The 113534-nt window shown below is 73.2% G+C and carries 109 protein-coding genes and 2 pseudogenes (2 of these 111 cut by a window edge); 66 read left to right on the top strand and 45 right to left on the bottom strand.

Translation table 11 applies throughout. The features are described 5' to 3' along the window. A protein-coding gene (locus tag QE370_RS05475) for an ABC transporter substrate-binding protein (protein WP_309633702.1) crosses the window boundary here: on the bottom strand, positions 1-346 show its beginning. It extends 1238 nt beyond the left edge of the window; 346 of the gene's 1584 nt are visible here — the first part of the coding sequence; it begins with the start codon at positions 344-346; its stop codon lies off the left edge, out of view. 241 nt (positions 347-587) lie between these two features. Here QE370_RS05475 and QE370_RS05480 point away from each other — a divergent pair, with 241 nt between their 5' ends. The 5 genes and pseudogenes from QE370_RS05480 to QE370_RS05495 all read left to right on the top strand — a co-directional run bounded on the left by QE370_RS05480 (position 588) and on the right by QE370_RS05495 (position 5442). Next, positions 588-2210: a GAF domain-containing protein gene (locus tag QE370_RS05480; RefSeq protein WP_309633703.1), complete on the top strand. Its 1623-nt coding sequence runs from the start codon at positions 588-590 to the stop codon at positions 2208-2210. Between the two features lie 29 nt (positions 2211-2239). Next, entirely contained in the window at positions 2240-2890 is a 651-nt protein-coding gene (locus QE370_RS05485; RefSeq protein ID WP_309633704.1) for a response regulator transcription factor, read from the top strand. Between the two features lie 120 nt (positions 2891-3010). After that, positions 3011-4286 (top strand): annotated as a pseudogene (gene glyA, locus QE370_RS18160) (serine hydroxymethyltransferase). A 95-nt stretch (positions 4287-4381) separates the two neighbouring features. Next, positions 4382-5107 (top strand): SURF1 family protein, encoded by a 726-nt coding sequence (locus QE370_RS18165; protein ID WP_396127831.1) that lies wholly within the window; start codon positions 4382-4384, stop codon positions 5105-5107. Beyond that, a complete protein-coding gene (locus tag QE370_RS05495; RefSeq protein WP_309633706.1) occupies positions 5104-5442 on the top strand; it encodes a DUF3817 domain-containing protein in 339 nt (112 codons plus the stop codon). Before QE370_RS18165 ends, QE370_RS05495 begins: the two co-directional genes overlap by 4 nt. Positions 5443-5445: 3 nt before the next feature. On the opposite strand, the gene QE370_RS05500 is transcribed toward QE370_RS05495, so the two are convergent. After that, positions 5446-6228, bottom strand: coding sequence for an enoyl-CoA hydratase/isomerase family protein (locus QE370_RS05500; protein ID WP_309633707.1), 783 nt, complete (start codon positions 6226-6228; stop codon positions 5446-5448). Continuing rightward, a complete protein-coding gene (locus tag QE370_RS05505) occupies positions 6225-6347 on the bottom strand; it encodes a hypothetical protein (protein ID WP_256474899.1) in 123 nt (40 codons plus the stop codon). Before QE370_RS05505 ends, QE370_RS05500 begins: the two co-directional genes overlap by 4 nt. A 117-nt stretch (positions 6348-6464) precedes the next feature. On the opposite strand from QE370_RS05505, the gene QE370_RS05510 reads away from it, so the two are divergent. The 4 genes from QE370_RS05510 to QE370_RS05525 all read left to right on the top strand — a co-directional run bounded on the left by QE370_RS05510 (position 6465) and on the right by QE370_RS05525 (position 9618). Next, complete coding sequence (locus QE370_RS05510) at positions 6465-6989, top strand: peptidylprolyl isomerase (protein WP_067853058.1); 525 nt, start codon at positions 6465-6467, stop codon at positions 6987-6989. Position 6990: 1 nt separating this feature from the next. Next, a complete protein-coding gene (locus QE370_RS05515) occupies positions 6991-7839 on the top strand; it encodes a rhomboid family intramembrane serine protease (RefSeq protein WP_309633708.1) in 849 nt (282 codons plus the stop codon). 203 nt (positions 7840-8042) lie between these two features. Continuing rightward, positions 8043-8858 carry an SDR family oxidoreductase gene (locus QE370_RS05520; protein WP_309633709.1) on the top strand — a complete coding sequence of 272 codons (816 nt, stop codon included), beginning with the start codon at positions 8043-8045 and terminating at the stop codon, positions 8856-8858. 1 nt (position 8859) lies between these two features. Next, on the top strand, positions 8860-9618 hold the full coding sequence (locus QE370_RS05525) for an SDR family oxidoreductase (protein ID WP_309633710.1): 759 nt from the start codon (positions 8860-8862) through the stop codon (positions 9616-9618). Positions 9619-9654: 36 nt separating this feature from the next. On the opposite strand, the gene QE370_RS05530 is transcribed toward QE370_RS05525, so the two are convergent. Next, on the bottom strand, positions 9655-10569 hold the full coding sequence (locus tag QE370_RS05530) for an NAD-dependent epimerase/dehydratase family protein (protein ID WP_309633711.1): 915 nt from the start codon (positions 10567-10569) through the stop codon (positions 9655-9657). 130 nt (positions 10570-10699) lie between these two features. Here QE370_RS05530 and QE370_RS05535 point away from each other — a divergent pair, with 130 nt between their 5' ends. Then, positions 10700-11395 carry a TetR/AcrR family transcriptional regulator gene (locus QE370_RS05535; protein WP_309633712.1) on the top strand — a complete coding sequence of 232 codons (696 nt, stop codon included), beginning with the start codon at positions 10700-10702 and terminating at the stop codon, positions 11393-11395. An 86-nt stretch (positions 11396-11481) separates the two neighbouring features. On the opposite strand, the gene QE370_RS05540 is transcribed toward QE370_RS05535, so the two are convergent. After that, on the bottom strand, positions 11482-12597 hold the full coding sequence (locus QE370_RS05540) for a homoserine O-acetyltransferase (RefSeq protein WP_309633713.1): 1116 nt from the start codon (positions 12595-12597) through the stop codon (positions 11482-11484). Then, entirely contained in the window at positions 12594-13883 is a 1290-nt protein-coding gene (locus QE370_RS05545; RefSeq protein WP_309633714.1) for a bifunctional o-acetylhomoserine/o-acetylserine sulfhydrylase, read from the bottom strand. The genes QE370_RS05540 and QE370_RS05545 overlap by 4 nt, the downstream gene beginning before the upstream one ends. A 124-nt stretch (positions 13884-14007) precedes the next feature. On the opposite strand from QE370_RS05545, the gene QE370_RS05550 reads away from it, so the two are divergent. Next, a complete protein-coding gene (locus QE370_RS05550) occupies positions 14008-14460 on the top strand; it encodes a GNAT family N-acetyltransferase (RefSeq protein WP_309633715.1) in 453 nt (150 codons plus the stop codon). Between the two features lie 109 nt (positions 14461-14569). Here the strand turns inward: QE370_RS05550 and QE370_RS05555 are convergent, their stop codons facing one another. Continuing rightward, positions 14570-15889: an ATP-dependent 6-phosphofructokinase gene (locus QE370_RS05555; protein WP_067853081.1), complete on the bottom strand. Its 1320-nt coding sequence runs from the start codon at positions 15887-15889 to the stop codon at positions 14570-14572. 127 nt (positions 15890-16016) lie between these two features. On the opposite strand from QE370_RS05555, the gene QE370_RS05560 reads away from it, so the two are divergent. From QE370_RS05560 to QE370_RS05570, 3 genes are all read left to right on the top strand, one after another. Further along, entirely contained in the window at positions 16017-16670 is a 654-nt protein-coding gene (locus QE370_RS05560; protein WP_309633716.1) for an SIMPL domain-containing protein, read from the top strand. 48 nt (positions 16671-16718) lie between these two features. Next, positions 16719-18008, top strand: coding sequence for an alpha/beta hydrolase (locus QE370_RS05565; RefSeq protein ID WP_309633717.1), 1290 nt, complete (start codon positions 16719-16721; stop codon positions 18006-18008). 116 nt (positions 18009-18124) lie between these two features. Continuing rightward, positions 18125-18349, top strand: coding sequence for a hypothetical protein (locus tag QE370_RS05570; RefSeq protein WP_309633718.1), 225 nt, complete (start codon positions 18125-18127; stop codon positions 18347-18349). 27 nt (positions 18350-18376) lie between these two features. On the opposite strand, the gene QE370_RS05575 is transcribed toward QE370_RS05570, so the two are convergent. Further along, positions 18377-18994 carry a class F sortase gene (locus QE370_RS05575; RefSeq protein ID WP_309633719.1) on the bottom strand — a complete coding sequence of 206 codons (618 nt, stop codon included), beginning with the start codon at positions 18992-18994 and terminating at the stop codon, positions 18377-18379. After that, positions 18981-20009: a hypothetical protein gene (locus QE370_RS05580; protein WP_309633720.1), complete on the bottom strand. Its 1029-nt coding sequence runs from the start codon at positions 20007-20009 to the stop codon at positions 18981-18983. The genes QE370_RS05575 and QE370_RS05580 overlap by 14 nt, the downstream gene beginning before the upstream one ends. Positions 20010-20110: 101 nt before the next feature. Here QE370_RS05580 and QE370_RS05585 point away from each other — a divergent pair, with 101 nt between their 5' ends. Further along, entirely contained in the window at positions 20111-20476 is a 366-nt protein-coding gene (locus tag QE370_RS05585) for a hypothetical protein (RefSeq protein ID WP_309633721.1), read from the top strand. A 29-nt stretch (positions 20477-20505) separates the two neighbouring features. On the opposite strand, the gene QE370_RS05590 is transcribed toward QE370_RS05585, so the two are convergent. Then, positions 20506-20907 (bottom strand): VOC family protein, encoded by a 402-nt coding sequence (locus QE370_RS05590; protein WP_309633722.1) that lies wholly within the window; start codon positions 20905-20907, stop codon positions 20506-20508. Between the two features lie 39 nt (positions 20908-20946). After that, positions 20947-22722 (bottom strand): DUF3352 domain-containing protein, encoded by a 1776-nt coding sequence (locus QE370_RS05595; protein ID WP_309633723.1) that lies wholly within the window; start codon positions 22720-22722, stop codon positions 20947-20949. A 165-nt stretch (positions 22723-22887) separates the two neighbouring features. Here QE370_RS05595 and QE370_RS05600 point away from each other — a divergent pair, with 165 nt between their 5' ends. Beyond that, positions 22888-23484 (top strand): TetR/AcrR family transcriptional regulator, encoded by a 597-nt coding sequence (locus QE370_RS05600; RefSeq protein ID WP_309633724.1) that lies wholly within the window; start codon positions 22888-22890, stop codon positions 23482-23484. Between the two features lies 1 nt (position 23485). Next, positions 23486-24295: a TIGR03084 family metal-binding protein gene (locus QE370_RS05605; RefSeq protein WP_309633725.1), complete on the top strand. Its 810-nt coding sequence runs from the start codon at positions 23486-23488 to the stop codon at positions 24293-24295. Between the two features lie 21 nt (positions 24296-24316). Here QE370_RS05605 and QE370_RS05610 read toward each other — a convergent pair whose 3' ends face one another. The 3 genes from QE370_RS05610 to QE370_RS05620 all read right to left on the bottom strand — a co-directional run bounded on the left by QE370_RS05610 (position 24317) and on the right by QE370_RS05620 (position 26505). Next, complete coding sequence (locus QE370_RS05610) at positions 24317-24652, bottom strand: hypothetical protein (protein ID WP_309633726.1); 336 nt, start codon at positions 24650-24652, stop codon at positions 24317-24319. Positions 24653-24882: 230 nt separating this feature from the next. Continuing rightward, on the bottom strand, positions 24883-25413 hold the full coding sequence (locus tag QE370_RS05615) for a putative immunity protein (protein ID WP_309633727.1): 531 nt from the start codon (positions 25411-25413) through the stop codon (positions 24883-24885). Positions 25414-25653: 240 nt separating this feature from the next. Continuing rightward, positions 25654-26505 (bottom strand): hypothetical protein, encoded by an 852-nt coding sequence (locus QE370_RS05620; RefSeq protein ID WP_309633728.1) that lies wholly within the window; start codon positions 26503-26505, stop codon positions 25654-25656. A 927-nt stretch (positions 26506-27432) separates the two neighbouring features. Here QE370_RS05620 and QE370_RS05625 point away from each other — a divergent pair. The 6 genes from QE370_RS05625 (at position 27433) to QE370_RS05650 (ending at position 36014) form a co-directional block, all read left to right on the top strand. Next, positions 27433-29181, top strand: a complete 1749-nt coding sequence (locus tag QE370_RS05625; RefSeq protein ID WP_309633729.1) for an acyclic terpene utilization AtuA family protein — start codon at positions 27433-27435, stop codon at positions 29179-29181. After that, a complete protein-coding gene (locus tag QE370_RS05630) occupies positions 29178-30353 on the top strand; it encodes an acyl-CoA dehydrogenase family protein (protein ID WP_309633730.1) in 1176 nt (391 codons plus the stop codon). The genes QE370_RS05625 and QE370_RS05630 overlap by 4 nt, the downstream gene beginning before the upstream one ends. A gap of 10 nt (positions 30354-30363) precedes the next feature. After that, the gene (locus QE370_RS05635) at positions 30364-31968 is read left to right on the top strand and encodes an acyl-CoA carboxylase subunit beta (protein WP_396127805.1); all 1605 of its coding nucleotides are present in this window, start codon (positions 30364-30366) and stop codon (positions 31966-31968) included. Between the two features lie 64 nt (positions 31969-32032). After that, positions 32033-33967, top strand: a complete 1935-nt coding sequence (locus QE370_RS05640) for a biotin carboxylase N-terminal domain-containing protein (protein ID WP_309633731.1) — start codon at positions 32033-32035, stop codon at positions 33965-33967. Then, the gene (locus QE370_RS05645; protein ID WP_253025564.1) at positions 33964-35127 is read left to right on the top strand and encodes an acyl-CoA dehydrogenase family protein; all 1164 of its coding nucleotides are present in this window, start codon (positions 33964-33966) and stop codon (positions 35125-35127) included. Before QE370_RS05640 ends, QE370_RS05645 begins: the two co-directional genes overlap by 4 nt. Positions 35128-35267: 140 nt before the next feature. Beyond that, on the top strand, positions 35268-36014 hold the full coding sequence (locus QE370_RS05650; RefSeq protein WP_309633732.1) for an enoyl-CoA hydratase-related protein: 747 nt from the start codon (positions 35268-35270) through the stop codon (positions 36012-36014). Positions 36015-36027: 13 nt separating this feature from the next. On the opposite strand, the gene QE370_RS05655 is transcribed toward QE370_RS05650, so the two are convergent. Beyond that, positions 36028-36873, bottom strand: coding sequence for a hypothetical protein (locus QE370_RS05655; protein WP_309633733.1), 846 nt, complete (start codon positions 36871-36873; stop codon positions 36028-36030). A gap of 174 nt (positions 36874-37047) precedes the next feature. On the opposite strand from QE370_RS05655, the gene QE370_RS05660 reads away from it, so the two are divergent. Continuing rightward, the gene (locus QE370_RS05660; protein ID WP_309633734.1) at positions 37048-37665 is read left to right on the top strand and encodes a DUF4232 domain-containing protein; all 618 of its coding nucleotides are present in this window, start codon (positions 37048-37050) and stop codon (positions 37663-37665) included. Positions 37666-37671: 6 nt separating this feature from the next. Here the strand turns inward: QE370_RS05660 and QE370_RS05665 are convergent, their stop codons facing one another. Continuing rightward, on the bottom strand, positions 37672-38322 hold the full coding sequence (locus tag QE370_RS05665; protein WP_309633735.1) for a TetR/AcrR family transcriptional regulator: 651 nt from the start codon (positions 38320-38322) through the stop codon (positions 37672-37674). Next, positions 38319-39266, bottom strand: coding sequence for a fumarylacetoacetate hydrolase family protein (locus tag QE370_RS05670; RefSeq protein WP_309633736.1), 948 nt, complete (start codon positions 39264-39266; stop codon positions 38319-38321). The genes QE370_RS05665 and QE370_RS05670 overlap by 4 nt, the downstream gene beginning before the upstream one ends. Positions 39267-39325: 59 nt before the next feature. On the opposite strand from QE370_RS05670, the gene QE370_RS05675 reads away from it, so the two are divergent. Both QE370_RS05675 and QE370_RS05680 read left to right on the top strand, forming a co-directional pair. Next, complete coding sequence (locus tag QE370_RS05675) at positions 39326-40696, top strand: alpha/beta hydrolase (protein WP_309633737.1); 1371 nt, start codon at positions 39326-39328, stop codon at positions 40694-40696. A 102-nt stretch (positions 40697-40798) separates the two neighbouring features. Continuing rightward, a complete protein-coding gene (locus QE370_RS05680) occupies positions 40799-45151 on the top strand; it encodes a carboxypeptidase regulatory-like domain-containing protein (RefSeq protein ID WP_309633738.1) in 4353 nt (1450 codons plus the stop codon). Here QE370_RS05680 and QE370_RS05685 read toward each other — a convergent pair. Further along, a complete protein-coding gene (locus tag QE370_RS05685) occupies positions 45138-46766 on the bottom strand; it encodes a hypothetical protein (RefSeq protein WP_309633739.1) in 1629 nt (542 codons plus the stop codon). The two genes, QE370_RS05680 and QE370_RS05685, sit on opposite strands and share 14 nt — an antisense overlap. On the opposite strand from QE370_RS05685, the gene QE370_RS05690 reads away from it, so the two are divergent. The 3 genes from QE370_RS05690 to QE370_RS05700 all read left to right on the top strand — a co-directional run bounded on the left by QE370_RS05690 (position 46720) and on the right by QE370_RS05700 (position 50064). Further along, the gene (locus tag QE370_RS05690; RefSeq protein WP_309633740.1) at positions 46720-47364 is read left to right on the top strand and encodes an ATP-binding domain-containing protein; all 645 of its coding nucleotides are present in this window, start codon (positions 46720-46722) and stop codon (positions 47362-47364) included. The genes QE370_RS05685 and QE370_RS05690 overlap by 47 nt on opposite strands. 151 nt (positions 47365-47515) lie before the next feature. Further along, entirely contained in the window at positions 47516-49123 is a 1608-nt protein-coding gene (locus QE370_RS05695; protein WP_253027053.1) for a metallophosphoesterase, read from the top strand. Further along, entirely contained in the window at positions 49120-50064 is a 945-nt protein-coding gene (locus QE370_RS05700; protein ID WP_309633741.1) for an aminoglycoside phosphotransferase family protein, read from the top strand. Before QE370_RS05695 ends, QE370_RS05700 begins: the two co-directional genes overlap by 4 nt. A 93-nt stretch (positions 50065-50157) precedes the next feature. On the opposite strand, the gene QE370_RS05705 is transcribed toward QE370_RS05700, so the two are convergent. Genes QE370_RS05705 through QE370_RS05715 form a run of 3 tightly spaced genes read right to left on the bottom strand, consistent with a single transcriptional unit; the run spans position 50158 to position 52030 of the window. Continuing rightward, entirely contained in the window at positions 50158-51477 is a 1320-nt protein-coding gene (locus QE370_RS05705) for an ArgE/DapE family deacylase (protein ID WP_309633742.1), read from the bottom strand. Continuing rightward, a complete protein-coding gene (locus QE370_RS05710) occupies positions 51456-51830 on the bottom strand; it encodes a type II toxin-antitoxin system death-on-curing family toxin (RefSeq protein ID WP_253027179.1) in 375 nt (124 codons plus the stop codon). The genes QE370_RS05705 and QE370_RS05710 overlap by 22 nt, the downstream gene beginning before the upstream one ends. After that, positions 51827-52030: a CopG family transcriptional regulator gene (locus tag QE370_RS05715; RefSeq protein ID WP_253027178.1), complete on the bottom strand. Its 204-nt coding sequence runs from the start codon at positions 52028-52030 to the stop codon at positions 51827-51829. The genes QE370_RS05710 and QE370_RS05715 overlap by 4 nt, the downstream gene beginning before the upstream one ends. Positions 52031-52237: 207 nt before the next feature. Here QE370_RS05715 and QE370_RS05720 point away from each other — a divergent pair, with 207 nt between their 5' ends. Both QE370_RS05720 and QE370_RS05725 read left to right on the top strand, forming a co-directional pair. Then, positions 52238-54142, top strand: coding sequence for a chorismate-binding protein (locus QE370_RS05720; protein WP_309633743.1), 1905 nt, complete (start codon positions 52238-52240; stop codon positions 54140-54142). A gap of 5 nt (positions 54143-54147) precedes the next feature. After that, positions 54148-54354, top strand: a complete 207-nt coding sequence (locus QE370_RS05725) for a DNA polymerase beta superfamily protein (RefSeq protein WP_309633744.1) — start codon at positions 54148-54150, stop codon at positions 54352-54354. A gap of 116 nt (positions 54355-54470) precedes the next feature. Here the strand turns inward: QE370_RS05725 and QE370_RS05730 are convergent, their stop codons facing one another. The 9 genes from QE370_RS05730 to QE370_RS05770 form a co-directional block, all read right to left on the bottom strand. Next, a complete protein-coding gene (locus tag QE370_RS05730; protein ID WP_067853169.1) occupies positions 54471-54683 on the bottom strand; it encodes a DUF2945 domain-containing protein in 213 nt (70 codons plus the stop codon). A gap of 18 nt (positions 54684-54701) precedes the next feature. Continuing rightward, positions 54702-55631: a DMT family transporter gene (locus QE370_RS05735; protein WP_309633745.1), complete on the bottom strand. Its 930-nt coding sequence runs from the start codon at positions 55629-55631 to the stop codon at positions 54702-54704. Between the two features lie 180 nt (positions 55632-55811). Beyond that, complete coding sequence (locus tag QE370_RS05740) at positions 55812-57338, bottom strand: trypsin-like peptidase domain-containing protein (RefSeq protein WP_309633746.1); 1527 nt, start codon at positions 57336-57338, stop codon at positions 55812-55814. Between the two features lie 124 nt (positions 57339-57462). Continuing rightward, positions 57463-58902, bottom strand: a complete 1440-nt coding sequence (locus QE370_RS05745) for a cell wall metabolism sensor histidine kinase WalK (protein WP_253025942.1) — start codon at positions 58900-58902, stop codon at positions 57463-57465. Beyond that, a complete protein-coding gene (locus QE370_RS05750) occupies positions 58902-59594 on the bottom strand; it encodes a response regulator transcription factor (protein WP_253025940.1) in 693 nt (230 codons plus the stop codon). Before QE370_RS05750 ends, QE370_RS05745 begins: the two co-directional genes overlap by 1 nt. Positions 59595-59656: 62 nt before the next feature. Then, positions 59657-60535, bottom strand: a complete 879-nt coding sequence (locus QE370_RS05755) for a fructosamine kinase family protein (protein WP_253025938.1) — start codon at positions 60533-60535, stop codon at positions 59657-59659. Positions 60536-60545: 10 nt separating this feature from the next. Further along, complete coding sequence (locus QE370_RS05760; RefSeq protein WP_309633747.1) at positions 60546-61052, bottom strand: low molecular weight protein-tyrosine-phosphatase; 507 nt, start codon at positions 61050-61052, stop codon at positions 60546-60548. Between the two features lie 3 nt (positions 61053-61055). Next, positions 61056-61439 carry a phage holin family protein gene (locus tag QE370_RS05765; protein ID WP_253025934.1) on the bottom strand — a complete coding sequence of 128 codons (384 nt, stop codon included), beginning with the start codon at positions 61437-61439 and terminating at the stop codon, positions 61056-61058. A gap of 59 nt (positions 61440-61498) precedes the next feature. Next, positions 61499-62464: a DMT family transporter gene (locus tag QE370_RS05770; RefSeq protein ID WP_253025922.1), complete on the bottom strand. Its 966-nt coding sequence runs from the start codon at positions 62462-62464 to the stop codon at positions 61499-61501. 76 nt (positions 62465-62540) lie between these two features. On the opposite strand from QE370_RS05770, the gene QE370_RS05775 reads away from it, so the two are divergent. Further along, a complete protein-coding gene (locus QE370_RS05775; protein ID WP_309633748.1) occupies positions 62541-63611 on the top strand; it encodes a histidinol-phosphate transaminase in 1071 nt (356 codons plus the stop codon). 179 nt (positions 63612-63790) lie between these two features. Here QE370_RS05775 and QE370_RS05780 read toward each other — a convergent pair whose 3' ends face one another. Continuing rightward, complete coding sequence (locus QE370_RS05780; RefSeq protein ID WP_309633749.1) at positions 63791-65533, bottom strand: FAD-dependent oxidoreductase; 1743 nt, start codon at positions 65531-65533, stop codon at positions 63791-63793. A gap of 176 nt (positions 65534-65709) precedes the next feature. On the opposite strand from QE370_RS05780, the gene QE370_RS05785 reads away from it, so the two are divergent. From QE370_RS05785 to QE370_RS05805, 5 genes and pseudogenes are all read left to right on the top strand, one after another. Further along, positions 65710-66228, top strand: a complete 519-nt coding sequence (locus tag QE370_RS05785; RefSeq protein ID WP_309633750.1) for a thiamine pyrophosphate-dependent enzyme — start codon at positions 65710-65712, stop codon at positions 66226-66228. A gap of 61 nt (positions 66229-66289) precedes the next feature. Continuing rightward, positions 66290-66871, top strand: a complete 582-nt coding sequence (locus tag QE370_RS05790; protein ID WP_309633751.1) for a thiamine pyrophosphate-dependent enzyme — start codon at positions 66290-66292, stop codon at positions 66869-66871. Continuing rightward, positions 66868-67872, top strand: coding sequence for an alpha-ketoacid dehydrogenase subunit beta (locus tag QE370_RS05795; protein ID WP_309633752.1), 1005 nt, complete (start codon positions 66868-66870; stop codon positions 67870-67872). The genes QE370_RS05790 and QE370_RS05795 overlap by 4 nt, the downstream gene beginning before the upstream one ends. Before the next feature lie 17 nt (positions 67873-67889). Further along, positions 67890-68054: pseudogene (locus QE370_RS05800) on the top strand (biotin/lipoyl-containing protein); the annotation flags it as partial. A 115-nt stretch (positions 68055-68169) separates the two neighbouring features. Next, positions 68170-69267 (top strand): dihydrolipoamide acetyltransferase family protein, encoded by a 1098-nt coding sequence (locus QE370_RS05805; protein ID WP_309633753.1) that lies wholly within the window; start codon positions 68170-68172, stop codon positions 69265-69267. 98 nt (positions 69268-69365) lie between these two features. Here QE370_RS05805 and QE370_RS05810 read toward each other — a convergent pair whose 3' ends face one another. Both QE370_RS05810 and QE370_RS05815 read right to left on the bottom strand, forming a co-directional pair. Beyond that, positions 69366-70172, bottom strand: coding sequence for a DUF1684 domain-containing protein (locus QE370_RS05810; protein ID WP_309633754.1), 807 nt, complete (start codon positions 70170-70172; stop codon positions 69366-69368). A 10-nt stretch (positions 70173-70182) separates the two neighbouring features. Then, positions 70183-70875, bottom strand: coding sequence for a YoaK family protein (locus QE370_RS05815; protein WP_309633755.1), 693 nt, complete (start codon positions 70873-70875; stop codon positions 70183-70185). Positions 70876-70959: 84 nt separating this feature from the next. Between QE370_RS05815 and QE370_RS05820 the strand changes: the two genes are divergently transcribed. From QE370_RS05820 to QE370_RS05875, 12 genes are all read left to right on the top strand, one after another. After that, positions 70960-72054, top strand: coding sequence for an acetamidase/formamidase family protein (locus QE370_RS05820; RefSeq protein ID WP_309633756.1), 1095 nt, complete (start codon positions 70960-70962; stop codon positions 72052-72054). After that, a complete protein-coding gene (locus tag QE370_RS05825) occupies positions 72051-73574 on the top strand; it encodes an AtzH-like domain-containing protein (protein WP_309633757.1) in 1524 nt (507 codons plus the stop codon). The genes QE370_RS05820 and QE370_RS05825 overlap by 4 nt, the downstream gene beginning before the upstream one ends. 95 nt (positions 73575-73669) lie before the next feature. Then, entirely contained in the window at positions 73670-74161 is a 492-nt protein-coding gene (uraD, locus tag QE370_RS05830; protein ID WP_309633758.1) for a 2-oxo-4-hydroxy-4-carboxy-5-ureidoimidazoline decarboxylase, read from the top strand. Then, positions 74158-74463 carry a hydroxyisourate hydrolase gene (gene uraH, locus QE370_RS05835; RefSeq protein ID WP_253027018.1) on the top strand — a complete coding sequence of 102 codons (306 nt, stop codon included), beginning with the start codon at positions 74158-74160 and terminating at the stop codon, positions 74461-74463. Before uraD ends, uraH begins: the two co-directional genes overlap by 4 nt. 2 nt (positions 74464-74465) lie before the next feature. Next, complete coding sequence (pucL, locus tag QE370_RS05840; RefSeq protein ID WP_309633759.1) at positions 74466-75383, top strand: factor-independent urate hydroxylase; 918 nt, start codon at positions 74466-74468, stop codon at positions 75381-75383. Positions 75384-75415: 32 nt separating this feature from the next. Beyond that, entirely contained in the window at positions 75416-76819 is a 1404-nt protein-coding gene (locus QE370_RS05845; protein WP_309633760.1) for a nucleobase:cation symporter-2 family protein, read from the top strand. An 8-nt stretch (positions 76820-76827) separates the two neighbouring features. Beyond that, positions 76828-78165, top strand: a complete 1338-nt coding sequence (gene allB / locus QE370_RS05850) for an allantoinase AllB (protein ID WP_309633761.1) — start codon at positions 76828-76830, stop codon at positions 78163-78165. 35 nt (positions 78166-78200) lie between these two features. Next, positions 78201-79415, top strand: coding sequence for an alanine--glyoxylate aminotransferase family protein (locus QE370_RS05855; RefSeq protein WP_309633762.1), 1215 nt, complete (start codon positions 78201-78203; stop codon positions 79413-79415). Further along, positions 79412-80686: an allantoate amidohydrolase gene (locus QE370_RS05860; RefSeq protein ID WP_309633763.1), complete on the top strand. Its 1275-nt coding sequence runs from the start codon at positions 79412-79414 to the stop codon at positions 80684-80686. The genes QE370_RS05855 and QE370_RS05860 overlap by 4 nt, the downstream gene beginning before the upstream one ends. Beyond that, positions 80683-81546 (top strand): MurR/RpiR family transcriptional regulator, encoded by an 864-nt coding sequence (locus tag QE370_RS05865; RefSeq protein ID WP_309633764.1) that lies wholly within the window; start codon positions 80683-80685, stop codon positions 81544-81546. Before QE370_RS05860 ends, QE370_RS05865 begins: the two co-directional genes overlap by 4 nt. A gap of 4 nt (positions 81547-81550) precedes the next feature. Then, complete coding sequence (locus QE370_RS05870) at positions 81551-82369, top strand: FAD binding domain-containing protein (protein ID WP_309633765.1); 819 nt, start codon at positions 81551-81553, stop codon at positions 82367-82369. After that, positions 82366-85140 carry a molybdopterin cofactor-binding domain-containing protein gene (locus tag QE370_RS05875; RefSeq protein ID WP_309633766.1) on the top strand — a complete coding sequence of 925 codons (2775 nt, stop codon included), beginning with the start codon at positions 82366-82368 and terminating at the stop codon, positions 85138-85140. The genes QE370_RS05870 and QE370_RS05875 overlap by 4 nt, the downstream gene beginning before the upstream one ends. Before the next feature lie 12 nt (positions 85141-85152). On the opposite strand, the gene QE370_RS05880 is transcribed toward QE370_RS05875, so the two are convergent. Then, complete coding sequence (locus tag QE370_RS05880) at positions 85153-86064, bottom strand: XdhC family protein (RefSeq protein WP_309633767.1); 912 nt, start codon at positions 86062-86064, stop codon at positions 85153-85155. A 108-nt stretch (positions 86065-86172) separates the two neighbouring features. On the opposite strand from QE370_RS05880, the gene QE370_RS05885 reads away from it, so the two are divergent. From QE370_RS05885 to QE370_RS05910, 6 genes are all read left to right on the top strand, one after another. After that, positions 86173-86649 carry a nucleoside deaminase gene (locus QE370_RS05885; RefSeq protein ID WP_253026210.1) on the top strand — a complete coding sequence of 159 codons (477 nt, stop codon included), beginning with the start codon at positions 86173-86175 and terminating at the stop codon, positions 86647-86649. Positions 86650-86771: 122 nt separating this feature from the next. Next, positions 86772-87839: an ABC transporter substrate-binding protein gene (locus QE370_RS05890; protein WP_253026208.1), complete on the top strand. Its 1068-nt coding sequence runs from the start codon at positions 86772-86774 to the stop codon at positions 87837-87839. Positions 87840-87846: 7 nt separating this feature from the next. Beyond that, positions 87847-88674, top strand: a complete 828-nt coding sequence (locus tag QE370_RS05895) for an ABC transporter ATP-binding protein (RefSeq protein WP_253026206.1) — start codon at positions 87847-87849, stop codon at positions 88672-88674. Beyond that, positions 88674-89477, top strand: a complete 804-nt coding sequence (locus QE370_RS05900; protein WP_309633768.1) for an ABC transporter permease subunit — start codon at positions 88674-88676, stop codon at positions 89475-89477. Before QE370_RS05895 ends, QE370_RS05900 begins: the two co-directional genes overlap by 1 nt. Continuing rightward, a complete protein-coding gene (locus QE370_RS05905; RefSeq protein WP_309633769.1) occupies positions 89474-90265 on the top strand; it encodes an ABC transporter permease subunit in 792 nt (263 codons plus the stop codon). Before QE370_RS05900 ends, QE370_RS05905 begins: the two co-directional genes overlap by 4 nt. 243 nt (positions 90266-90508) lie before the next feature. Then, the gene (locus QE370_RS05910) at positions 90509-91804 is read left to right on the top strand and encodes a nitrate/nitrite transporter (RefSeq protein WP_253026200.1); all 1296 of its coding nucleotides are present in this window, start codon (positions 90509-90511) and stop codon (positions 91802-91804) included. A gap of 9 nt (positions 91805-91813) precedes the next feature. Here QE370_RS05910 and solA read toward each other — a convergent pair whose 3' ends face one another. The 3 genes from solA to QE370_RS05925 all read right to left on the bottom strand — a co-directional run bounded on the left by solA (position 91814) and on the right by QE370_RS05925 (position 96420). Next, positions 91814-92971 (bottom strand): N-methyl-L-tryptophan oxidase, encoded by a 1158-nt coding sequence (gene solA, locus QE370_RS05915; protein WP_309633770.1) that lies wholly within the window; start codon positions 92969-92971, stop codon positions 91814-91816. A 31-nt stretch (positions 92972-93002) separates the two neighbouring features. Then, positions 93003-95501 carry an FAD-dependent oxidoreductase gene (locus QE370_RS05920; RefSeq protein WP_309633771.1) on the bottom strand — a complete coding sequence of 833 codons (2499 nt, stop codon included), beginning with the start codon at positions 95499-95501 and terminating at the stop codon, positions 93003-93005. Positions 95502-95619: 118 nt separating this feature from the next. Further along, on the bottom strand, positions 95620-96420 hold the full coding sequence (locus tag QE370_RS05925) for an IclR family transcriptional regulator (protein ID WP_309633772.1): 801 nt from the start codon (positions 96418-96420) through the stop codon (positions 95620-95622). Positions 96421-96607: 187 nt separating this feature from the next. Between QE370_RS05925 and QE370_RS05930 the strand changes: the two genes are divergently transcribed. From QE370_RS05930 to QE370_RS05940, 3 genes are read left to right on the top strand one after another with little or no spacing between them, the layout of a single operon-like run. Beyond that, a complete protein-coding gene (locus QE370_RS05930; RefSeq protein WP_253026192.1) occupies positions 96608-96952 on the top strand; it encodes a bifunctional 3-phenylpropionate/cinnamic acid dioxygenase ferredoxin subunit in 345 nt (114 codons plus the stop codon). Further along, positions 96949-98208, top strand: coding sequence for an FAD-dependent oxidoreductase (locus QE370_RS05935; protein ID WP_309633773.1), 1260 nt, complete (start codon positions 96949-96951; stop codon positions 98206-98208). The genes QE370_RS05930 and QE370_RS05935 overlap by 4 nt, the downstream gene beginning before the upstream one ends. Then, a complete protein-coding gene (locus QE370_RS05940) occupies positions 98205-99341 on the top strand; it encodes an aromatic ring-hydroxylating dioxygenase subunit alpha (RefSeq protein ID WP_309633774.1) in 1137 nt (378 codons plus the stop codon). Before QE370_RS05935 ends, QE370_RS05940 begins: the two co-directional genes overlap by 4 nt. Before the next feature lie 15 nt (positions 99342-99356). On the opposite strand, the gene QE370_RS05945 is transcribed toward QE370_RS05940, so the two are convergent. From QE370_RS05945 to QE370_RS05955, 3 genes are all read right to left on the bottom strand, one after another. Continuing rightward, positions 99357-100283 (bottom strand): oxidoreductase, encoded by a 927-nt coding sequence (locus QE370_RS05945; RefSeq protein WP_309633775.1) that lies wholly within the window; start codon positions 100281-100283, stop codon positions 99357-99359. Between the two features lie 683 nt (positions 100284-100966). After that, positions 100967-101761: a maleylpyruvate isomerase family mycothiol-dependent enzyme gene (locus QE370_RS05950; protein WP_309633776.1), complete on the bottom strand. Its 795-nt coding sequence runs from the start codon at positions 101759-101761 to the stop codon at positions 100967-100969. After that, positions 101762-102277 (bottom strand): hypothetical protein, encoded by a 516-nt coding sequence (locus QE370_RS05955; protein ID WP_253027351.1) that lies wholly within the window; start codon positions 102275-102277, stop codon positions 101762-101764. 125 nt (positions 102278-102402) lie between these two features. Here QE370_RS05955 and QE370_RS05960 point away from each other — a divergent pair, with 125 nt between their 5' ends. Then, complete coding sequence (locus QE370_RS05960) at positions 102403-102813, top strand: DoxX family protein (protein WP_309633777.1); 411 nt, start codon at positions 102403-102405, stop codon at positions 102811-102813. Here the strand turns inward: QE370_RS05960 and QE370_RS05965 are convergent. After that, complete coding sequence (locus QE370_RS05965; RefSeq protein ID WP_309633778.1) at positions 102803-103720, bottom strand: LysR family transcriptional regulator; 918 nt, start codon at positions 103718-103720, stop codon at positions 102803-102805. The genes QE370_RS05960 and QE370_RS05965 overlap by 11 nt on opposite strands. An 83-nt stretch (positions 103721-103803) precedes the next feature. On the opposite strand from QE370_RS05965, the gene QE370_RS05970 reads away from it, so the two are divergent. Further along, positions 103804-104682 carry an EamA family transporter gene (locus QE370_RS05970; protein WP_309633779.1) on the top strand — a complete coding sequence of 293 codons (879 nt, stop codon included), beginning with the start codon at positions 103804-103806 and terminating at the stop codon, positions 104680-104682. Positions 104683-104751: 69 nt separating this feature from the next. Here QE370_RS05970 and QE370_RS05975 read toward each other — a convergent pair whose 3' ends face one another. Further along, the gene (locus QE370_RS05975) at positions 104752-106629 is read right to left on the bottom strand and encodes an acyl-CoA dehydrogenase (protein ID WP_253027086.1); all 1878 of its coding nucleotides are present in this window, start codon (positions 106627-106629) and stop codon (positions 104752-104754) included. Positions 106630-106789: 160 nt separating this feature from the next. Further along, the gene (locus tag QE370_RS05980; protein ID WP_253027087.1) at positions 106790-107395 is read right to left on the bottom strand and encodes an HAD family hydrolase; all 606 of its coding nucleotides are present in this window, start codon (positions 107393-107395) and stop codon (positions 106790-106792) included. 376 nt (positions 107396-107771) lie between these two features. On the opposite strand from QE370_RS05980, the gene QE370_RS05985 reads away from it, so the two are divergent. Further along, positions 107772-108686 (top strand): LysR family transcriptional regulator, encoded by a 915-nt coding sequence (locus QE370_RS05985; protein ID WP_309633780.1) that lies wholly within the window; start codon positions 107772-107774, stop codon positions 108684-108686. Between the two features lie 121 nt (positions 108687-108807). Here QE370_RS05985 and QE370_RS05990 read toward each other — a convergent pair whose 3' ends face one another. Beyond that, positions 108808-109560: an enoyl-CoA hydratase gene (locus QE370_RS05990; RefSeq protein WP_309633781.1), complete on the bottom strand. Its 753-nt coding sequence runs from the start codon at positions 109558-109560 to the stop codon at positions 108808-108810. A gap of 22 nt (positions 109561-109582) precedes the next feature. After that, on the bottom strand, positions 109583-110272 hold the full coding sequence (locus QE370_RS05995) for an SGNH/GDSL hydrolase family protein (RefSeq protein ID WP_309633782.1): 690 nt from the start codon (positions 110270-110272) through the stop codon (positions 109583-109585). A gap of 173 nt (positions 110273-110445) precedes the next feature. Between QE370_RS05995 and QE370_RS06000 the strand changes: the two genes are divergently transcribed. The 5 genes from QE370_RS06000 to QE370_RS06020 all read left to right on the top strand — a co-directional run. Then, entirely contained in the window at positions 110446-110829 is a 384-nt protein-coding gene (locus tag QE370_RS06000; RefSeq protein ID WP_253027090.1) for a hypothetical protein, read from the top strand. Next, a complete protein-coding gene (locus tag QE370_RS06005) occupies positions 110826-111380 on the top strand; it encodes a dimethylamine monooxygenase subunit DmmA family protein (protein ID WP_309633783.1) in 555 nt (184 codons plus the stop codon). The genes QE370_RS06000 and QE370_RS06005 overlap by 4 nt, the downstream gene beginning before the upstream one ends. Continuing rightward, positions 111377-112324 carry a PDR/VanB family oxidoreductase gene (locus QE370_RS06010; protein WP_309633784.1) on the top strand — a complete coding sequence of 316 codons (948 nt, stop codon included), beginning with the start codon at positions 111377-111379 and terminating at the stop codon, positions 112322-112324. The genes QE370_RS06005 and QE370_RS06010 overlap by 4 nt, the downstream gene beginning before the upstream one ends. A 14-nt stretch (positions 112325-112338) precedes the next feature. Next, positions 112339-113313, top strand: a complete 975-nt coding sequence (locus QE370_RS06015; RefSeq protein ID WP_309633785.1) for a DUF3445 domain-containing protein — start codon at positions 112339-112341, stop codon at positions 113311-113313. 88 nt (positions 113314-113401) lie between these two features. Then, a protein-coding gene (locus tag QE370_RS06020; RefSeq protein ID WP_309633786.1) for an ammonium transporter crosses the window boundary here: on the top strand, positions 113402-113534 show its 5' portion. It continues 1109 nt past the right edge of the window; the window shows 133 of its 1242 coding nt (coding positions 1-133); it begins with the start codon at positions 113402-113404; its stop codon lies beyond the right edge, outside the window.

Genomic DNA, 113534 nt, shown 5'->3' on the forward strand with positions numbered 1-113534 from the left:
AGGCGACGTCGGACGCGGTGAGCTCGTTGCCGTTCGCGAACGTCAGGCCGTCCTTCACGGTGCAGACGTACTCCGTGGGCTTCTCGAAGTCGCAGGACTCCGCGGCGTCGGGCGTCAGGTCCGTGCTTCCCGCGGGGAAGTTCATCAGGTACTGGTAGGCCTGCGTCTGGACCTGCGTGGAGCCGTTGTCGTACGAGCCGGCCGGGTCGATCGAGACGACCTTGTCGGTGGTGCCGACGAGGATGCCGGCGTCCGTGTCGCCGGTGTTCCCGGCGCCGCACGCCGCGAGCGCCAGGCCGGCGAGAGTCGTGGCAGCCACGGCGGCCGCCCCCCGATGGATGTGCATGCGCTGCCTTCCTGAGCAGGTGTGACCGGGCCGTCAAGGTCCCGGGCGTCGTGTGCTGGCACGCTAGTCGCGTCCGACGGTGACGAGAAGCCCTCCACAGGTTGCGTTTCGGTGACGACCGCGGCGTCCGGCGTCATGGTCGGCGTCGTCGTGACTCGTGTCTCTCGTGCCCATCCGGTTCTCGTCAACTCGCCCCACGAAGCCGGTCCCGCCCCTATCCTCGCTCCGGAGGGAGTCGTCCATGCGTGAGTCAGGAGTCGGGGCCGAGCGTCAGAGCCACCTGCTCGACGCGGTGGTCGGGCTGTCCCAGGACCTGTCCTTCGACAACGTGCTGCAGCGCATCGTCGACTCCGCGAGCGAGCTGGTCGGCGCCACCTACGGCTTCCTCGGCGTGCTCGACTCGCCGTCGTCGCACCGCATGGGCACCTTCGCCGTGCACGGCCTCGACCAGGAGCACCAGGACCTCATCGGCCGCCTGCCGGAGGGCAAGGGGCTGCTGGGCCTCGTGATCGACCACCCCGAGCCCCTGCGGCTCGAGCACCTCGGCGACCACCCCGAGAGCATCGGCTTCCCGCGCCTCCACCCGGCGATGACGTCGTTCCTCGGCGTGCCCATCCGGGTGCACGACACGGTCTTCGGCAACCTCTACCTCACCGACAAGATCGGCGGCGGCGGCTTCACCGCGGAGGACCAGGAGGTCGCGGTCACCATCGCGGCGGCCGCCGGCGTCGTCATCGAGAACGTGCGCCTCTACGAGGAGAGCGAGCGGCAGCGTCGCTGGCTGAGGGCCACCACGGAGGTGGCCAACGCGCTCCTGCGGCCCATCTCGCGCCAGGCGACCAGCCAGCTCATCGTCGACCGCATCTGCGAGGTGTCCGAGGCCGGCGCCGCCGCTCTCGTCGTGCCGAGCGAGGAGCACCTGTTCGTCGTGGCCGCCTCCACCGGCATCGAGCCCGACCCGAGCGGGCACCACGTCGACATCCCGTTCCTGCGCGAGGTCGTCCGAACGCACGCCCCGGTCGTGCTCGACGACGTCCTCGACGACACCCGCATCGACGACGAGACGCTGGCGGCGTTCCCGGGACTGCAGGCCGTTCAGGCGCACCCGCTGCACTTCGACGACGGCACCGCCGTGATCGTCATGGGCTGGTTCGCCGGGCAGCCGCCGTCGTCGTGGAGCCTGGACCCCGAGCTGCCGTACGGCTTCACCCAGCAGGCGGCGCTCGTCATGCAGGTCGTCCGGGCGCGCGAGTCGCAGGCGAAGCTCGCCATCCTCGAGGACCGCGAGCGGATCGGTCGCGACCTGCACGACCTCGTCATCCAGCGGCTGTTCGCGATCGGTCTGTCCCTCGACAGCATCTCCTCCTCGGTGACGCCGCAGGTCGGCGAGCGGCTGTCCGACGCCGTCGACGGTCTCGACCAGACCATCAAGGAGATCCGGCGCACGATCTTCGACCTCAGCTCGCCGTCCGTGCCCGCCAACCTGCGTCTCGAGATCGACGCGATCGTCGGCGAGGCGGAGCGGATGCTCGGCTACCGCCCGGTCGTCGACACGCACGGCCCCGTCGAGAGCGTCGTGCCCGACATCGTCGCCGAGCAGCTCACGGCCGTGCTGAAGGAGATGCTGTCGAACATCGTGCGGCACTCCCACGCCGGCGAGGTGACCATCGACCTCGACGTCACCGACGGCATCGTGCTCACCGTCACCGACGACGGGCTGGGCCTCGACCCCGAGCAGCCCTTCGGCAACGGCCTGCGCAACATGCGCCACCGGGCGCAGAACCTCGGAGGCACCTGCGAGTTCTCCGAGCCCTCGCACGGCGGCCTGCAGATACGCTGGAGCGTCCCCCAGGAGATGTCGTGACGTCCGCGACGGAAGGTAGTGAACCTGTCATGTCCGAGCCGATCCGGATCTTCCTGCTCGACGACCACGAGATCGTGCGCCGCGGCATCCGCGACCTCCTGGAGGCGCAGGAGGGCCTGGTGGTCGTGGGCGAGGCCGGCACGGCGGCCGACGCGCTCACGTCGATCCCCCGCCTGCTCCCCGACGTCGCCGTCCTCGACGCGCGCCTGCCCGACGGGTCGGGCATCGAGGTCTGCCGCGACGTGCGAGCCGCCCACCCCGAGGTCAACGTCATCATCCTGACCTCCTTCGACGACGACGAGGCCCTGTTCTCGGCGATCATGGCCGGTGCCGCCGGCTACGCGCTCAAGCAGATCCGCGGCAACGACCTCGTCCAGGCCGTGCGCCAGGTCGCGGCCGGCGGCTCGCTGCTCGACCCGGCGGTCACGGCGCAGGTGCTCGACCGCATCCGCAACGCGCCCGCGCCGAAGGACCCGCTCGCCGAGCTGACCCCGCAGGAGCGCAAGATCCTCTCGCTCATCGGCCAGGGCATGACCAACCGCCAGATCGCCGCCGAGATGTACCTCGCCGAGAAGACGGTCAAGAACTACGTCTCCCAGCTGCTCTCCAAGCTCGGCCTGCAGCGCCGTACGCAGGCCGCCGTGCTCGCCGAGAAGCACGGGCTCGCCGGCGACGCCTGACCCCCACCCCCGTCCCCGGGATCCGTCCCTCGTCGTGCGGGTCGACGACGGCCCGTCGCCCGGGAACCGGCGTCAACCCAACAGAACGCGGGGAGGGGACGGCCGACTACCCTGGTACCCATGGACCACAACCAGTCGCTCGCCTCGTTCGACCCCGACGTCGCGCGTCTCCTCGACGCCGAGCTCGCCCGGCAGCAGACGACGCTCGAGATGATCGCGTCGGAGAACTTCGCGCCGGTCGCCGCGCTCGAGGCGCAGGGCAGCGTCCTCACCAACAAGTACGCCGAGGGCTACCCGGGCAAGCGCTACTACGGCGGCTGCGAGGTCGTCGACGAGGTCGAGCAGATCGCGATCGACCGGTTGAAGCAGCTGTTCGACGCCGAGTACGCGAACGTCCAGCCGCACTCGGGCGCCAGCGCCAACGCCGCCGTCCTGCACGCGATCGCGCGCAAGGACGACACCATCATGGGTCTGGACCTCGCCAACGGCGGGCACCTGACGCACGGCATGAAGATCAACTTCTCCGGGCGCCTCTACAACGTGGTCCCCTACCACGTCGACGACTCCGGCCTGGTCGACATGGAGGAGGTGCGCACGCTCGCCCGTGAGCACAGCCCCAAGGTCATCATCGCCGGCTGGTCCGCCTACCCGCGCCAGCTCGACTTCGCCGCCTTCCGTGCGATCGCCGACGAGGTCGGCGCGTACCTGTGGGTCGACATGGCGCACTTCGCCGGTCTGGTGGCTGCCGGCCTGCACCCGTCGCCGCTGCCGCACGCGCACGTCGTGTCCAGCACCACGCACAAGACGCTCGGCGGTCCCCGCGGCGGCGTGATCCTGTCCAACGACCCCGAGATGGTCAAGAAGCTGCAGTCCGCGGTCTTCCCGGGCCAGCAGGGCGGTCCGCTCGAGCACGTCATCGCCGCCAAGGCCGTCGCGTTCAAGATGGCGCTCGAGCCGGAGTTCAAGGACCGTCAGCAGCGCACCATCGAGGGCGCGCAGATCCTCGCCGAGCGCCTGCTCGCCGACGACGCCCGCAAGGCCGGCATCCAGGTGCTGTCCGGCGGCACCGACGTGCACCTCGTCCTCGTCGACCTGCGCGACAGCGAGCTCGACGGCCAGCAGGCCGAGGACCGCCTCCACGAGGTCGGCATCACGGTCAACCGCAACGCGGTGCCGAACGACCCGCGTCCGCCGATGGTCACGTCGGGCCTGCGCATCGGCACGCCTGCGCTCGCCACCCGCGGCTTCGGCGCCGAGGAGTTCCGCGAGGTCGCCGACGTCATCGCCGAGGCGCTCACGCCCGGCGACCTCGACGTCGAGGGCCCTGCGCAAGCGCACCACCGCCCTCGCCGAGCGGTTCCCGCTGTACCCGCACCTCACGCCGTTCACCGCCTGACCGTGCCCGAGCCCGCTGCAGCCACCAGCCCGCCGTCGACGGCGCGGCTGTGGCTGCGGCTCACGCCGCTGCACCTGTTCGCGGTCGTCGCCGTCGTGCTGTGCGTGGCCGGCGGGTTCTGGCAGCTCGGCGCGTACGAGTCGCGCCAGGGCGACGCCGTGCGCGAGTCGGCGGCCGCCGCGCCGGCGCCGATCGAGCAGGTCTGGGGCCTCGGACGTCCGTTCGCGGCCGACCTGCAGGACCGGCGGGTCACGGTGCAGGGACGGTTCGCCCCCGCCGACCAGCAGGTGTGGGTCCGCGGCGAGATCAGCGGCGGACGCACCTGGCTCGTGGCGCCGTTCCTGGTCGACGGTTCCGACGGCGCGCTCCTCGTCGTGCGCGGCTCGAGCGACGCCCCCGGCGAGCTGCCGCCGGTGCCGCCCGGTGACGTGAGTCTCGGCGTGGTGCTGCAGCCGAGCCAGGGCGGCGGCCTGCCGCTCGACGCCGACCGCGTGACGACCTCGATCACGACGCCGTCGCTGGTCAACGAGCTGCCCTACCGGCTGTGGTCGGGCTACGGACTCGTGCAGGAATGGACCGCGTTCGCCGGATCGGGCGACCCGACGCCCGGCTTCGGCGCGCCCGTGGACCCGCCCGACCCCGACGTGTCGTGGACGGTCGGGCTCAAGAACCTCGCCTACGCGCTCCAGTGGTGGGTCTTCGCGGTGTTCGCCGTCGCACTGTGGTGGCGGATGTGTCGCGACCAGGTCGAGGAGGCACGGGAGCGACACACGACGGCGCGTCAGGCCGACGACCACCCCGTCGATAGCCTGACCCCGTGAGTCGCATCGCTGTCGCCTACCGGGTGCTCGCCTGGGTCGTGGGCGTGAACCTGCTCGTCGTGTTCGCCGGATTCTTCGGCAAGATCTTCACCGACGAGGGCTCCTGGTGGAACCGTCACCAGGACGTCTTCCTCGTCATCGACCAGGTGCACGGCTTCCTGTTCATGGCGCTGCTCGTGCTGATCGCGATCCTCGCCAGCCGGCACCGCTGGTCGCCGACGTTCACGATCACGACGATGCTGCTCGCCACGATCCCGTTCGTCAGCTTCTGGGCCGAGCGCCGCACCACGCGGGTGCTGCGCGCCGAGCACGACGGCCTCGGCGCGCCCCGCTGAACCTCAGCGGCCGGTGAAGCTGGCGCGGCCGGGGCCGTCCTGCAGGAACGACTCCATGCCGTGCTGCAGGTCGTCGGTCGCGAACAGCGCCGACGCGATCTGCGTCGTCACCTCGTTCGCGCCGGGCACGCCGCCGGTCTCGTAGGCGCGCAGGATCCGCTTGGCCGCGCCGAACGCCTGCGTCGGACCCACCGCGACCTGGCGCACGACGTCGAGCACCGCGTCGTCGAACCCGTCGACCGGGAGCACCCGGTTGACCACGTTCCAGCGCTCGAAGGTCGCGGCGTCGAACAGCTCACCCGTCAGCACGACCTCCTTGGCCCGACCGACGCCCGCGCGCTGCGCGAGTCGCTGCGTGCCGCCCATCGTCGGGGTCAGGCCGATGACCCGCTCCACCAGGCCGAACTTCGCCTTCTCGCTGGCGAGCACGACGTCGCAGGCGAGCGCGACCTCCAGCGCCCAGGTGAGCGTCAGCGCGTGGGCGGCGAAGAAGGTCGGGACGTCGAGCGCCGCGATGCGGTCGGGCAGCTCGATCATCCGGTCGTAGAGGTCCTTGGTGTCCTCCTGCGTCTTCCGGGCGTGGAACTGGGCGACGTCGACACCGCCGGAGACCAGCGTGCCCTCGGCGCGGACGAGGAGCGCTCGGGGCAGGTCGGCCTCGACCGCGTCGAGCGCGGTGTCGAACGCGTCGTGCAGCTCGAGGGAGTACAGGTTCACCGGGGGCGCGCTGAACGTCACGACGGCGACGTCGTCGACGCGCGTGACGTCGACGCGGGGCGCGCTCACCGGCCCGCCTCGGCCGGGTCGTAGACGCCACCGCGGTCGGCGGTGAGGTTCCGCGCGACGACGATGCCGACGACGACGGCGAGCAGGGCCAGGACCAGACGGACGGGGTGCTCTCGCATGGGCCCACGCTAGCGGGCGGCAGGCCGTCTCGCGTCGCGGTGCGTCGACCGGCCCCAGTTGTCGGGTCGTGGGAAGATGTCAAGGTCCCGTCCCGCACGATCCCCCGAAGGACTGACGTGTCTTCCCCGCTGAGCGCCACCCTGCACACCAACCACGGCGACGTCGTGGTGCGGCTCTTCCCCGACCACGCCCCCAAGACGGTCGAGAACTTCGTCGGCCTCGCCGAGGGCACGAAGGAGTGGCTCGACCCCGCCACCGGCCAGGTCGCCACCCGTCCGTTCTTCGACGGCATCACGTTCCACCGCATCATCAGCAACTTCATGATCCAGGGCGGCGACCCGCTCGGCACCGGCACCGGTGGCCCCGGCTACACCTTCGAGGACGAGTTCCACCCCGACCTGCGCTTCGACAAGCCCTACCTGCTGGCGATGGCCAACGCCGGGCCGGGCACGAACGGCTCGCAGTTCTTCATCACGGTCGTCCCCACGGACTGGCTGAACCGCAAGCACACCATCTTCGGCGAGGTCGCCGACGAGGCCGGCCAGAAGGTGATCGACGCGATCGCCGCGGTGCCGACGGACGGCTTCGACCGTCCCGTCGAGCCCGTGGTGATCGAGAAGGTCACCATCGACCGCGGCTGACATGACCGGAACGGCGCCGGGGTCGCGCCCCGACGGTGCGCCCCGGTGCTACCGCCACCCGGACCGCGAGGCGCTCATCACCTGCCAGCGGTGCGAGCGGCCCATCTGCACGCAGGACATGAACGACGCGTCCGTCGGCTTCCAGTGCCCGGAGTGCGTCCAGCGCGGTGCGAGGTCGGTGCGGCTGCCGCGCACGGTCGCCGGCGGCGCGCTGCAGACGCGTGAGGGCGCCGTCTCGCTGTTGATCATCGGGATCAACGTCGTCGTCTACGTCGTGCAGCTGCTCACCGGTGACCTGCGCAGCCCGCTGTACCAGCAGGGTGCGATGTACCCGGTCGGCGTGGCCGACGGGCAGTGGTGGAGGTTGCTGACGTCGGCGTTCCTGCACCTCGGGACTCTGCACATCCTCTTCAACATGTACGCGCTCTACCTGTTCGGCCCGCTCGTCGAGCGGAAGCTCGGCACGGTGCGCTTCATCGCGGCGTACGTGACCACCGCCGTCGTCTCCGGCGTCTTCGTGCTGTGGCTGTCGGCGCCGCTGAGCGGCACGGCGGGCGCGTCGGGCGCGGTGTTCGGCCTGTTCGGCATGGCGCTGCTGTTCATGCTCCGGGCGCGCGAGGACGTGCGTGGCCTGCTCGCACTGCTGGCCGTGAACGTGGCCATCGGCTTCCTCGGCCCGATCAGCTGGCAGGGCCACCTGGGCGGGTTCGTGGCCGGCGTGCTCCTCGGCGCGGTGTTCGCCTACGGTCCGCGGACCCGTCGCACGCTCGTGCAGGTGGCGGCCTTCGCCCTCCTGTGGGCGGTCGTGGTGCTCGCGGTCGTGGTGCGCTCCCAGCAGCTGCTGGGCTGAGTGCGCTGAATCACATCTCTGTCGTTCTCCCCAGCGTTGCCCACAGCTGTGAACAACACGCGTGTAACTCGCTCACAGGCATGTCCACACCTGTGAACAACACCGGTGTAACTCGTGCACAGCACCGTCCACACCTGTGCACACGCGTCGCGCGACGGGCCGCCTCGTGGACGACAGGTTTCGGATACCGTTAGTATCTGAGCATGTCGATCTTCGTCCCGGGCACGCGCGTGCTCGTCACCGGCGCGGCCTCCGGGCTGGGCCTCGCCCTCGTCACCCAGCTGGCCGAGCAGGGGTGCCGCGTGCTCGCCACCGACGTCCACGCCGAGGTCCCCGAGGTGCTGCAGGCGCTCTCGGCCGCCCACCCCGAGGTGTCCTACCGGACGCTCGACGTCACGTCTGACGTCGACTGGAGCACCGTGCGCGACCACGTCGTCGAGACGTGGGACGGGCTCGACGTGCTCTTCAACAACGCGGGCGTCGCGGCGGGTGGTCGGATCGAGCTGTCGGAGATGGACCAGTGGCAGTGGATCGTCGACATCAACCTGCTCGGCGTCGTGCGCGGCTGCCGGACCTTCGTCCCCCTCCTGAAGCAGCAGGGCGCTGGCACGATCGTGAACACCGCGTCGGCGGCCGGGCTGATCCACCCGCCGCGGATGAGCGAGTACAACTCGGTCAAGGCCGGCGTCGTGGCCCTCAGCGAGACCCTGTTCCACGAGCTCAAGCCCTCCGGCATCCAGGTCAGCGTCGTCTGCCCCACCTTCTTCAAGACCAACCTGACCGCCTCGCTGCGCGGCAAGGACGAGTCGGCGCAGAAGTCGGCGGCCAAGCTCATCGACGGCTCCAAGCGCACCGCGGCCGACATCGCCGCCATCGTCATCGCCGAGGTCGAGAAGGGCCGGCACATCGTCCTGACCGACCGCGAGGGCAAGCTGGCCTACGCCGCCAAGCGGTTCCTGCGGCCGCTGTACTACCGCGAGATGGCGAAGGCGGCCGTGCGCATGGGGCGGAGGGACTGACGTGCGCACGAACGTGCTCATCACCGGTGCCAGCTCGGGGCTCGGCGCCGAGATGGCCCGCCAGCTCGCGGCCCAGGGCCACTCCCTGGCGCTGACCGCACGACGCGTCGACCGGCTCGAGGCCCTGGCCGCGGAGATCACCGCGGCGCACCCCGACGTCCAGGTGGTCGTGCACGCGCTCGACGTGAACGACCACGACCAGGTCTTCGACGTCTTCGCCCGGGCCATCCAGGACCTCGGCGGGCTCGACCGCGTCATCGTCAACGCCGGGCTGGGCAAGGGCGGACGCATCGGCACCGGGAAGTTCGAGGCCAACAAGGAGACGGCCCAGACCAACTTCATCGCCGCGATGGCGCAGTGCGAGGCCGCCATGGCGCACTTCTACGAGCGCAAGGCCGGCCACCTCGTCGTCATCTCCTCGCTGTCGGCGATGCGCGGGATGCCCGGCTCGATGACGTCGTACGCCGCCACCAAGGCCGGCATCGCGCACCTGGCCGAGGGCATCCGGATGGACCTCGTCGGTCGCCGGGGCCTCGACATCGCGGTCACCACGCTCTTCCCCGGGTACATCGCCTCGGAGATGAACGAGCAGGTCGAGCAGGAGCAGCGACTCATGGTCGACACCGCCACCGGCGTCCGCTCGATGGTGAAGGCCATCCAGAAGGAGGTCGACACCGCGGCGACCCCGGCGTGGCCCTGGGTCCCGCTCGGGCAGGTCATGAAGTACGCGCCGCGCGGTGTCGTGCGCAAGCTGGTCTGACCGCCCGGTCGCGGGACGTCGTCGTCCACCCGGGTCTCAGCGACCGGCGACGACGTCCCGACGCGTCAGGTCGACGACCGCAGCCGCAGCGTCGACGAGGGGGGTGCCGGGCAGGATCGTCGCGCCCTCGTCGACGAGCAGCGGCTCGGTGAACAGGTAGGACATCTCGGCCAGCGCGCGGACGTCGGCGCTGACGACACCGACCGCCCGCAGCGCCCAGGCCGGCACGGCCCGCACCCGCACCTCGTCGCGCCCGGCCGCCCGGGCGTAGGCCAGCGCCAGCTCGCGCTGCGAGGCGTGCACCACCGGTGCGAGGACGACCTCGGGGCCGTCGGGCGCGTCGGCCGCCGCGACCATCGCCGCCGCGAGGTCGGGCAGGTAGGTCCAGGCGTGCGGCAGGTCGGTGCGACCGAGCGGGCGGACGGTCCGGCCCGACACGGCCGGCCCGACCATCCGGTCGCCGCCGTGGGCCAGGCTGGCGCCCGGGCCGTAGAAGTCGGACGCGACGACGCTCGTCGTGCGTGCCGACGACGCGGCGCGCCGCTCGAGCAGGCTGGCGCGGACCAGTCCCATTGCCGAGCGCGGTGCGATCCTCGGCGCCGCCCCGAGCACGCCGGAGGTGTCGAACGCGTACACGCTCTCGGGGAAGACCACGTGCACGCCGTGGCGCTCTGCGGCGCCCAGCACGGCCCGCTCCAGCGGGGGCAGCTCGCGCTCCCAGGCGTCGGGGCGGTAGGCCGACGCGTGCACGCAGAGGTGCACGACGTCGACGTCGGCGAAGGCTCGGTCGAGGGCGGAGGGGTCGGTGGCGTCGAGACGGGTGCGGGTGACGAGCGGGTGCTCGGGTCCCGACCCGGACCGGGTGGCGACGGTGACCTCCTCGCCGCGCTCGGCGAGGAGGGTGGCGACGTGCGGGCCGATCTGGCCGGCTCCGATGACCAAGGTGCTCACGGTGACTCCTGAGACAAGAGAGCACTGCTCTCTGTTGATGGTGCGTCCAGGGTGCGCTCGTGATCCTCAGATGTCAAGAGCAGTGTTCTCTGTGTCGACATGTCGATGTCAGCCACGATAAGGTGGCGCCGTGCCCACGCCCCGCCAGGTCGCCCGCGAGCAGACGCTGCGCGACATCGTCCGCATCGGCCGGGAGCAGCTTGCGACCACGACGCCGGCGGAGCTGTCGCTCAGGGCCGTCGCGCGTGAGCTCGGCCTGGTGTCGTCCGCCGTGTACCGGTACGTCAAGGATCGTGACGCGCTGCTGACCCTCCTCATCGTCGACGCCTACGACGAGCTCGGCGCCGAGGTCGAGAGGGCGGTGGCCGGGTCGTCCCGACGCACCCCCACCCGGCGCCTGCAGGCCGCGGCCCAGGCCATGCGGTCGTGGGCGCTGCGTGAGCCGTCGCGTTTCGCGCTGCTGCACGGCACGCCCGTGCCGGGCTACGCGGCACCCCCGGACGCGACCGTCGAGCCGGGCACCAGGGTCGTCGTCGCCCTGCTCGCGGTGCTGGAGGACGCCCACCGCCGGGGCGACCTCGTCGAGGTCGACGGGCCGCTCCCGCGCAGCCTGCGCACCGACCTCGAGCGGATCCGCGCCGAGTACGCGCTGGCGCTGCCGGTGACGAACCTCGCCCGCGCCCTCGGACTCTGGTCGGCCCTCGTCGGCGCCGTGGCCTTCGAGGTGTTCGGCCAGTACGGGCCCGACACGCTGCGCGACCCCGCCGCGTTCCTCGACGTCCACGTCGCGACCCTCGCCGCCACGGTCGGCCTCCCCACACCCTGATCACTCCCCACGATTCGGAACGTCATCGCCCATTCCGCGCCCCGAAAGGGGCGATGACGTTCCGAATCGTGGGGTAGGCGGGGTCGTCAGGGGGCGAGGAGGCGGCGGGCGAGGGCGCCGACCTGCTCCTGCTCGACGAGGAACCCGTCGTGGCCGTGCACCGAGTGCACGACGTCGAGCCCGTCGGCGCCCGGCAGCAGGTCGGCCAGCTCCTGCTGCTGGTGCAGCGGGTACAGGCGGTCGGAGTCGATCCCCGCGACGACCGTCCGTGCCGTCACGCGGCCGAGCGCCGCGGCGACCCCTCCGCGGTCGCGCCCGACGTCGTGGGAGTCCATCGCCCGCGTGAGGCTCAGGTAGGAGCCGGCGTCGAAGCGGCGCGTCAGCTTCGTGCCGTGGTGCTCCAGGTACGACGCGACGCTGAACCGCCCGTCGGGCTCGCGCTCGCGGCCGAAGCGCTGCTGCAGCTCGGCCTCGCTGCGGTAGGCCACGTGCGCCACCCGTCGCGCGAGGTCGAGCCCGGTGGTCGGGCCGCGACGCTCGGCGTAGTAGTCGCCGCCGTGGAAGTGCGGGTCGGTCGTGATCGCCGCCTGCTGCACCGACGACAGGGCGAGCTGCTCGGCCGACGCCTGCGCCGACGTCGCCAGCAGGAACAGCCGCTCCACCCGCGACGGGCGCCCGACCGCCCACTCCAGACCGCGCATGCCGCCGGCCGAGCCGCCCACGACGGCGTACCAGCGCTCGATGCCCAGGGCGTCGGCCAGCAGCGCCTCGGCGGCGACCTGGTCGCGGACCGTCAGGTCGGGGAAGCGGCTGCCCCACGGCCGACCGTCCGGGGCGAGGGAGGCGGGCCCCGTCGAGCCCTGGCACCCGCCCAGGATGTTGGCGCAGACGACGAGGAAGCGGTCGGTGTCGATCGGCAGGCCGGGCCCGACGAGCGTGTCCCACCAGCCCGGGCTGGCGTGCCCCGGTCCGGTCGGGCCGACCACGTGGCTGTCGCCGGTGAGCGCGTGCAGCACCAGCACGGCAGGAGCGCCCGGCGTCCCCCACGTCTCGTACGCCAGCCGGACGTCGGGCAGCACGGACCCGCTCTCGAGCGCGACGTCGCCGACGTCGGCGAAGCGTCGGGAACCGACAGGATCTCCCTCCCGCCACGCGCCGGTGACGGAAGGGAGATCCTGGCTGGTCAGGTGAGGTGAGGTCACTTGGCCGCGCGCAGTCCCGCCTCGAGGTCGGCGAGGATGTCGTCGATGCCCTCCAGGCCCACCGCGAGGCGTACGAGACCAGGGGTGACACCGGTGGCGGCGTGCTCCTCGGGCGTGCCCTGCGAGTGCGTCGTGCTGGCCGGGTGGATGGCCAGCGACCGCACGTCACCGATGTTCGCGACGTGGCTGAACAGCTCGAGCGCGTCGATGAACCGGCGGCCGGCGTCGATCCCACCGGGCAGCTCGAAGGTCAGGACGGCGCCGGCGCCCCGCGGGACGTACTTGTCGGCGAGCTCCTTGTAGCGGTTGCCCTCCAGCGACGCCCACGTCACCGACGCGACGTCGTCGCGGGCCGAGAGCCACTCCGCGACCTGGCGGGTGTTCTCGACGTGACGCTCCACGCGCAGGCTGAGCGTCTCCAGGCCCTGCGCGATGAGGAAGGCGTTGAACGGCGAGATCGCGGCGCCGACGTTGCGCAGGTACTGCACGCGCAGCTTCGCGATGAAGGCCGCCGGTCCGAGCGCCTCCGCGAACACGAGCCCGTGGTAGCTCGCGTCGGGCTGGGTGAAGCCGGGGTACTTGTCGCCGTGGGCGCCGTAGTCGAAGGTCCCGCCGTCGATGACGACGCCGGCGATGGCCGTGCCGTGCCCGCCGATGTACTTCGTGGCGGAGTGGATCACCGTGTCGACACCGTGCTTGAGCGGGTTGAGCAGGTAGGGGGTCGCGACGGTGTTGTCCACGAGGAACGGCACCCCCACCTCCTTCGCCACGGCCGAGATGGCCTCCAGGTCGAGCACGTCGCCCTTCGGGTTGCCGATGGTCTCGCCGAAGAACGCCTTGGTGTTCTCCTGCACCGCGGCGCGCCAGGCGTCGGGGTTGTTGTTGTCCTCGACGAACGTCACCTGGATGCCGAGCTTCGGGAACGTGTGGCGCAGCAGCGAGTCGGTGCCGCCGTAGAGGCTGGCCGACGCGACGATGTGGTCGCCGGCCTCGGCGACGTTGGTCAGCGCGCCGGTCGTGGCTGCCTGGCCCGACGCGAACAGCAGCGCGCCGACACCGCCCTCGAGCGCGGCGAGCCGCTGCTCCACCGTGTCCTGGGTCGGGTTGGTGATGCGCGTGTAGATGTTGCCCGGCTCGGCCAGGCTGAACAGGTCGGCGGCGTGCTGGGTGTCGCGGAACTGGTACGACGTCGTCTGGTAGATCGGCAGCGCGCGGGCACCGGTCGTCGGGTCGGGCGTCTGGCCGGCGTGGATCTGCTTGGTCTCGAACGACCACTGGTCACTCATGGTGTCTCCTCAGCTGTCGCGGCGGGTGTCGCGAGCGGGGTGTCGCGGGGTGGGTCTTCACCGTGGCACGCGGTCCGAGGACCGAGAAGACGTCTCAGGATCCGGGACATGCGAGGATCGACGGATGGACCTGCGACCGGCCGCCGAGGGTGACGAGGGCCTGCTGGCCTCCATCGAGCAGGCCGCGAACACCGACGCGCTCGCGCACGTGTTCGCCCCGCCGTACCCCTGGGCCGCCGTCCGCGACCGCTGGGCCGAGCGCGTCGCGGCGACCAGCGTCGCGGCCTTCGTCGTGGTGGTCGACGGGGTGGGAGTCGGGTACCTCGCCCACGACAGGACGACGCTCCTGCACCTCGGCGTCGTCGCCCGCCACCGCGGGACGGGACTCGCCGACGCCGTCCTCGCGCAGGTCCCCGCGCACGTCGACCGGCTCTGGGTGCTCGAGGAGAACGTCCGCGCCCGCCGGTTCTACGAGCGGCACGGCTGGCGCCCCGACGGTCGCACCGGCACCAGCGAGTACCCACCCCACCCCGTCGAGCTCGGCTACACCCGCCGCCCCCGCCCGCTGGTCGAGTAGTCGGGCCCGGCGAGGGACGAGCCTGGGCCCGACGTATCGAGACCACTCGGAGCAGTCGCTGGGAGCCGGCCCGCGCTGGGCCGTCGCCGGCTGGTCCCGCGGGGGTCGGTCAGCGCATGTCGAAGGGCTGGGCGGTCGACTCCAGCACGCTGAGCCAGAGGTCGCCGTCGGGGGAGACGTGGTGGGGGCGGTGGGTCACGTAGCTGATCGGCACGTGCACGAACCGGTGGCGACGGCGGCCGACGACCATGTCGGTGCGTCCGGCCATGGCCGCGTGCACGGCGGTCTGCGCGAGCCGCGAGCAGTACACCGAGTCCGACGGCTCCGCCGGCACCGAGCGGATGAAGTAGCCGGGGTCGAAGTAGCGGAACAGCACCTCCTCGCCACGCGACGTGAAGTCGTCGGTGATCCGCTCGCGCAGGAGACGACCGATGTCGGCCAGGCGGGCGTTGCCGGACGCGTCGGTGGCGCCGTCGTGCGGCAGGTGCTCCTGACCGGCGCCCTCGGCGACCACCAGCACGGCGTGACCCTGCGCGGCGACCTTGCGCCGGACGTGCTCGAGCAGGCCGTTGTCGCCGTCGAGCGCGAACGGCACCTCGGGGATGAGGACGAAGTCGGCGTCGTGGCCGGCGAGGGCGGAGTAGCAGGCGATGAAGCCGGCGTGGCGCCCCATGACCTTCACCAGCCCGACACCGTTCAGCGACGCCTCGGCCTCGATCTTGGCGGCCTTGATCGACTGCGCGGCCCGCGAGTAGGCGGTCTGGAAGCCGAAGCTCTGCCCGATGTGCGGGATGTCGTTGTCGATCGTCTTCGGCACCCCGACCACGGCGATGTCGGCACCCCGTGCGGTCGCCTCCTCGGCGATGCGGTGGGCGCCGCGCATCGACCCGTCGCCGCCGATGACGAAGAGGATGTCGATGCCGCGGGCCTGCAGGGTGTCGACGACGACGCCGACGTCCTGCGCGCCGCGCGACGACCCGAGCACGGTGCCGCCCCGCTCGTGGATGTTGGCGACGAAGTCGGGCGTCAGTGCGACCGGCTCGAGCCCGAGACCTGGCACCAGACCGGCGTACCCGTTGCGGAACCCGACGACGTCGCGCACGCCGTAGTGCTCGTGCAGCTCCATGACGATCGCGCGGATGACGTCGTTGAGGCCGGGGCAGAGGCCACCGCAGGTCACGACGCCGACGCGCACGGAGCCGGGGTCGAAGAAGAGCCGGGCGCGTGGACCGCCGGTCTCGAAGGTCGGCAGCTCCTCCAGCGGGAGGCCGCGACGCTGGATCAGCTCGACGGTGTCGTCGAAGAGCACGCGGTCGTCCTCGCCCACGTAGTACTCGTTGGTCGCGCGCCCGCCGACGTAGTGCGAGAGAGGTGAGGGCACCGTGCACGGACCGAGGGAGCGGACCTGGAGGTCGGCGAGCGTCACCATGGGCTCATCCTAGGGTGAGGGAACCCTCAGGTGCGGGGTCCTCGCCACGCCGTCCCGAGGGTCGGTCGACCGCATCCGGTTGGGGCGAAAGTCCACGCGTGTCGGTGTTCCTGGGGAGAATGTCCGGATGGGAGTGCAGATCACCGTGCGGGGCGTGGCCGAGGCGCGTCATCCGGCCGAGCGAGCCCTCGTGCGGCTCGAGGCCGTGGTCGAGGGGACCGACCGGGCCGACGTCCGCGACCGGGCGGCGGCCCTGCAGGAACCGCTCGCGGGACACCTGCGCGACCTCGCCGCACTGGGGGCCGTCGACACCTGGTCCAGCGACCAGGTGACGGTCCACGGCAGCCGTCCCTGGGTCGGCGACCGGCGTTCGGAGGAGGTCGTGCACACGGCCTCGGTGCAGCTGCGGGCGGAGTTCGTCGACTTCGAGCGCATGAACGGCTTCCTCGACCACTGGGCGGGCGTGGCCGGCGTGGAGGTGCTGCCGGTCGAGTGGGACCTCGGCGTCCGGAGCCGGCGGGTGCTGGAGGCGGAGGTCCGCAAGGCCGCCGTGGACGACGCGGTGACGAAGGCGCAGACGTACGCCGACGCCGTGCGCCGCGGTCGTGTCGTGGCGCTGCAGCTCGCCGACCCGGGGATGCTCGACGGTCGCGGCGACGCGGTGGTGGTCGGTGCGGTGGCGCGTGGGCTGGACGTCGGGGCCGACCGCTCGGGGATCGCGCTGGTGCCGGAGGACATCGTGGTCCGGGTCGAGGTCGACGCGCGGTTCCAGGCCGACTGACGTCCGCACGGCCGCCTGACCTGCGCATACCGGGAGTATGGTGGTGGTATGTCCGTGCGTTCCGTCCTGCGTCGTCTGAGGGCGCTGATCCCCGGTGTCGGCTCCGGGAGCGACGCCGGCACCACCGCCGCGACGCGTCCGCGACCCCGCGTCACCGTCGTGACGCAGCGGGCCCGCCAGGGCCTGCCGCTGCGGCACCGACCGATGCGTGTGGTCTACGACGAGGCCGTGGTGCACGAGGACGTCAGCCTCAAGAGCCGGGTCCTCGGGCGCACCACCCGTCTGGTCTTCAAGCCGCTGCTGCGCCTCGCGCCGCTCAACGACCGGACCCTCACGACGCTGCGCTCCCTCGACAAGCTCTCGGCCCGCGGACCGCGGTCGCGCTTCGTGGAGCCCGTCTCCTTCGAGCTCGGCGGCGTGCACGTGGAGTCGATGACGCACCGCTACGGCCCGACGAGCGAGATGACGCTGCTCTACCTGCACGGCGGCGGGTTCTTCTCCTGCGGCATCGAGACGCACCGGCGGATCTGCGAGCGGCTCGCCCTCTACACGGGTGCGACGGTGATCTCCGTCGAGTACGTGCAGCTGCCCGAGGGCTCCGTGGCCGACTCGGTCGACGACGCCATCCGCGCCTACGCGGCGCTGGTGGAGATGAGCGACCGGCCCGACAAGATCGTCGTGGCGGGCGACTCCGCCGGCGGCTACCTGACCATGAAGATCGCCGAGCTGGCCAACCGCCGGGGGCTGCCCGCCCCGGCCGCGCTGCTGACCTTCTCGCCGCTGCTGAGCCTCGACCCCGACCGCATCGACAAGGAGGGCGTCGCGCGCGTGGCCCGGGTGCGTGACGCCTACCTGCCCATCGGCCGCGTCGCGGTGATCCGGGAGCGCTGGCTGCCCGAGTGCTCGACCATCGAGGGCGAGGTCTCGCCCCTCGACGCGGCCGACCACGTCACGTCGCCGACGTTCTTCGTCGCGGTGGAGGACGAGATGCTGCGGCCCGAGGTGGAGGCGATGGCGCTGCTGCTGGCCGAGCGCGGCGTCACCGTCGAGACGCACCTGTGGCGCGGGCAGGTGCACGCCTTCCCGGTGCTCGCCGACACGCTGCCCGAGAGCCGGCAGGCGCTGCGGCTCGCCGCCGACTTCGCCCGCCGGGCGGTCGGCGAGGAGTCGGTGACCTCGACCGAGGCCGACCCGCGACGCCACGACGACCCGACGCACGAGGAGACCGTGATCGGCGAGGTCGTGCCCGAGGAGCCCGCGACGCACGCCGACGCCGCGGTGCTCGACGGCGAGCTGGTCGGCGAGGGCCGCCGTCGCTGGTCCTTCGGCGCGGGCTGAGCCCGGCTCAGCGGGGCGCCCGTCGCCCTCCCTCGTCGGCAGTGCGGCGATTCCTGGGACACGGGTCGTCAGGTGCGCTTGGCTGAGCGGGCGGACACCGACGAGAGGCACGAGACATGGTGAGCACCTCACTCGCCCGGCGCCACCCCGACAGCACATACGCTGCCGGGTTGGTGGTCTTCGCGCTGCTGTGGGTCAACCCGTTCATCAGCGCACTCGTGCTCGCGCTCACCCTGCTGGGCTTCCGCCGCGCACATCCCACCGTCCGGCTCGTCGCGACGCTCCTGCTCGTGGTGATGGTCGTGCAGGGGGTCGCCTTCCTCGTCGGCCGAGTCGGCTGACGGAGGACCAGGACGAGGTCGACGCTCTCAGGACCGGACGGGGGTCGCCACGACCACGACGGTGGAGCGGAAGTCGCTGCCGTCGTAGTCGCCGCAGGTCATGAGGACGAGGCTGGTCGGGCCCGACGTGCGGTACACGGCCTGCGCGATGCGGCGGAACTGCTCGACCGGCACGGTGCGCACCGCGCGGACGACGAACGCCGCGCGCTCGCCGTCGCGCCGGCCGTCGACGCTGACGCGATCGCCCGCGGCGAGCTCGCCGAGCCGGTCGAAGACGGCCGCGCCGCGTGAGGCGGTGTGCCCGACGATCGCGGCGCTGCCGGGGCCGTCGACCTGCGCTCCGTCGCGCCACCAGCCCGTGACGTCGAGCCGCTGGGGCACCTCCTGCGCGCCGTCGTCGCCGGTGCCGAGCCCGACCACCGGGGCGTCGACGTCGATGGACGGGATGAGCACCCGCGCCGGGGTGAAGCCGCTCGGCTCGTCCGACGGCGCGGAGGACGTGGACGCCGACGGCGCGGCCGACGTCGCGGTGGCCGCAGGACGGGGCGCGGCGTCCTCGCCGCGGGTCAGCAGGAACGCGACGACCGCCGCCACGCCCACGAGGAGCGCGGCGGCGACCAGGAGGCGTGGATCAGCGCGACGCACGGCCGCGGGCGGCTCCGGCGGCGACGCCGAGGACGACCAGGAGGCCGACCGGCAGCCAGGCCGGGGTGCCGTCGTGCTCGGCGACCGTCACGCCGGCGGCCGGGGCGTTGGTCGGGAACGGCCAGGCGCTGCCGCCCGCGCCCACGGCGCCGCCGTCGCAGCCCGTCTGCGGGACCCTGACGTCGAGGATCTGGAACTCCGGATCCTCCTCGGCGTCGCCGACGAGGCCGACCGCCAGCAGGGCGGCGCGCGGGGTCTTCACGGTGCGCTGCTGGCCGGGCGCCAGCGTGAACTGGCCGTCGGCACGCTCGGCGTCGGCGTCGCCGTAGAGGAACTCGATCGAGGTGCCGGTGATGTTGCGCACCGTGAAGCTGCACGGCGCGGTGCTCACCGTGAACAGCTCGCTCTGGCAGTCCTCGCCGCTCGGGACGTCCCACGTGGTGACGGCGCCGTCGGCGACGGTCACGTCGGCGCGCGGCTCGGCGACGATCGTGACGTCGATGTTGCCGCCGAAGGTGAGGGAGGAGGCCCGGTAGGTGCCGGCCTCGATCGGCTCGGTGTCCTCGGTGTCGCCGAAGTAGGCGAGCCCGTAGTCGAAGGAGTCCGAGCGCGGCACGACGACGGTGCAGCCCTGGACGACGACGGGCGGCGGCGTGACGCCGTCGGGCTCGTCCTGAGCGGTGACCGTGATCGTCGTGGCCGACGTGGTGCCGGTGGAGTCGGTGGTCTCCAGGCCGAACGTGAGCGACTCGCCGGCCGCCGGACCGGCGACCCGCTGGGTGCCGGAGGGGTCGAGCGTGCCCGACCAGCCGGTGCCCGTGGCGGTCACGGTGGGCGTCTCGGTGCTGGTGACGTCCCAGACGATGTCGAGCTCCTCGTCGGGCTGCAGCGTCAGGTCGGTCGAGGAGCCGTTGACGGTGAACTCCTGGATCACCGGCGCGGCGGCCGCCGGAGCGGCGAGACCGACGAGGCACAGCAGAGGTGCCAGGAGGAGGGACAGGACGAGTCGGCGCATGGGTCGGCTCACTTCGATCGGGGGACGGTGAGGACATCCGATCACATCCGCGCGATTCTTGGCCAATTCTTCAGAAAGATCCTGCTGACAGGATGACGTCCGTGCGCCCCCGACCGCTCCAGGCCGTCATCGTGCTGCTGCCCCTGGTGGCCCTCGCGCGCGGCATCGACCTGCTGAGCCTGGTGGTGCTGCTCGGGGTGGCGGCGTGGTTCGGCGTCCGTCGCGACGCGAGCTGGACCGACACCGTGGGCCGCGCGATCGACCTGTCGTTGGCCGGCCTCGTCGGCATCGCGTTGCTGCTCGGCACCGTCGCGCTCCTGCCCCGCGCGGTGCACGAGGGGCTCACGGTGACGTTGGTCGGTGCATGGGTCGTGGCCGTCGTGGTCACGGCCGGCCTGGCCCTCACGACCGCGGACCAACCACGGTGGCGTCCTCTGCTGCGCCGCGCGCTGGACGCCCGCACCTAGCTCTGCCGCCGGTGCGAAGGCCGGCCGCGTCAGGCCGTCTCGTCGGCGAGCTCCTCGGGGGAGCGCAGGACGCAGAACTCGTTGCCCTCGGGGTCGGCCAGCACGACCCAGCCCGTCCCCGGGCCGTGGATGCCGCGCCGGTCGGCCACCTGCGTGGCGCCGGCCGCGACGAGCCGGGCCACCTCGGCGTCGCGGGTGCCCGCACGCGGGCGCAGGTCGAGGTGCAGGCGGTTCTTCACCGTCTTGGTCTCGGGCACCTCGATGAACAGCAGCTCGTGGCCGGTCTCGGGGTCGAGGATCATGCACTCCTCGTGGCCGGGCTCGGTGGGGTCGTCGGCGACGTCGACGTAGCCGAGCACCAGCTTCCAGAACTCGCTGAGCGCGTACGCGTCGGAGCAGTCGACGGAGGTGTGGGAGACGAACGACGTCATGACGTCCTTCCTCCCACACCTCCGCCCGGGTGTCGAGGGCTACTGCTTCCGCTCGGTGAACGCGACCGACGCCGAGACGCCGGTGTAGCCGTCCTGCGGCCGCGTGCTGCTGAAGCCGACGGCGGCGATGTTGCGCAGGCTGGTGAACACGTCGTCCTGCTCGACGTCGGGCTCGGCCTTCGCGACGGCGTCGAGGATCGCGCCGACGTCGACGAACAGGCCACCGCCCTCGCCGTCGCCGTCGATCACCGAGGAGAAGAGGTCGGTCCCGGCGAGGTCGCCGTCCTCGACGAGCTCCTTCGCGACCTTCGGCGAGGTCGCGATCGAGACCGCGTCGTCGCCCGTCGACGTGGCGAGCTCGACGCCGGCCAGACGCTGCAGCGACGCCGTGAGGCGGTCGGCGAGGTCGGCGGCCTTCGCCTCGTCGCCCTCCGTCACGAGGCCCACGGCCACGTCGGACGGGTCCGCAGGACCCTGCGGGCCGGCGATGTCCTCCAAGCCGTCCCGGCCGACGTAGACCGAGAAGGCGTCGCCGAGGAGCGTCACGAGGTCGTCCGGCAGCGTGACGTCGAGGGTCTTCTCGATCTCCTCGAGCGTCGCGTCGACGTCGGTGCTGCTCGGCGACGGCGGCGCCGTCTGCTGCTCCAGCTGGGCGAGGTACTCCTCCTCGTAGCCCTCCGGGTCGGCCGCGTACGCCTCGGCGTCGAACTCCGGCTGCGGGCTGGGCGACCCGAGACCGGGCACGGTGAAGAAGTCGCGGAGGCTGAGCAGGTCGCCGAGGCTGGACTTGATCTCGTCCCAGTTCTCCTCGACGGCCTTGCCGCCACCCGGGACGGTCAGCCCGACCACGGTGTCGTCGGGCAGGGCGCCGAGACCCCGGACCTCCGGCAGCTTCGTCGCCTTGTCGCCCTCGCGGGCCACGGCGTCGAGGGTCAGCGAGGTCGAGGAGGCGGAGAGGGCGAACGCCAAGCTGCTCGTCTGGTCGGCCACCGTCTCGAGGTCGGCCGCGTCCGGTCCGAGCACGTCGTCGATCCCGGCCTCCTTGATCGCCGCGAGGCCGTCCTTCACGTCGACCCAGCCGGACAGGACGCCCTGCTCGTCGAGCGCGTCCTGGTCGCGCGTGAAGTCGGCGTCGTCGGCGAGGGACTTCGTCGACGCGGCCTTCACGGCGGCGTCGGCGCTCTTCTGGGTGGGGGTGACGATGGCGTAGCCGTCGAGGAAGCCGATGCCGAACTCCTCGTCGCTGCACGCGAAGAGCTTGCCGATGCCGGCCTTCGCGGCTTTCTCGTCGGTGACCTGCACGGCGATCCGCAGCGACTCCTCCTCGTCCTGCAGGTTCGGGCCGACGCCCAGGCCGATGCGCTCGCCGAGCCACGGCTCGACGTCCTTCGCGTAGTCGACGTCGTCGCAGCCCTCGAGCGCGTCCTGCAGCACGATCTTGCGCAGGTCGTCGCCCTCGTCCTTGATGCCGAGCTCCTGCGACAGCTCGGGCACGCGCCGCGCGAGCCGGAAGAGGTCGATCTTCTGGCTGGCCGACGGGTCGAGGTCGAGGCGGACGTACGCGATGGTGTCGGCCGGGAGCACGTCGTGGGGCTGGGTGCCGCCGCCGGACAGCTGGGTCCAGGCGTAGGCGCCTCCGCCGACGGCGGCCACGGCCACGACAGCGCCGATGCCGAGCGCGATCTTCTTGCCGTTCCCGCCGCCGGCGGCCGACGTGGCCTCGGGTGCGGCGGGCTGCTCGACGGTGGCGTCAGGGGTCGCCGGTCCGTCGGGTGCGGGCGGGGGCGGGGGGCTGGTGGGCGTCTCGTCGCTCATGGGTCCTCCGAAGAATGGGTGCGTCGCAGCGTACCGATCCTCGACCCCGCGGCGGACCAGAAGTGGGCAGGACGTACGAGACGTGTGCCACGTGGTGGGGCGTGCACACCTCCGAACTAACCGTCAGACTTGCCTGTTTGTGTGCCATGCGCCCATGATGCTCCCGTGACGACGACCCGGACGCCGCAGGCCGAGCGCACCGCGGCGATGCGGCTGCGGCTCATGGAGGCGACGGTCGAGTGCCTCGTGGAGCTCGGCTGGTCGGGTACGTCGACCACGGTCGTCTCGCAGCGCGCCGGGGTGAGCCGCGGCGCGCAGCTGCACCACTTCCCGAGCAAGCAGGCGCTGGTCGTCGGGGCGGTGGAGCACCTCACCGAGCGTCGCCGGCACGCGATGGCCGACGCGGTGCGCACGCTGCCCGACGTCGGGCGGACACGTGCCGTCCTCGACGTGCTGGCCGCGCAGTTCACGTCGCCCGTCTTCTTCGCCGCGCTCGAGCTGTGGGTGGCCGCCCGCACCGACCTGGACCTGCGCGAGGCGGTCGCACCGCTCGAGCGTCGGGTGGGTCGGGAGACGCACGCGTACGCCCTCGAGCTGCTCGACGTCGACGAGCACCGTGGTCGCAACCGCGAGCTCGTCCAGGCCACGCTCGACCTGCTGCGCGGGCTCGGGCTCGCCGGCACCCTCACCGACGACAGCCGACGTCGGGCCGCCGTGCTCGACGCGTGGGCCGTCACCCTCGACACCGGACTGGAGCGCTGACATGTCATCCACGAGCCCACGGGAACGACTCGAGCAGGTGCTCGCCGACCTCACCGCCGAGGGCGACCAGCTCGACGGCTGGGTCGCCGACCTCCCGATCCAGGAGTGGGGTGCCGTCACGACGCCCGAGGGCTGGACCGTCGCCCACCAGGTCGGCCACCTGGCCTGGACCGACGAGACGTCGCTCGCGGCGGTCACCGACGCGGAGGCCTTCGGTGCGCTGCTCAAGGAGGCTGCGCAGGACCCCACCGGGTACGTCGACAACGCGGCCGACACCTGGGCCGCGAAGCCCGTGCCGATGCTCCTCGACGCCTGGCGCGCCGGTCGCGCCGGGCTCGCCGACGCGTTGCGTGCCGTGCCGGACGGCGAGCGGGTGCCGTGGTTCGGCCCGCCGATGAGCCCGACGTCGATGGCGTCGGCCCGGTTCATGGAGACGTGGGCGCACGCGCACGACGTCGCGGAGACGTTCGGCATCGAGGTGCCCCGGACCGACCGCGTCCGGCACGTCTGCCACCTCGGCGTCCGCACCCGCGGCTTCGCCTACGTGATGCGCGGCGAGGAGCCGCCGACGAGCGAGGTGCGGGTCGAGCTCACGGCGCCGTCGGGCGAGACGTGGACGTGGGGCGAGGAGGGCGCGGAGCAGCGGGTCACGGGCGACGCGTGGGACTTCGCGCTGCTCGCGACGCGGCGGCGGCACCGCGACGACGTCGACGTCCGGGCCGACGGCGCGGACGCCGACCACTGGCTCGACGTCGCGCAGGCCTTCGCCGGGCTCCCCGGCGCGGACCCGAAGCGGCTCTCGGAGCGCTGACCACGGGCCATAGGGGGTGCGTCACTCCTGCGACCGTGGTCGCGGCGTGCCGGGCACGACGGTGCGGGGGCTCGGCGCCGCGGCCGGGTGCCGGCGCGGCTGAGGGGTGCGCGTGTGGATCGGGCGCGGTCGCACGAACGACGCCTCCATCCAGTGGGCTCGCTCGTCGCCGGTCCTCGGGTCCCAGAAGTCGCAGAGGATCAGCTTTCCCGACCGGTGCGTGGCCCAGGCGGGCACGGTCTCCTTCACCTGCCCGTCGTCGTGCTGCCACAGGCAGCCCACCCACACGGGACGCGGCTGGAGGAGCACCACGACGCCCGTGGCGGGCGCCGGCTTCTCGTTGACGAGGCTGCTCATGACGGCTCGCCGCCGCCCGTGCGGGCGGCCTGGTCGATCGACTGGTCGCCGGTCCTGTGAGGTGTCATCGGTGGCTCCCTGCTCCGAGGAGGGCGCAACGGTCCCGGTGCCGCCGCGCTCCTCCCCACGCTGCGCGCGGCGAGGGCAGGTCGGACGGATCCGACCAGGACCTCAGTAGCCGCGAGGAGGAGAACGCGTAGCGTGATCCGCCTGAACGCGGATGCGGCAGGTCAGCGCGCGTCGCTGCCGCGCACTGCCGTGTCCAGGGCGACGAGCAGCTCCGCCAGTCGGGCGCGCCCGCCCTGCGGGGTGGGGTAGCGGCGCAGCACCGCGGGCACAGGAGGCGCGGCGCGGTCGGCCAGGGTCGCCACGACGACGTCGACGTCCTCGCCCCGCAGCTCGGCGACGCGTGCCACGCAGGCTGCCGACCGTAGGACGTGCCCGACCTGGGTCGCCTGGGCGAGCGGGTGCAGGTAGGCCGCGCCCGCCGCGTCCGCGCACGCGAGTGCGGCGAGACGAGCCACCTCGTCGGGTGCTTCCCGCGCGGCCCGATGCGCGGCGAAGGCGGTCGTGCGCTGGCGGTTCGAGCGCGCGGCACCGTTGGCGAAGGCCCGTGCGGCCTCGAGAGCCTCTCGCGGCCTCGCGTCGTCGACGACGCTGGACTCGTACACCGGCAGGAGCTCCGCGGCGCAGTCAGCGGCGAAGCGCGCCACGGCACGCAGCTCCTCGAGGGTGAGGTCGAGGTCGGGCGGCGTGGTCATGCCCTCATGGTGCTGGGCGGAGCGCGCGCGGTCCACGGACTCGCACGCAGGGTTGAACTCCGTTGATCCTGCGAAGAGAGCCATGGTGACTGGCCATGTGCGCATCGTTCGTCTCGACCTTCTTCGGCTCACGTGGTTGCAGCAACAAGGGCCGAACATGGTGAACGGACGTTCGCCCGGCCAGCGCGGTAGAGGCGGAGAGGGGCAGGGGTGCAGCGCAACCCGACTCCGCTTCCCGCGTCAACTGACGGGCGCCAGAGTCCGAACTGCTGCCAGGGTGCCGTCTTTGCCCACGAGATCCAGTCGTTCGTTCTCACTCGAGCCCGTCGCAGTGATGAGCTCTGACGAAACGTGTTCGAAGTCCAAAGAAGTGTGCTCCGTCTGCACGGTGAATCCTGGTGGAAGGAGAATGGCTCTGCGGTCCTGTTCACCTCGTCCCGCGTTGGAAACTAGCTCGACGCCAGAAGCGAGGTACTCGGCGACAGGGACCGCCGCCGATGCGACGTACGAGCCGAAGTCGGCAACGAGGTGCTGCTGTCCCGCGTCGTCACCGTACGTCCAGTAGGTCGCCTCCGGAGTCTTCCCGACCATCCGCAGGGCTTGACCTCCGAGTGTGATCACCGAGCCGAGCTCGGCTCCGGGAACGGTACTCTTCGCGGCGTCTGCCATCGCTGACGGTTCGGAGCTCGACCGCATGCCACCGCTGGACACCCCCGTCAAGCAGACGCCAGCCTCGAGCTTGCCGGGGTCGGTCGGGTCGACGTCAAAGACCCAACGAGCTTTCGTCGCCTTGGTTGTCAGATAGCCCAGGTCGATCTGCGCAGAGATTCGGCCCGTCGAAGAAGCGCTCCCGATCCAGACGGTCATGCGGAATGCGTTGCCCGTCGCCTTGACCGACCCAGCCACTCCCGTTCGAGAGAACTGGCGTGCGCCGTTCGTCTCGTAGAGCATCCGGTTGTTCTGCGCCTTGCCCTGGAACCACGTGTAGGTTGCGGCTGTCGAAGGCGCTTCTGTCGCAACGACCAAAAGTGAAGACACGGCGAGAGAGATCAGGAGCAGTACTGAACGGTTGGTACGCGCCGATGACTTCACGTTGCTCTCCTTCAGGGCGACGTCTGTGGCTACGCCAGCGCGGACAGCATGGTGCAGGTCGTGATCGCGGAGGCAGGTCGATCCTCGAATTGCGGAGGATTCCCTGGTGACGTCAGTAGTCCGCTCGCCCGGAGCCGATCCCGTCAGGCCTCGTCTAGCGTGCAACGAGCGCCGACGATCGCCGCTGTGCATGCCAGTCTCGCCGCGCAATCGCTCACGTGGTGCGCGGGCGATGGGTCGTCGCCCCGCAATGCCCCTCTCGAGGGGCCTGAATATGGTCCCTGCCGTGCCTCAGGCAGCGAAGATGACGATGAGGGTGATCACGGCAATGGCGCAGATGAGGGACACCACCGCGATCCACGGCGAACCGCTGCTCGCCGGACCGTGTGGCGTCCTCATCGCTCCTAGATCAGCGTTCTGATTCACTCCGAATCCGCTGCCCGTGTATCCGTCGGCGGAGTTGCTGCGCCACAGACGCTCGTACTCGTCGTCTGGGTCTGCGTCCACCTCGACCCCCTTCTCCGTGACCCTCGATCACGCAACGTCTTCCGATGATCCCCAGGGCGAGAGTGAGGAACCTGCGACGGGGAGCGATGTGTTCTCCGCGCCTCATGCTGTCCTCTCGCTCAGTGTGCCCGAGGAGGGTCGAGGACTGAAGGGGGCGACTACCGCCGGTTGGGGCGGACGGCTGGATCGAGATGCATCGGCGCGGCATCGCGCGTGCTCAGGCCTCGCAGCGGCTGAGACGGTCTGCATCAGGCATCGACCACGTGCGGATATCCGCGATCGGCGCGACGACGGATTCCTACGAACGCGTCGCGGTCGGGGGAAAGCGGCCGTACGTCATCATGCCGGTCGTTGGACACGGGGTCCACGGATAAACAAGCAGGCTTGACTGTTTGTTACGTCCGGTGCGATGCTGCCGAGGTGACCGTCCGCATCGGCAACTGCTCCGGCTACTACGGCGACCGGCCCACCGCGTTCCGGGAGATGCTGGAGGGCGGCGACCTCGACTACCTCACCGGTGACTACCTGGCCGAGCTGACGATGCTCATCCTCGGCAAGGACCGGATGAAGGACCCCGAGGCCGGCTACGCGAAGACCTTCCTGCGACAGCTGCAGGACGGACTCGCGCTGGCGCGGGAGAAGGGCGTCAAGGTCGTCGCGAACGCCGGCGGCCTCAACCCGGCCGGCCTCGCCGCCCGCATCCGCGACCTGGCGCAGGAGCAGGGGATCGACGTGCGCGTCGCTCACGTCGAGGGCGACGACCTCCTGCCACGGGCTGCCGAGCTCGGTCTGAGCGACGTCGGCGGAGGCACCCTGCTCACCGCCAACGCCTACCTCGGGGCGTTCGGCATCGCGGCAGCACTCGACGCCGGCGCCGACGTCGTCGTCACCGGTCGCGTCACCGACGCCTCGGTCGTCATGGGTCCGGCCATCCACGCGCACGGCTGGGGCCGCGACGACCTCGACGCGCTCGCCGGCGCCCTCGTCGCCGGGCACGTGATCGAGTGCGGCACGCAGGCCACCGGCGGCAACTTCAGCGGCTTCCGCGACCTCGACACCTGGCGTCCGCTCGGCTTCCCCGTCGCGGAGGTCGACGCCGACGGCAGCAGCGTCATCACCAAGCACGCGACCACCGGCACGACCGAGACCGGCGGGGCCGTCACCGTCGACACCGTCACCGCCCAGCTGCTCTACGAGGTGCAGGGTCCGGCCTACCTCAACCCCGACGTCGTCGCGCACCTCGACACCGTCGCCCTGACGCAGGAGGGCCCCGACCGGGTCCGGATCAGCGGCGTCCGCGGTACGCCGCCGCCCGCCACGACGAAGGTCTGCCTCAACCTGCTCGGCGGGTTCCGCAACGGTGTCGACCTGCTCCTCACCGGCCTCGACATCGAGGCCAAGGCCGCGTGGGTGCGTCGGGAGGTGGAGGCGGCGCTGCAGGACGACCCGCCGGACGAGCTCGTGTGGACCCTCGACCGCACCGACGTCTACGACCCGCCCACGCAGGCCGCTGCCACGTCGTACCTGCGGTGCGCCGCCAAGAGCAGCCGGCCCGAGCCCGTCGGCCGCACGTTCAGCGACGCGTTCGTCAACGTCGCGCTCGCGTCCTACCCGGGCTTCACGCTCTCCGCGCCGCCAGGGCGCGGGACGCCGTACGGCGTGTACCGCCCGGCGTACGTCGCGCAGTCGGAGGTCCCGCACGTCGTCGTGCACGCCGACGGCCGGCGTGAGGACGTGGCCCCACCCGCCACGACCGCCGAGGTCGCCGTGGAGCCGGCTGACGTGACCGCCGCTCCCGACCTCGGCGAGAGCCAGCCCCGGCCGCTCGGCGAGCTCGTGCACGCGCGCTCGGGCGACAAGGGCGGCGACGCCAACGTCGGGCTGTGGATCCCCGCCGACCACCCACGCCGCGCCGACGCCGTCGCGTGGCTCGTCGGCGTCGTGAACGCCGGCTGGGTGCAGGGGATGCTGCCCGAGGCCGCCGACCTGGACGTCGACGTGCACCCCCTGCCGAACCTCGGCGGCGTCAACGTCGTCGTCCGCGGCCTGCTGGGGGAGGGCGTGTCGTCGTCGACCCGGCTCGACCCGCAGGCCAAGGCGGTCGGCGAGTGGCTGCGCGCCCGCGTGACCGCGGTGCCCACCCGACTCCTGGAAGGCCGACGTCCGTGACCACCACCGACCTCTTCGAGACCCCGGAGCGGCAGGCCCTGCGCTCCGCGGTCGAGCAGTTCACCAGTCGCGAGATCGCGCCGCACCTCCCGCAGTGGGAGGACGACGGCGAGCTCCCGCGCGAGCTGCACGCGGCCACCGCCAAGGCCGGCTTCCTCGCCGTCGGCTACCCCGAGGAGGTCGGCGGTGCCGGCGGCGACGCGGTCGACGCGTGCGTCGTCACCGAGGCGATGCTCGCGGCCGGCGGCTCCACCGGACTGCAGGCGAGCCTGTTCACGCACTCCATCGCCCTGCCGCACATCATCGACGCGGCATCGTCGGGCGCCGGAGGCTCGAGGCTCGTCGACCTGTACGTCCGGCCGACGCTGGCGGGGGAGAAGATCGGCTCGCTCGGCGTCACCGAGCCCAGCGGCGGCTCCGACGTCGCGAACATCCGCACCCGCGCCGTGCGCGACGGCGACCACTACGTCGTCAACGGCGCGAAGACGTTCATCACCTCCGGCGTGCGCGCCGACTTCGTCACGACCGCCGTCCGCACCGGCGGTGAGGGCCACGCCGGCATCTCGTTGCTCGTCATCGACAAGGACTCGCCCGGGTTCACCGTGAGCCGGAGCCTGCGCAAGATGGGCTGGCACTGCTCCGACACCGCCGAGCTCGCCTTCGACGACGTCCGCGTGCCCGTGGAGAACCTCGTCGGTGAGGAGAACGGCGGGTTCTACCTCGTCATGCAGCAGTTCGTCGGCGAGCGGCTCGGGCTCGCCGTGCAGGCCTACGGGACGGCCCAGCGTGCGCTCGACCTGGCCGTCGCCTACGCCCGCGAGCGCGACACGTTCGGCAAGCCGCTCATCGCCCGGCAGGTCATCCGCCACAAGCTCGTCGAGATGCACGCCCGCACGTCGGCCGCGCGGGCGTTGACCCGCCAGGCGCTGGTGCGCTCGCTCGAGACGCCGAAGACCGACCCGTCGCTGATCCTCGACGCCGTCACCGCCAAGAACGTCGCCGTCGCCGCCGTCGAGCACGTGGTGCACGAGGCGGTGCAGGTCTTCGGCGGCATGGGCTACATGCGCGAGTCCGAGATCGACCGCCACTACCGCGACGCCCGCATCCTCGGCATCGGCGGCGGCGCCACCGAGGTCATGAAGGACCTGTCCGCGAAGCTGCTGGGCTACTGAGAGGCATGCCGTGAAGACCACCATCGACCCGAGCTCGGCCACCTACGCCGAGAACCGTGCGCAGATGCTCGAACGCGTCGACGACCTCGCCGAGCAGCACGCGAAGGCGCTCGCCGGAGGCGGGGAGAAGTACGTCGCGCGGCACCACGGGCGCGGCAAGCTGACGGCCCGCGAGCGCATCGAGCTGCTCCTCGACCCCGACACCCCGTTCCTCGAGCTGGGGGCGCTGGCCGGGTGGGGCACCGACTTCACCGTCGGCGGCTCGCTCGTCACCGGCATCGGTGTCGTCGAGGGCGTCGAGTGCATGATCGTCGCCAACGACCCCACGGTGAAGGGCGGCTCCTCGAACCCGGTCACCGTCAAGAAGGGCTTCCGCGCCGCGCAGGTGGCCGAGGAGAACGGCCTCCCGACCATCAACCTCGTCGAGTCCGGCGGCGCCGACCTGCCCACGCAGAAGGACATCTTCATCCCCGGTGGCGCGAGCTTCCGCAACATCACCCGCGCCAGCGAGGACCGACGTCCGACCGTCGCGCTCGTGTTCGGCAACTCCACCGCCGGCGGCGCGTACATCCCCGGCATGAGCGACTACGTGATCATGGTCGACGGCGGCGCCAAGGTGTTCCTCGGCGGACCGCCGCTCGTGAAGATGGCCACCGGCGAGGAGTCCGACGACGAGTCCCTCGGCGGCGCGTCGATGCACGCAAAGACGTCGGGCCTGGCCGACTACCTCGCCGTCGACGAGCACGACGCCATCCGGCTCGGCCGCCAGGTGGTGCGGCGGCTCAACTGGCGCAAGAAGGGCGCGAGCCCGCGCGCCGACTACGCCGAGCCCGTGCTCGACGGCGAGGACCTGCTCGGCATCGTCCCCACCGACCTGAAGATCCCGTTCGACCCGCGCGAGGTCATCGCCCGCCTCGTCGACGGGCCAGATGGGGCCGGTGGCGGGTTCGACGAGTTCAAGCCGCTGTACGGCTCCAGCCTCGTCACCGGCTACGCGCAGCTGCACGGCTACCCGATCGGCATCCTCGCCAACGCGCAGGGCGTGCTGTTCAGCGCCGAGGCGCAGAAGGCCGCCCAGTTCATCCAGCTCGCCAACCAGACCGACACGCCCCTGCTGTTCCTGCACAACACGACCGGCTACATGGTCGGCGCGGAGTACGAGCAGGGCGGCATCATCAAGCACGGCGCGCAGATGATCAACGCCGTCTCCAACTCCAAGGTCCCGCACCTGTCGGTCGTCATGGGCGCCTCCTACGGCGCCGGGCACTACGGCATGAGCGGCCGCGCGTACGACCCGCGGTTCATGTTCAGCTGGGTCGGCGCGAAGTCGGCGGTCATGGGCCCCGCGCAGCTCGCGGGCGTCATGGAGATCGTCGCGCGGCAGTCGGCGGAGTCGAAGGGACAGCCGTTCGACGCCGAGGGCTTCCAGGGCGTGAAGGACTACGTCGAGCAGCAGATCGAGGAGCAGTCGCTCGCCTACTTCACGTCGGGGATGGGCTACGACGACGGCGTCATCGACCCCCGCGACACCCGCGCGATCCTCGGCATCTGCCTGTCGGCCATCCACACCGCCCCCGTCGAGGGCGCCCGCGGCTACGGGGTGTTCCGACTGTGAGCACCGCTGCCCCCGCCGCAGATTCCCGGGTCGACCTGGGATTCCTCCTGAAGGGTTCGATCTCATGATCCGCACCGTCCTCGTCGCCAACCGGGGGGAGATCGCCCGGCGGGTGTTCCGCACGTGCCGCGACCTCGGCATCCGCACCGTCGCCGTCCACTCCGACGCCGACGCCTCCGCGCCGTTCGTGGCCGAGGCCGACGTCGCCGTCCGGCTCGAGGGGAACGCGCCCGGCGAGACGTACCTGCGGGCCGACCTCGTCGTCGACGCGGCCCGCCGCGCCGGCGCCGACGCCGTCCACCCCGGCTACGGCTTCCTGTCCGAGAACGCCGACTTCGCGCGCGCCGTCGCCGACGCGGGCCTCACGTGGATCGGCCCGACGCCCGAGTCGATCGACGCGATGGGCAGCAAGATCCGCGCCAAAGAGCTGATGGCCGACGCGGGCGTGCCGATCCTCAGCGTCGATCCCGGGACCGCACGCCCTGAGGACTTCCCGCTGCTCGTGAAGGCGTCGGCCGGCGGCGGCGGTCGCGGCATGCGCGTCGTCGAGCGCGCCGAGGACCTCGAGGGCGAGCTGACGGCGGCCGCCGCGGAGGCGGCGTCGGCGTTCGGCGACGACACCGTATTCGTCGAGCCGTACCTGCCGACCGCCCGCCACGTCGAGGTGCAGGTGCTGGCCGACACCCACGGCACCACCTGGATCCTCGGCGACCGCGACTGCTCCCTCCAGCGACGTCACCAGAAGGTCGTCGAGGAGGCGCCCGCGCCGAACCTGAGCGCCCCCGTGCGCCGCACCCTGCACGACGCGGCGCGCAACGCCGCCGAGGCGGTCGGGTACGTCGGTGCCGGCACGGTCGAGTTCCTCGTGGCCGACGGGCACGCCGACGACGGCCGTGTCTACTTCCTGGAGATGAACACCCGCCTGCAGGTGGAGCACCCCGTGACGGAGGAGGTGTTCGGCGTCGACCTCGTGGCGCTGCAGCTCTCCGTCGCGGAGGGCCACCCGCTGCCCGCCGAGCAGCCTGCCGGGCCGACCGGCCACGCCGTCGAGGTGCGCCTCTACGCCGAGGACCCGGCCGACGACTACGCGCCGCAGACCGGCACCCTGCGCACCTTCGAGGTGCCCGAGGGCCCGGGCCTGCGCACCGACTCCGCGGTGGAGTCCGGCTCGGTCGTCACGCACTTCTACGACGCGATGATCGCGAAGGTCGTGGCGCACGGCGCCGACCGCGCCCAGGCGGTGCGCCGGCTCGACGACGCCCTACGTCGCACGCGCGTGCACGGCCTGACGACCAACCTCGGGCTGCTGCGCGGGGCCCTCGCCGACGAGGAGTTCGCCGCCGGGCGCGTGCATACCGCGTTGCTCGGGGAGCGGCTCGACGCTTGGACGACACCGCTGCTCGACGACGCCGCCGTGCAGCGCTCGGCCCTCGCCGCCGCCCTCGCGCAGGCGCGCACCGCGTCGACGACGTCGCCGGTCCTCTCCCGCATCCCGACCGCCTTCCGCAACGTGCCCAGCCAGCCCCGCACCCGTCGGCTGCGCGTCGGCGACGAGGAGATCGTGGTCGAGTACCGGGCCCAGGGCGGCCGGCTGGTCAGCGACCTCGCCGAGGTCGTCTCCGCGGAGCCGACCCGCGTGGTGCTGACCGTCGACGGCGTGGCCGAGACGTACGGCGTCGCGGTCGCCGACGCGACGGTCGACGTCGACGGACCCGCCGGGTCGGTCTCGTTCGACGTCGTGCCGACGTTCGTCGACCCGGCGGACGTCGTGGCCGAGGGGTCCCTCCTCGCGCCGATGCCGGCGAGCGTCGTGAAGGTGGGCGTCGAGGCCGGTCAGCAGGTCGCGAGGGGCGACGTGGTCGTCGTCCTGGAGGCCATGAAGATGCAGCACACCATCACCGCGCCGACCGACGGCGTGGTCGCGGAGCTCGCCGTGACGGCGGGCCAGCAGGTCGAGTCCGGGGCCGTCCTGGCCGTCATCGAAGGGGATCCAGCATGAGCCAGTTCACCGAGTCCGAGGAGCGGCGCGAGCTCCGCAAGGCGGTCGCGTCGCTCGGCGCGAAGTACGGCGAGAAGTACTTCCACGAGGCTGCCGCCGAGGGACGCAAGACCACCGAGCTCTGGGCGGAGGCGGGTCGTCTGGGCTACCTCGGCGTGTCGATCCCCGAGGAGTTCGGGGGCGGGGGCGGCGACATCGGTGACCTCGCGGCCGTGTGCGAGGAGCTGGCGACGGCCGGCTGCCCGCTGCTGCTCATGGTGGTGAGCCCGGCGATCGTCGGCACCACCATCGCGCAGTACGGCACGCAGGAGCAGAAGGAGCGCTGGCTGCCCGGCCTGGCCGACGGCACCGCCACGTACGCCTTCTCGATCACCGAGCCCGACGCCGGCTCCAACTCCCACAACATCGTCACGCACGCCGAGAAGGCCGAGGACGGCAGCTGGGTGCTGAACGGCACGAAGACCTACATCTCCGGCGTCGACGAGGCGAGCCACCTGCTCGTCGTCGCGCGGTACTCCGACGCCCGGACCGGCAAGCTGAAGCCGGCCCTGTTCATGGTGCCCACCGACGCCGACGGGTTCACGAAGCAGCAGATCGAGATGGGCGTGGTGAGCCCGGAGAAGCAGTTCACGCTGTTCTTCGACGACGTGCGCGTGCCCGCCGACGCGCTCGTCGGGCAGGAGGACGCCGGCCTCGAGCAGCTGTTCGCGGGCCTCAACCCCGAGCGCATCATGGCCGCGTCGATGGCCACGGGCACGGCTCGCTGGGCGATCCGCAAGGCCGTCGCCTACGCCAAGGAGCGCGAGGTGTGGGGCAAGCCGATCGGCGCCCACCAGGCCATCAGCCACCCCCTCGCCCGGCTGCACATCGACGTCGAGATGGCCCGCCTCCTCACCCAGAAGGCCGCCGCGCTCTACGCCGCCGGCGACCTCATGGGCGCCGGCGAGGCGGCCAACATGGCCAAGGTCGCGGCCGGCGAGGCGGCGGCGAAGGCCGTCGACCAGGCCATCCAGACGCACGGCGGCAACGGCCTGGCGCTGGAGTACGGTCTCGTCCAGGCCGTCGCCTCCTCCCGGCTCAGCAACATCGCGCCGGTGTCGAAGGAGATGGCACTCAACTTCGTCGCTCAGTTCTCGCTGGGGCTGCCGAAGTCCTACTGAGCGCAGATTCCCAGGTCGACCTGGGAATCTGCCGCGGGGCACGATTTTCTGACGTTTGCACGGAAAGCACTCCGTGCTTCGCTGGGATTCCCAGGTCGACCTGGGAATCTCGGGCGCCCACGAGAGCTGAGGAGCTGGTCATGGCAGAGCTGGTGCACCTGGACGTCGCCAACGGGGTCGCGACGGTGACGCTCGACAGCGAGCACAACCGCAACGCGCTGAGCCGTCAGCTGGTGACGGAGCTGGCCGACCGGCTCGCGCAGGCGGACGCCGACGCGGACGTCCGCGCGGTGCTGGTGCGGTCGGCGCACCGGGTGTTCTGCTCCGGTGCCGACCTGTCGGAGGCCGCGAGCGGGGGCATGGAGGAGGGGGCGCGGGCGATCGTGGCGCTCCAGCGCCAGATCGCGACCGCCGGCACGCCCGTGGTGGTCGAGCTCGCCGGGCCGGTGCGGGCGGGCGGGCTCGGCATCGTCGGCGCCGCCGACGTCGTCGTCGCGGCCGAGTCGGTCACGTTCGCGCTCACGGAGGTGCGGCTCGCCCTGGCGCCGGCGGTCATCTCCCTCACGCTGCTCGAACGCTTCACCGACCGGGCCGCTGCCGAGCTGTTCCTCACCGGCCGCCAGTTCGACGCCCGCGAGGCGCAGGCCGCCGGGCTCGTCACCCGCGCCGTCCCCGACGCCGACCTCTCCGACGCGGTGTCGGCCGTGCTGGCGGGCCTCGTGCAGGGCTACCCGCAGGGTCTGCGGGAGACGAAGCGACTGCTCAACCACGACCTCGTGGCCCGCATCGACGCGCTCGGCGACGACGTCGCCGCGCAGTCGGCCCGCCTGTTCGGCAGCGACGAGGCACGCGAGGCGATGACGGCGTTCCTGCAGCGCAAGCGCTGACCGACACCGCAGGTCAGTCGTAGGCGATCGGCATCCGGTCGACCCGGCAGTGCGCCCGGGGCGACTCGACGACCACGTAGCCGCCACCCGACCCCTCGAACCGTCGCAGCGAGAAGCCCGCGTCGTCGACGAGCGGCACGTCGACCGTCGTGATCTCGCTGGGCTGCACCTCCAGGACCTGGGCAGGTCCGCCGGCCTCGAGCCGGACGTGCTTCACCGTCGAGTCGCCGTCGGACAGGCCGATCGCGGCGGTGACGCGGTCGCACGAGCCCTCCGAACGCCACCCCACGAAGCCGTGGCTGCCGGCGGTCCCGTCGTTGCTGTACAGCCCGAGCGTCTCCCGCGGCGGCGTGCCGCCGTTGACCGTCCCGACCCAGCCGCGCTGGACGCCGCCGGAGGAGTAGTAGGACTCGTCGTACAGGTCGAGCCACGTCCAGCCCGTCACGGTGCGGGCCGGGCTGACACCGCGCTGCGTGGAGCCGGCGGCCGGGGCGACGACGCGGTACTGCTGCGTGCCGGTGCGGCTGACGGTGACGCGGGAGGAGAAGGTCCGGGTCTTCGTGGTGCGCGGCGTGGCGATGGTCCGCCACGCGCCCGTGCCGAGACGGCGCTGGACGGCCAGCGTCTTGCCGGCCGCCTTCGCGCCGCTGACCTTGCCGGTGAGCGTGAGCTTCTGGCCGACGTCGCGCTGCGTGTGGCTCGCGGTGAGCGTGACGCCGTAGGTCGCGGCCTCGGCGGGCGCGGCGAGGGCGACGCTGCCGGCGACGAGGGCGAGCGCGGCGAGGACGGTCCAGGTCGAGGGACGACGGTGCGCGGAACGACGGGGGGCGGAACGACGGGGGGCGGAACGACGGTGCATGGGGGCCTCCAGAGGTTGCCATCGCAGGCTAGACCCGCGCGGAGCCCGGCGACCCGACCTCCGCGAAACCGCGTCGCCTCGGGGCCGTTGGACCCGGCGACGGAAGAGGAAGAAGACGCGAAGAGTCCTGCGCAGGCCTCGGCAGACCCTCGGCGCGGTCGTAGCGTCGAGAGCATGAAGACGTTCTCCCTCGTCGTCGCCGGGGCGCTGCTCCTGCTGACGGCCGGTTGCTCCTCGCACGACGTCACCGACCCGTCCGCCGGGTCCGCGCGCCCCTCCTCGTCCTCCGCCACCGGGCCGGCCACCACGGGGCCAGCCACCACGGGGCCAGCCACCACTGGGCCCGCGCTCTCCTCCCCGTCCGCGTCGTCGGCCCCCACGTGCACCACCGCCGACCTACGCGTGACCGTGCGCCCCGACCCGAACGGTGCGGCGGCCGGCAGCACGTTCGACGACGTGCTGCTGCGCAACACCGGCGGCACCACCTGCCTGATGACCGGGTGGCCCGGGGTCTCCTTCGTCACGGGCTCGCAGGGGCGTCAGGTGGGTGCGCCCGCCGCGCGTCAGGGCACGCCGGCCGTCGTGTCCCTCGCGCCGGGCGCGAGCGCGGAGGCGCTGCTGCAGGTGGCCGAGGCCGGAGACTTCGCTCCCTGCACGACGACGTCGGTGCGTGGCCTGCGGATCTACCCGCCCAACCAGCGCGACGCGGTGTTCGTCGCGCTGCCCACGAAGGCCTGTGCGCAGACGTCGGCGCAGCAGCTCACCGTGCGGCCCGTGGTGCTGCGCGGCTGACGGCGCTCAGACGTCGCGCAGCAGCGTGTCGAGACCGCCCGCCACGAACTGCACGAGCCAGCCGTGCCGCGTCGCGAGGTCGGGTGCGCCCGGCGTCCCCTCGGTCAGGTACTCGAACCGGCCGGGACCGGCGAAGAGCTGCAGGCTCGAGGAGACCAGCAGCAGGTAGCCGTCGAGCACGGCCTCCGGGCGGGCGTCGGGGTAGAGGTCCTGGAGCCGACCGACGAACGTCGCCGCGATCGCGTTGTACTCCTCGGCCACGAGCACCTGCTCCGGCAGGGCCGAGACCGACAGCTGAGCCACGAACCGGAAGTAGTCCGCCCACCCGGGCCGGCCGGCCTGCTCGAGCATCGGCTCGGTGAACGCGCGGACCACGTCCTCCAGCGACGTCGCCCCGACGAGCCGGGCACGACGCTCGGCGTTCAGCGGCTCCACCCGGCGCAGCAGCACCGCACGGAACAGCTCGCGCTTGCCGCCGAAGACCTCGCTGACGGTGGCGGTGCGGACGCCGGCGTCGCGGGTGATCTCGCGGACCCCGACACCGGCGTAGCCGGCGCGGGCGAACGAACGCTCGGCGACGTCGAGCAGCACCTCGCGCAGCTCCGCCCGCGGCCGGCGACGCGGGGCCGGCGGGGCGTCGGCCGACGTGCGGGTCATGCCGGGAGCACGCGGTGCGCGACGCGCCCCACCCCGTCGAGGACGAGCTCGAGCTCGTCCCCGGGGCCGATCCAGCGTCCTGTCTCCATGCCGCTGCCGCCGGGCAGCGTGCCGGTGGCGAACAGCTCGCCCGGCAGGAGCCGCTCGCTGCGCGACGCGTGCGCGAGCACCTCGCCGAGGCTCCACCGCATCCCGGCCGTCGAGACCTCCGAGACGACCTCGCCGTTGACGACCACGCGCCCGTGCAGCGCGTCGACGTGGGGCAGGACCTCGTCGGCGGTCACGAGCACGTCCGACATCGAGCTGGCGAAGTGCTTGGACTTCTGCGGCCCGAACCCGCTGGCCATCTCCCGACGCTGGACGTCACGTGCGCTCAGGTCGTTGACCACGACGAAGCCGCCGATCGCGGCCGTCGCCTCCTCCGGCGTCGCGTCGAGCAGCGGACGGGCGAGCACGAACCCCAGCTCGAGCTCGTAGTCGAGCGCGCTCGAGTACGACGGTGGCCGGACGTCGGTGCCGCTGGGCACGAAGGTCAGGTGGTTGCCCAGGTAGTAGATGGGCTGCTCCTGCAGCAACGCGTGGGGACGGAAGGCCGGGAACGGCCGACGGGTCAGGAGCTCCACGGTGCGGGCGGCGCGGTACTGGGCCGGGTGGAAGCGCCTCACGAGCCCGCGCGAGGCGTCGATCGTGTGCTGCTCGAAGAGCATGAAGTCGCGGAACGAGAGCGGCTGGAACGGCAGGAGCGAACCGGAGTAGTTCGGTGCTGGGTCGTCCGGTGCTGGGGCGTCCGGTGCTGGGGCGTCCCACGCGCGCCCCAGGACGTCCCAGGGCGTGAGGCTGGCGTCGGCCGGCTCCCACTCGCCGTCGGCGCGACGCTGCGTGCGGACCTGTCCGTCCACCCGGACCCGTCGGACCTGCACGGTCACCACCACCTTCCGGAACACCTGTTCCGCAGACGGTACCCCAGCGGCTACAGTGCCGACCAGTCGTCACAGGAGCAGCCATGTCGTCCTCCGGATCCGCCTCGTTCGTCCGCCGTCTGCTCGTGAGCACGTGCGCCGCGACCCGCACCACGGGTCTCGCGGCGCGGTTCACGGGGGCGGCTCCGTTCCTGCCGGCCCTCTTCGTGCTGCGCTACAGCAACATGGGCGGGCTCGACCCCGCTGTCGTCGCGACCCAGCTCGCACGGTGCCGGTCGTTCGGTGACCGCGGGTGGACGACGTACTGGCACGGCCTCGCCGCCGAGCAGCTGACGGTCGCGGAGTCGGCGCTGGGCCGCGTCGCGGGGACCGACCTGTCCGGTCGGCTCGTCACTGCAGCCACGTCGGGCGAGGTGGTCCTGCCCGACGCGGTGCTCGAGGCGCTCGCCGACGCCGCGGTGCTGATGGCCGACCACGGTCCGCAGCCGACGGCGGAGGAGGTGTCGCGGGTGGTCGGGACCGGCCGGCCCGTGGTGCTCGACGCGTTCACCGCCCTCGACGCCTGGGTCAAGGCCCTCACCCTCGAGCAGGTGGCGGCGTTCCCGGGCCACACGCCGGGCCGGATGCGCGCGTACTGGCGGAGCCGTCGTCTCTTCGACGCGTTGGTGCCGGTGGTGACGCCGCACCTCGGTGTCGACGTCCGGCCGGTCGACGTGCCGGTGGACGGCGACGTCGTGCGCGGCTACCTCGTCACCCCGAGCGACGGTGGGCCGCGGCCCGTCGTGCTCGTGACCAACGGGCTCGAGGGGACGGTGCAGGAGCTGCTCGTGCCGCTGCTGCGCTACCGGCACAGCGGGCTCGCCACGTTCGTCATGGAGATGCCGGGCAGCTACGCGTACGGACAGCCCATGTCGCCGGCCTCGGAGGACGTCTACCGCGCGGTCGTCGACCACCTCGTCCGCGACCCGCGCGTGGACGGCACACGGCTCGGGGTCGTCGGCGTCAGCTTCGGCGGCTACTGGGCCGCACGGCTCGCGGCGGCCGAGCCGCGGCTCACCTGCGCGGTCGCCTGCGGGGCGCCGACCCACCGCACGTTCCTGCCCGCCAACGCCGTGGGGCTCCCGCAGGTGATCCTCGAGGCGCTCAAGGCCGTGACCGGCTCCCGGGCCCTGCTCACCATGAGCCACCGGCTCCGGGCGCTGTCGCTGCGCCGTCGCTACCGCGACGTCCGCGTGCCGCTGCTGGTCGTCAACGGCGACCACGACACCCTGCTGAGCACGCAGGACTCGATCGACCTCGCTGAGCAGGCGCCGGGCGCGAGCCTCCTGCTCTACCCGGACGACGACCACTGCGCGATGGGCCACTACCGCGACTGGCTCGACGCGTCCCAGGAGTGGCTCGTGCGTCACCTGGCGCCGGAGGTCGAGGTTCCGGCGGCGGCCGACGCGGGCTGACGGACCGTCCGGCCTCGCCACGACTCTGGCGATTCCGCTGCGCCACGGCCGCCGACCGCTCATGCTGGAGGCTCGTCCGCCTGGTGCGAAAAGGGAGATCGCATGGGTGCTTCACGCGCTGCGGCGCGCGGCTGCGTGCTGCTCGCCGTCTCGGTGCTGGCCACGCTGCTCGGTGTCGCGCCCGCGCACGCCGCGCCGGTGGCGTTGTCCGGGAGCGTCGTCGGCACGTCCGGAGCCGGCCTCTCGGGCATCGAGGTGGCCGTCACGACGCGTGCCGGCGTGGCCGTGCAGGAGGCGACGACCGACAGCACCGGGGCCTGGTCGGTCCAGGTGGAGCCGGGCACCTACGCCGTCGGGTACGTCGACCCCGAGGGCTGGTGGAAGCCGGAGTTCTGGGACGACCAGACCACCCTCGCCGCCTCGACGGCCCTGACGGTCGGCACGTCGGGCCGCACCGGGGTCGCGGCGCGCCTCGCGCCGTACCCCGTCGTCTCCGGGACCGTCCGCTCGGGCGGTGAGCCCGTCGCCGGGGCCGAGGTGCGTGCGTACGCGAGCGCGGTGGAGACCGACTCCGTCCGCACGGTCACGACCGCCGCCGACGGCACGTGGGCCGTGCCGCTGCCGTCCGGCAGCTACCGGTTCGCGTTCGAGAGCCCCGACCACGTCGTCGAGTACTGGAACGACCGCGCGACCCTGGCGGCGTCGGACCCGGTCACGGTGACGACCGCCGACGTGCCCGGGCGCGACGTCACGCTCACCCCGCTGCCCGTCGCGTCAGGCCGGGTGACGGCAGGGGGCGCGGCCGTGCGCCGCCCCGAGGTCACGGTGCTCGTCCGCGACGCCGCCACCGGGCTGTGGAGCGAGCAGGAGACCGTCACCGGCGACGCCCAGGGCCGCTGGTCGGTGCGCCTGGCGGCCGGGCGCTACAGCTTCCGGTTCGCCGGCGACGCCCGGTACCGGCCCGAGTTCTGGGCCGACCAGACCCGACGCTCCGACGCCACGCCGGTCGACCTCGGCTCGGCCCCGGTGGTCCTCGACGCTGACCTCGCCGTGTTGCCCACGGCCCGCGGACTGGTGCGCGACCCGTCGGGCGAGCCCGTGGAGGACGCCGACGTGGTCGCGCTCGACGCGGCGGGCGACGAGGTCGCGCGCGACCGGACCGGTCCCGACGGCGCGTTCGGCGTGCCGCTCGCGCCGGGCGCCTACGGGGTGGAGGTCCGCGCCCGCGGCTACCGCACGTGGACGCGCAGCGTCGTCGACGACCCGCTCCTCGTCGGCCAGCGCGGCGGAGACGTCGGCGGCGTCGACCTCGCGCCCGCCCTCGCGATCCGCGGCCGGGTCGCGGGCCCCGACGGCGCACCGGTGCGCACCGACGTCGTCGTGCACGCGCCCCGCGTCGTCGCCGGCCAGACCCGCTGGGTCGTCGCCGACCGGGTCCCGACCGACGCCTCCGGCCGCTGGTCCGCGCCTGTCGTCCCCGGCGACTACCGTCTGCAGGTCGAGGGCACCGACGAGCTGCTCGGCGAGTTCTGGGACGACGCCGCCTCGGTCGCGGCGGCGTGCACGGTCACGGTCGGCGACACCGACGTGCTCGCGCGCGACACCGTCCTGGCAGCCCGGTCACGCTCCGGCGTCCGCGGCACCGTCACCACCGCGACGGGTGCCGCACTGGCCGAGGCGCGCGTGAGCGCCTCGGTGCTGCGCGACGGCGAGTGGGTCGTGCTCGACGAGACCACCACGTCCGCCGACGGCCGGTACCGGCTGCTCCTGCCCGACGGGACCTACCGGCTGGGCTTCTCGGCGGACCGCCACCGCACCACCTTCGGCCCGGGCTCCGCGACCGTCGGCGCCGCGTCGTCGGTCGTCGTCGCCGGGGCGCTCGTCGGCCGCGACGTCCGGCTCGAGATGGTCAGTGCCCGGGTCCAGGGCACCGTGAGAGGCCCGTCGGGACCGCTGGCAGGGGTGGACGTCCGGGTGCTGCAGGGCGGCAGCGACGACCTCGTGCCCGTCACCTCGGCGCGCACCGACTCCGCCGGTCGCTACGAGGTGCAGGTCGACGCCGGGCGGTACGTGCTCGCGTTCGAGGACCCCTCGGGCGACCACCGGGGCGAGTACCTCGCCGGCGCCAGCACCTGGGCGTCGGCGACGCGGGTGGTCGTGGCCGACGGCGCGACGCTCACCGGCCGCGACGTCACCCTCGCCGCGAACCCCCGCCTCGTCGGTCGGGTGCAGACGGCGTCCGGTGCCGGCGTGGGCGACGCGGTGGTCCGTCTCGTCCGCCCGCTGGACGCCGCCGGTGCCGGGGGCGACGTCGTGGCCGAGATCGCCACGGACGACACCGGGGCCTACGCGTTGGCCGCACCGGCTGGTACCTACACGGTCGAGGTGGTGCTCGACGGCGACGTCCGCTGGACCCTGTCGTCCCTCGCGCTCGCGACGGGCACCACCACGCGGACGGTGACGCTCGCCGACCAGCGCGCCGTCACCGGCCGGCTCCTCGGACCCGACGCCCGCCCGGCCGCCGGCGTGGAGGTGCGGGCCTGGCGCTACGACCCCCGCGACGACACCGCCGTCGTCGTCGGCCGCGCGGTCTCCGGCACGGACGGCAGGTACGCGCTCGCCGTGCCGCCCGGCGTCTACCGGGTCGGCTTCTACGGCCTGCCGCTCGGGTACGCGACGACCTTCGCCGGTGGCCCCGACCTCGCCACAGCTCGCGCGGTCCGGGTGGCGTCCACCGACGTCGACGGCGTCGACGCCACCCTCGCCGCCGCCACGGGGGTCACGGGCAGCATCAGCGACGCCGCGGTGCTCGTCGACGCGCCGCCGCCGGAGCTGGAGGCCGTGTTCCTCCGCCTCGACACCGAGGCCGGACGCTGGGTCGAGCAGGAGCGCACGACCCCCGGCTACGGCGCGTACCAGGTCGAGCTGCCGTCCGGCCGGTACCGGGTCCGGGTCGTCGAGCGGCAGGAGCCGTTCCGCACGACCCACCACGGTGGCGGCACCGCGTTCTCCTCGGCTGCCGACGTCGAGGTCGTCGCCGGGTCGCTCACACCGGGCGTCGACGTGGTCGTCGGCTCGGAGCTCGGCACGCTGCGGTCGGGCGCCGCACCGACCGTCACGGGACGGGCCGCCGTCGGCGGGACCCTCACCGCCGATCCCGGCACCTGGACACCCACCGCGACCGACGTGGCCTTCCAGTGGCTGCGCGACGGCACGCCCGTCACCGGAGCCACCGGCCGCAGCTACGTGCCGGGCGTCGCGGACGTCGGCCGCGCGGTCGCGGTGCGCGTCGTCGCCTCGCGGGCGGGGTACCGCTCCGCCCTCGCCGTCAGCGCGCCCGCCACGGTCGCGCCCGCGACGCTCGTGTCGACCTCCCCGCCCGCCCTCACGAGCGACCCCGTCGTCGGCACCCGCACCACGGCGTCCAGCGGCACGTGGTCGCCGGCCGACGTGACGCTCGCCCGGCAGTGGCTGCGCGACGGCGTCGCCGTGGAGGGCGCCACCGGCAGCGAGCACGTGCCCACGGCCGCCGACGTCGGCCACGCGCTCGCCCTGCGCGTGACCGCCTCGGCGCCCGGCTACACCCCGCTCACCGTCGTCTCGCAGGCGCGCACCGTGACCGACCCGCCGCTGACGGCGACCTCGCCCCCCGTGCTCACCGGTGACGCGACGACCGGGTCGACCCTCGGCAGCACCGAGCCCGTCTGGAGCCGCACGCCGGGCACGACGACCCGGCAGTGGCTGCGCGACGGCCGCCCCGTCGACGGCGCGACGGGCACCACGTACCGGCTCGGGCTCGACGACGTCGGCAGCGCCGTGGCGCTCCAGGTCGTCGGGCGGGTCGACGGACAGCAGCCCGTGACCACCACGTCGGCCGCGCGCACCGTCGCTCCCGCCGCCCTGACCGCCCGCACCGCGCCCACCGTCACCGGGACCGCCCGACCCGGCTCGACCCTCACGGCCTCGCCCGGCACGTGGGACGCCGGCGACCCCACGACCGGCTCGACGTCCTTCGGGTACCAGTGGCTGCGGTCGGGCAAGGCCGTCACGGGGGCGACCGGTCCGACGTACCGCGCGGGCACCGCCGACCTCGGACGTCCGCTCACCGTCCGGGTGACCGCCACGCGACCGGGCCACGTCACAGGGTCGCGCACGTCGGCGTCGCGGACCGTCAAGGCGCAGCCCGCCCTCGCCGTCACCAGCACCGGAGGTCGCCGGAGCGCGACGTTCACCGTCGTCGTGCGCGCGAGTGGCGCCACCCCCACGGGGACCGTGCGCGTCCGGCTCGGCTCGCGCACGCTGCGCAGCGCGACCCTCACGACCTACCGGGGCACGCGTCGCGCCGTCGTCACCGTCACCGGGCAGGCCAAGGGCACGCGGGTCTACATGGTGGAGTACCGGGGCGACGCGAAGGTCGAGGCCCGCTCGACCAACCGTCTGGTCACCGTGCGCTGACGACAGGACGGGCGTCCCACCAACCCCGGACCGGTGGGGTTTTCGTGGGCGGGCGGCGGGTATCATGGGGAGTTCGCAGAACGACCCACGAGAGCCGAGGAGAGGCGTGTCCTCCGAGCAGCAGGCCGCCGCAGAGATCGCAGCGGAGCAGGCGTACGTCGACGTCGTCTACGGCCGCCTCGACGAGTCCACGAAGGTGGCGCAGTCGCTCGTCACCGAGGGCTTCGCCCGTGGGCACGTCGGCAACGAGGGCGGTCTGGTCGAGCGTGACGCGATGGTCTTCCAGGCCACCCGCCGCCTGTCGGCCCTGAATGCCGCGCACGACGGCCTCGTGTTCGGCCGCCTCGACCTGCAGGGCGGCGAGGCCCGGTACATCGGCCGGATCGGTGTCCGCGACGCCGACCGCGAGATCCTGCTCGTCGACTGGCGTGCGCCGGCAGCCGCGCTGTTCTACCAGGCGACCGCCCAGGACCCCACCGGCGTCGTGCGCCGTCGCGTCCTGCGCAGCTCGGGCAAGACCGTCGTCGGGGTCGAGGACGACCTGCTCGACGCGGAGAACGCCCCCGACGACATGGTCGTCGTCGGCGAGGGCGCGCTGCTCGCCAGCCTCTCGCGGGCCCGCGACAGCACCATGCACTCCGTCGTCGCCACGATCCAGAAGGAGCAGGACGAGGCCATCCGGGCGCCCAGCCGCGGCGCGACGATCATCGGCGGCGGCCCCGGCACGGGCAAGACCGTCGTGGCGCTGCACCGCGCGGCCTACCTGCTGTACACCGACCGCCGACGCTTCGAGTCCGGCGGCGTGCTCGTCGTCGGCCCGTCGTCGGTGTTCATGAGCTACATCGAGCGGGTGCTGCCGAGCCTCGGCGAGACCGCCGTGACGCTGCGCTCGCTCGGCGAGGTCGTTGACGGGGTCGGCGCGCGCGAGCACGACGAGCCGGTCGCCGCCGCGGCCAAGGGCTCGTCGCGCATGCTGCCCGTGCTGCGGCGCCTGGCCACGTCGCCGCAGCCCGGCGAGCCGACGTCGTTCCGCTACTTCTACAAGGACGACGTGCTCGTCCTCGACGCCAAGAAGCTCGCCAACATCCGCCGTGGGCTGCTCTCGAATCTGCCCCGCAACCGCGCGTACCCGAAGGCGCCGGCCGCCGTGGCGCGGGCGCTGTGGCAGCAGGTGTCGGGCGAGCGGGCGCTCGAGAAGGGCGAGGAGGGCTTCCTCGACGAGCTCACCACCGACCACCGCTACGTCGACTTCGTCGAGGCGTGGTGGCCGCCGGTCGACGCCGTCGAGCTCTGGCGCACCCTGCCCAAGCGGGTCGGGGAGCTCGCCAACGGAGCGTTCTCCCGCGAGGAGCTCGACGCGATGGTCACGTCGTGGGCCTCGGGCGTCCCCGCCATCGAGGACGTCCCCCTCATCGACGAGCTGCGCTACCTGCTGGGCGAGGTGCCGCCCGACGACGAGCGCGACGACGACGTGCCGCGCCAGCTGATGAGCTTCGAGCGACGGGAGCGCGAGGTCGAGAACGAGCTGCGCTCCACCACCAGCATCGACGACGACGGGTACGGCGCACGTGCTGGTCGACGAGGCGCAGGACCTCTCGCCGATGCAGTGGCGCATGCTCGGCCGGCGCGGTCGCTACGCCAGCTGGACGATCGTCGGCGACCTCGCCCAGTCGTCGTGGCCGCACGCCGACGAGGCCGAGCAGGCTCGCGTCGCCGCGCTGGAGGGCAAGGTCGAGCACCGGTTCCGGCTCTCGACCAACTACCGCAACTCCGCCGAGATCTACGACCTCGCGGCCGACGTCGCGCAGGTCGCGATCCCGGGCGCCGACCTCGCGGAGGCCGTGCGTCGCACGGGCGAGGCGCCGCGGCACGAGTGGGTCGCCGACGCCGCCCTGCTCGACGCCGTCGCGGCCGAGGCCGACACGATGCTCGAGCGGGTCGAGGGCACGGTCGCGGTGGTCGCCGCCCGCGCCGACCTGCCGCGGCTGCGGGCCCGTCTGGCCGACCGGCTGGGCGCCCACGACCGGCTACGGGTGCTCGACGGGCTCGACACCAAGGGCCTGGAGTTCGACGCGGTGGTCGTGGTCGAGCCCGACGCGATCGTCGCGGAGTCCGAGGCCGGCTGGCGGACGTTCTACGTCGTCCTCACCCGCGCCACCCAGCTCCTCACCACGGTCGGCACCACCCAGACCTGGCTCTCCCGCGTCTCCTGACCCGACCCCACCCCGCCCCGCCCCTCCAGCCCTCCCCGCGTTTTGTGGACTTGGTGACGGTTTCTGCTCGAGAAACCGTCACCAAGTCCACAAAACGCGGGGACCTCGGGCTGGGCGGGGGGACCGGCGGGACGCCTTCTAGGGTGGACGGGTGCGCAAGATCGCGGTCGGCCTCGTCCTGCTCGCCGCCGCCGTCCTCACGGGACTGCCGGTGGCGACGTCGACGTTCCTGCACAGCGAGCGGCACCTGACCATCGGTGCGCACCAGGCCGTCGTCAGCCCGCAGGTCGACGGGCACGCGACGATCGACTTCGGACCCCTGCTGCCGGAGGTACGGGTCCCGGTCGACGCGCCGCTCGGCGTCGGCGTGAACGTCCGGCTCGGCGACTCCGACGCGGTGGGCCTGGAGGAGCTGCTCCAGCGCGACGCCGCCATCGCCGCCCAGCCGAGCGGCGAGGTGCGCGAGGTGACGGCCGCCGTCACCGACATGGCCGCCGAGGCGGCGCTGCGTGGCCTGGGGGTCGGCGTCCTCACCGTCACCGTCCTCGTGCTCGGCTGGCGCGCGGTCGGTGCCGACCGTCGACGTCGGATCCGCCGCGAGATGGTGCAGCCGTCGCGCGGGCAGGTCGCGGGCGGCGTCGCCACCGTCGTGGTCGTCGTCGGCGCGCTGGTGCTGGTCAGCCTGCCCGAGCGTCAGGACGCCGAGCCCGCGCAGACGTGGACCGCGGCGCGCGAGGTGTTCCCCGAGCTGCCCGCCGACCCCGTGCTCGACCGGCTGCAGCTGGCCCAGGGCAGCGCCACCACGAGCAGCCGTGCGCTCGTGGAGGGTGCGCTGTACCTCTACCGCGACTCCGTCAGCTTCTACGGCGCGCTCGAGGAGCAGGCGACGCAGGTGCGCGTCCGTGAACCCGAGGACGGCGAGACGACGGCGCTCGTCGTCACCGACCGGCACGACAACATCGGCATGGACCCCGTCGCCCGCAACATCGCCGACCGCGCCCAGGCCCGCCTGCTGATCGACCTCGGCGACGACACCTCCCAGGGTGGCGCCTGGGAGACCTTCAGCATCAACTCCCTCGCCCGCGCGTTCAAGGGCTTCGACGTCGTCTCCATCGGCGGCAACCACGACTCACGGCGCACGACGAAGGACCAGGCGAACGCCGGCTTCACCGTGCTCGACGGTGAGCCCGCCGAGGTCGGCGGCGTCCGCTTCCTCGGCGACACCGACCCGCGCGGCACGACCCTCACCGGCTACACCGAGGACGCGAAGACCCGCGACACCGCCCTCGACGACCAGGACGAGGAGCTCACGACGACCGCGTGCGAGGCCGACGAGCGTGGCGAGCGGGTCGGCGTGCTCGCCGTCCACTCGTGGGCGTCAGGGCGCAAGGTGGCGGCCAGCGGCTGCGTCGACCTCGTGCTCACCGGGCACCTGCACTACCAGGTGGGCCCGCGGGCGATCGCCGGTCCCGACGGCAGGTCCACCACCCGGCTGACGACCGGGACCACCGGCGGCGCGGTCCTACCGATCGCCCTCGGCAGCAGCCTGCGGCGCGACGCCCAGGTCACGATCGTCACCTTCGACGCCGACGGCGCGCCGGTCGGGCTGCAGGTGGTCACCTTCACGCCCGCCGGGGTCATCGACGTCGGCGACTACACCGAGCTGCCGCTCACCTCCTCGCCGTCGCCCGCCGACCCAGATCCCACCGAGGACCCGACCGCCGAGGACCAGGACCCGGAGGCTCCCGTCCAGCCGTGATCGAGCTGCCGGCCGCGGTCGCGGCGTTCGCCCGGCGAGGTCCGCGCTGGGCCGCGTTCGTCGACGCCCTGCCGCGGACGGTCGACGACCTCCTCGCCGAGTGGGGCCTGCGGGTCGACGGGGCGCCGATGCACGGCGAGGTCGCGCTGGTGCTGCCGGTGCGGACCGAGCGCGGCGTCGAGGCGGTGCTGAAGGTGGGGTTCGTCGACGAGGAGTCCCGCCACGAGCACCTGACGCTGACCACGTGGGACGGGCGCGCAGCCGTGCGGATGCTGCGTGCCGACCCGGCCCGTGGCGCGCTGCTGCTGGAGCGCGCCGGCCCGACGGCCCTGTCGTCGTTGCCGGCGCTGGACGCCTGCGAGGTGGTGGCCGGGCTCTACGCCACCCTGCACGTCAGCGCGCCACGTCGTCTGGTGCCGCTCTCGACGCTGGTGGGGCGGTGGACCGAGCAGCTGGCCGCGGCGCAGGACGAGGTGCCCGCCCCGCGCCGGCTCGTGCAGCAGGCCGTCGCGCTCGGCCGCGCGTTCGCGGGCGATCCCGGCACCGACGGGCTGACCGTCCACGCCGACCTGCACGACGCCAACGTCCTCGCCAGCCGTCGCGCGGACGGTCCGGGCGGGGGCGGCGTGCCGTGGCTCGTGATCGACCCGAAGGGCATCAGCGGCGACCCGGCCTACGAGCCCGCCCCGCTGCTGTGGAACCGGTGGGACGAGGTCGCCTCGGCCCGTGACGTGCGCTTCGCCGTGCGCCGCCGCTTCCACACCGTGGTCGACGTCGCCGGGCTCGACGAGCACCGGGTGCGCGACTGGGTGGTCGTGCGGATGATGCTCAACGCCCTCTGGACCCTCCAGGACGCGCAGGAGGCGGGCCGAGCCCTCGACGCCGCCGACCGCGCCTGGACCACCCGCTGCGTCACCATCGCGAAGGCCGTGCAGGACTGACGGCTCGGTCCCGCCCCCGGGCGGTAGGTGACGCGCCGAACCCGGCCGGGAGGTAGGTCAGACGTCGCACAGCGACGAGATGACGCGTGAGACCTACCGCCCGCAGTGGCGCAGCAGCAGGTGCGCGTAGGCGCGGGCGCTGAGCACGACCTCGTCGATCGGCACCGACTCGTCGACCGCGTGCGCGTCCTCGATGTTCCCCGGGCCGTACTGCACCGTCGGGATGCCGGCGGCCGCGTACTGGCGCAGGTCGGAGCCGTACGGCGCGCCGACGGACAGCGGCTCCTCGCCGCCCGCCGCGACGACCGCGTCGCGCACCGTCGCGCCGAACGGGTGGCCCTCCGGCAGCGCGCCGGCCGCGAACCGGCCGCCCGGCCAGGTGACGACGGGCGGGTGCTCGCGCAGCCACGGATGGTCGACGGCCGCGACCGTGGCCTCGAACACCGCCATCGCGTCGGCGAACGACTCGGCCGGTCGCACCCCGAAACGGCCCTCGGCGACGAGCAGGTCGGGCACCGTGCTCGCCCAGTCGCCCGCCTGCACGACGCCCACCGACAGCGGCCACGGCCGGTCCGTGAACGGTGCCGGCGGGTCGACGTTCCGCTCCGCGTCGAGCCTCCGTAGCGCCGCGTGCACCTGCTCGAACAGCTCGACCGCGCTGACGCCGTGCCCCGCCCGCGAGCCGTGCGTGGCCTTGCCCCGCACCTCCAGGCGGAACGTCAGCGACCCGGCGTTCGCGCTCACCACCGTTCCGGCCGTCGGCTCGGCGATCAGGCACGCCCGCCCGGTGTGGCCGCGGCGCAGCGTCGCGAACGTCCCCAGGCCGCCATCCTCCTCGCCCACCACCAGGTGCACCGCGAACGGCTTCGTCAGCCGGTCACCGACCGCGCGGACCGCGGCGAGGATCGCCACCACGCCGCCCTTCATGTCGCAGGTGCCCCGCCCGTACCAGCGGCCGTCGGCCTCGTGCAGGAACCACGGGTCGTGCGCCGTCCACCAGTCGGCGTCGCCCGGCGGCACGACGTCGACGTGCCCGTTCAGCACGAGCTCCGGCACGGTGTCTTCTGCCGCCCGTGGCCCGGCACCCCCGCCGGGTCCTTCTGCCGCCCGTGGCCCGGCACCCCCGCCGGGTCCTTCTGCCGCCCGTGGCCCGGCACCCCCGCCGGGGTCCCCAGGGCGCCACGTGCCGACGCAGCCCCACGCCTCCTCGCGCTCGACCTCCTCGCCGGGGTAGTCGGGGTCGGCGCGCAGCTCCTCGAGGTCGAGCTGCCACAGGTCGACCTCGAGCCCGAGACCCTGCAACGTCGCGGCGCACCAGCGCTGCACGGACGCCTCCGACTCGCTGCCGCCCACGCTGGGGTAGCTGACGAGCTGCGCGAGGTCGCGACGGATCAGGTCGGCGTCGATGTCCACGAGGCAAGTCTGGCAGCGCTCGCGTGGTAGTCGATCCTGCCCTCCGCGATGCCGATCACGAGGTCGTAGGCAGGATCCTCGGGGGCGTCGAGCCTGACGCCGTTCAGTCGGTACACCAGGACGGTCGCGAGCCAACCCAGACGCTTGTTGCCGTCCACCAGTGGATGGTTCCGCACGATCGACTCGAGCAGCACGGCTGCTTTCTCGTCGAGGGTGGGGTAGGCATCCTCGCCGAAGACCGTGGTCCGCGGACGGTGCGCGGCCGAGTCGAGAAGACCCGGGTCGCGAACGGCCTGAAGTCCTGCCTCGTCGGCGACGAGGAGCAGGAGCTCGAGGTCCAGGTACTGCGTCACTGGGCGAGGCGGTCGAGCAGCGGGCCGTACTGCTCGATGGCCTCACGCGTGAGCCGCCGGACCTCTTCCTCCCGCGAGATCCGCGCGGCCTTCTCCTCGATGGCGCGCGTGGCCGCCTCGTTCTTGCTGATGCCTTGGGCGTTCGCCAGCCGCGTGAGCGCGGCGTCCTGCTCGTCGGTGAGTCGCAGCGTCATGGCCATGAGTCAATGGTATCCGCGTGGTATCACTCGCTCAAGGCGCTAGGCTGCGACCGTGACATCGCGCTGCGACCGCACCCTGGTCATCCGCTGGTGGCGTCCTCTCTCGTAGAGGAGGCCTGTCACGCGACCCCACGCCCAGACCCCTCAGCCGAGTGGTCTGGGCGTTCTCCGTCCCGGCGCGGCCGAGGCGACCCGAAGGACTGACCCATGACCCACCCGCTCGTCAGCGAGCTCCAGCAGCAGCCCGCGTTCGCCCTCATCCGGGTGCGCGACAGCGACACGGTGACCCTGGTCGGCGGCGCCTACGAGGACGTCGAGAACCTCGCCGACGTGCCGCTCGCGGCCGGGGTCCCCGCCGACGGTCCCACGTGGGACCACCTGGTGCTCGTGCCGTTCCGCCAGGCGCGCGAGCGTGGGTTCGCCGCGCACGACGACGGCACGCCGTTGCGCGTCGTCCGCGCCGACGTGCTCCACGAGCTGCCGCTCGCCGACCTCCTCCCGACGCTGCCCGACGGCGGCGTCGAACTGGAGGACCGCGGCGGGTTCGAGACCTCCGACGCCGACTACGCGGCGATGGTGCGCCAGATCATCGACGACGAGATCGGGCGGGGCGAGGGCGCGAACCTCGTCGTCGGCCGCCACTACCGCGCGAAGATCGCCGACTGGGGCCACGACGCCGCCCTCGCCGTCTTCCGTCGTCTGCTCGAGCGGGAGCGCGGAGCCTTCTGGACCTTCCTCGTCTTCACCGGCGACCGCTACCTCGTCGGCGCGAGCCCCGAGCGGCACGTGAGCGTCGAGGCCGGCCAGGTGCGGATGAACCCCATCAGCGGCACGTTCCGCACCAAGGGCCTCACCACGCACGCCGAGAAGACGTCGGCCCTGCTGGAGTTCCTGCGCGACGAGAAGGAGATCTACGAGCTCTTCATGGTCGTCGACGAGGAGCTCAAGATGATGTGCGACATCTGCCACGAGGGCGGCCTCGTCCTGGGCCCGTACCTCAAGCCGATGAGCCACCTCGTGCACACCGAGTACCTGCTGGCCGGTCGCACCGACCGCGACGTGCGCGAGGTGCTGCGCGACTCGATGTTCGCGGCGACCGTCACGGGCAGCCCGGTCGAGAACGCGTGCCGACTCATCGAGCAGTACGAGGAGCACGGCCGCGGCTACTACGCGTCGGTGGCCGCGCTCGTCGGCCGCGACGCCGAGGGCTTGCAGCGTGCCGACGCCCCCATCCTCATCCGTACCGCCGACGTCGACCTCGACGGCAACCTCAAGGTCACGGCCGGCGCGACGCTGGTGCGCGACTCCGACCCCGACTACGAGACGGCCGAGACGTGGGCGAAGGCGTCGGGCGTGCTCAGCGCGTTCGGCCTGGTCGACGCCCCCACCCCCGCGGCCGGGCCGGTGGAGGGCTTCGACGCGTTCACGCGCGAGGACGACGTGCTGATCGCGCTCGGCGAGCGCAACGCCCGGCTGAGCCAGTTCTGGCTGTCCGACCAGTCCGGCGCGGCGCCAGAGCCGTCGTTGCAGGGTCGTCGCGTCGTGGTCGTCGACGGCGAGGACGACTTCGTCAACATGCTGTCGCACGTCTTCGGCGTGCTGGGCATGACCACCGACGTCGTCCGCCACGACACGTACGCCGACTGGGTCGGCTCCGGCCGCTCGCTCGACGAGTACGACCTCGTCGTGGTCGGCCCCGGCCCCGGCGACCCGCGCGACGTCGGCGACGCGAAGATCGCCGTCGTCGACGACGTCGTGGTCGGGCTGCTGGCGTCGGAGCAGCCCTTCCTGGCGGTGTGCCTGGGCCACCAGGTGCTGAGCCGCAACCTCGGCCTCGAGCTCGGGTTCAAGGACATCGTCTTCCAGGGCACGCAGGCACGCCTCGACGTGCTCGGGCGACCCGAGACGGTGGGCTTCTACAACACGTTCGTCGCGCGCGTCGGCGCCGCGGGGCTGCCCCCGGGCGTGACGGTCGAGCGGGAGGAGGCGACCGGCGACATCCACCACGTGGCCGGCCCGCACTTCCACGGCATCCAGTTCCACGCCGAGTCGGTGCTCACCCAGCGCGGGTTCGCGATCCTGCGCGACCTCGTCCTCGACCTCCTGGGCTGACCGTGGTGCGCGCCGTCCCCGCCTCGCTCGACCCCGACGTCGTCGCGCAGGTCGACGCGCGCCTCGACGGCGTCGAGCTCGAGCACGGCGTCCGCATCGGGTGGGCCGTGGAGAGCGGCAGCCGAGCCTGGGGCTTCCCGTCGCCCGACAGCGACGACGACGCCCGGTTCCTGTACGTGCGGCGCGCCCACGTGAGCCCGTCCCAGCGGTAGGTAGCCCACCTCTCCCGCACCAGCGGTAGGTCACACACCCTTCGGCGACGTCGAAGGGTGTGTCATCGACCGCCCAGCCGGATGAGGTGGGCCACCTACCGCTGGAGGGGGAGGCGTCAGCTCTTCAGCTTGTTCAGCGCCGACGGCTCGTGGGCCGCCTTGGCGCCGGTCTTCTCGCTCTCGACGACGAGCTTGGGCTCGTCCTCGCTGGCCCGCCACTGCTGGCCGTCGAGCTGGAAGTCCTTGGTCTTGCGCTCCACGACCTTGCCCTGCGTACGTCCCTGGGGGCTGTCCCAGCTCACCCGGTCACCGACCTTGATGTTCGTCATGCACCCACCCTGCGGTCGTCACGACGTCGCCGCACCTCGACGTCGCAGCCGGGTGATGGCCACGCCGAGCAGGCACAGCGCCCCGCCGACGAAGGCGAGCGGCGCCGGCACCTCGCCGAGCAGCACCCAGGAGATCAGCGTCGCCACGGCCGGCACGAGGTAGGTCGTCGACGCGACCTGTCCGGCGGAGAGCCGGCGCAGCGCGTACGACCACGTCGTGAACCCGATGGCGGTCGGGAAGACGCCCAGGTACACGAGCCACGCGACGTCGCCTGCCGATGCCGACCCCACCTGGTCGACGAGGGCGGGCGCGAACGGGAGGCAGACGACGGCGCCGATGGTGCACGCCATCCACACCGACATCGCCGGCGCGACGGTCCGCAGCGTGGGCTTCTGGGTGAGCGCGCCGACCGCGTAGAGCACGGCCGCGAGCACGCACAGCAGCACGCCGGTCGTGCTCGCGGTCTGCACCGACGTGTCGTGGCGGGTGCTCGTGGCGATGAGCACGACGCCCGCGAACGCCACCGCCATGCCGACGACCAGGGGTCGCGGAAAGCCCTCCTTGAGGACGATGCCGGCGAGCAGCGCGATGAGGATCGGGCCGATGTTCACCACGAGCGCCGCGGTCCCGGCGTCGAGGTAGGTCTCGCCGGCGTTCAGCGCGACGTTGTACGCGCCGAACCACAGCACCCCGTAGACCACGACGAGCGCCAGCGTGCGCCCCCGTGGCAGCCGGTGCCGCCACGGACGGGCCAGGACCACCAGCGCGAGCGCGCCGACGAGCAGGCGTCCGAGGCTCAGCGGGCCCGGCTCGAAGACGTCGGCGACCGCGCGGATGCCGACGAACGCCGACGCCCACAGCAGCACCGTGACGCCCATCGCCGCGAGCGACCAGTCGCGCTCGGTCGACGTCGGCGGTGCGGGGGACGCGGTGGGGGAGCTGGTCACCGGACCACGCTAGGACCGCGGCGCGGTCGGTGTCGCGCGGGATCCGGACATCGTCCTGCGAGATCCTGCCGCTGCCCCCGACCGACGCGCCGCGACGAGGAAGGACCTCCCCGGACGCCGGTGCCGGGCGTCCGGGGAGGTCGGGGCGGCCGGGGGGTGCCGCCGGTCGGTGGGCCGAGGTCAGTCGGCCGTGGCGCCGCCGTCGGAGGCCAGCGTCACCTGGGTCTCGGCCTTCTTGCCGTCGCGCAGGTAGGTGAGCGTCACCTGCTCGCCCGGACGGTAGCCGCGGATGCCGGCCACGAGGGCGTCGGAGCTGCCCACGGGCTGGTTGTTGATGGCGGTGACGATGTCGCCGCGCTCCAGGCCCGCCTTCGCGCCGGGGCTGTCGGGGTTGACCTCGGTGATCTCGGCGCCGATGCCGGTGATCTCGTCGTTGGAGACGGCCGGCCGGACGGTGACGCCGATGAGCGCGTGCTCGACCTGCTCACCCTTGACCAGCTGGTCCGCGACGCTCTTGGCGAGGTCGATCGGGATGGCGAAGCCGAGGCCGATCGAGCCGGCGCTGGCCGACGTCGTGCCGCCCGAGCGGATCGCGGAGTTGATGCCCACGACCCGGCCCTCGAGGTCGACGAGCGGTCCGCCGGAGTTGCCGGGGTTGATGGCGGCGTCGGTCTGGACCGCGGGGAACACCGTCGTGTTCTGGCCGGTGCCGTCGGAGGACGACACGGGCCGGTTGAGCGCGCTGACGATGCCGCTGGTCACGGTGCTCTCGAGGCCGAACGGCGAGCCGATCGCGACGACCTCCTCCCCGACGGCGAGGTCGGAGGACTTGCCGAAGGTCGCGGGCGTCAGACCGGTGCGGTCGACCTTGACGACGGCCAGGTCGGTCTTGGGGTCGCGGCCGACGATCTGCGCCGACGACGTGGTGCCGTCGCTGAAGGCCACCGTGATGGTGCCCTGCTGCGCGGCCGCCTCGACGACGTGGTTGTTCGTGAGGATGTTGCCGTTGCTGCTGATGATGATGCCCGTGCCGGAGCCGGCCTCGCTGCCGCCCGCGACGTTGATCTGCACGACCGACGGGAGGACCGCCTTCGCGACCTTCTCGACCTGGCCGCTCGTCGCCTGCGCGTCGCTGCTGCTGCTGTCGGAGTCGAGCGAGCTGACCACGGGGCTGGTGCCGGAGTCGCCGGTGAGCTGGTCGTAGAGCGCGGACCCACCGGCACCGCCGGCGGCGCCCAGCAGGACGATCGCGGCGGCCGCTGCCACGAGGCGCGTGCCCCGGCGGCGCGGCTTGGGCGCGGGGGCGGCCTCCTGGGCGACGAACGCCGGGGGCACCGCGCCGCCGCCACCGCCGGGGAGCACGACCGTCGGCTCGCCGGCCGGGGCAGCGGCCTGGGGGGCGGCAGGTGCCTCGTAGCGATGCGCGTACTCCGGGGGGACGGGGGTGGCGGCCGGCTGCGGCGTCGTCGGCTGCTCGTCGGCGCTGGCCGCGGCCGGCTGCTCGACGGTGGGGTGGGGGTGCTCACCGACCGGGGTCTGCACCGTGGGCTCGTGGTCGGCCGGGGTACCGGACGGCGTGTGGTCCGCGGCCCCCTGGGGGGCCTGCTCGGAGGTCCCCTCCGCACCGGGGGAGGGGGCGTCGCCCTCACCGCGCTGCGTCGGCGGCGTGTAGGGGCGATCGGCGAAGGGATCGTTCTGGTCGGTCATGGGACAACATTCTCCCCGATCGCTGAGACCCCGCTGAGCGGCACGTGTGAGGCACGGAAGAACCGTGCGTCCGTCCTGGCAGGCCGGTCGAGCGCGCCGGCCGGCGTGGTGCAGCCGGTGCGCCTCAGGCGGGGGAGGCGTCCGCGGCCGGCAGCTCGAAGGTGACGACCGTCCCGCCGGAAGCCGGCGACTCCGCGCGCACCGACCCGCCGTGCCGCACGGCGGCCTGGTGCACGATCGACAGCCCGAGGCCCGAGCCGGGCATCGTGCGCGCCTCGGTGGAGCGGAAGAACCGCTCGAAGACGTGCGGCAGGTCCTCCGCGGCGATGCCGGGACCCTCGTCGCGGACCGTCAGCACGCCGTCGCGCAGGCGCACGGTGACCGTGCCGCCCTCGGGGCTCCACTTGACGGCGTTGTCGAGCAGGTTGGTCACGGCCCGCTCGAGCACGTGCGCCTCGCCGATGACGTCCCAGGGCTCGAGCCGCACGTCGAGCACCAGCCTGCCGGCACGTGGTCGTACCCGCTCGACGGCCTGCTCGACGACGTCGACCAGGTCGAGGGGCTCGGGCGCGCGGTGCAGCGGCTCGTCGCGGGCGAGCTCCACGAGGTCGCCGACCAGCGTCGTGAGCTCGCCGAGCTGGGCGCGGACGTCGTCCATGATCTCGCGCCGCTGCTCGATGCTGAGCTCGCGGTCGGAGCGCTCCGTGGCCTGGCCGAGCAGCTCGATGTTCGTGCGCAGGCTGGTCAGCGGGGTGCGCAGCTCGTGCCCCGCGTCGGCCACGAGCTGGCGCTGGCGCTGCTGCGACGCGTCGAGCGCCAGCATCATCTGGTTGAACGAGGAGGTCAGGCGGGCGAGCTCGTCGTGCTCGGAGCCGGTGACCTCGATCGGCTCCAGCTGCGCCGTGCGGGCGACCCGCTCGGTCGCCGCGGTGAGCCGACGGACCGGCCGCAGGCCGTTGGTGGCGACCACCCAGCCGGCCACGCCCGCGACGAGGATGCCCACCGCGCTGGTGAGCAGGAGAATCACCTTCAGCCGTTCCAGCGACCGCTGCGTCGACTCCATCGACTGCGCCAGCACCAGCGCCTGTCCCGGGCCGGCCTGCACCGCCACGATCCGGTAGGGCACGCCGGCGATGCGCGCGGTCCGCTGGGACGTCTTCTCCTCGCCCAGCGAGACCTGGATCTCGCGCTCGTCGAACGGCACGTTCGTCTGCGTCTGCCGGGTGAAGATGCGTCCACCCTCGACGGAGATGAACCGGATGCCGAAGACGGCGAGCAGGTCGGTGTCGGCCGTCGACATCGTCGACGGCGAGTAGCCGGCCGCGACCGCGGCGTCGGCCCGCTTGATCAGCGAGGCGTCGAGGGAGTCCTCCAGCTCGGCGCGGACCGTGATGTAGACCGTCGCGCTCGCCACGGCCAGCACCGCGGCGACCGCGCCGGTCGTGAGCAGGGCGACGCGCAGCGCGAGCGAGGCGCGTGCCGTGAAGGGGTGGATGCGCCGGCGAGCGGCGTCCATGACTCCCGGACGTCCGTCGGGGGCGTCCGTCCGGTCCGGCTCGCTCATCAGGGCGGCGTCTCGCGCAGCACGTACCCGACCCCGCGGACCGTGTGCAGGAGCCGCGGCTCGCCCTCGGCCTCGAGCTTGCGTCGGACGTAGCCGACGTACACCTCGAGGGAGTTGGCGGTGGTCGGGAAGTCGAAGCCCCACACCTCCTCGAGGATGAACGAGCGCTCGAGCACGCGCTTGGGGCGCTGCATGAACAGCTCCAGGAGCGCGAACTCGGTGCGGGTGAGCGAGATGGCCCGACCACCGCGCGTGACGTCGCGGGTGACGGGGTCCAGCGTCAGGTCGGCGAACTCCAGCGGCTGCTCGTCGGCCTCGAGCTCCGCCTGGCGCGCGGAGCGCCGCATCAGCGCGCGGACGCGGGCCAGCAGCTCGTCGAGCGCGAACGGCTTGGTGAGGTAGTCGTCGGCGCCGGCGTCGAGGCCGTCGACCCTGTCGCTCACGGCGTCGCGCGCGGTGAGGACGAGGATGGGCACGTCGTTGCCGGCGCTGCGCAGCGCGCGTGTGGCCTCCAGGCCGTCGAGCCGGGGCATCATCACGTCCATGACGATGATGTCGGGGTCGGTGCGGGGCACGACGGCGAGCGCCTCGGCCCCGTCGGACGCCAGCTCCACCGTGTACCCGTTGAACTCCAGGGAGCGCCGCAGCGAGTCGCGGACGGCACGGTCGTCGTCGACCACCAGGATGCGCATGGCCCCAGTGTGCCGAATGCCCCTGTGCGTGCGCTGAGAGCGTGGCTCGACGCGCGGCGGCGTCAGTCGGTGGGCGGCTCGAGCGCGGCCTTCGCGGCGGCCGCCGCGCGGGCGCCGTAGGTGCCGCCGAACAGCACCGCGTGCACGAGGAGGGGGTGCAGCTGGTGCAGCGGGACGCGGGCGCGCCAGCCGTCGGCCAGCGGCGCGGCCTCGTCGTAGGACTCGAGCACGCGCTGCAGGTGCGGCAGCCCGAACAGCGCCAGCATGGCGAGGTCGGTCTCACGGTGGCCGCCGTGGGCGGCGGGGTCGATGAGCCAGGCATCGCCGTCGGTGCCCCAGACGACGTTGCCCGACCAGAGGTCGCCGTGGATGCGGGCGGGCGGCTCGGCGGGCCCGGCCACGTCGTGGATGCGGCTCATGGTCCGCTCGATCGTGGCGGCCTGCTCCGCGGTGAGCGCGCGGCGCTGCACGGCGGCACGCACGTACGGCATGACGCGCCGCGACGCGTAGAACTCCGGCCAGGTCTCGAGCGGCCGGTTCGGCAGCGGGGCGAGGCCGATGTAGCCGTCGACGTCGGCGCCGAAGGTCGGCGCGCCGGCCGCGTGGGTGCGCGCCAGCGCCTGGCCGAACCGCTCGGCGGCCTCCACGGTCGGCTTGCCGGGCTCGACCCAGGCCAGCACGACGCAGTCGTCGTCGGCACCGAGCAGCTCGGGCACCTTGGCGCCGTCGGCGACCTCGGCGAGCCAGCGCAGACCGGCGGCCTCCCGGGCGAAGAAGCCGGTCGGTGCCTGGGGCCGGGTCTTGATGACGGCGACGCGTCCGTCGCTGAGGCGCAGCCGCGTGGTCGTGCAGATGTCGCCACCCGCCACGGGGGTCGTCGCGACCACCCCGTGCCCGATGAGCGCCTCCGCGCGCGCCGCCGTCCCCGTCATCCGTGCCATGGCCGCGAGGTTACCCGGTGACCTCGGCGCGCAGCCTGGGCACGGCGGCGACGATGGCGTCGCTGGTGCGCTCCACGACGGCCAGCACGCGCTGGAAGCCCTCCGGTCCGCCGTACCAGGGGTCGTCGACCTCGTCGTCGCCCTCGGTGGCCTCCGGGTCGAAGGACCGGAACATCCGCACGCGGCCGGCGTCGGCGACGGTCGGGGCGAGGTCGGTCATGTCGGCGAGGTTGCTGGCGTCCATCGCGAGCATCAGGTCGGTCTCGGCGTAGGTGTCGCGGGTGAAGGTGCGCGCCCGGTGCCGGCTCGGGTCGTAGCCGGCGTCGCGCAGGGCGGCGGCCGCGCGCTCGTCCATCGCCTCGCCCTCGTGCCAGCCGCCCGTGCCGGAGGAGGTGACGACGACGTCGTCGGCGAGCCCGGCGTCGGCGAGCCGCTGCTCGAGCACGACGTGGGCCATCGGCGATCGGCAGATGTTGCCCAGGCAGGTCACCTCGAGGCGCAGGGGTGCGTCGGCCACGGCTCAGTCCTCCGCGAACGAGCCGAGCACGGCGTTGACGACGGAGATGACGATCGAGGCGAGCACGGCCCAGCCGAAGCCGTCGATGAAGAACGGCGCGTTCAGGGCGTCGGCGATCCGCGACGTCAGGAGCAGCAGCACGGCGTTGATGACGACCAGCAGGAGACCCAGCGTGAGGATGATGAAGGGCAGCGAGAGCAGCTTGATCACCGGCGCGACGAACGTGTTGACGACCGCGAAGATCGCGGCGACCACGGCCAGGGTGACGAGCCGCTCGGAGGTCGTGTCGGTCGCGGTGCCGATGCTCATGTGCGTGCCGAGCAGCCACGCGGCCGTCGCGAGGGCCGCCGCACCGAGCACCCAGGAGGTCAGAAGTCGGGAGAGCATGCGTCGATCATCGCAGCGTCCGCGACGTCGGCGCGACGTGCGCCGGAACGCGTTCCGCGTCAGGTGAGCGGTGGCAGCTCGTCGGGGTGCGGGTCGCGCCGCGCGGTCTGCGCCAGCACGATGCCGAGGAGCACCATCGCGACGCCGCCGAGCTGCACCGCCGTGAGCGACTCGGCGTACCAGCCCCATCCGACGAGCGTCGCGACCACCGGCTCGAGCATCGCGACGACGCTGACCACGGTCGCGGGGAGGGCCCGCAGCGCGAGCAGGAGCAGGAAGAACGGGGTGACGGTGCCGAGCAGCACGATCCACGCCATCGCCGCCCACGCCGGGACCGTGAGGTCGTCGAGCCGTCCGAGCATCGAGGCGTCGGCGCCGAGCGCGTCGGCCCGCCACACGGGTGCGACCACGTTCATGAGGACGGCGGCGAGGGCGAACGCCCAGATGATGTGGTGCAGCGGGTCGGCGGACACCCCGTCGTCCTCGCCGAGCAGGAAGTAGCTCGCGAAGCAGACCGCCGCCAGCAGCGCCGCGGCGACGCCGAGGCCGTCGAACGCGAGCCCGGACCACACCTGGCTCACGACGGCCAGCCCGGCGAGGGTGAGGCCCAGGGCGGGCCACATCCGGGCGTGCACGGGACGTCGTCGGGCGAACCGCACCCACAGCACGACCAGGACGGGGCCCGTGTACTCCAGCAGCAGCGCGATGCCGAGCGGCAGCCGGTTGATGGCGACGTTGTAGAACCCCTGGAGCCCCGCGATGCCCAGCACGCCGAGGCCCAGGAGCAGGGGGAGGCGTCGCAGCGTCGGCAGGCGCAGCGCGCGCCGGTCGACCACGAGCGCGACGACCACCAGCACGACGAGGGCGGCCGTGATGCGGACGGTCGTGAACGTCGCCTCGTCGGTGCCGGAGCGCAGGGGGATGCGCGACGCGCCCGCGTTGAGGCCGAACAGGACGGCGGCCGTGAGGACGAGCGCGTAGCCGACCAGGGGCGACCGCACGACACGCTGCTCGGAGAGGCTCACGGCAGCATCATCGTGGCCTGCGGTGCCGGGGACGTCGGCGGGTCGAGCCGCGAGGCGGGGGCTTACGCTCGGGCCCATGACCGTCCCCTCGCCCCGTCCCGTGTTCGACGCGATCCCCGGGTACAAGGCCGGTCGGCCTGCCGAGCACGACGAGCTGAAGCTGTCGAGCAACGAGAACCCGTTCCCGCCCCTGCCGGGCGTCGTCGAGCGTGCCGCGGCCGAGCTGGCGCGCATCAACCGCTACCCGGACGCCGGGGTCGCGCGGCTGCACGCGGCGCTGTCGCGCCACCTGTCGCGCCCGGAGGACGCGTTCGCCGCCGGCACGGGATCGGTGGCGGTGCTGTTCTCGCTGCTCGACGCCTACTGCGGCCCGGGCGACGAGGTCGTGACGGCGTGGCGCTCGTTCGAGGCGTACCCGATCGCCGTCACCGTCACGGGTGCCACGCACGTGACCGTGCCGCTGCGCGCCGACCACACCCACGACCTCGACGCGATGGCCGCCGCCGTCACCGACCGCACGCGCGTGGTCGTGGTGTGCACGCCCAACAACCCGACCGGACCCGTGGTGCGCCACGACGAGCTGGAGCGCTTCGTCGCCGCCCTGCCGTCGTCGGTGCTCGTGGTGGTCGACGAGGCGTACGTCGAGTTCGTCCGCGACCCCGACGCCGCGCGCGGCCTCGACCTGCAGGCCCGTTTCGACAACGTCCTCGTGCTGCGCACCTTCTCCAAGGCCTACGGGCTCGCGGGGCTGCGCGTCGGCTACCTCGTCGGCCATCCCGACGTCGCCGCTGCCGTCCGCAAGGCGACGCCTCCGTTCAGCGTCAGCGACGTCGCGCAGGCGGCTGCGGTGGCATCGCTGGACGCCGTCGACGAGCTCGCCGAGCGCGTGGACGAGGTCGTGCAGGGTCGCGGCCTGCTGCTCGAGGGCCTGCGCGCCCAGGGCTGGACCGTGCCCGACAGCCAGGCGAACTTCGTGTGGCTGCCGTCGGACCAGGGCCCGCAGCTCGCCGAGGCCTTCTGGCCCGTCGCGGTGCGCCCCTTCCCCGGTGCGGTGGCAGACGGCGGGGGCGTGCGGGTCAGCGTCGGCACGACGTCGGCCAACGAGCGCCTCCTCGACGTCGCCGCGCGGCACCTGACGGGGCGGTAGGGCTGGCCATCGGTGGCGGAGCAACCGCAGGAGTGCTCTTCAGGTTGAGGATCCACCGCTGGGCGCCGTGGGCGCGGACCGGTGGCGGAGCAACCGCAGAGCCGCCCCTGCGGTTGATGATCCACCGATCGAACGGTGGAGAACCCACCGCCGGAGGGGCCACGCGCCGGCCCCCAGGATCAGGGCGCCAGCCAGGCGTGGACCAACGGCACGACCGACGCGCCCTCGCCGCTGGCGGAGGCGACGCGCTTCATGGATCCGGAGCGGATGTCGCCCACCGCGAACACGCCGGGTGCGGTGGTGGCCAGGGTGTCGGGCGGGACGATCGCGTCGGAGGCCCACGGGCCGGGCACGCCGCCCGGCCCGAGCCAGGCCTCCTTCGGCACGTCGCGCCCCGTGAGCACGAAGCCGCGCGGGTCACGCGCGACCGACGGGGGCAGCCAGCCGCAGGTCGGCCGGGCGCCGAGCAGGAGGAACAGGCCCGCGGCCGGCACGCGCTCGACCTCGCCCGACGCGTTCGTGCGCAGGTCGAGCCACTCCAGCAGGCCCGCGCCGCCGCCGTCGACGACCTCGACCCCGACCCGCACGTGGACGCGCTCGTTCCAGCGCAGCTCGTCGATGAGGTACTGCGACATCGTCTCGGAGAGGTCGCGGCGGACCACGATCGTCACCGACGACGCGAAGCGGGCGAGGTGGATCGCCGCCTGTCCGGCGGAGTTGCCGCCACCGACCACGACGACGGGCTGGCCCTCGACCTCCGGGGCCGCCGTCATCGCGGACCCGTAGTACACGCCCCGACCCACGAGCTCCTCGACCGACTCGACGCCCAGGTGCCGGTAGGCGACACCGGTCGCGATGACGACGGAGCGCGCCCGCACGTGGCCGCCACCGGGCGTGGTGAGCACGTGCTCGCGCTCGTCGTGGGCCAGCGACGCGTCGCACGGCTGCAGCGCGTCGACCTCCCAGCCGGTGAGGAAGCGGGCGCCGAAGCGGACCGCCTGGTTGCGGGCGCGCTGCGCGAGCCGCATGCCCGACACGCCTCGCGGGAAGCCGAGGTAGTTGCGGATCATCGAGCTCGTGCCGGCCTGGCCGCCGACCGCCTCCGCCTCCAGCACGACGGTGCTGAGGCCCTCGCTGGCCGCGTACACCGCCGTGGCGAGACCGGCCGGCCCGGCACCGACGACGGCGACGTCGACCACGTCGGGCAGCACCGTCTCCCCGCTGGAGCCGTTGAGCGCCTGCGCGACCTCGCGCACCGACGTCGCCACGAACGGCGCGCGGTAGACGCTCGCCACCACCGGCTCGCCCGGCCCCGCGTCCGACCCCTGCACCTCGCCCGACGCCTCGCGGCCGGCGGCGAGCTCGGCCAGGATCTCGCGGCCGACGTCGCTGTCGGGGTGGTGGACGCCCGCGGGGATGCCCATGCGGTGGGCGAAGTCGCGGACGGCGGCGGTGACCGGGTTGCCCGGCCTCGACACGAGCCGGATGGTCTCGACCTCGGGTCGCGCCACGGTGGAGCCCCAGTCCGACAGCAGCTCGACGACGGCGGCGTGGAACTCCTCGTCGCGCAGGCCGCGGGGCATGAGCAGGAAGGCGTCGAACTTCCCGTGCGCCAGACCCGGGCGCAGGCGATCGCCCTCCTCGAGGAACCGCTCCCAGGCCACGGTCACGAGCCGGCGGGCCGTGGGGACGACGCGGCGCCACGCGGCGAACGACGTCCAGACGTCGGCGTCGGGCAGGGCGGCGTCCTGCACGAGCAGGGCGATCTGCCGGTCGGCGGCGCACAGCCGCTCGAGCAGCGCGGTCGCGTCGGCGCACGTGCGCACGACGCGGACGTCGTAGTCGCGGTGGTAGCGACGGAACTCGTCGTCGAGGTGGGAGGCGTGCTCGTCGCTCGCCAGGACGATCACCGGGTGGTCCACTACGCCAGTCTAGGAAGCCGCCCCCTTGGCGTCGTCCCTCTGACCGGCTACGGTGACCACAGGTGTGACTGCGGTCACGCCCCCGACCAGGACGTCTGCGCCACCACTGCAGGCCATCGGTCCCGTACCGCCCCACCGCCGTGGAGACCCCACGCCGGACGCGAGAGGAACAACGCATGACCGTACCCGTGCACACCCCCGGCTCCGAGACGGTGCGGCCGGTGACCACCCCGGCCACCGTCGACACCGAGCTCGTCCAGCTCCTGACGCCCGAGGGACGGCGCGTCGAGCACGAGCGCTACACCTTCGACGGCGACGACGAGAGCATCCGGTCGCTGTACCGCGACCTCCTCCTCGTCCGGCGGATCGACCACGAGGCGCACGCGCTGCAGCGCCACGGCGAGCTCGGCCTCTGGGCGCAGTGCCTGGGCCAGGAGGCCGCCCAGGTCGGCTCGGGTCGCGCGCTCCGTGCGCAGGACTTCGCGTTCCCGACATACCGCGAGCACGGCGTCGCCTGGTGCCGCGGCATCGACCCGGCCAGGCTGCTCGGCCTGTTCCGCGGCGTGGAGCTCGGCGGCTGGGACCCGGCCGAGACCGGCATGGCGCTGTACAGCATCATCATCGGCGCGCAGACGATGCACGCCACCGGCTACGCCATGGCGCTGCAGCGCGACGGCGCCCGTCGGCACGGGTGACCCGACGCGCGACGCCGCCGCCCTCGCGTACTTCGGCGACGGGGCCAGCAGCCAGGGCGACGTGCACGAGGCGTTCGTGTGGGCGTCGTCGTTCAACGCCCCGGTCGTGTTCTTCTGCCAGAACAACCACTGGGCCATCTCGGTGCCGCTCGCGCGCCAGAGCCGCACCCCGCTCGTGCAGCGCGCCGCGGGCTACGGCTTCGGCGGCGTGCGCGTCGACGGCAACGACGTGCTCGCCGTGCACGCGGTCACCCAGGCCGCGCTGCAGCGGGCCCGCGACGGCGAGGGTCCGACCCTCGTCGAGGCGGTCACCTACCGCATGGGCGCGCACACGACGTCCGACGACCCCACGCGCTACCGCGACTCGGCCGAGGTCGAGGCGTGGCGGCACCGCGACCCGCTGGCCCGGGTGGAGCGCCACCTGCGCGAGCTCGACACGCCCGAGTCGTTCTTCACCGACCTCCAGACGGAGGCCGACGACCTCGGCGCGCACCTGCGCGAGGCCTGCCGGTCCCTGCCCGAGCCCGACCTCGGAGCGTTGTTCGACGGCGTCTACGCCGACGCGCACCCGGAGCTGGCCGCGCAGAAGGCCGAGTACCTCGCCTACCGCGACTCCTTCGAGACCGAGGGGAGCCGGGCATGAGCGCGGTCGCGGAGCAGCGCACGTCGGCCGTGGGACAGCGGCTCAGCCTCGGCAAGGCCGTCAACGCCGGGCTGCGCGCAGCCATGGAGGCCGACCCGAAGGTCGTCGTCATGGGGGAGGACGTCGGCCCGCTGGGTGGGGTCTTCCGCGTGACCGAGGGTCTGCAGAAGGACTTCGGCGAGGACCGGGTGATCGACACGCCGCTGGGCGAGTCGGGCATCGTCGGTGCCGCGGTCGGCATGATGCTGCGCGGCTACCGGCCCGTGATGGAGATCCAGTTCGACGGCTTCGTCTACCCCGCCTACGACCAGATCGTCAGCCAGGTCGCCAAGCTGCACGCCCGCAGCCAGGGCGTCGTGCGGATGCCGGCCGTGATCCGCATCCCGTTCGGTGGCGGCATCGGGGCGGTCGAGCACCACTCCGAGAGCCCGGAGGCGCAGTTCTGCCTGACGGCGGGCCTGCGCGTGGTGAGCCCGTCGAACGCCCACGACGCGTACTGGATGATCCAGCAGGCGATCGCCAGCGACGACCCGGTCGTGTTCATGGAGCCCAAGCGTCGCTACTGGGACGCCGGGCCGGTCGGCCAGGAGAGCACCCCGCTGCACGCGTCGCAGGTGGTGCGCGACGGTCGCCACGCGACGCTGCTCGCCTACGGTCCCATGGTCCGCACGTGCCTGGAGTCGGCGGAGGCGGCGGCGGAGGACGGTGTCGACCTCGAGGTGATCGACCTGCGCACGCTCAGCCCGCTCGACCTCGCACCGGTGCACGCGTCGGTGCGGCGCACCGGGCGCGCGATCGTCGTGCACGAGGCGTCGCGCACCCTCGGCCTCGGCGCCGAGATCGCCGCGCGGGTGCAGGAGGAGTGCTTCTACTCCCTCGAGGCGCCCGTGCTGCGCGTCACCGGCTACGACCTGCCCTACCCGCCCAGCCGGGTGGAGGAGGAGTTCCTGCCCGACCTCGACCGTGTGCTCGACGCCGTCGACCGCGCGATGGCGTTCTGAGAGAAGGGGAAGCACTGATGAGCGAGTTCAGGCTGCCCGACGTGGGCGAGGGACTGACCGAGGCCGAGGTGCTCACGTGGCACGTCGCCGTCGGTGACGTCGTCGAGGTCAACCAGACGATCGTCGACATCGAGACCGCGAAGTCGGTCGTGGAGCTGCCCAGCCCGTTCGCGGGCGAGGTGACGGCGCTGCTGGTGCCGGAGGGCACGACCGTGCCGGTGGGCACCCCGATCATCGCGATCGGCGGGCCGACGGGGCCGGTCGTGCCGGACGACGCGTCGTCGCTGGTCGAGGCCGATGCGCCGGCGGACGACGAGGCGCCGGCGGACCAGCCGGCCGGGGGAGAAGCGCGAGCCGGTGCTCGTCGGCTACGGCGTGCGGACCGCGTCGACGCGTCGACGTCGGCGCAAGGGCGACGGGACGCCGTCCGTGCCCGAGTCCTCCGGTGGGGTCACCACGCTGGAGCCTGCGGCGCAGCCCGCGGGGCGCGCGGACGACGTGCGCGCCCTGGCGAAGCCGCCGGTGCGCAAGCTGGCGAAGGACCACGGTGTCGACCTGCTCGACGTGCCGTGCGACGGGCCGGTGGTCACGCGCGCCGCCGTCGAGGCGTTCATCGCCGGCCGACGGCCCACGGCCGCGTCGCCCGCCGCCACGCCGGTGCGGTCGGTGGAGGCTGACACGCGCATCCCGGTGAAGGGGGTGCGCAAGGCCACCGCGCAGGCCATGGTCAGCTCGGCGTTCACCGCACCGCACGTCACCGAGTGGGTGACGCTCGACGTGAGCGCGACGATGGAGCTCGTCGAGCGGCTCAAGGCCGACCGTCGGTTCGCCGGCGTGAAGGTGTCGCCGACGCTCGTCGTCGCGAAGGCCGTGTGCCTCGCGCTGTCCCGCACGCCCGAGCTGAACGCCAGCTGGGACGAGGCGGCGCAGGAGATCGTGCTGAAGGGGTCGGTGAACCTCGGCGTCGCCGCAGCCACCGAGCGCGGTCTCGTCGTGCCGAACATCCCGGGTGCCGACCGGATGAGCCTGCTGGAGCTCGGGGAGGCGCTGGCCGACCTGACCGCCACCGCCCGCGCCGGCCGCACCCAGCCGGCGCAGATGAGCGGCGGCACGTTCACGATCACCAACGTCGGCGTGTTCGGCGTCGACGCGGGGACGCCCATCCTCAACCCGGGCGAGACCGGCATCCTGTGCGTCGGCCAGATCGACCGCCGCCCGTGGGTGGTCGGTACCCCCGGCGCCGCCTCCGGCGCAGGTGAACGCATCGAGGCCCGGTGGGTCACGACGCTCGCGGTGAGCTTCGACCACCGGGTCGTCGACGGCCAGCAGGGCTCGCGCTTCCTCGCCGACGTGGCGTCGATCCTGCGCGACCCCGCCCTCGCCCTCACCTTCTGACCGGGACGTGCCCTTGGGGTTGGGCCCAACCCCAAGGGCAACCCCCCGGACGCAACGCTGGGGTGGGACGCACCCTTTGCGGTGGGGTGATCCTGACGTCAGGAGGGGAGGCGCTCGCCCGCCTCGACGACGTCGGCGACCGTGTTGCCCGGCGACGCGAGGGGGCAGCGCCAGCGGTCGTCGTAGCGGCACGACGGGTGGTAGGCGAAGTTCAGGTCGAGCACGACCGTGCTCCCGTCGGCACCCCCGCGGTGCTCATCGGCCGCCCGGGGCCCGGCACCCCCGCCGTGGCCATCGGTCGCCCGGGGCCCGGCACCCCCGCGGTGCTCGTCGGCCGCCCGGGGCCCGGCACCCCCGCGGTGCTCGTCGGCCGCCCGGGGCCCGGCACCCCCGCGGTGCTCGTCGGCCGCCCGGGGCCCGGCACCCCCGCCGAGCCACGAACCCTTCGCGGTGTCGAGCAGGTAGCGGCCAGCGCCGTACGACGCGGCGCCGTCGGCGCGACCCGACGTGGCGTCGCGCAGGGGCACGAAGATGCCGCCGGCATACTGCTGCAGCGTCCACACGTCGAGCGTCGAGCCCGACGGGAGCGCCAGCTGCCCGGTCCGCAGCATCGTCACGTCGCCGTCACCGCCCCCGTCGACGACGCGCTCGTCGGGGTCCCACGCGTCGGTCGGTGCGGGCAGGAGCGGCAGCTCGAAACGCCACGCCGGGTCGTAGGGCCAGTACGGCAGGCCGGTCTCGCGCAGCGGGTCGCGCGCCGGCAGCGGCGACTGCGGATGGCTGCGGAACAGCTCGTCGCGACCCTGCCGCCACGTCGCGTGCCCCCGTTCGGGGTCCGGGTCCGCGCGGACCTGCTCGTAGAGCGCGGCCACGCGCACCCGCCAGTCGACCAAGGTCAGCAGCACACCGCCCAAGCTACGGCGCGGACGCGGGGACCGCAGCTCGCGCGTGCAGCGCCCCCACCAGGCACACGACCAGCGTGATCGCGGCGGCGAGCAGCAGACCGGCCCCCAGGTGCCAGCGCAGCAGCAGGGCGCCCGCCGCCGCGCCCGCGAGGATCAGCACCACCGCGGCCACGCGCCGACCCGACCCGCCGCCCTTGCCGTTGCCGAGCACCGAGTCGGCGGCCAGGCCCGTGATGGTCGACGTGACGACCACGGTCGTGACGTCCTTGACGGCGATGAACCGCGCGGTCGCGGCCTGCAGGCCCATCGCCGCACCGAGCAGCGTCGTGATGACGACCTGGCCCGCGTGGCCCACCTCGTCGCCGACCACGAACAGCACGACGCCGAGCGCGAGGATCGACACCCCGACGCAGGCGATCAACGTGGTGGTGCGTGCCGACCAGCCCGTCCGCGCCCCCTTCAGCACCCGACCGCCGAGCGCCGCGCCCGCCAGGAACCCGACGAGGGCGAGCGCGGGTCCGAGGATCGGGAGGTCGTCGGCCCCGACGACGGCCATGCCGAGGATCACGACGTTGCCGGTCATGTTGCCGGTGAACACACGGTCGAGGCCGAGGTAGCCGACCGCGTCGATCACCCCCGTCGAGAACGTGAGGGCGAGCATGAGGACGAGGTTCATCCGGTCGGACGTGATGCGGCGCAGCATCCCCAGAGTCTGACGGCGGGGTGCCGCGGCGACGTGGCCGGGATGTCACGAGTCCGTGACATGGGGTCTCTAGGGTGTCCGTCCATGACCACCCACCAGGGCCTCCCCGGCAGCACGCCGCTCGCCTCCGCACCCCTCCACACGGGCACGGGCGTCCCGTCCGGCGCGACCTACCTGCCCTCGACGGGGGACCACGTGCTGTGGGGCCGGCTGCCCTGCGCCACCGACCGCGCCGTGCTGTCGGTCGACCCGGGCGAGGAGGTCGTGGTCGACACGATCAGCCACGAGGGGATCCTGGAGGACCAGGGCCGCGACCCGCGCGCGTTCTTCGAGCCGCACGGTGTCGACGTGCTCGACGACGCCGTGGCGCTGGCCGCCTCGGGCTACGCGCGGACGTTCGGGGTCGACGGTCCGCACGTGGTCACCGGACCGATCGAGGTGCGTGGCGCACGGCCGGGCGACCTGCTGGCCATGACCCTCGTCGACGCGCAGCAGCGGGTGCCGTACGGCGTCGTGTCGAACCGGCACGGCAGGGGCGCGCTGCCCGGCGAGTACCCGCTCGACGGCGACGTCTTCAGCGTGTTCGCCCGCGCCGAGGGCGACACCGGGGTGATGACGTACGGACCGCAGGACGAGCGCACCGTCCGGTTCCCGCTCGCACCCTTCCTCGGCATCATGGGCGTCGCGGTGGCCGGCGACGAACGGCCGCACACCGTGCCGCCGGGTGCGCACGGCGGCAACCTCGACATCAACCTGCTCACCGCGGGCGCGACCCTCTACCTCCCCGTGCAGGTGCCCGGCGCGCTGGCCTACGTCGGCGACCCGCACTTCGCGCAGGGTGGCGGGGAGGTCGCGCTGACCGCCATGGAGGCGTCGCTGCGAGCGACGGTGCGGCTCGACGTCGTGCCGCGAGAGGAGGCCGTGGCGCAGTTCGGCGAGCTGGTCGGCCCGCTGGCGCGCACCCGCGATTACCTCGTGCCGACGGGCCTCGACCCCGACCTCGACGTCGCGACGCAGAACTGCGTGCGCGCGGCGATCGGGCTGCTGCAGGCGCGCTACGGGATGGACCCGCGGCACGCCTACGCGTACCTGAGCGCGGCCACCGACTTCGACATCAGCCAGGTGGTCGACGTGGTCAAGGGCGTGCACGCCCGGATCCGGATGGCGGACTTCGCATGAGCGACGACGCGCCCGAGGGGCTGCTCGAGGCGTTCTGGGCGTACGAGACGGCGCTGATGTCCGACGACCTCGAGACGCTCGACGCGCTGTTCGCCGACCGTCCCGACACGCTGCGCGGCGACGCCGCCGGGCTGCTCGTGGGCCACGAGACGATCAGCCGGTTCCGCGGGTCGCGCGGGGGCGCGCCGCGACGCACGATCGCCGAGGTGCACGTGCGGGTGGTCGACGCGACGCACGCGCTCGTCGTCGCGGTGACGGCGCCGGAGCGCGGCGGCCGCGGCCAGCAGACGCAGCTGTGGGAGCGCACCGAGGTGGGCTGGCAGGTCACGGCCGCGCACGTCGCGGTGCCGGCGCCCGCCGTCGACACCCGCGTGTGGCGGGCCGTCGGCGACCCGCTCGTGCGACCCGGCACCGGCCCGCTGTCGGGCGAGAGCGTCGCGGTGAAGGACCTGTTCGCCGTGGCCGGGCAGCCGGTCGGCGCCGGCAACCCGACCTGGGCCGCGCACGCGCCCGTCGAGTCGAGCCACGCGTGGGCCGTGCAGGCCCTGCTGGGGGCCGGCGCGTCGGTGCGCGGCATCGCCCGCACCGACGAGTTCGCGTACAGCCTGGCCGGCACCAACGCGCACTTCGGGACCCCGCCGAACCCGCGCGCGCCCGGACGGATCTCGGGCGGCTCGTCGTCGGGGTCGGCGTCGGCCGTCGGGCTCGGCCACGCGACGATCGGCCTCGGCACCGACACCGGCGGCTCGATCCGGGTCCCGGCCGCCTACCAGGGCCTGTACGGCATGCGGCCGACGCACGGCAGCGTGCCGACCGCCGGCCTGATGCCGCTCGCGCCCTCGTTCGACACGGTCGGGTGGATGACCCGCGACGCGAGCCTGCTGCGTCGGGTCGGCTCCGTGCTGCTCCCGACGGCGGCGCCGCGTCCGGTGCGCGACGTCGTGGTGGTGCCCGAGCTGCTCTCCCTCGCGTCGCCCGACGTGCGGGCGGCGGTCGAGGGGTTCCTCGAGGCGGGCCCACGAGGCACCGGCTGGGGCGGTGACGGCGGCAGCCTCGTCGAGGAGTCCTGGGACCTGCCCGCGACGTGGCCGGAGGTCTTCCGGGTGCACCAGGCGGCGCAGGCGTGGCAGAGCCACGGCTGGTGGCTGAGCACGCGGATGGACTCCCTGGGCGCCGACGTGCGCAACCGGTTCGAGGCGGCCGCCGAGATCGACCACGACACCGCCGTGCAGGCCGCCGACGACGCCGCCCGCGCGCGCGACGCGGTGCGCCGGCTCGTCGGCGACCGGGTCGTCGTGCTGCCGTCGGCGCCGACGGTGGCGCCGGAGCTGGGTGCCGACCTCGGCGAGGTGCGCGCGGCCACCCTGCGCCTGACCTGCGTGGCCGGGCTCGGCGGGCTGCCGGCGGTCAGCGTCCCGCTGACCACCTCCGACGGCCTGCCGTGCGGCGTCTGCCTCGTGGGCCCGCCCCGCCGCGACCTCGACCTGCTCGACCTCGTCGCGGGTCCGCTCCGCGTCTGACGCGAGCCCGTCGGCGTCGTTACCCGGATGAAACGCGGGTTCCACGCGACGTAACACGATGGTCCTAGCGTTCCTCGGGACGAGGGAGGGACCACGTGGACATCACGACGTTCGACACGGCCGACGCCGAGAAGGCCGCGGCCGTGCTGCGCAGCTGCGCCGACGTCGACGCGTGGGTCGACGCCCTCGTCGCGGGTCGCCCCTACGGGAGCGTCGAGGCGCTCGTGGCACGGGCCGACGCGCTGGCCGCGGGCTGGACGGGTGCGCAGGTCGAGGCCGCGCTCGCCGACCACCCGCGCATCGGGGAGCGGCACGTCGGCACGGGTCGCAGCGCCGAGCTCTCCGGTCGCGAGCAGTCCGGCGTCGACGACAGCGCCGACACCGCGGCGCGACTCGCGGCGGGCAACGCCGCGTACGAGGAGCGGTTCGACCGGATCTTCCTCGTGCGCGCGGCCGGTCGCAGCGCCGAGGAGATCCTCGCCCTGCTCGAGCAGCGGCTCACGCACGACCCCGAGACGGAGCTGGCGGTCACCGCAGGCCAGCTCCGCGAGATCGCCCTGCTGCGGCTGGAGGACACCTTCGCATGACCACCCTCTCCACCCACGTGCTCGACGCCGCGCTCGGTCGTCCCGCGGCCGGCCTCGTCGTCTCGCTCGACGACGCGGTCACCGCGACCACCGACGCCGACGGCCGGATCCGGTTCGACGACCCCGTCGACGCCGGGGTCCACGAGCTCGTCTTCGCGACGGGCCCCTGGTTCGCCGACCAGGACCGCAGCACCTTCCACCCCGTCGTGCGCGTCGCGTTCGAGGCCGGGGCGGGCCAGGAGCACCACCACGTGGCGCTGCTGCTGAGCCCGTTCGCCTACACCACCTACCGAGGGAGCTGACCATGGCGACGGGCGACATCGTCCTGGGACCGAACCAGTACGGGAAGGCCGAGAACCGGCTGGTCCGGATCACGCGCGACCCCGAGCAGAGCGCCGGTGGCCGGCACCAGATCGAGGACCTCAACGTCACCTCGCAGCTGCGCGGCGACTTCGTGGCCTGCCACGTCGAGGGCGACAACAGCCAGGTCGTGGCCACCGACACGCAGAAGAACACGGTCTACGCATTCGCGCAGCAGCACGGCATCGGGTCGCCCGAGCAGTTCCTGCTGACCCTCGGCGAGCACTTCGTCACCAGCTTCGACTGGGTCTCGGGCGGTCGCTGGGAGGCCGAGCTCTACGCGTGGGAGCGGATCGCGGTCGACGGTCGGCCGCACGACCACTCGTTCGTCCGGACGGGCCAGGAGGTCCGCACCACCGTCGTGCAGAAGGACGGCGACCAGACGTGGGTGCTGGCCGGGTTCAAGGACGCGACGGTGCTCAAGTCGACCGGCTCGGAGTTCCACGGGTTCCCCCGCGACCGGTACACGACGCTGCGCGAGACCACCGACCGCATCCTCGCCACGTCGGTCACCGCGTGGTGGCGCTACACGAGCACCGACGTCGACTGGAACGCGCGCTACGAGGCCGTCAAGGCCGTGCTGCTCGAGACGTTCGCGAGCGTGCACTCCCTCGCCCTGCAGCAGACGATCTTCGCGATGGGCCGCGCCGTCCTCGAGCAGTTCGACGACGTCGCCGAGATCAGGCTGTCCTGCCCGAACAAGCACCACTTCCTCGTCGACCTGGAGCCGTTCGGGCTCGACAACCCGAACGAGGTCTTCTTCGCCGCCGACCGCCCGTACGGGCTGATCCAGGCCACCGTCCAGCGCGAGGGCGCCCCGCAGGCCCCGCAGGCCTGGGACACCGTGCCCGGCTTCTGCTGACCGCACCGACACCACGAGAGCGAGCACCGACGATGACCGCACGAGCGACCGGACACGCTGCGTCGCCCCGTCCCGAGGACGAGGTCCTGCCGGCGCCCCAGCTGCTCGGCTACGGCCTCCAGCACGTCCTGGCGATGGTCGGCGGCATCATCGCCGTGCCGCTCATCGTGGGCGGCGCCGCCGGGCTGGAGCCGGCGGAGTCGGCCACGCTGGTCGCGTGCGCGCTGCTCGTCAGCGGCCTCGCGACGATCCTGCAGACGATCGGCGTCCCGTTCCTCGGGTCGCGCCTCCCGCTGGTCCAGGGCATCAGCTTCGCCTCGGTCTCGACGATGGTCACCATCATCGCCGGCGAGAGCGACGGCGAGCGCGGGCTCCGGGTCGTCGCCGGAGCGGTCGTCGTGGCGGCCCTCGTGGGCCTCGTGGTCGCCCCGTTCCTCTCGCGCCTGATCCGGTTCTTCCCAGCCGTCGTGACGGGGTCGATCATCACGGTCATCGGCGTGTCCCTCATGCCGGTGGCCGCCGGCTGGATCACCGGGCAGCCGACCGTGGCCGGCGGTGAGAACCCCGACTACCTGAGCCCGACGAACCTCGTGCTCAGCCTCGTCACGCTGGCCCTCGTGCTGGTCATGTCGTCGGTCCGTGCGCTCGCCCGCCTGGCGGTCCTGCTCGGCCTGGTCCTCGGCACGCTGGTGGCGTTCGTCGTCGGCCGGACCAGCCTCGACGGCGTCGGTGACGCCAGCGTGGTGGCCGTGCTGACGCCCTTCGCGTTCGGGACCCCGCTCTTCGAGGTCGGCGCGATCGTGGCGATGGTCGTCGTGATGGTGGTCATCATGGTCGAGACCACCGCCGACATCCTCGCCGTCGGCGAGGTCGTGGGGACCCCCGTCGACTCCCGCCGCGTGGCCGACGGCGTGCGCGCCGACATGATCTCCTCCGCGATCGCCCCCGTGCTCAACTCCTTCCCGGCCACCGCGTTCGCGCAGAACGTCGGGCTGGTCGCGCTCACCGGCGTCAGGAGCCGCTTCGTGGTCGCCACCGGGGGCGCGGTGCTGGTGCTGCTCGGGCTCTCGCCGGTGCTCGCCTCGCTCGTGACGGTGATCCCGCTCCCGGTGCTCGGCGGCGCGGGCCTCGTGCTGTTCGGCACCGTCGCCGCGAGCGGGGTCCGCACCCTCGCCCGGGTCGACTTCGACGACCACCGCAACCTGGTCGTCGTGGCCGTGTCGCTCGGCTTCGGACTGCTGCCCGTCGTCAACGAGGAGTTCTGGAGCAGGACGCCCGACTGGGTCGCCACGATCCTGGGCTCGGAGATCAGCGCCGCCGCGCTCGTCGCGTTCACGCTCAACCTGTTCTTCACCGTGCTGCGCCGCGGCGAGCGGGGTGCGGACGAGGAGCCAGCCGCCGCGCCTGCCGCACCGGCGGCCGGGTCGAGGGACTGACCACGCCGATGCGACTCGATGCGATCCAGGCCCAGCAGGTGCTCCTCGACGGGCAGTTCCGTCCCGCGACCCTGACGCTCGACGACGGACGGATCACGGCCGTCGGACCCCTCGACGACGTGCCGGCCGGCGAGGTCTACCGCGCGCCCGACACCGCCTACGTCGTGCCCGGCGTCGTCGACACGCACGTGCACGTCAACGAGCCGGGCCGCACCGCGTGGGAGGGCTTCACCTCGGCCACCGCGGCCGCGGTCCTCGGCGGCGTGACCACGCTCGTCGACATGCCGCTCAACTCCGTGCCCCCGACCACGACGCTCGAGGGCCTGGCCGCCAAGCGCGCCGCGGCCCAGGGCCAGCTCGCGGTCGACGTCGGCTTCTGGGGCGGGGCGGTGCCCGGCAACGTCGCCGACCTCGAGCCGCTGTGGGACGCCGGGGTGTTCGGCTTCAAGTGCTTCCTCAGCCCGTCGGGCGTCGAGGAGTTCCCGCCGCTGGACCGTGCCGAGTTCGCCGCTGCGCTCGCGGAGGTCGCCCGGCTCGAGGCGCTCCTGATCGTGCACGCCGAGGACGCCGCGATCCTGGACAGCACCCCGGCGCCCGGGAGCCGCGCGTACCGCGACTTCGTGCTCTCACGGCCCGACGCGTCGGAGGTGTCGGCCATCCGCCAGGTCGTCGACGGCGCCCGGGAGACCGGGGCCCGGGTGCACGTGCTGCACCTGAGCAGCGCGCGGGCGCTCGACCTGATCGCCGACGCGCGGGCGGAGGGTCTCCCGCTGACCGTCGAGACGTGCCCGCACTACCTCACCTTCAGCGCCGAGACGATCCCCGACGCGGCACCGGAGTTCAAGTGCTGCCCGCCGATCCGCGACGCCGGCAACCGCGAGGCGCTCTGGCAGGCCCTCCAGGAGGGGCTGGTCGACTGCATCGTCAGCGACCACTCGCCGTCGACCGTGGAGGAGAAGCTGAGGGGCGACGGCGACCTGCAGCAGGCGTGGGGCGGCGTGTCGGGCCTGCAGGTCGGGTTCGCCGTCCTGGCGCACGAGGCGAGGCTGCGCGGCATCCCGCTCGAGCGGCTGAGCCGCTGGATGTCGACGAGCACGGCCGACCTCGTCGGCCTGCCGCACAAGGGGCGCATCGCCGTCGGCGCCGACGCCGACCTCGCCGTCTACGACCCCGGCGCCGAGCTGCACGTCGAGGCGGCACGGCTGGCCCACAAGAACCCGATCTCCGCCTACGACGGGCTGCGCCTCGCGGGCCGCGTCGTCGGCACGGTCGTGCGTGGCGAGCTGGTCGACGCCGACCACGTCGACCACCGCCACGGCCGGCAGCTGCGCAGGCCGCCGTCGTGACCCCGCACCTCGTCGCACCACCGATGGAAGGACCCATGGACACCGCACCCGTGAACCCCCCGCCCCGCCTGCTGATGGGACCCGGTCCGATCACCGCCGACCCGCGCGTGCTGCGCGCGATGTCGGCCCAGCTCGTCGGCCAGTACGACCCGGCCATGACCGGCTACATGGTGGAGGTCATGGGTCTGTACCGCGAGGTGTTCGCGACGGCGAACGAGCAGACCTTCCTCGTCGACGGCACGTCGCGGGCCGGCATCGAGGCGGCCCTCGTCTCGCTCCTGGAGCCCGGTGACCGGGTGCTCGTGCCGGTCTTCGGACGGTTCGGCCACCTGCTCGCCGAGATCGGCGAGCGGTGCGGGGCCGAGGTGCACACGATCGAGACCGACTGGGGCACCGTGTTCGCGCCCGAGCAGGTCGAGGCGGCGATCGCCGAGGTGCGGCCCAAGGTGCTCGCGGTCGTGCAGGGCGACACCTCCACGACCATGTGCCAGCCCCTGGCCGACCTCGGCGAGATCTGCCGACGGCACGACGTGCTGCTCTACTGCGACGCCACCGCCTCCCTCGGCGGCAACCCGTTCGAGACCGACGCGTGGGGGATCGACGTCGCGACCGCCGGCCTGCAGAAGTGCCTGGGCGGTCCGTCCGGCTCGTCGCCGATCACGATCTCGCCGCGCGCCGTCGACGTCATCGACGGTCGGCGGCACGTCGAGGCGGGCATCGCCGAGGAGCGCGACGTCGCGCGGGGCGTGCGCATCGCCTCGAACTACCTCGACCTCGCGATGATCATGGACTACTGGGGTCCGCGTCGGCTCAACCACCACACCGAGGCCACGACGATGCTCTACGGCGCGCGCGAGTGTGCGCGGCTGCTCGTGGAGGAGGGGATGGACGCCGCGGTCGAGCGGCACCGGCTGCACGGTGCCGCGATGCTCGCCGGGGTGCGCGGGCTCGGCCTCGAGGTCTTCGGCGACGTGGACCACAAGATGAGCAACGTCGTCGCGGTGCACATCCCCGACGGCGTGGACGGCGACGCCGCGCGGGCGGCGATGCTCGAGGACTTCGGCATCGAGATCGGCACGTCCTTCGGACCTCTGCACGGCAAGGTCTGGAGGATCGGCACGATGGGCTACAACGCCCGCAAGGACGCCGTGCTCGTCACGCTGGCCGCGCTGGAGCAGGTGCTGCGGTCCGGCGGTGTCGCCGTGACCGCCGGCGGTGGCGTCGGCGCCGCGCAGGAGGTCTACGCATGAGCGCCTCGACGGACCTGCCCACGAGCGGGGCCGCAGTCGGCTCGGCGGCCGAGGTGCTGGCCCGCTGCGCCGAGCTGGACCTCTACTCCTCCCACCCCGAGCACCTGGAACGCGTCTACCTGTCGCCGGAGCACGCGGCGGTCAACCGGGTCGTCGCCCGGTGGATGACCCGCGCCGGCCTGACCCCGCGCCAGGACGCGGCCGGCAACCAGTACGGCCGACGCGAGGGTCGCGAGCCGGGGCTGCCCGCCCTGCTGCTCGGCTCCCACCTCGACACCGTCCCCGACGCCGGCTCCTACGACGGCATGCTCGGCGTGCTCATGGCCATCGCGGTCGCCGAGCGGCTCGGCGACCGGGTGGACGACCTGCCGTTCGCCCTGGAGGTGGTCGGCTTCAGCGACGAGGAGGGCACGCGGTTCGGCAAGGCGCTGCTGGGCAGCTGCGCGGCGGCCGGCACGTGGGACCCCGCCTGGTGGGACCTCTGCGACGCCGACGGCACGAGCCTGCGGACCGCGTTCGAGGAGTTCGGGCTCGACCCGCGCGCCGTGGGCGCCGCCGCGCGGCGCCCGGAGCAGCTCGTCGGCTACCTCGAGGCGCACATCGAGCAGGGCCCCTACCTCGAGGAGGCCGACGCCTCGCTCGGGTACGTCACCACCATCGCCGGCGCGCGGCGCTTCGTCCTGGAGGTGGAGGGCGAGGCCCGCCACGCGGGTGGGACGCCCTACGACCGGCGCAAGGACGCGATGGTCGGCGCCGCGGAGTGCATCACGGCGATCGAGCGCATGGTCCGCCCGTCGGGCTGCATCGCCACCACGGGCCGGATCGAGGCCCTTCCCGGCGCGGTCAACGTGATCGCCGGGCACGTCGAGGTCAGCCTCGACCTGCGCGCGCCGACCGACGCCGCCCGCGACGCGATGTGGGAGGAGCTGGAGGCCGAGCTGCAGCGGCTGTGCACCGCGCGGGGGCTGGGACTGCGGGTCACCGAGACGCACCGGGCGCCCGCGATGCCCTGCGCGCCCTGGCTCACCGACGCCGTCGTCAGTGGCATCGAGGGCACGGGCGACACCACCCCGATGGGTCTGTGGAGCCGTGCCGGGCACGACGGCATGGCCGTCGGGGCCGTCACCGACGTGGCGATGCTGTTCGTGCGCTGCCACGACGGCGTGAGCCACCACCCCGACGAGGACGTCCGCGAGATCGACGTCGCGCGCGGGCTGGACGCCTTCGAGACCGCGGTCCTCGAGGTCGCGGCGAAGGTCGCGGCCTCATGAGCACCACCGCCCTGGACCCGTCGGGTGCTCCTCGCGAGGAGGCGCGGCCGATCGAGGTGCGCATCACCGAGAAGTACGCCGACCTCGCCCCGCAGGAGCGCCGCGCGGCCGACGTGCTGCTCGAGCACCTGCACGACCTCGCGATGTACCGCGCCTCGGAGCTCGCCGACCTGGCCGGTGTCTCCAAGGCGACGATGAGCCGGCTGTTCCGTCGGCTCGACTACGAGGACTTCACGCAGGTCCGCGACCAGCTGCTCGTCCTGCGCAACGCCGGGCTGCCGGTGCCGGTGGGGGCGCCGCCGAGCGTCGCGCGGCACCTGGAGACCGAGGTCGAGCACCTGCACCGTGTGCTCACCGCGGCCGAGGCCGCGATCGAGCAGGCGGCCGCGCTGCTGGCCGGTGCCACGACGGTGAAGGTCGTCGGGATGCGCAACAGCTACCCGGTGGCGCTGCACCTGACCCAGCAGCTGACGCAGGCGCGGACCGGCGTCGGGGTCGCGCCGTCGCCGGGACAGTCGCTGTCCGACGAGGTGGTCGGCCTCGGTGCCGACGACGTCGTGGTCGTGGTCGCGTTCCGTCGTCGACCGCCCGAGATCGCCGCGCTGCTCGACCTCGTCCGGTCCCAGGGCGCCACGGTCGTGCTCATGGCCGACCCGTCGGGCCGCCGGCTCGCGTCGCCGGGCGACGTGTGGATCGAGTGCGGCGCTGCCACCCAGGCGGCGTTCGACAGCTACGCGGCCGCGATGAGCGTCGTCGCCGCGCTGTCGTCGCGCGTCCTCGACGCGCTCGGCCCGGCGGCGGGCCAGCGGGTGGCCGCGATCGCGGCGGCCTACCGCGCGCTCGGCGAGATCGAGGACTGAGGTCGTGGACCTGCACACCGTGGAGACCCTCCGCCTGCCGACCGGCCCCGACGACCTGGTCCTCTCTCCGGGCGAGACCTGGCTGGCCGGCGGCACGTGGCTGTTCTCCGAGCCGCAGGTGACGACCACCGGCCTCGTCGACCTCGTGGCGCTGGGCTGGCCCGACTGGGAGCTCGACGCCGGTGCGACGGCTGGGCTGACGACTGGGCTGACGATCGGGGCCACGTGCTCCCTCCTCGACCTCGTCGCGCACGCCGAGCGGTCCGGGCTCCCGGGCCTCGCGGTGGCGCGGTCCTGCGTCGAGGCGCTCGTGATGTCGAGCAAGGTGTCCCGCCGTGCCACCGTCGGCGGCAACGTCTGCCTGGCGCTGCCGGCCGGCGGCGCCATCTCGTTCCTGACCGGCCTCGGCGCCGACGCCGTCGTGTGGGGGCCCGGTGGCGAGCGTCGGGTGTCGGTCGCGTCCTTGGTCGTCGACGTGCGTCGCACGTCGCTGGCCCCGGGCGAGCTCGTGCGCGCGTTCGAGGTGCCGCGCGCGTCGCTCGCGTCGACGACGGCCTTCCGGCGCGCGGCGCTCACCCGCATGGGCCGCTCGGGCGCGGTGCTGGTCGGCCGCAGGGAGCCGGGCGGCGCCGTGCACGTGAGCGTCACCGCCTCGACCCACCGCCCCCACGTGCTCGACCTCGGCGCGGCTCCCACGGAGTCCGACGTCGTGACCGCGGTCGCCGCGATCGACCACTGGTACGACGACCCGCACGGCGCGCCCGACTGGCGCGCCGCGCAGACCCTGCGCTGCGCGCTCGAGGTCGTGGAGGAGCTGGCATGAGCAGGTCGATCGAGAGCAGGCCGGTCGAGGGAGGGACGTTCGAGGTGCGGGTCAACGGCTCGAGCGTCACCACGACCCCCACGCCGGGCCAGTGCCTGCGCACCTACCTGCGCGACCACGACCGTCTCGACGTCAAGAAGGGCTGCGACGCCGGCGACTGCGGTGCCTGCACCGTCCTGGTCGACGGCGACCCGACCCACGCCTGCGTGTTCCCGGCGGTACGGGCCGCGGGTCGCGAGGTCACGACGGCCTCGGGCCTCGGCACGCCCGACGACCTGCACCCCGTGCAGCGGCGCTTCGTCGACGCGGCCGGGTTCCAGTGCGGGTTCTGCACGGCGGGCATGGTCGTCACGGCGTCGACGTTGCCCGAGGGACTCGCGCACGACGACCTGTGCCGCTCGATGAAGGGCAACCTGTGCCGCTGCACCGGCTACCGCTCGGTGCGCGACGCCCTCGCGGGCCGGGCCAACGTCGGCGAGGCCGCGGCGGGGGAGGCGTTCGGCGCCTCGGTCGCCGCGCCGGCGGCCTGCCGCGTGGTGGCCGGGCAGGAGCCGTTCACCCTCGACCTGGAGGCGCCGGCCGACCTGCTCCACGTCGCGGTGCTCGGCAGCCCGCACCCTCACGCGCGCATCACCTCGATCGACACGTCGCGGGCGGAGGCGCTGGCGGGCGTCCACCTGGTCCTCACCCACCACGACGCGCCCGACGTCCTCTACTCCACCGGCCGCCACCAGAGCCGGCTCGACGACCCCGACGACACGCGCCTGCTCGACCCGGTCCTGCGGTTCGCCGGCCAGCGCGTCGCGGTGGTCGTGGCCGAGACGGTCGCCACCGCGCAGGAGGCCTGCCGGCTCGTCGACGTGGAGTACGAGGTGCTGCCCGCGGTCCTCGACCCCGACGCGGCGCGACGGCCCGGGGCGCCGCTCGTGCACGGCGACAAGGACCCGGTCGTCTCGCGCATCGCCGAGCCCACCCGCAACGTGGTCGCCCAGCTGCACGACGAGCACGGCGACGTCGAGGCGGCCCTGGCCTCGGCCCACGCCGTCGTGTCGGGCACGTGGCAGACGTCGCGGGTCTCGCACGCCCAGCTCGAGACGCACGGCGGGCGTGGCTGGCTGGCCGACGACGGCACCCTCGTGGTGCGCACGAGCACGCAGGTGCCGTTCCTGGTGCGCGACGAGCTCGCCCACGTGCTCTCGCTGCCGCGCGAGCGGGTGCGGGTGCTCGCCGCCCGGGTCGGCGGTGGGTTCGGCGGCAAGCAGGAGATGCTCGTCGAGGACGTCATCGGGCTCGCCGTCCTGCGCACCGGACGCCCCGTGCAGTACGAGCTGAGCCGCGAGGACCAGTTCACGATCGTGCCGTGCCGCCACCCGATGCGGGTCGGCGTCACGCTCGGCGCCGACGCCGACGGGCACCTGACGGCGCTCGAGCTCGACGTGCTGTCCGACACCGGCGCGTACGGCAACCACGCCGTCGGCGTCATGTTCCACGGCTGCCACGAGTCGGTCGCGCAGTACCGCTGCCCCAACAAGCGGGTCGACGCCGAGGCGGTCTACACCCACCAGCTCCCGTCGGGCGCCTTCCGCGGCTACGGCCTCGGGCAGGTCATGTTCGGCATCGAGTCGGCCATGGACGACCTCGCGGCCGAGCTGGGGATGGACCCCGTCGAGCTGCGACGTCGCAACGCCGTCGTGCCCGGCGACCCGTTCGTGGTGACGGCGCTGGAGGAGGACGACCTGGAGTACGGCTCGTACGGGCTCGACCAGTGCCTCGACCTCGTCGACGAGGCGCTCGCGTCGGGTCGCGGCGAGGTGGCGCCCGAGGGCTGGCCGACGGGGCGCGGCGTCGCGATGGCCATGATCGCCACCATCCCGCCGCGCGGGCACTTCACCGACGTCGCCGTCGCGGTCGACGCCGACGGTCGCTACACCGTCTCCGTCGGGACGGCCGAGTTCGGCAACGGCACGACCACGGTCCACGTCCAGCTCGCGGCCACCGAGCTGGCCACGACGCCCGACCGGGTGCGCGTGCGCCAGAGCGACACGGCCACGTCGGGCTACGACACCGGCGCCTACGGGTCGGCCGGCTCGGTCGTGGCGGGCAAGGCGGTCCACGTGGCGGCCGAGCGGCTGCACGCCGAGCTGCTCACGCTCGCGGCCCGCTCGGCCGGGGTCGCCCGCGGGCACTGCACGCTCGAGCGCGACGGCGTGCGCCTGCCCGACGGGTCGCTCCTGACGTTCCGCGAGGTCGTGCCCGACGGGCTGTCGGCGGAGGGCACCCACGACGGGACTCCGCGCTCGGTGGCCTTCAACGTCCACGGCTTCCGGGTCGCGGTCGACCCCGCGTCGGGCGAGGTGCGGGTGCTGCAGTCGGTGCACGCGGCCGACGCCGGCGTCGTCATCAACCCCGAGCAGCTGCGCGGCCAGGTCGAGGGTGGTGTCGCGCAGGCGATCGGCTCGGCGCTGCAGGAGGAGGTGGTCGTCGAGGACGGGCACGTCGTCACGCGCACCTTCCGGTCCTACCGGGTGCCGCAGATGGCCGACGTGCCCACGACCGAGGTGCTCTTCGCCGACACCCACGACGAGCTCGGTCCGCGCGGCGCGAAGTCCATGAGCGAGGCGCCGTACAACCCGGTGGCCCCCGCCCTCGCCAACGCGATCACCGACGCCCTCGGTGCCCGTCCGCGTACGCTGCCGATGAGTCGCGACCGGGTCTGGCGGCTCGCGCAGACGGGGTCCGACGCGCCGCCGGGCCCGGCGCGCCAGGGGTAGGTCGATCGATCGTCAGGACCGGCCGCGTCCTGCGGAGGCCTGGTGGATGGGGCCGGTCGTGGCGGAGAGCGGCTGCGCCGAGCCGCCGTGACGGACGGCCAGCACCTCGGCGAGGATCGCCACGGCGGTGTGCTCGGGGCTCGAGCCGCCGAGGTCGAGACCGATGGGGGAGCGCAGCCGGGCGACGTCGACGCCCTCGAGCGCGCGCACGCGCTGCTCGTGCGTGGCGCGCGAGCCCATGGCGCCGACGTAGCCGGCGCCGCCCTCCAGCGCCGACGCCAGCACGGCCGTGTCGCGCTCGAGGTCGTGCCCGAGCACGCACACGGCGTCGTCGGGCGACCACGTGCGCTCCGCGCACCAGTCCGCGAGGTCGGACACCACGACCGCCGTCGCGTCCGGGAAGCGCTCCTTGGTCGCGAACGTCGCGCGGTGGTCGAGCACGGTGACCGCGAAGCCGGCGCGTGCGGCCAGCGCGCACAGGGCCACGGCGAACTCCACGGCCCCGACGACGACGAGCTCCGGCGGTCGGTGGGCCGAGAGGCTGGTCCCCGCGAGCGTCAGGGTCGCGGACCGCCCGCCGGCGGCACGCTCCACCTGGTGCCACTGCTCCTCGTCGAGCGACGCGACGTCGCACACGAGCACCTCGATCGTCCCGCCGCACATCAGGCCGGGCTCCAGCCAGTCGCCGGCGGCGTAGGTGCGTCGCCGCGTCGGCCCGCCTGCGAGGACCTCCTCGCACTCGGCGACGAGGGCGCCCTCGACGCACCCGCCGGAGATGCTGCCGACCACGCGGCCGGTGTCGTCGACCGCGAGGGCCGCGCCCACCGCGCGCGGCGCGCTGCCGTGCACGGCGACCAAGGTGGCGACGGCGACGCGACGACCCTCGGTCGTCCAGGTGCGGAGGGTGGGGGCGATGTCGAGCACGGACCCAGCCTGCGGGACAAGTGTTTCATCGCGGGGACGGTGGAGAAACGCCCACGAAACACCCTCTTGCGACGATCCCCGGCAGGAGCACGAGAGAGGGAGTCGACGATGACCGACGAGCAGGACGCGACGTGGCTGGCACTGGCCGTGGACCTCGCCACGCAGAACGTGGCCGAGGGCGGCGGACCCTTCGGCGCGGTGCTGGTCAAGGGTGACGAGCTGGTCGCCACCGGGCAGAACCGGGTCACCCGCGACCTCGACCCGAGCGCCCACGCGGAGGTCGTCGCCATCCGGGCCGCGTGCCGGGCGATCGGCGACTTCTCCCTGGCAGGACTGACGTTGTACTCCTCCTGCGAGCCCTGCCCGATGTGCCTCGCGACGTCGCTGTGGTCGCGAGTCGACCGGGTCGTGTTCGCCGCCGACCGCGACGACGCGGCCCGCGGCGGGTTCGACGACCGCGAGTTCTACGAGCTCTTCTCGCGCGACCGCGCGACGTGGGGCACGACGGTCGAGGCGACCCGCACGGCCGACGCGTCGTCGCCCTTCGACGCGTGGCTGAGCCACGCCGCGCGCACGGCCTACTGAGATTTACGCAGGCGTAATCCTGCTGCGTCAGGAGCGGAACGCGACGCTCCTAACGTCTCGGTCTGTAACGGGGGTTTCATCGTCAGCAGCGCACGCTGCTCGAGCCAGGGAGTGCCACAGTCATGAACCAGTCCATCCGCCGAGGAACCAGCGTGCGTGTCGCCGCGGTGCTCTCGGCCGCCGCCCTCGCCCTGTCCGCGTGCGGCTCGAGCTCTGACTCCGCGGACGAGTCGTCGGGTGACGGCCTCGGAGACGTGACCGTCCAGTTCTCCTGGATCAAGAACGCCGAGTTCGCGGGCGAGTTCATCGCCGACAGCGCCGGCTACTACAAGGACGCCGGTCTCGGGAAGACCACCTTCCTCGCCGGGCCCGTCGCCCAGGAGGAGATCGTCGCCACCGGCAAGGCCGACTTCGGCCTCAGCAACGCCGTCTCGACCGCCTCGGCGATCACCAACTCCGACTTCCCGCTGAAGATCATCGGCGCGACGTACCAGAAGAACCCGTTCTCGATCCTGTCGCTGGCCGACAAGGGCAACATCAAGACGCCGCAGGACCTCATCGGCAAGAAGATCGGTGTCCAGGACCCGAACCTCAGCCTGTTCAAGGCCTTCCTCGCCGCGAACGACATCGACGAGAAGGACGTCGAGATCGTCCCGAACGGCTTCGACGTGGCCCCGCTGGAGGACAAGCAGATCGACGGGCTCGTCGCCTACGTCACCAACGAGTCGCTGCTGGTCAAGAGCCACGGCTTCGACACCGTCGACCTGTCCTTCGCCGACAACAACCTGCCGTTCGTCGCCGAGAGCATCATCACGACCGACGAGACCCTGAAGAACAAGCCCGACTACGTCAAGGCGTTCCTCGAGGCCGAGATCAAGGGCTGGAAGGACGCCTGCGACGGCGAGGCCGGGTACGAGAAGGGCGCCAAGCTCGCCGTCGACACCTACGGCAAGGACATCGACCCGCCGCTCGAGCTCGACAAGGAGATCGCGCAGGCCAAGCAGCAGTGCGAGCTGCTCGTCAACACCGACGAGACCGCCAAGAACGGCATCTTCACGATCAGCGACGACCTGGTGCAGGCCAACCTGACGTCGCTCAAGGCGGCGGGCATCGACATCTCCGCCGACGACCTGTTCGACCTCGAGCCGCTGACCGAGCTGCTCAAGGAGAAGCCCGAGCTCGCCAAGTGAGGACCGCGTGAGCAACCTGACGACGCCGGCCGGCGGTGGGGCCCTGACGGTCCCCACCGCCGGCACCGGCCTGCACATCCAGGACCTGTCGAAGACGTTCTCCGTCGGTCGCAAGGAGGTGGTCGCCCTCACGGACGCCACCCTGCACACCGACAAGGGCAGCTTCCTGTCGCTGCTCGGCCCGTCGGGCTGCGGCAAGTCGACGATCCTGCGCATCCTGGCCGGCCTCGAGAAGCCGACCAGCGGCCGCGCGACCGTCGACGGCAAGTCGCCCACCGAGCTGCGGCGCGACCACGAGCTCGGCATCGCCTTCCAGGACTCGGCCCTGCTGCCGTGGCGGTCGGTGGAGTCCAACATCCGCCTGCCCTTCCAGGTCTCCGGCGAGCAGCCCGACGACGCCCTGGTCAAGGAGCTCATCGCGCTCGTCGGCCTGCAGGGCTTCGAGAAGGCCAAGCCCGCGCAGCTCTCGGGCGGCATGCGCCAGCGCGTGTCCATCGCGCGCTCGCTCGTGGTCAAGCCCTCGGTCCTGCTGCTCGACGAGCCGTTCGGCGCGCTCGACGACATGACCCGCCAGCGGCTGAACGTCGAGCTGCTGCGGATCTGGACCGAGAAGCCCGCGACCACGCTCATGGTCACGCACGGCATCTCCGAGGCGATCTTCCTGTCGGACCAGGTGGCGGTCATGAGCCCGCGACCGGGCCGCATCAAGGAGGTCATCGACGTCGACCTGCCGCGTCCGCGCGTGCCGGAGATGATGCGCACGCCGGAGTTCCACGCCCTGCACGACCAGGCCTCCGAGCTGCTGTTCGGTGCCGGCGGAGCGGCGGTCGAGTGATGAGCACCTCCCTGTCGCTCTCGCCCGAGCGCACCAGGACGCTCGGGATCGGTGCGGCGGGCCTCGTGGGCACCGTCGCGCTCTGGTGGCTCGTCGCGGCGACCGTGCTCGCGCGGTTCCAGGTGCCGACGCCGGGCGAGGTCCTGACGACCTTCGCCGACCGCGGCTTCGACTACTACCGCACCGTCTTCTCGATCACGCTCGAGGAGTCGCTGTACGGCTACCTCGTCGGCGTCGCCCTCGCGCTGACCGTCGCCGTGCTCGTGCTGCTCGTGCCGTTCATCGAGCCCATCGTCATGCAGCTCGCCGTCATCACCTACTGCCTGCCCATCGTGGTGCTCGCGCCGATCCTCATCACGGTGCACGAGATCCCCGAGAAGGGCGGGCTGTCCGCGACCGCCATCGACCTCGCGGCCGTGTCGGTGTTCTTCACGACCGTCGTCGGTGCCGTGCTCGGGTTCCGCGCGGCCGACCAGGCGACGCTCGACGTCGTCGAGGTCTACGGCGGCAGCCGCCTGCAGCAGCTGCTGCGCGTGCGGGCCGTCGCCGCGCTGCCGGCACTCTTCACGACGCTGCAGATCGCGGCACCGGCCGCCTTCCTCGGGGCGCTGCTCGGCGAGTACTTCGACCGGCACCTCGAGATCGGCGTCGGGCCGTCGCTCATCCTCAGCCAGAACAACCGGGAGACCGCGCTCGCGTGGTCGCTCGGCATCGGCTGCGCCCTCGTCTCGGGCCTGGCGTACGCCCTGCTCGGGCTGCTCGGCCGCGTCGTGGCGCCGTGGTCGCGGGGAGCGGCCTCGTGAAGGTCCTCGCGGTCGCCCGACCGCTGCTCACGGTCCTCGTCGTGCTCGCCGCGACGATCGGCGCCTGGTACGCGCTCGTCACCCTCACCGGCGTCAGCGACCTCACCACCCGGCTGCCGCAGGACGTCGTCGCCTACCTGTTCACCGAGGACGACGCCGCCGCGAAACGCGCGGAGGTGCTCGGCGCGCTCGGCCAGACCGTCATCGACGCCGGCATCGGCTTCGTCGCCGGGCTGACCGCCGCGTTCGTGCTCGCGACGGTCATGGTGCTCTGGTCGGGCGTCGAGGCCGCCACCATGCCGGTCGTCATGATCGTGCGCACCGTGCCGCTCGTGGCCCTCGCTCCGATCATCACCCTGCTGTTCGGCAACGGGTTCTGGTGCGTCGCGGTGATGAGCGGCATCGTCGTGCTGTTCCCGGCGCTCGTGAACATCGCGTACGGGCTGCGGTCGGTGACGCCCCAGATGCACGACGTGGTGACCGTCTACGGCGGGTCGTCATGGGACGTCATGCGTCGGGTCGCGTTCCCGACGGCCCTGCCGTCGATCTTCGCCGCCATCCGGATCTCGGTGCCGGGCGCCATCACCGGCGCGCTCATCGCCGAGTACTTCACGACGACCGACAGCGTCGGCAAGGCGGTCAACCAGGCACTCGCGCTCTACCAGTACGACAAGCTCTGGTCGCTCGTCGTCGTGGTCACGCTCGTCTCCGTGATCGGCTACGCCCTGGCGCAGCTGGCCGAGACCTTCGTGCTCGCCCGCTACGGCCGCAACGCCGGCCGCGCCTGACCCCACCCCACCCGCCCGCACGGTTGCGTGGGGCCCCACGCAACCGTGCGGTTCGGGCGGGTGGTTGCGGTGGGGGGAGCCGGTTTGGGTGGGGCCCCACGTCAACGTCCTCCGCCGCCCACGGCCCGGCACCCCCGCCGGGCTCTCCGCCGCCCACGGCCCGGCACCCCCGCCGGGCTCTCCGCCGCCCACGGCCCGGCACCCCCGCCGGGACGCCCGTCGGCCAGGCGCATACTGGGGCGAGTGAGCGCGACGACGAGACGAGGGCCGGTCGCCGTCTGGCTCACCGGGCTGTCGCTGTACTTCCTCGCCGTCTTCCACCGCTCGTCGCTGGCGGTCGCCGGGCTCGCGGCGACGGAGCGGTTCGGCATCTCCGCCGCCCAGCTGTCGACCTTCGTCATGCTGCAGCTCGTCGTCTATGCCGGCATGCAGATCCCCGTCGGGCTCCTGCTCGACCGGTTCGGGCCGCGCCGCATCCTCACCATCGGCGTGGTCGTGCTGACCCTCGCCCAGGCGGCGTTCGCGCTCGCCGACACGTTCGCCGTGGCGCTGGTGGCGCGCGTCTTCGTCGGCCTCGGCGACGCGATGACCTTCGTCTGCGTCCTGCGGCTCGTCACCACCTGGTTCCCGTCGCGACGCATCCCGCTCGTCACGCAGCTCACCGGCGTCCTGGGGCAGCTCGGCGCGCTCGTGGCCGCCGTGCCGATGACGTGGGCGCTGCGCGAGCTCGGTTGGACGCCCACCTACCTCGCGGCCGCCTCGCTCGGGCTGGTCCTCATGGTGGTCCTGCTCGTCGTCGTCCACGACGAGCCCGGCTCGCCCCACGTGCTCGGCGCGCCGCTGTCGTGGACGACCGTCCGCAGCAGCCTGGCCGCGTCGTGGCGCCACCCCGGCACGCGGCTCGGCTTCTGGGTCCACTTCACCACCCAGTTCAGCGCGACGACGCTCGGCCTGCTGTGGGGGTACCCGTTCTTCGTGCGCGGCGAGGGTCGCACCTCGGCGCAGGCGGGTGCCCTGCTGACCATCCTCGTGCTCGCCGTCATGGTCGCCGGACCGGTGCTGGCGTGGGCGATCACCCGCGACCCGTGGCACCGCTCGACGATCGTGCTGGGCATCGTCTGCTCCATCGTCACCGTCTGGACGGTGGTGCTCGTGTGGCCCGGCACCGCCCCGAGCTGGCTGCTCGTGCTGCTGGTCGTGGTGGTCGGCGTCGGCGGCCCGGCGTCGATGGTCGGGTTCGACCTCGGCCGCTCCTTCAACCCGCCCGACCGCCTCGGTGCCGCCACCGGGATCATCAACCAGGGCGGCTTCGTGGCGTCGCTGCTGCTCGTCGTGGCCATCGGGCTCGTGCTCGACTGGCGCACGCCCGGGGCCAGCACCGACTACGCGCCCGGGGCGTTCCGGTGGGCGATGTCGGTGCAGTACGTCCTGTGGGCGGTCGGCCTCACCCAGATCTGGCGCTACCGCCGCCGCACGCGCGGGCAACTGCTCGCCGAGGACCCCGACGCACGCGAGCACTGGCGCGGTCGGCTGGCCTGACGCGACCGCTCAGCCCGCGAGCACCGGTCGTCGGGGGTCGAACAGCTCGACGGGGTGGTCGGTCGTGCCCGTGGTCGCGAGGTCGGCGAGGATCTCGCCGATCACGGGCACGAACTTGAACCCGTGGCCGCTGAACCCGCACGCCACGCTCACCTGCGGGTGGCCGGGGTGCTGCCCGACGACGAAGTGCTCGTCCGGCGTCACCGAGTACAGGCAGGTCTTGGCCTGCACGACGGGTCGGCCGAGCAGGGGGAACAGCTCGCGGGCGCGCTCGAGCATCCGGTCGTTCTCCTCCTCGCGGACCACCCGGTCGATCGTCGCGGCCGTGGTGGGGGAGCCGACGCGGAAGAAGCCGAGCTTGAAGCCGCCGTCCGGCCCGTCGGTCATGGGGAAGCCGTAGATCTGGTGGTTGCCGTGCGTCTGCTCGATGTAGACGGGGTGGTGGGCGTCGCTCCAGCGCTCGTAGGGCACGGTGCTCGTGTCGGGCGTGAACCAGTGGAAGACCATGCGCTCGATCGACAGCGGCAGCTGCAGGTCGGCCAGGACCTCGGGCGCCCACGGTCCCGGGGAGACGACGAGCCGGTCGGCCCCGTAGCGACCCTGCGGCGTCACGACCTCGACGCCACCGCCCGGCGTCGCGCCCCACCAGGTGACCGGCTCGCCGAAGCGCAGCGTCGCCCCCTTGCGCGCCGCCACCTCGGCGTTCGCGACGACGGTCTCCTCCGGCCGCACGTAGCCGGCCGCGGCCTCGTAGAGCGCGAGGGCGTCGGGGGCGGGGGTCATCGACGGGAACCGCTCGTGCACCTGCTCCGCGGTGAGCACCTCGTGGTCGAGCCCGTGCTCCTGTGCCGCGGCGAGGCTGCCGGCGAACGTCGTGCTCCCGGGATCGCCGAGGTAGATCCCGCCGCACAGCGTCATGAGGGAGCGGCCCGACTCCTCCTCGAGCCGACGGAAGCCGGCGTACGACGACCGCAGGAGCGGCACGTAGGCGGCGTCCTCGAAGTACGACTGACGGATGATCCGGGTACCGCCGTGGTGCGCGCCGTGCGCGTGGCCGGGGGTGTAGGTGTCCAGGCCGAGCACGGACACGCCGCGGTCGGCCAGGGCGTTGCAGGCCGCGGCGCCCATCGACCCGACCCCGAGCACGATCACGTCGTAGTGGTCCATGGCGGGATCCTTCCAGGAGGGGTGCGGCGGCTCAGCCGCGCAGCCGGGTCATCTGCGGGTCGACGATCGGCTCGGCCGTGACCGTCGCCGCGTGCCGCACGCCGAGGTACTCGACGTCCAGCGCGGTGCCCACCGTCGCGAGGGCGCTCGGCACCCAGGCGTAGGCGATCGACGTTCCCGACGTGTAGCCCTGGTCGGCGCTCGTCACGTACCCGACGACGGCGTCGCCGGACCGCACCGGCTCGTGACCGAGCAGCACCGTGCCGGGGTCGTCGAGGGTGAGGCACACGAGTCGCTGCGTGCTCGTGCGGGCGGCGAGCGCGGCGGCTCCCACCACGTCGCGTGCGCCGATCCGCACGGCGAACCCGAGCCCGGCCTCGTCGGGCCCGTGCTCGCGCGTGACGTCGTGCCCCCACAGCCGGTAGCCCTTCTCCAGCCGCAGGCTCTCGAACGCGCGGCGACCCGCCGCGACGATCCCGTGCTCGGCGCCGGCCTCCCACAGGACGTCCCAGAGCCGGCCGCCGAACTCCGCCGGCGTGTACAGCTCCCACCCGAGCTCGCCGACGTAGCTGAGCCGCATCGCGAGGACGGGGACGCCGGCCACGCGCAACCGCTGGGCGGTGTAGTAGCGGAACGCCGCGTCGCTGACGTCGGTGTCGGCGAGCGCGGCCAGCACGTCGCGCGAGCGCGGGCCCCACAGCCCGAGGCCGCAGTGCCCGGTGGTCACGTCGTGCACCTGCACGCTGCCGCCCTCGGGCAGGTGGGCCCGCAGCCAGTCGAGGTCGAGCGGACCGTTGAGGCCCAGCTGGTACTCCTCGGGACCGAGCCGGGCGGCGGTCACGTCGGACAGCACGCCGCCGGACTCGTCGAGCAGCAGCCCGTACACGACCTGGCCGACGGCTCGGTCGACGTCGCTGGTGAGCATGCGGCGCAGGAAGGCGGTGGCGCCGGGGCCGCTCACCCGCGCTCGGGGGAGCGGCGACATGTCGTGGAGCGCCACCCGCTCGCGGGTGGCGCGGGCCTCGGCCGCGGCGATCGGCGACCAGTGCCGCGCCGCCCACGCGTCGCGGTCGTCCAGCCGGAGCGCGGGCTCGTCGGGGAGCGGCAGGTCGGCGTTGGCCTCGAACCACAGCGGCCGCTCCCAGCCGGAGGCCTCGCCGAGCACGGCGCCCAGGGCACGCTGCCGGTCGTGGAACGGAGGCGTCCGCAGACCGCGCATCCGCGCCGTCGACGCGCGCGGGTGCACGACGTCGTACACCTCGTCGTAGGCCTCGCTGGCGCGCTCGACCGTGTGCGCGTGGCTGACGACGGCGGGGTCGAAGCGGCGGAAGTCGAGGCCGTGGGTGTCGATGCCCGGGTCGCCCGTCGTCAGCCAGTCCGCGACCACCTGGGCCATGCCCGCCGACTGCGTCACCCACACCGCCTGGGCGAGCCAGAGTCCCTCGACGCCGGGCACCGGCCCGAGCATCGGGCCGCCGTCGGGCGTGAAGGAGAAGATGCCGTTGAAGCTGCGTCCGACGTCGAGCCTGGCGTCGCGCAGCTCGGGCACGATCGTCTGCGCCTCCTTCCAGGTCGGCTCGTAGTCCTCGGGGGTGAACGGGTGCATCGCCGGGTGCACGCCGGTCGCGGCGAACTCGTCGGCGCTGGCGATCTGCGGGTCCTCGACGGGGAGCGGCCGGTGGTCGTAGGCGCCGATGGCGATCGTGGAGCCCCACTCGCGCAGGTACATCCCGGCGTCCTGGTGGCGCAGCATCGGACGGACGACCTCCGTCGCCTCGTCGACCGACGCGCGGGCGGCCAGCGGCTCGCTCCACCCGAACCCGTGGGCCATCGGCATCATGGGCAGCTCGAAGCCGAGCAGGTCGCGCGCCAGCCCGGGGCCCCAGAGCCCGGCGGCGCTGACGACGACGTCGGCGCCGATGACGTCCGGCTGTGCGTCGGGAGCGGCAGGGACGGGCAGGACCTCGACCCCGGTGACGCGGCCGCCCTGCGTCCGCAGCCCGACCACGCGGGTGAGCGGCCGGATGGTGGCGCCCGCGGCCTCGGCGCGACGGGCCTGCCACTGCACGGCGCGCACACCCTTCACGACGGCATCGGTGGGGGTGTGCAGCCCGCCGGAGACGGTGTCGGGGTCGAGGCCGGGCCAGAGGGCGGCGCACTCGTCGGGTCCGACGAGCGAGGCCTCCACGCCCCACGACGTCGCGAACCCCAGCCGGCGACGCAGCTCGCGCAGTCGCTCAGGGGTGCGGGCGATCTCCAGGCCGCCCACCCGCTTGCTCACCCACGCGCCGTCGACGTCGAGCCCGTCGAGCTTGTCGAGCGTCCGCTGGGCCAGCAGGCTCATCACCCGGCTGCCGTTGGTCTGGAACACGAAGCCGGGGGCGTGCGAGCTCGAGCCGCCCGTCTCGTACAGCGGCCCCTGGTCCACGACCGTGACCCGACGCAGACCGCGCAGGGTCAGCTCGTCGGCCAGGGCGGCGCCGACCACGCCGAGACCGATCACGACGACGCGCGGCTGGGGGTAGGGCACCCGGGCTCCCCTCTGTTGCGTTCAACGCAACACTGATCTGCAGGACGCAACGAGCGTAGGACGGTGTCGGTCGTGGGGGCAACGCCGTCCGGCAGGTTTCACCTGCCCGTAACAGGGGTCAGTCGCTGGGGGCGCCCGGTCGGTGGGCCGGTCGTACCGTCCCCCAGCGCAGCCCCAGCTCCTCGGCGCCGTCGGCGAGGTCGGCGGCGAGGTCGGCGAAGCCGGACGCCGGCATGCGGAAGTCCGGCGCGGTGACGGACAGGGCCGCCACGACCCGTCCGTCCGCGCCGCGCACGGGGACGGCCACGGCACACGTGCCCGCCTCCCACTCGGCGTCGGCGCTGGCCCAGCCGCGGCGACGGACGCGGTCGAGCTCCTCGACGAGGTCGTCGGGACGCGTGAGGGTGCGGTCGGTGTAGCCCTCCAGGCCGGCGGCCAGCACCTGCTGCAGCAGGTCGTCGCCCGCGTGGGCCAGCAGGACCTTGCCCGTCGAGGTCGCGTGCAGCGGCGTGCGCTGGCCGACGTACTGCCGGGTGACCGCCACCATCTGCGTGCCCATGGCCTGCGTGATGTTGACGGCCGAGACGTCGTCGAGGATCGCCACGTTCGTCGTCTCGTCGAGCCGGCGCGCCATCGCCTCGCACGCCTGCTGGGCGTCGCGGGTGAGGTCGATGCGTGTGCTCACGGCGCCCGCGAGGCGCAGCACGCCCAGTCCGAGCCGGTAGGCGCCGCGGTGCTCGACCTGCTCCACCAGGTGACGGGTCTCCAGGGTCGCGAGCAGCCGGAAGGCCGTGGACCGGTGGACGTCGAGCGCACGGGACAGCTCGCTCACCCCCACGGTGCCGCCGTCGGCGAGCAGCTCGAGGATCGCGGCGGCGCGGTCCACGGACTGGACGAGGCCGGGCTCGGTGTCGTTCACGGCGGTCCTTCCGGTCGGACGGGTGAGCGTATTTCGCGCAGGTGAAATGTTCGTCGATCGGCGCGTCCGGGCTTGACGCAGGGGCCGACCCGTCTGCACCGTGTTGTGCATACAGAACATGTGTTGCGCTGTCAGCAACATACACGATCATGCCACTGCACCATCACACGACTGGGAGGGGTGAGCGATGCACCGGGTCTGCGCCGTGACCGACCTCGTGCCCGGCGAGGGGCTGCGGATCGACTCCGTCGTGCCGCCCATCGCCGTCTTCCTCACCGAGGAGGGCACCGTCCACGCGATCGACGACACCTGCACGCACCAGGACGCGTCGCTCGCGGCCGGCTGGGTCGAGGACTGCCGGGTCGAGTGCCCGCTGCACGCCAGCACCTTCTCGCTGCTCACCGGCGACGTCGACACGCAGCCGGCGAAGAAGCCCGTGCGCGTGCACGTGGCGGAGGTGCGCGACGGCGACGTGTGGGTCCAGCTGAGCACCGCCGCGCCGAACCTGCCGCCCGGGGTGACCTTCGCATGAGCGACCCCGTGAGCGACCCCATGAGCGACATCGTCGTGGTCGGCGCCGGCCTGGCCGGCTTCCACACCGCCTCCGCGCTGCGCCGGGTCGGGCACCGAGGCGCCATCACGGTGCTCGGTGCCGAGGCGCACGCCCCCTACGACCGACCGCCGCTGTCCAAGGCCTTCCTGGGCGGCAGCGTCAGCGCGGCCGACCTGGCCCTCGACGACCCCGACGCGCCGCTCGACGTCGCCTGGGAGCGCGGTGTCGGTGCGGTCGGCCTCGAGCCGGGTGCCGCGGGTGTGCCGCACCGCGTGCTGCTGGCCGACGGCACCGAGCGGCGCGCCCACCACGTCGTCGTCGCGACGGGCGCCGACGCCGTGCGGCTCGGCGACCACGTGCCCGGTGCGCACGTCCTGCGCACGCTCGAGGACGCCGAGCGGCTGCGCGCCGAGCGGCTCGCGGGCGCACGCGTCGTCGTGGTCGGCGACGGCTTCGTCGCGCTGGAGGCGGCGTCGACCGTGGTCGCGCTGGGAGCCGCGTCCGTCGTCGTGGCCGGCCCGGAGGAGCGGCCGCTCGAGCGGCGCTACGGGCAGCAGGTCGCCGCGTCGCTGCTCGCCCTGCACGCCCGACGCGGTGTCGCGTGCCGAGGCAGGGCCCGCGCCGTCGCCGTCACGTCCGGGGCCGACGGTCGCGCGGACGGCGTGCTGATGGCCGACGGCACGCACCTCGACGCCGACGTCGTGGTCGTCGGCATCGGCGCCCGGCCGGCGACCAGCTGGCTCGCCGGGTCGGCCGTCGTGCGCGACGCGACCGGCCACGTCGACTGCGACGCGCGCGGCGCGACGTCGGTCCCCGGTGTGTGGGCCGTCGGCGACTGCGCCCGCTGGAACGACGAGGTCCGCGGGCCGATGCGCTGCGCCGGTCACTGGCAGGACGCCCTCGACCACGCAGCCGCCGTCGCCGCGGCGGTGACCGGTGCGGCCGCGCCGGCCGCCACCGAGCCGTACTGCTGGTCCGAGCAGCACGGCGTCATGCTCCAGGTCGCCGGGCACCTGGTCGGGGGCGAGCAGGCGACGGTGCTCGACGGCTCCGTCGACGGCGCGGACCTGCTCGTGCGCTACGAGCGCGACGGCGAGGAGGTGGCCGTGCTCGGCATGAACCGCCCGCGGGAGGTGACGCGCTGGCGCCGGTCGCGCCGCGCTCGGCCCGCCCCGACGCCTGCGCCGCCCGTCCCCGCTGCGGCCGGTCCCGCCCGATCCCTGGAGGACGCATGATCATCGACCAGCTCGACGCACCGCTCGAGGGCTCGCTGCGTCCGACGCTGCCCGGCCTGGTCTACACCGACCCCGAGCAGTTCGCCGCGGAGCAGGCCCAGATCTTCGAGCAGACCTGGTTCTGCGCCGTGGCGAGCTCCGACGTGGCGCGGGCCGGTGACTGGCGCACCGTCGAGATCGGCCGCGAGCGCCTCATCGTCTCGCGCAACCGCCGCGGCGAGGCCCGCGCCTTCTTCAACGTCTGCCGGCACCGCGGCATGCAGGTCTGCACGGAGGAGTCCGGGTCGAGCCGGACCTTCCAGTGCGGCTACCACGCCTGGACCTACGACCTCGACGGTGCGCTCGTCGCCGCACCCAACCTGACGTCGATGCCCGACGTCGACCGGGCCGCCTACGGCCTGCGTCGCGCGCACGTCCGCGAGTGGCTCGGGTACGTGTGGGTCTGCCTGGCCGACGAGCCGCCGTCGTTCGAGGAGACCGTGCACGGCGAGGTCGTCACCCGGCTGGGCGAGCTGCACCACCTCGACAACTACGGGATCGAGCGGCTCCAGGTCGCGCACCGCATCCGCTACGACGTGGCAGCAAACTGGAAGCTCGTGGTGGAGAACTTCCAGGAGTGCTACCACTGCGCCACCATCCACCCCGAGCTCACCGAGGTGCTGCCGGAGTTCGCGGACGGCTGGGCGTCGCAGAGCGGTGTCAACCACGGCGCCCTGTTCGCGCCGGAGGTCGAGGGGTTCACCATCGACGGGTCGGCCGGCGCGGCGGTGATCCCCGAGATCGCGCCCGACCAGGAACGCCGCTACTACGCGATCACCATCCGGCCCAACGTGTTCGTGAACCTCGTCCCTGACCACGTGATCGTGCACCGCATGTTCCCGGTGGCCGCCGACCGGACGATCATCGAGTGCGACTGGCTGTTCCTGCCGGAGGTGGTGGCTGCGGGCACCGACGTCAGCAAGCAGGTCGAGCTGTTCGACCGCGTGAACCGCCAGGACTTCGACGCGTGCGAGAAGACGCAGCCCACGATGAGCTCACGGCACTACGTCGACGGGGGCGTGCTGGTGCCCGCCGAGCACCACATCGGGGAGTTCCACGACTGGGTCGCGGACCGGACCGGCCTGCAGCGCTGAGGGCCGCCGGCTCGCTCAGACCTCGAAGGTCAGGCCGGTGGCCTGCTCCGTCGCCGCCCAGAGGTCGCGGGCGAGCTGCTCGTCGCGGGCCCAGCGCGTCATGCCCGCGATCACCGGGGCGCCGCGGGTCCCGCCGAGCGACGCCGGGCCCACGTACTCCCCGCCGGTGAACGTCGGGTCGGTCGCGGCCCGCAGGCTCGGCAGCGCCCCCGCAGCGGCCGACTGGCTCGCCAGTGCCGACACCTGCTGCACGACCGTGCCGAGGAACGGGTTGCCCATCGCCACGCCGGTCTTCTGCAGCTCGGTGCGGGCGAAGCCCGGGTGCGCGGCCGTGCTGACGACGGCCTTCCCCGCAGACTTCAGGCGGCGGTCGAGCTCGAGCGCGAACGACAGGTTCGCGAGCTTGGACTCCGCATAGGACACCCAGCGGCGGTAGCGTCGCGGCGAGCCCTCCGGCGTCAGCGAGCGCAGGTCGATCCCCTTGGCCTGCAGGTGCGCGAGCGACGAGACGGACACGACCCGGGCGTCGTCGGCGAGCAGCGGCCACACCTGCGCCGTCCACGCGAAGTGGCCCACGTGGTTCGTGCCGATCTGCAGCTCGAAGCCGTCGGCCGTCGTGCTGTACGGCGGGATCATGATGCCGGCGTTGTTCACGAGCACGTCGATGCGGTCGTGCCGCGAGCCCAGCTCCTCGGTCGCCCGGCGGACGTCGGCGAGGTCGGCCAGGTCGAGGGAGAGCACCTCGACGTCGACGTCGGGCAGCTCCTCGCGCAGCCGGGCGAGCGTGTCGTCGGCCTTCTGCGGGTTGCGTGCGGTGACGGTCAGTCCCGCGCCCGCGCGCGCCAGCTCGAGGGCGGTGTGGAACCCGAGCCCCCCGGTGACACCGGTGACGACGGCCCGCTTCCCGCCCAGGTCGGGGATGTCCTGCGTGCTCCAGCTCATGGGACGAACCGTATCCGCCCCACCCCCACCCCGCCGGACGATCTCGCTGCTCGAGGAACGACCGGCCCCGCTGGTCGAGTAGTCGACGCCGCGACGGAGGAGCTGGCGGAGGCGTATCGAGACCACTCCGGGCGGACGCTGGGAGCCGGTTTGCGCTGGGCCGTTGCCGGGTGGTCTCGATACGCAGCGACGAGCTCGCTGGCGCTCGCCGTCGCGGCTACTCGACCAGCGGTGGGGTCCGTTGGTCGAGTAGTCGGGCTGGGCGAGGAACGAGCCTGAGCCCGACGTATCGAGACCACTCGGAGCGGTCGCTGGGGGTTGGCTCGCGATGGGCCGTTGCCGGGTGGTCTCGATACGCATCCACGGCGCTCGCTCCTCGCGCGTGGCCGCTACTCGACCAGCGAGACCTACCGCTGGTCGAGTAGTCGACGCCGCGACGGAGGAGCTGGCGGAGGCGTATCGAGACCACTCCGGGCGGACCCTGGGAGCCGGTTGGCGCTGGGCCGTTGCCGGGTGGTCTCGATACGCAGCGACGAGCTCGCTGGCGCTCGCCGTCGCGGCTCCTCGACCAGCGACACCGCTGGTCGAGGAGGCCGACCGGCTGGGGGCACCTCCCGCTTGCGGGGGCCGAAGGAGCCCGGTCGGGCGTATCGAGACCGCCCCGAGCCGTCGCTGGGGGTGGGTCAGAAGGTGACGGCCATCTGCTCGAGGACGCGGTGGGCGAGGTCGGTGTCGCCGCTCACCGCGACGTCGACCGCACCCGGGCGCCGACGGCCTGCGGCCAGCACGGCGAAGGCCTCGGACGTCAGCGTGAGGGTGGCGGTGGGGGCGTCCGGCACGCCGGGGCGGGCGCGGCCGTCGTCGCCGACCGTCGCGCCGACCTGCAGGGCGATCGGGCCGGTGAGCTCCCACAGGACCGACGTGCCGGCCGTCGCGCCGACCTTCTTGCCGAGCACGAACGGCATCGCGGCCGCGAAGGTGTGGGTCGTGACCTGCGCGCCGGCCGAGTCGAGGTTGCCGGGCCGGTCGACGGCGCGACGTACGTCCTGCTCGTGGCACCAGACGTCGACGGTGCGGTTGCGCAGCATCGTGTCCCACGTCCAGCCGACACCGGCGGGCGTGTGCTCGGCGCGCGCGGTGGGGTCGTCGGGCAGCGCGTCGCCGAGCCGCTCCGCGCGGACGTCGACGCTGCGGCGCAGCTCGTCGAGCACCTGCTCACGCGTGAGCCCGCGCCGCGACTCGACCCCGGCCTCCGTGTACACCGAGGCGATGCCCCCGGCCGACGCCGTGGTGGGTGCCTCGTCGACGACGTGCCCCGCGGTGACCGCTTCGAGGTGGGCCAGGTGGGCGGCGACGTCGGCGACCGTCCAGCCCGGCAGGTCGGTGGGCGTGGACCACGCCGCGTCGTCGAGCTCCTCGAGCAGGGCGATCGTGTCGCGGACGCTGGCCAGCCAGGCGTCGACGTAGGTCTGCAGCATTCAGTCCTCCAGGGTGCGCTTGCGTCGGGTCCACCAGGTCGCCACGGCGAGCGCGACGGCGACGGCGGCGGCGATCCAGGCGATGCCCGCGCCGTTGCGGGTGCGGTCGAGGAAGCCGTCGGCGACGGCCACCCGGTAGGTCGCGGCGTCGGCGGCGCGGTCCTTCGGCGTGCAGCGGACCGCGACCTGGTCCGACCCCTCACGCTCGAACGCGATCAGGTACCAGGTCGAGCCGTCCTGCGGCACGCGCAGGTCGATGGGCGCGTCCTCGAGCTGCACCGGCTTCGCGCCCTTCGCGGGCCCGGTCGCGGTGCACGTGACGTCGCGCTCGGGCTGCCGGACGTCGGTGAAGACGGCCAGCGAGGCGCCCTTGGCGTCCACCCGCTCGGTCAGGTTCTGCAGCGTCGCGTCGCGGACGTGGTCCCACGCGCCGGCGGCGACGACGGCCGAGGCCATCCATCCGCCGATCGCGAGCAGGAACGCCGCGAGGTACCACAGCGGACTGGTCAGACGCACCCGCTCACTCTGGCACACGCGTCGGTGCGGGTCAGGTGGGCCACGCGCGACGGCTTGACCGCAGGGCCGGGGAGGAGGACGCTGGGCTCCGCTAGTTGAACCTTCACCTTTCTCAAGGAGCTCCCATGGACGAGGTCTTCCTCATCTCCCGCTTCCTCTTCGCCTACCTCGTCATCGGCTCGGGCATCGGTCACCTCACGGCGACCGGCGCCATGGCCGGCTACGCCGAGTCGCGCGGTCTCTCCAACGCCAAGGTGCTCGTGCAGGTCAGCGGCGTCGCGCTGCTGGCCGGCGGCGTGTCGGTGCTGCTCGGCATCTGGGGCGACATCGGCGCCCTCGGCCTGGCGATCCTGCTGCTCGTGACGGCCGTGCTGATGCACGCGTTCTGGAAGGAGAGCGACGCCCAGGCCAAGCAGATGGAGATGGTCGCCTTCAACAAGAACGTCGCCCTCGCCGGCGGTGCGCTCGCGCTGTTCGTGCTGCTGTCGACCGACTTCGCGCCCTACACGCTCACCGGCGCGCTCATCAACTGGTGACGACGGGCTGAGCAACGACGCCTGGCGCGACCACGAGGCGTTCCAGCACGAGGGCGAGCGGCGGCCACGTCGCTCGCCCTCGGCGCGTCCAGACGAGTGCGCGCATCGTGACGCCGGGGTCGTGGAACGGGACGACCGTCACGCCGTCGCGCGGACGACGCCAGAGCGGCAGCATCCCGACGCCGAGGCCCGCCACCACGAGGTCCTCGACGAGGTCGAGGCTGTCGGACAGGTGCTCGACCCGTGGCTCGAAGCCCGCCATCGACGCGAGGACCCGCAGCACCTCCTCGTCGGCCGTGTTCCGCGAGTTGCCGATCCAGGCGCCGGCGGCGTGGCGGCGCAGCAGGTCGGGCGCGGCGAGGTCGGTGGCGGGTGCGTCCGCCGTCGGCACACCCAGGCCCCACGCCGCGCGCCACAGGGGTCGCGACGCGATCGCGCGGTCGAGCGTCGCGGGAGCGAGGTCGTAGTCGTAGGCGAGCGCGAGGTCGATCCGGTCCGCGAGGAGCGCCTCGCGGGCCTCGCCCGGCTCCAGCTCGTGCACCACCACCCGCACGGCGGGATGCGTGACCGCGAGCTCGGCCACGACCGGCAGCAGGGTGGTGCGGACGGCCGTCGCGAAGCCGGCGACGCGCACCGTGCCGGCCGGCTCGGCGTCGGGGTCGAGGTCGGTGCGAGCGGCCTCGACGGCGGCGAGGATCGCGACGGCGTGGTCGGCCAGCCGACGACCCGCGGGCGTGAGCCGGACGCCTCGACCGTCCGGCTCCACGAGCGGCGTCCCCACCTCGCGGGCGAGGGCGGCCACCTGCTGCGACACGGTGGAGGTGCTCGTCATCAGGACGTCGGCCACGGCACGCATGGACCCGTGCCGCGACAGCTCGAGCAGCACGGCGAGACGGTCGGTGTTCACGGGGGCATCGTCCCTGTTCGACGGACGGTTCGTCCGGCATCGTCACGTGGACGCGGACGGACCGCAGCGTGTCTCCTGGTGCCGTGCAGCTCTCGTCCTCGTCCTCGACCATCCCCGACGGCGCCCCGCGCGGGGCGGTCATGGCGCTGGCGTCGATGACGTCGGTGCAGCTGGGTCTCGCGGTGTCCGTCGGACTCTTCGACCGCATCGGCTCGGAGGGTGCGGCGTGGCTGCGACTCGCGTGGGCGGGCGTCATCCTCGCGGTCCTCGTCCGCCCCTGGCGTCGCGGGCTGAGCCCGGCCACGCTCCGGGCCTGCGTGGCGCTCGGCGTCGTGACGGCCGGCGTCACGATGCTGTTCATGGCGGCCGTCGCCCGGCTGCCTCTCGGCACGGCGAGCGCGCTGGAGTTCCTGGGTCCGCTGTCCGTCGCGGTGCTCCGTGGGCGACGCGGCACGTGGGTGTGGCCCGCGCTGGCCGCAGTGGGCGTCCTGCTGCTGACCCAGCCCTGGAGCGGGGAGATCGACGGCCGCGGCGTCCTCTACGCGCTCGGCGCGGCCTGCTGCTGGGCGGGCTACATCGTCCTCACGCAGCGCGTGGGCGACGCGGCCGACGGCATCGTGGGACTGGGCGTCTCCATGCCGGTGGCGGGCCTGGTCGCCACGATCGTGGCCGGGCCGGCCACGATCGGCCACCTCGACCTCGAGCTGCTCGTCGTCGGCGTGGGCCTGGCGATGCTCGTGCCTGTGGTCCCGTTCGCGCTGGAGATGCTGGCGCTGCGGCGGCTCACGACCGCCGCGTTCGGGACGTTGATGTGCCTGGAGCCGGCGATCGCCCTGGTCGTCGGGCTCGTCGTGCTCGACCAGGTGCCGGACGTGGGTGCCGTGCTGGGTCTGGCCTGCGTGGTCGCGGCGGGCGTGGGCGCGACCCGGTCGGGTGGCCGGGCGCCCGTCGCCGCAGCCTGAGCCCCACGCACGACGAAGCCCCCGCCCGGTGCCGGGCGGGGGCTTCGTCGTGGTGGTCGGTGCCGAGGCTCAGAACGCAGCCTCGTCGAGCTCCATGATGCTGGCGTCGACGTTCTCGGCCATCGCGCGCTCGGCGGTCAGGCGGGGGAGCACGGTGCGCGCGAAGAACGACGCCGCCGCGATCTTGCCCTCGTAGAACGCCTTCTCCGAGCCGGTCGCGCCCTCGTCGAGCTTGGCGATCGCGACCTCGGCGCCGCGCAGCAGCAGCCAGGAGACGACCAGGTCGCCGAGCACGTACACCAGACGCGTCGTGTTCAGGCCGACCTTGTAGAGGTTCTTCAGGTCGCCCTTCTCGTCGGCCGGGTTGCTGGCCATGAGGTCGGTGAACGCGGCACCCAGGATGGCCTGGGCGTCGTCGAGGCCGGTCGCGAGCAGCTCGCGCTCGACCTTGAGGCGACCGTTGCCGGCCTCGCTCTTCACGAACTCGCCCACCTGCTCGGCGAGGTAGCCGATGGCGCGGCCCTTGTCCTTCACGATCTTGCGGAAGAAGAGGTCCTGGCCCTGGATGGCCGTCGTGCCCTCGTAGAGCGTGTCGATCTTGGCGTCACGCACGTACTGCTCGATCGGGTAGTCCTGCAGGAAGCCGGAGCCACCGAACGTCTGCAGCGACTCGGTGCCCAGCAGCACCCAGGAGCGCTCGGAGCCGTAGCCCTTGACGATGGGGAGCAGGAGGTCGTTGACCGACTCCTCGAGCGACGCGTCCTCGCCGGACTCCGCCTTCTGCATGATCGCGTCCTGCCAGGTCGTCGTGTAGAACACGAGCGAGCGCAGGCCCTCGGCGAAGGCCTTCTGGGTCATGAGCGAGCGGCGGACGTCGGGGTGGTGCGTGATCGTCACGCGCGGCGCGGTCTTGTCGGCGGCCTGCGTGAGGTCGGCGCCCTGGACGCGCTCCTTGGCGTACTCCAGCGCGTTCAGGTAGCCCGACGACAGCGTCGCGATGGCCTTGGCGCCCACCATCATGCGGGCGTTCTCGATGACGCGGAACATCTGGTTGATGCCGTCGTGCACCTCGCCGAGCAGCCAGCCCTTGGCCGGCTCGCCGCCACCGGTCGACGGGTCGCCGAAGGTGACCTCGCACGTGGTGGAGACCTTGATGCCCATCTTCTTCTCGACGTTCGTCACGTAGGCGCCGTTGCGCTCGCCGGTCAGCTCGCCGGTCTCGTGGTCGAAGTGGATCTTCGGGACGAGGAAGAGGCTCAGACCCTTCGTGCCGGGGCCGCCGGCGCCCTCGACGCCCACGGGGCGCGCGAGGACGAGGTGCATGATGTTCTCGCTCATGTCGTGCTCGGCCGAGGTGATGAAGCGCTTGACGCCCTCGATGTTCCAGGAGCCGTCCTCGTTCGGGTAGGCCTTGGTGCGGCCCGCGCCGACGTCGGAGCCCGCGTCGGGCTCGGTGAGCACCATCGTGGCGCCCCACTGACGGTTGGTCATGAACTCGGCGATCTTCTTGTCGCGCTCGGTGCCGTTCTCGAAGACGATGCGCGCGAAGGCCGGGCCGGCGGAGTACATCCAGATGGGCGGGTTCGCGCCGAGCACGAACTCACCGATCGCCCAGATCAGCGAGGAGGGGGCCTTCTGGCCGCCGAGCTCCTCGGGGACCTGCAGACGCCACCACTCGGCGTCCATCCACGCCTTGTAGCTCTTGGCGAAGGCGGGGTTCATGGTGACCGTCATCGCCTTGGGGTCGTAGACGGGCGGGTTGCGGTCGGAGTCCTCGAAGGAGGGGGCGAGGTCCTCGCGGGCCAGCCGCTCGGTCTCGGCGAGGATGCTCTTCGCGGTGTCGAGGTCGAGCTCCTCGAACGCACCGGTGCCGAGGACGTCCTGACGTCCGAACAGCTCGAAGAGGTTGAACTCGACGTCGCGCAGGTTGCTCTTGTAGTGGCTCATGACTGCCTGTTCCTGGATCGAGGGTGCGGTGTCCGGTGCACACGTGTTACCGATGGGTGCTACCGGCAGGTAACTTCAAGTATCCGCAGATGAGGGGCCTGACACAAGTCCCGGGAGCCGACTCGTGCGTCACGTGGGTCGGGCGACCTCCGTGCGCCCGTCAGCGGGACAGGTCGGGGACGAGCCCGACGACGCCGTGCAGGTCGTCGACGACGTGGTCGGCGCCCGCTGCGCGCAGCTCGTCGGGGCTGCACGGACCGGTCGGCACCGCGACCCCGACGACGTCGGCCGACCGGCACGCCTCCATGTCGTGCACGTGGTCGCCGACGTAGGCGGTGACGCCGCGGGCGCGGAACACGTCGGCCTTGCCCTCGCGCCAGACCTCGCCGACGACGTCGAGGTCGATCGCGAGGTGCTGGAGGTGCAGGGCGGCGTTGCGCCCGTTCTTGCCGGTGACGACGAAGGCCTCGCCGCCGGCGTCGAGCACGGCCTGCACGGCCTCGCGCGCCCCGGGGAGCAGCTCGACCCGCGGGATCGCGAGGTCGGGGTAGAGCGCGCGGTAGCGGTCGGCGACCTGGGGGACCTGCTCGGGCTCGAACCAGTGCGCGAGCTCGGCCTCGAGGGGCGGTCCGAGGCGGGAGGTGACGAGGTCGACGTCGATGAACGTCCCGGTCTCCTCCGCGAGGGCCCGGTAGGTGGCCCCGATGCCGGGCCGGGAGTCGACGAGCGTCATGTCGAGGTCGAAGCCGACGACGAGGCGGGTCACGGGCCCGAGACTAACGAACGCCGCCACCGGCGTCGGGGGAGCGTCGGTGGCGGCGTGCGTGCGCCCGGGGGTCGCGCCGGGCGGCGGGTGACCCGGCCGGGGCGTCGGGACCCGGCCGGGTGGGGGCCGTCGGTCGCGGGGACCGACGGCGGGTCTCAGAAGCGCTGGATGGTCGGGATGCGGCCGTACCCGTCGCGGGCGACGAGGTAGGCGGACTTGGTGACACCGACGGTGACGACGACGGCGCCGAGCACGGCGAGAGCGATCATGGGGGGCCTCCTCGAAGGGGGTGGGGACGAGCTGACACGTCCATGGTCGCGCTGTCCACTGTCAAGGACAAGCGAAGAGAACTTCACGTAACGTGTAGCATCACTACATGGATGTCCGTCGTCTCATGGTTCTGAGGGAATTGTCGGAGCGGGGCTCGGTGGGTGCCGTCGCCGATGCGATGAGGGTCACACCGTCGGCGGTGTCGCAGCAGCTCAAGGCGCTGGAGAAGGAGGCGGGCTACCCCCTCGTCGAGCCGGCCGGGCGGGGCGTGGCGCTGACCGAGGCGGGTCGAGCGCTGGCCCGCGCGGCCACCGACATCGCGGTCGCGATCGAGCGGGCCGAGGGCGAGTGGCGCGCCTTCATGGAGCAGCCGGCCGGCCGCGTCACGCTGGTGACCTTCCCGACGGGAGGGGAGATGCTGCTGCCCGGGCTGCTGACCAGGATGGCCGAGCGGCCCGACGTCGAGCTGCTGTGCACCGACACCGAGGACCCCGACGCCGTCGGCGACCTGACCGCCGACCACGACGTGGTGCTGTCGGACTCGCCCACGACGTCGGCCGCCTGGCACGACCGTGGCCTGCAGGTCGTGCCGCTGATGAGCGAGCCGCTCGACGTCGCCCTGCCGCAGGACCACCCCCTCGCCCGCAAGGCGAACCTGTCGCCGCGCGACGTCGTCGGCGAGACCTGGATCGGCGTCCCGCCCGGCTACCCCTTCGACCGCGTCCTCGAGCAGGTCGTGGTCGCGACCGGCCAGCCCGTGCAGGTCGCGCAGCGCTTCGCCGACAACGGCGTGGTCGAGGCGATGGTCGCGGGCGGGCACGGCCTCGCGATCCTGCCGCGCTTCACGACGCGCGAGCACGGCAACGGCCTGGTGACCCGCCCCCTGCTCGGCGTCCGCGCGCGCCGTGAGATCTCCGCCGTCCTGCGCCCCGACCGCTTCGAGCGCCCCTCCGTCCGCCTCGTCGTCCAGGCCCTGCGCGAGGAGGCGCGCCTCGTCGCCGACGCCCACGGCGCCGCGTGAGCGGAGATTCCCAGGTCGACCTGGGAATCTCCTCACCAGGCACGGGAATCTCAGCCAGGCACGGGAAGCAAGCCGTGCGCGGCTGGGATTCCCAGGTCGACCTGGGAATCCGTCCCGGCCGTCAGTCCTTGGCGAACCGCGCGGCGAAGCGCTCGAACTCCGGGCTCGACAGCGACTCCGCCTGGAACTGCGCCTCGACGTCGAGCGAGGTGGCCGCGTCCGACGTCGCCGCGACGCGCAGCGACTCCTTCACGTGCGCCATCAGCACGGGGTTGCGCTCGCACCAGCCGAGCGCGACGTCGCGGGCGCGGGTCTGGGCGTCGTCGGCGATCTCCTGGGCGATGCCGAGGCGCAGCGCGTCGTCGGCGCCGATGACGTCGCCCGCGTAGAGCGCGGCGGCGGTGTTGGCCGAGCCGATCCGCTGCGTCAGCATCCACGTGCAGCCGCCGCCGGGGTGCAGGCCGATCTGGGTGAAGGTCGGGCCGAACCCGGCGCGGGGGCCGGCGACGATCACGTCGCAGGCGAGCGCGATGTTGAGGCCGGCGCCGACCGCGGGGCCGTGCACGGCCGCGATGGTGGGGATCGCGAGGTCGCGGATCGGCAGGAACGACGCGTAGACCTTCATGAGGTGGTCGCGCAGCTCGTCGACGGGGCGGGTGCGGTCGCCGAACAGGTTGGTCACGTTCGCGCCGGAGCAGAAGGCGCGCCCCGCGCCGGTCACGAGCAGCGCGCGGGCGTGCTCGTCGGCCGCAACAGCGGCCACCGCGTCGCGCAGCTCGTCGAGCAGGGGCCAGTCGAGGGCGTTGAGCCGCTCCGGGTCGTTCAGCGTGATGGTCCGCAGCGGACCGTCGGACTGCAGCAGCACGAAGGACATGCGGGCACCGTAGCGGCCGGCGCTACAGGGCGCGGCGGACGACCTCCGCCATGCCGGCGTACCCGCGGTCGTTGGGGTGGAAGCGGTCCTCGGCGAGACGTCCGCGCCAGTCGCGCATGTGCGGCACGCGGAAGTCGGCGACGCGGATCGCGCCGGCGCGGGCGCGGGCATCGACGACCCGGTTGAACGCGACGGCCGAGCGCTGCAGGCCCGGCTGCGTCGCCACGACCGTGCCGCGCGGGACGGCGTCGAGCAGCTGCTCCGTCGCGGCCGGCAGGCGGCGGCTCCAGCGCGGGCTCATGAGGTCGTTGTTGCCGATGAGCAGGGTCACCAGCGCGACGTCGTGCCCGATGGCACGCACCTGCTCGAGGGCGGGGAGCTGTCGGTCGAGGACGTCGAGCACGCGTGCGCCGTTGAACGACAGGTTGAGCACCGCGACGTCGCGCAGGGCCGACGGCGGGTCGCCGGCCAGCTGGCCCACCCAGCCGCGGTCGGGTGCGCTCGCACCGATGCCCTGGGTCATCGAGTCGCCGAGCGCGACCCACAGCGGCCGACCGGAGCCGAGGGCGCGACGGTTCGCGTCCTCCCACCAGCGCGCGTACGGCTCGACCTGCTCCATCACGCTGCGGACGCCGGGCAGGACCAGCGCCAGCTTGGAGACCACCGGGCCGGGCGGCCGTCCGCTGAGGTTGGAGTACTCGAACGTCGTCACGCGCCCAGTGAACCAACGGGCCCACGGTCGCGCAGGTCGCGTGAGCGGGCTCACGGGCTCCGCAGACCTCGGAGACCAGAGGTTTTCGCGCGGGTCATGCCGACGAAACACCGCCCGTGTTTCATCGTAGGTAACAAAGTTTCGTCGCAAGAATCAACGATCTGGAGGATGCCATGACCGCCGACACGCAGACCGCCACGTCCGTCCCACCCTTCCGCGTGACCGCGGACGGCCACGTCGGGCTGCCTCCCATGAACATCGGCAGCACGCTCGGCTTCATCGGCGACGTCTACGAGAACCCCGACGACAGCGTCATGTGCTCCGGGTACTTCGAGCTGCTGCACACCGACGAGCCGCTCGAGTACTTCTACGACTACGACGAGATGAAGGTCGTGCTCGAGGGCGAGCTTCACCTCGTGAACCTCGACACCGGGCAGGAGCTCGTCGCGCGCCGCCACGACGCGATCTTCTTCCCCCAGGGCTCGCGCATCGGGTTCAGCACGCCCGACCGCGCGCTGGCCTTCTACACCGGGCACCGCGACGCGAGCCTGCTGTGAACCCGGCCCTCGAGCTCACCAGCGTCCCGACGTGGGCGGTCCGACCGTCGACGCCACCGTGCGACCCCTCCGCCACGGCGTGCACGGCCGTGGCCGTCGGGCCTGACGCCGTCGACGTCGCGACCACCTGGCTCGCCGAGGCCGTCGCACCGGGACGTCTGCACGCCGTCGCCGCCACCGACGAGGCACTGGCCGTGGTCGACGCCGAGCTCGCCGACGCCCGCGTCGGCTGGCGGCTGCTGGTCGCCGGGCCGCTGACGGCCGTGCTGCCGCTGCGCGCCCGCGCCCTCGCCGGAGGCCTGCTCGACGCCGAGCTCGCGGTGGCCACGACCACCACTGACGACCTGCTCGTCACGTGCGCCCACTGCGCCGCGGTCACCTCGGCGCCCACCCACGTCGGGGGCGTCGTCCCCTGCGCCGGGTGCGAGCGACGGCTCGTCGTGCACCACCACGTCTCGCGACGCCAGGGGGCCTTCCTCGGCTACCAGGTCGACGCAGAGCAGTGGGACGCCGGGCAATGGGACGCCGGGCAGTGGGAGGAGGGGGCGTGAGCGAGCACCTCTCCCTCGTCGTGGCCGCCGTCGACGACACCGTGCCCGGCGTCCGGTCGGTTCGCCTCGTGCGTCCCGACGGCGCGGCCCTGCCCGGGTACACGCCCGGCAGCCACGTCGTGGTGACCTGCGGACCGCCGGGCTCGACCGCGAACGCCTACTCGCTCACCGGCGACTCCGTCGCGCCGCGGGCCTACGAGATCTCGGTGCTGCGCCTCGACGCCGGGCGCGGCGGCTCGCGCTGGGTGCACGCCCTGACCACCGGCGACCGGGTCGAGGTGACGCCTCCGCGGTCGGCGTTCCCGCCCGTGCTCGCCGCCCGCCGGCACCTGCTCGTGGCCGGCGGCATCGGGGTCACCCCGATCCTGTCGCACCTGCGCAGCGCGGTGCGGTGGGGTCGCGACGTCGAGGTGCTGTACGCGCACCGACCCGGCGCGGCGGCCCATCTCGACGACCTGCACGACCTCGCCGGCGACGCCCTCACCTGCCTCACCGACCGGACCGCCCTCGGCGACCACCTCGAGCGCCGCCTCGCCGACCAGCCGGTCGGCACCCACCTCTACACGTGCGGTCCGGCCGGGTTCATGGACACCGTCACGCTCGCCGCCCGACGCCTCGGCTGGCCCGACGAGCGCATCCACGTGGAGCACTTCGGTGTCGACGACCTCGACCCCGGCGAGCCGTTCGAGGCCGTCCTCCGGACGTCGGGCCGCACCGTCCCCGTCCCGTCGGGCACGAGCCTGCTCGACGCGCTCGAGGGTGCGGGGCTGTCGGTGCCGAACCTCTGCCGCCAGGGCGTCTGCGGCGAGTGCCGGGTGCCCGTCGCCGCCGGCACGCCGCTGCACCGCGACCTCGTCCTCACCGACGCCGAGAAGGCCGCCGCCGACACGCTCCTGTGCTGCGTGTCGCGCGCCGCCGACGACCGACTGGAGCTCGACCTGTGACCACCCAGCCCAGCGTGGACCGCGCCCTCGTCGCGGGCTTCCCGTTCCCGTTCCCCACCGACCGCTACCGCTACTCCACCAACGTCGAGCCGGCACCGCGCGCCGTCAGCACGCCCGCAGGGCAGTGGGGCGCGAGCCTCGTCGACGTCGACGGCGAGTACCACCGCGAGCTGGCCGAGCGCGCCGCCGTCCTCGAGCGCGACCCGAGCCGCTACGCGGTGCTCGACCACATGGCGCCGGCCTGCTGGGACACGATGCTCACGCTCATGCGTGAGCTGGCCGCCGCCTACCCCGACGTCATGAGCCTCGACGGCGACGGGCCGTCGTACGTCTGGACCAACCGGCTCCTCGACGTCGAGCAGCCGTTCACGTACGCGCAGCCGTCGACGCTGCCGGACGAGCCGCTGCGCTACGTCGCCTCCCAGGTGCAGGAGGACCTCGTGCTGCTCGACCAGCGCGACGGCGACCTCTGGGGCGACGCGGGCCTGGTGACGTTCGCCGCCGACTGGTCGTTCGGCTTCGACGTCGGCATGACGTTCCTGGAGATCCACGGGCCGGTCCCGCGGCTGCGTGAGACCGGCGTCATCACCCGCGCCCGCGAGTTCATCTTGCGGCTCCAGCCGGGTGCCCCGTACCGGCGCACCAACTGGACGCTCACCATCGGGCGCCAGCTCGACGTGTCGACCGAGCGGTACCCCGAGTGGGGGCCGGACCGGCCGCGCATGCTGACCGTCGACGACGCGACGTTCGGCCGCGAGGTGCACCTGCGCACCGAGGTGCAGCACCTGGTGCGCCTCGAGGAGTCCGGCGCGGTGCTGTTCCTCATCCGCACCTACCTGCTGCCGTTCGAGGAGCTCGCGCGCGTGGAGCCGTGGCGGGCCACCACGGCGGCCGTGCTGGCCGACCTCCCCGACGACATCGCCGACTACAAGGGCATCGCCGGCTACCGCGACCGCGCCGTCGACTGGCTGCACGCGCACGCGCCCTGAGTCCCCCGACCCCCGGACCGACCCCCGGTCCGGCGCGGCGTCCCGACCCGGGGCGTCGCCACCACCCCCCACCCGAGGAGGTCTGCCGATGACCGCAGCCGACGTGGCGTGGATGCTCGCCGCATTCGCCGTCGTCCTGATCATGTTCCCCGGCATCGCGTTGTTCTACGGAGGCATGGTCGGGCCGAGGAACGCCCTGAACATGCTGATGATGTGCATGA

The organism is Aeromicrobium sp. SORGH_AS_0981 (genome assembly GCF_031453195.1).
Lineage (GTDB): Bacteria > Actinomycetota > Actinomycetes > Propionibacteriales > Nocardioidaceae > Aeromicrobium.

Excerpts from the sequence above, each read along its gene's own strand:
- QE370_RS05900 (WP_309633768.1), top strand. The coding sequence starts at position 88,674 with ATGAGCACCTCCCTGTCGCTCTCGCCCGAGCGCACCAGGACGCTCGGG.
- QE370_RS05775 (WP_309633748.1), top strand. The coding sequence starts at position 62,541 with ATGACCGTCCCCTCGCCCCGTCCCGTGTTCGACGCGATCCCCGGGTAC.
- QE370_RS05950 (WP_309633776.1), bottom strand. The coding sequence starts at position 101,761 with ATGCTGCAGACCTACGTCGACGCCTGGCTGGCCAGCGTCCGCGACACG.
- QE370_RS05855 (WP_309633762.1), top strand. The coding sequence starts at position 78,201 with ATGGACACCGCACCCGTGAACCCCCCGCCCCGCCTGCTGATGGGACCC.
- uraH (WP_253027018.1), top strand. The coding sequence starts at position 74,158 with ATGACCACCCTCTCCACCCACGTGCTCGACGCCGCGCTCGGTCGTCCC.
- QE370_RS05485 (WP_309633704.1), top strand. The coding sequence starts at position 2,240 with ATGTCCGAGCCGATCCGGATCTTCCTGCTCGACGACCACGAGATCGTG.
- QE370_RS05945 (WP_309633775.1), bottom strand. The coding sequence starts at position 100,283 with ATGAGCTGGAGCACGCAGGACATCCCCGACCTGGGCGGGAAGCGGGCC.
- QE370_RS05675 (WP_309633737.1), top strand. The coding sequence starts at position 39,326 with ATGTCGTCCTCCGGATCCGCCTCGTTCGTCCGCCGTCTGCTCGTGAGC.
- QE370_RS06000 (WP_253027090.1), top strand. The coding sequence starts at position 110,446 with ATGACCGCCGACACGCAGACCGCCACGTCCGTCCCACCCTTCCGCGTG.
- QE370_RS05930 (WP_253026192.1), top strand. The coding sequence starts at position 96,608 with ATGCACCGGGTCTGCGCCGTGACCGACCTCGTGCCCGGCGAGGGGCTG.
- QE370_RS05730 (WP_067853169.1), bottom strand. The coding sequence starts at position 54,683 with ATGACGAACATCAAGGTCGGTGACCGGGTGAGCTGGGACAGCCCCCAG.
- QE370_RS05745 (WP_253025942.1), bottom strand. The coding sequence starts at position 58,902 with ATGAGCGAGCCGGACCGGACGGACGCCCCCGACGGACGTCCGGGAGTC.
- QE370_RS05680 (WP_309633738.1), top strand. The coding sequence starts at position 40,799 with ATGGGTGCTTCACGCGCTGCGGCGCGCGGCTGCGTGCTGCTCGCCGTC.
- QE370_RS05940 (WP_309633774.1), top strand. The coding sequence starts at position 98,205 with ATGATCATCGACCAGCTCGACGCACCGCTCGAGGGCTCGCTGCGTCCG.
- QE370_RS05655 (WP_309633733.1), bottom strand. The coding sequence starts at position 36,873 with ATGCACCGTCGTTCCGCCCCCCGTCGTTCCGCCCCCCGTCGTTCCGCG.
- QE370_RS05580 (WP_309633720.1), bottom strand. The coding sequence starts at position 20,009 with ATGCGCCGACTCGTCCTGTCCCTCCTCCTGGCACCTCTGCTGTGCCTC.
- QE370_RS05990 (WP_309633781.1), bottom strand. The coding sequence starts at position 109,560 with ATGTCCTTCGTGCTGCTGCAGTCCGACGGTCCGCTGCGGACCATCACG.
- QE370_RS05640 (WP_309633731.1), top strand. The coding sequence starts at position 32,033 with ATGATCCGCACCGTCCTCGTCGCCAACCGGGGGGAGATCGCCCGGCGG.
- QE370_RS05565 (WP_309633717.1), top strand. The coding sequence starts at position 16,719 with ATGTCCGTGCGTTCCGTCCTGCGTCGTCTGAGGGCGCTGATCCCCGGT.
- QE370_RS05875 (WP_309633766.1), top strand. The coding sequence starts at position 82,366 with ATGAGCAGGTCGATCGAGAGCAGGCCGGTCGAGGGAGGGACGTTCGAG.
- QE370_RS05645 (WP_253025564.1), top strand. The coding sequence starts at position 33,964 with ATGAGCCAGTTCACCGAGTCCGAGGAGCGGCGCGAGCTCCGCAAGGCG.
- allB (WP_309633761.1), top strand. The coding sequence starts at position 76,828 with ATGCGACTCGATGCGATCCAGGCCCAGCAGGTGCTCCTCGACGGGCAG.
- QE370_RS05740 (WP_309633746.1), bottom strand. The coding sequence starts at position 57,338 with ATGACCGACCAGAACGATCCCTTCGCCGATCGCCCCTACACGCCGCCG.
- QE370_RS05590 (WP_309633722.1), bottom strand. The coding sequence starts at position 20,907 with ATGACGTCGTTCGTCTCCCACACCTCCGTCGACTGCTCCGACGCGTAC.
- QE370_RS05960 (WP_309633777.1), top strand. The coding sequence starts at position 102,403 with ATGGACGAGGTCTTCCTCATCTCCCGCTTCCTCTTCGCCTACCTCGTC.
- QE370_RS05985 (WP_309633780.1), top strand. The coding sequence starts at position 107,772 with ATGGATGTCCGTCGTCTCATGGTTCTGAGGGAATTGTCGGAGCGGGGC.
- QE370_RS05890 (WP_253026208.1), top strand. The coding sequence starts at position 86,772 with ATGAACCAGTCCATCCGCCGAGGAACCAGCGTGCGTGTCGCCGCGGTG.
- QE370_RS05825 (WP_309633757.1), top strand. The coding sequence starts at position 72,051 with ATGAGCGACGACGCGCCCGAGGGGCTGCTCGAGGCGTTCTGGGCGTAC.
- QE370_RS05660 (WP_309633734.1), top strand. The coding sequence starts at position 37,048 with ATGAAGACGTTCTCCCTCGTCGTCGCCGGGGCGCTGCTCCTGCTGACG.
- QE370_RS05610 (WP_309633726.1), bottom strand. The coding sequence starts at position 24,652 with ATGAGCAGCCTCGTCAACGAGAAGCCGGCGCCCGCCACGGGCGTCGTG.
- QE370_RS05765 (WP_253025934.1), bottom strand. The coding sequence starts at position 61,439 with ATGCTCTCCCGACTTCTGACCTCCTGGGTGCTCGGTGCGGCGGCCCTC.
- QE370_RS05755 (WP_253025938.1), bottom strand. The coding sequence starts at position 60,535 with ATGGCACGGATGACGGGGACGGCGGCGCGCGCGGAGGCGCTCATCGGG.
- QE370_RS05885 (WP_253026210.1), top strand. The coding sequence starts at position 86,173 with ATGACCGACGAGCAGGACGCGACGTGGCTGGCACTGGCCGTGGACCTC.
- QE370_RS05505 (WP_256474899.1), bottom strand. The coding sequence starts at position 6,347 with ATGCGAGAGCACCCCGTCCGTCTGGTCCTGGCCCTGCTCGCCGTCGTC.
- QE370_RS05715 (WP_253027178.1), bottom strand. The coding sequence starts at position 52,030 with ATGGCCATGACGCTGCGACTCACCGACGAGCAGGACGCCGCGCTCACG.
- QE370_RS05555 (WP_067853081.1), bottom strand. The coding sequence starts at position 15,889 with ATGGTGACGCTCGCCGACCTCCAGGTCCGCTCCCTCGGTCCGTGCACG.
- QE370_RS05570 (WP_309633718.1), top strand. The coding sequence starts at position 18,125 with ATGGTGAGCACCTCACTCGCCCGGCGCCACCCCGACAGCACATACGCT.
- QE370_RS05795 (WP_309633752.1), top strand. The coding sequence starts at position 66,868 with ATGAGCGCGGTCGCGGAGCAGCGCACGTCGGCCGTGGGACAGCGGCTC.
- QE370_RS05480 (WP_309633703.1), top strand. The coding sequence starts at position 588 with ATGCGTGAGTCAGGAGTCGGGGCCGAGCGTCAGAGCCACCTGCTCGAC.
- QE370_RS05520 (WP_309633709.1), top strand. The coding sequence starts at position 8,043 with ATGTCGATCTTCGTCCCGGGCACGCGCGTGCTCGTCACCGGCGCGGCC.
- QE370_RS05550 (WP_309633715.1), top strand. The coding sequence starts at position 14,008 with ATGGACCTGCGACCGGCCGCCGAGGGTGACGAGGGCCTGCTGGCCTCC.
- QE370_RS05685 (WP_309633739.1), bottom strand. The coding sequence starts at position 46,766 with ATGCGCCACTGCATCGGCGAGAGGTCCTGCGCCTCGTCGACCAGCACG.
- QE370_RS05560 (WP_309633716.1), top strand. The coding sequence starts at position 16,017 with ATGGGAGTGCAGATCACCGTGCGGGGCGTGGCCGAGGCGCGTCATCCG.
- QE370_RS05605 (WP_309633725.1), top strand. The coding sequence starts at position 23,486 with ATGTCATCCACGAGCCCACGGGAACGACTCGAGCAGGTGCTCGCCGAC.
- QE370_RS05615 (WP_309633727.1), bottom strand. The coding sequence starts at position 25,413 with ATGACCACGCCGCCCGACCTCGACCTCACCCTCGAGGAGCTGCGTGCC.
- QE370_RS05665 (WP_309633735.1), bottom strand. The coding sequence starts at position 38,322 with ATGACCCGCACGTCGGCCGACGCCCCGCCGGCCCCGCGTCGCCGGCCG.
- QE370_RS05750 (WP_253025940.1), bottom strand. The coding sequence starts at position 59,594 with ATGCGCATCCTGGTGGTCGACGACGACCGTGCCGTCCGCGACTCGCTG.
- QE370_RS05815 (WP_309633755.1), bottom strand. The coding sequence starts at position 70,875 with ATGCTGCGCCGCATCACGTCCGACCGGATGAACCTCGTCCTCATGCTC.
- pucL (WP_309633759.1), top strand. The coding sequence starts at position 74,466 with ATGGCGACGGGCGACATCGTCCTGGGACCGAACCAGTACGGGAAGGCC.
- QE370_RS05865 (WP_309633764.1), top strand. The coding sequence starts at position 80,683 with ATGAGCACCACCGCCCTGGACCCGTCGGGTGCTCCTCGCGAGGAGGCG.
- QE370_RS05650 (WP_309633732.1), top strand. The coding sequence starts at position 35,268 with ATGGCAGAGCTGGTGCACCTGGACGTCGCCAACGGGGTCGCGACGGTG.
- QE370_RS05785 (WP_309633750.1), top strand. The coding sequence starts at position 65,710 with ATGACCGTACCCGTGCACACCCCCGGCTCCGAGACGGTGCGGCCGGTG.
- QE370_RS05845 (WP_309633760.1), top strand. The coding sequence starts at position 75,416 with ATGACCGCACGAGCGACCGGACACGCTGCGTCGCCCCGTCCCGAGGAC.
- QE370_RS05545 (WP_309633714.1), bottom strand. The coding sequence starts at position 13,883 with ATGAGTGACCAGTGGTCGTTCGAGACCAAGCAGATCCACGCCGGCCAG.
- QE370_RS05805 (WP_309633753.1), top strand. The coding sequence starts at position 68,170 with ATGCGCCGGCGGACGACGAGGCGCCGGCGGACCAGCCGGCCGGGGGAG.
- QE370_RS05860 (WP_309633763.1), top strand. The coding sequence starts at position 79,412 with ATGAGCGCCTCGACGGACCTGCCCACGAGCGGGGCCGCAGTCGGCTCG.
- QE370_RS05595 (WP_309633723.1), bottom strand. The coding sequence starts at position 22,722 with ATGAGCGACGAGACGCCCACCAGCCCCCCGCCCCCGCCCGCACCCGAC.
- QE370_RS05975 (WP_253027086.1), bottom strand. The coding sequence starts at position 106,629 with ATGAGCCACTACAAGAGCAACCTGCGCGACGTCGAGTTCAACCTCTTC.
- solA (WP_309633770.1), bottom strand. The coding sequence starts at position 92,971 with ATGGACCACTACGACGTGATCGTGCTCGGGGTCGGGTCGATGGGCGCC.
- QE370_RS05820 (WP_309633756.1), top strand. The coding sequence starts at position 70,960 with ATGACCACCCACCAGGGCCTCCCCGGCAGCACGCCGCTCGCCTCCGCA.
- QE370_RS05935 (WP_309633773.1), top strand. The coding sequence starts at position 96,949 with ATGAGCGACCCCGTGAGCGACCCCATGAGCGACATCGTCGTGGTCGGC.
- QE370_RS05720 (WP_309633743.1), top strand. The coding sequence starts at position 52,238 with ATGACCCACCCGCTCGTCAGCGAGCTCCAGCAGCAGCCCGCGTTCGCC.
- QE370_RS05515 (WP_309633708.1), top strand. The coding sequence starts at position 6,991 with ATGACCGGAACGGCGCCGGGGTCGCGCCCCGACGGTGCGCCCCGGTGC.